This is a genomic window from Bradyrhizobium sp. Leo170 (genome assembly GCF_004296405.1).
GTDB lineage: Bacteria > Pseudomonadota > Alphaproteobacteria > Rhizobiales > Xanthobacteraceae > Bradyrhizobium.
Genome location: NZ_PSRR01000002.1, coordinates 1 through 91,195 on the forward strand (window position 1 = coordinate 1; position 91,195 = coordinate 91,195).

Here is a 91,195-nt window from a genome sequence, read left to right on the forward strand (position 1 = left end):
TAACCTGCATGTGGTCGAAACCATCTGCGATCTCCTCGACGAGATCGCACCGCGCACACAAGGTGCCCGCCGCGACCTGATCACCTTCGTCGCCGACCGTCCCGGCCACGACCACCGCTATGCCATAGATGCCTCAAAGCTGGAACGCGATCTCGGCTGGCGCGCGGAAGAGAATTTCGAGACCGGCATCGCCAAAACCGTGCACTGGTACATCGACCAGCAACCTTGGTGGCGCGGGATTTTGGAGCGGGGATATCAAGCCAAGCGGGTCGGGTTGAGCCTGTCGGCAACAGCACACTGAATCGCAGAACTCCATTCCAGCGGCCCTATTGATCGGGCTCGCGTGGAGCAACGGGACGTACAATGCAACTCGCGATGGATAGTCACGAACAGAGCCTGTTCAAAAGCTTTCTGAATCTGTCCGACCGTTATCTGGAGTTTGGATCAGGTGGCAGCACGTGGCTGGCTTCCCAGATGAGAAAAGAGTGGATCATTTCGATTGACTCATCTCAGGAGTGGCTTGCCAACGTCGCCAATGCAACGAAGGATTGCCCTACAAAACCTGAGTTGGTTTACATCGACATCGGCAAGCTTCGAGAGTGGGGGTTTCCGGCAGACCGGGAACGAGAGAGCTCATGGCCCCAGTATCACGAGAGCATCTGGCAAAGGCCCGAAAGTCGCAACGCTGACCTGTACTTCGTCGATGGCCGGTTCCGGGTCGCTTGCTTTACGCAATGCCTACTTCACTCGCCGCCGGGGACGTTCATCGCGATACACGATTTTGCCAGTCGACCCCAATACCATGTAGTCAGGCAGATCGCCCGGGAAGTAGCCCGAGCGAACAACATGTCGGTCTTTCAAAGGCCGCTTCAACTCGACAGCGAACAAGCCCAGCAGCTACTCCAGAGGCATCGCCTCGACCCGCAGTGACTGGCTCAGCCTACAGCATGTTCGGCTCTGATTGAATCAGAGCCGAAGCTCTGGACTGTTGTTCTGACGCTTCACGCGAACCGGTATCAACTTCGCTCGAAAGCGCTCTAAGCCTTAGCAGGGTCACCCGGTCCAAATCGTCGACCCGAGCCCATTTGATGGGGTGGCTCTCTTCGATCAAAAGGCCGGCGTTGCGCGCATACTCCGAAAAGAGATCAAACGTCATATGGTTACGCGCGTGGGGATTTGCCCCATAGCTGGTGGTGTTCGGTGCGTCGTAGTTGGAGTGATGATAGAGAGCCATCCCCCCTGGCGCAAGAACACGTGCAGTTTCCTTGAGATAGTTCTCGACGAGATCAGGGCTGAAGTGCACCATTGCGTCATAGCAATAGATCGAAGTCATAGAATTATTCGGAATGCCGCTAAACTCGTAGCCATTGTTCTTGAGGTAAGAGACATTCCGATGATGCGCCAATCGGCTCTTGCAAAAATCGATATTCTCTTCATGTATGTCGACAACGAGCAGGGAACCGCATTGAGACGCGATTTGCTCCGCATGCCGACCGCGACCGCAAGCCAGTTCAATCACCGTAGTAAGATCGAGACGAGAAAACAGCTTCGAAAAAATCGTCTCAGGATTCCAAAAAATCGTCTTCGTCCACCGCTCTGCATCGTCGTAGTAGGCACTCTCCTTCCAGGCGTGACCTATTTTCTCAGCGGAAACGTCCAGGCTCGATCTATCGGACATTGTTTTTCTCTACTGGTTTACTGAATGACACGGTGCCGAGCAGCTCATGGACGCCGGACGTCGAATTCAGCCAGTCCGTGGCGCTGCTGCGACCTTAAGTTCCTCCCGTCCGGTCAGACGTATAACATATATAACATACAGAAGTTCCCAAACCAACCAACGATCAGGAGGATGAGTTCTGTGCCAGGCCAAGCGCGATGATGTCCGCCGGTGAGTTAACAAACGAGAGAAGCATCTCCTTTTCACTGCTGCCGGGAAATTCCAGCCGGCCGTCCGGACCGAACTTGACAAACCCGCGCACGTAGCTCTTGCCGGCCCCGTCCGCATTTCTCAATTCGAGTATTTCCCTCAAATAGAGAACGATGTTCGGATCAGTTGCTTGCGAAATCCGGTCGTGTATGCGCTCGACACTTTCATCGAGTTCGACGATCACGCGGCGCTGCCGGAGCTTGTTGATATTCGACATCAATCTCTGCTCGCGGTGAACGCGGTTGCGATGTTGCACCACGAGCGAGCCGCACCGCGCTGGCGAGAGACCGCATTCGCGCGCCTGAATGTTATGGTTGATGAATGCGTTTCTCAGCGACGATACCTTGAGTAGCGGCTTCCCCCACTTCACGCCATCAAGCAAGATCTTGTTGTCCTCGCCGATCCAATATCTGGTTGCATCCCAGGCGACGTTCGGGAGCCAGGTGCCACAGAGGAAATCTCCTTCCGCCTCTCCGAGCTGCCTGGAGAGACGATCGGCTATATTGGTATCGTAGTGGCCACTGCCATCTATCCAGTACAGGAACTCATCGGTATCGAGAAAGATGAAGAAGCGACAGGACTCCGCCAGTGACCGATACAACTCCGGATTCTTGTCAACAAAATGCAGATTGTTGTGGTGACCCGAGAAGTTGTAGATGAGCAGCTCGGGATGACTTCTTTCATAGATTTCAAGCACGTGCTCATCGCTGGAATCGTTATCGAAAATGATCAGCGAATCCATGCCGCATATGGGTGCATGGTGCTCGATCCATTCCTTCAAGAGCCAGCGGTCATTTTTTGTCTTTAAAAGAATCTTGAAATCCGACTTGCGCTCCGCGATCGAAGCCGCGTTGGATTGTATCTGTTCGTGCCATTTTCTGAGAGGCGAGCTCACCTATAACTCCCAAGAGGACCGTCAACCAGCTCGTGACGTAATGAACAAAGATGCAATTTCAGACTAGCACTGATCGTCACAGTGCACATTAGCCGCCGATACACGTCCGCTCGATCCAAAGCCCGGACCAGTAAAGCGCCTCAAGACCGGTCGGCGCCCGAACGCGGTCTTCCGACGAACGCATCCCTGGCGGACAAGGCCATCGGGGTACCTCACTCACCTCGACGTTGCGAGAGCATTGTTGCAGGACTTCCTTTCGATCTCGCTCCCCGGTTCTCACAGGACATCGATCGCTCTTGGCTACGTCGGGCCAAGTGATTGTTACGCGATCGATCGTCCGATTCCGGCCTGTCGCCTTGCGGAACTCGTCGAGCTTCGCCGTTCCGCCATTCCAGGTTGGAGCAAGCCACCCGCCCTCCGTAAATTCATTCCAGGCATAGACGAGAACACTCCGGAAAGGCAGAGGGCCGGGTTGACTTGCGACAGCATGGAAAGCCGACTGAAGCAGTTGTTTCAGATTGTTGTCTCGGGGTGGATCGCACCAGGATTTGACCTGCGGCTCCTTGCCATCACGAACTCTAACCGAGTCTCGCGGCCGCGGGTCCCATCCAAGCGTGACATTGGGCACGAACGGAAATCCCGCACTGGTCGCACGCCCCCAATAGTTCGAGTTGTTGGCAACGCAATCCGAAAACACATGTTCCCCCGGCCGAGGTGGCGCGAAAGTGGAATAGGCGCTGGCCATATCCATGCCGGTATTGCGCGCCTGCTCGGCTGCAACCGCGGGATCCGGGTATTCGAGAATGAAGAGCAGATTTACTCCCGATTTCTCGTATACACGCTTTTTTATCTGCTGAACGACCCGCCTCGCGGCTTCATCGCTCCCATAGACCGCTCCCCATCCCTTCGGATTCTGCGTAAAGACGAACAAGGGAGCGCTACCATTCGCAGTACGAACGTAGCCTTTGTCGGTGACGAACGCTGCGATGCTCTCGGATATGTCGGCAACGTCCTGTTCCGGAAAGCTCTGATTGAGCGAGACGGCGAAACGTATGCCCTTCCGATCCTTTAGGCGAAGGTAAGTTGCAAGTGCGCGGTTGAGCGACAACGACTCGGTTACGTTCCGCCCCCACGATCCCGTCTCCGGATAAAAGCCAAAGACAAAATAGTCGATCCCTGCCGAGTAGGCATAAGCCACCTCAGCCGTCAGAACATTGTCCATGTCTCCCGAGATGGTCAGGTGCCCCTGCTCGTCATAGCGCGCAAAAAAGGGAACGCGATCCTTCCACTCCGGTTGCGCGAGGACCTTCACCTCAGGGCTTTTCGAGGTCCAGTTATCCCAGCGAAGAGCGCCGATCAGGACGTCGTCTCCAGCCAAGGCCGGCCAACTCGTCAACACCACCGAAAGAACGCACGCAGCCAGCGTCCGGAAGGACGCCGAATTGTATCGGGCATTGAGTCGGAGTGATTTCATGCAAATTGACAACCCGGCGACATTACAGATGTGTGACAAGCCAGGGCTGCCACACTTCGGAAAAGCGTTTGCGGTCCTCTTGTCAGGATCGCAGCGCTTTCTTCCACTGTGCTGCATTCTCCTCCTGATCGAGGTTCGGACTGCGTCCTTCCGCACCGCCAATCAAATGAAAATGCTGCTTGGCTGACTTGATCTTTCCTTCCCGAACCGCAGCGGCGACGTCTGGATATTTCTGCGTATACCAGTCTTCGTCAACTTCAGGACCGCCGCCGTGCCGTCCCTCAAAATAGCCAAATCCAATAAAATGCACGTGAGCGCTTTCAATCTCACCGCTGCCGAGCGCCTTCGCGACATCCGGATTCTCTCTCAAATAGCCATCCTCATCGAAGTCGGCCGACGCCAACGCAATTTGAAGCAGCAGCTTGAAAAGGCCGGCAGGTATCTCAACTCGTCCTCCATTTTCGAAGGTCGCGTAATCTATCTTCAGCGCGTTGAGCAACGAAACGGCAGACGGAACGAACATTGATAACCCCAACCTGTACTCGTTATTCCCGGAGCCTTATGCCTTGGCACTTACCTTGGCCGGCGGCTTTTCTATGGCCCGCTTCGGCTTCTCCGCTTCCAGCGGCGCGCCGAGCAGTTGCGCAGTCACCTCTTCCAGATAGGCGGCCTGCGATTTGGTTTCGCGATCCGTGAATCCAAACCGCTCGCGGGCGATACGGTGCATGCTATCGATCTCCTCGATATGCTTCTGTGCTTTGAGCGAGTGCGTGACGCTCGCGGCGTGACGACGGTGGATGTTGAGAGGATCGGCGATGTACGCGACCTTGGCGCCTCGCGTGCCGAGCGCCTCCAGATAGATGCGCCAGTCGCCGGCCATGCGAAGGTCGCGAAGGTCGGCGCGACAGGCTTCGAGCGCGCGCAACAACGCCTCGCGGTGCCACAGTACCGAACTGACGTTCAGGATGGTGTTTTTGACACCGAGGTACCGGGTCACGAAGTCGCGGCCGTCAAACATCTCGGTCCGCGACAATGCGCCGGGCTCAATGGTGGCGTAGTACGGTTTGTAGCTCGCATAGAGATGGGAGCCGTCGGCATCGATGGATTTCGAGTCGCTGAAGCCGAACGCGATGTCGGGATCACCGTTCATCAATGCGAGCAGGCTCGATAGAAAGGTGGGCTCGGAGAGATCGTCGGCTTCGGCGATCCAGAGGAACTCGCCCCTCGCCATCTCCGCCGCCTTGGCCCATTGCGCGAACACGGAACCGGAATTCTGCTCGTTGATGACGAGTGTAAGATCGCGCTGGCGCTCGTCGGCGAGCTTCATGATGACGGGGATGCTGTCGTCGGAGGAGCAGTCGTCCAGCACGATGATCTCCTCGACCGGATGGTTCTGGTCGAAGATAGTGTAGAGCCGCTCCGGGAGGCAATGCGCGTAATTGTAGTTGGGAACCGCGACCGAGATGGTCGGCAGCGAAGGAACGGCAAGCCGGAGCAGATCGCGGACATAGTCTGCGAACGCGAATTTGGTCTGGATGATCTCGGTCATGCGGGCGCGCTCGGCCTCCGATGGCGTCCGGCGCAGGAAATTCTCCACGGCTTGCGCCATCGCCGGCACGTCGCAATACGGCACGACGCGGCCGACGTTCTCCTTGAGAAGGAAGCCGGGGATGCCGCCGGAGTCCTGAAAAGCAACCACGGGCACGCCAACGCTGAGCGCCTCCAGCGCCACCGTCGGGAATGGATCCTCGCGCGAGGTCAGGGCGTAGATATCAGAAGCGGAATAGAGCGCCTGCATATCGGAACGAAAGCCGGCGAGATGGAAACGGCCGGTGGCCTCGGCGCGCCTGATTTCAGGTCCCAACCATTCCTGCAGGCCAGGATCGATGCCGCCAGCCCAGCAGAAATGGACGTTCGGATGCTGTTGCCGAACCAAGTTCCAGACCTGCAGGAACAAATCGAACCCTTTGCGCAGGTCGGCATAGCCGACCCCAAGCACCATCTTGTCGGTGGGGGCGATGCCAAACTCCTTGCGAACCAAGACGGCTTCCGCTGGCGCCGGCTCGATCTGCTTGTAGCTGCCCTGCGCGCGGATCATGAATCGCCCGTCACCGGCGTCGAGCTTGAGCGCTTCCACCAGCCTGTCGCGGACGAATTCGGAGGCGAACACGACGTGCTGTGCGCTGCCGATCGCCATCTGTGCAACGTCCTCGAGATTCTTCTCGCGAAGGATCCGCGGCAGTTCGTGCACCAGCGAAATGGTGCGAAAACCCATCTCGGCGAGGAACTTGGTGGCGCGTCCGCTCGCCGACGTGTTGGCGATCGCGGCCGTGAACCCCTTCTCCCGGAAGTGCCGCAAGGTCGCCGGGATCTCGGAGGCCTGCTTGAGAACGGTGAGCGGAGCCACGGAAGCGTATTCGGACTCCATCGCACCGCCCTGCAGCAATAGATACTCGACCTCAATGTTGAAGGCGCTCCGTAGCGTTCTGCCGATATTGAGCAACAGATGTTGCGCGCCGCTCGGGAACGCATCGTGCCCAATCAGCAGAATCTTTGGCAGCGAAAGGTCGCGCGTCAGGCCGGTGGCCGCACGCGCGGTGGCGTTCAGGTAAGCCGATCCGAAATGCAGGTCCGGCTCGAGATAGGCACCTTCGCACCACTCGTTCCAGGCATTGACGCAGACGAAGGCATCTCCGAAAAACGTGTGCTTCTGCGCCTGCTCGACCAGCGTCGCCAGCCACGCTTCGTATTTCTGCGGCGTCGAGCCCTGGATCACCAGACCCGTGCCTTGCCGGCGCGCGTCATTGTCCCAGCTCGGCACCACGGTCTTGATCAACGGAAAATTCGGACGCGGCTCTTCGATCGAGTATTTGGCGACGTCGTCATAACCGTAAATCTGGCCCGAATAGGTGTCGTCTAGGATCTTGGCTTCGGAATTAACCAGCGGGACATATTTGGTGAGCTTATGCGGCGGAAACTCGATCGCACCATCCATGCCGTTCGGAGCAGGATCGTAATCATCAAAGCTCTGGCTCATGATGATGATGGGATCTTCATTGAACTTCTTCGCGAAGATCGAGCGCCAGCGCGCAATCACCTTGGCGGTATCCGGAATGAGGCGCGGACGATAGATCATCAGGAGCGGCCGGCCCTGGATGCGGATGTAACGCTTGTCCTTGAAGTGCCGGTTGAAGTCCGACAACAAACGCTCGTCGTCGTCGGCGAGATAGTCCTGCGAGATCAGGACCTCGCCTTCCATGCCGTCCCAGCGCCGCGTCCAGTTCTCGTTCGCCCACATCAGGCAGAACGGCATGTTGATGTCGCGCGCCTTCAGGAACTGCTCGAGCGGCCTCTCCAGCAGACGCTTGCCGTTGAACCAGTAGTAGTAATACACAAAGCCATAGACACCCGCCGCCTGGGCGAACCTCACCTGCTTGCGCATGGTTTCGATGTCGCCCAGCGAGTAAAAGCCGAGATCGCGCGGGATCCGTGGCTGATAGTGATCCTTGAACCGCGGCACGCCGCGCGCGATGTTGGTCCATTCAGTGAAGCCGGTGCCCCACCATTTGTCGTTCTCAGGGAAGGCGTGAAACTGGGTCAGGTAATAGGCCAGGACCTTTGCGCGCGGCTTGGCGCTTGCGGGCAAGGGACGCAGTTCCTCGAACTGCGCGCTCGGCTTGGTGAAGCGCTTGATCTCGGCCGGGATGGTGGCTTCATTTTCCGGCGGCGACGGAAAGATGCCGTCCTCGTGCCGATGCTCCAGATAGTGCAGCAGCGGATTCTGGTCGGTCTTACCCTTGAAGTAGCGCTGGATGTAGAACTTGGTATCGAACTCCGCCGACGGGTTGCGTCCTTCCTTGTAACCGTGGAAGATGAAGTGTTCGAACGGATCGACTCCGGCGGTCGCAACGTCCTGATAGGTCTGTAGATAGTATTGCGCGTCGAATTCCGGAATCGGGCTGAACGGACCGATCCGGTTCTTCAGATAGTGCGCGAGCGGACTCTCCTTCTCCGGTATGCCGTACTTCTCGCGATACCAGGCAGGCTGGAAATACGGGCTCGGCCGCCTCCCTTCGGGCTCGCCGATCGATGCATAGTGCAGGAGCGGCTGCACATCCACGTCCTTCACATCGGGATAGGTCGTGACGTACCAGATCGGATCGAAGATCGGATTGGGCTTGCGGCCTTCCTTGTAGCCATAGAGGAAGAAGTGCTCGAACGGATCGGCACCGACGGCGATCACGTCCGGGTAGCTCGTTGCATAGAAATTTTCATCGAACAGCCCAAGCCCCTTGAGCGTTCGCGCAGCACCCGTGAGATCGACGGCTGGTGCAGCCGGCTCGGGCGAAGGCGGAAGCTCTGGTTGCTTGCTCACGGCCTCCTTGGCAACCGCGCCGTTTGTCTTTGCGGCGCTTGTCTCCCCCTTGGGTTGAGACCTTGCGATCGCACCGCGCCTCATCCGAGGTTCCTTTTGGCCGGCGTCACGCGCGAGTTTCGAAAGAAAATCAGCCATCGTCACACATTCACTTCAGCGTTGAGCACTTAACTTCGCAAGCGCGAGATTAGCGCACTCTTTCTGTCTTCGATATGAAAGCAAGCTTCAGTTGTGCCCGAATTGTTGTTGTTGCTTGCCTCCTTTTGCATCTTTCCGCTCCAGAACGGACAACGTCCTTCTTCATCGCTCAGTGTCCACCAATGTCAGGCCGATCGCCCTCAGGCGGCGCACTGCGCCTTCATTGTTCTGTCGCGCCGCCTGTTGATACCAATGCACCGCCATGTCCCTATCCTGTGCGACGCCGGCGCCCGACATCAGCGCGTCTCCCACCGCTAGCTGCGCTTCCGCCATTCCCTGCTCCGCGGCTTTCTGAAACCATTCGGCCGCCTTCTTCGGATCTGCTTCGCGGCCCTGCCCTCTTCCCAGCATCACAGCGAGGTTGTACTGCGCAACCGTGTGTCCCTGCTGCGCGGCGGATTCGTACCAGGTCACACCCTGAGCGACATCCTGGGCAACGCCATTGCCGGTGCAATACATGACGGCAAGCTGGAACTGCGCGGCCGCATTGCCTGCGCGCGCGGCCGCGGTCATCCAGGTCGCTGATGCTCGCGCATCATTCACGCCGCTGTTCGGATCGGCAAATAGGAGCGCAAGGGTGTATTGGGCTTCGACATGGCCGGCTTTGGCCGCGCGCGTAAACCATGGGACAGCGCCTCGCACATCCGCAACCCCACCGAACTTGCCCATTTGCATCGCGCCGAGCTGGAAGGCCGCGGGCGCGTAGCCGGCTTCGGCAGCTTCGGTCAACAACGACTGCACCTGCGCAAGCCGGTCCGCCGAGCCATCATGATGAAGGAGGAAGAGCGCATAGGCGGTCTTGGCGTCAGGGTCCCCGCCAACAGCGGCCTTGCTCAGCCATTCTCCCGCGAGCTTTTGATCGCGCGGAACGCCGTTGCCTGCGGAGTAGAGCCTGCCGAGCTGCACCTGCGCGGCGCTGATGCCGCCCTCCGAAGCGCGCTCAAACCACTTGATCGCGGTTTCCACATTACGTTCGACGCCGGAGCCGTTGAGATAGAAGATCGCGACGTTGAACGCGGCGGTGGCGTGGCCGTTCTCGGCCGCACGCTCGAACCACTTTGCGGCTTGACGAATGTTCGGGGAGACGCCGGTTCCGGTCGCATAGAAGCGCCCGATGAAGAACTGCGCCTGCACGTCGCCTCGCTCGGCGGCCTTCTCGTACCAAGTTGCGGCTTCCCGCAGATCCGGCTCGGCCCCTGCGCCGTGTGAATAGAACTCCGCCAACGCCTGGATCGCCGGAAGGTAGTCCTTGCGCGCCGCCTTGCGCAACGCGGTTTCGGCCAAGTCGGAATCTTTGGCGACGCCCTTTCCGTTCAAGCGCAACAAACCGATGTTGTAGAGCGCGATCGCATCGTCATGTCTTGCCGCACTCTGGAACAGCCGCGCCGCTTCGGTAGGAGACTCGGGCATCCCCGCTCCCTTCAGGTTCATGAAGGCAAGCGCAACCTGCGCCCTCACATGATCCTGATCGGCAGCCTTGCCATACCAGATCGCGGCCTGCTCGAAATCGACGGGGACGCCTCGGCCCTGATAGTAGACATCTCCAAGCGCGAATTCGGCCGGCGCACACTTCTGCTCGGCACCGGCCTGATACCATCCGAGCGCCGTCTGGAAGTCTTTCGTGCAACCCAGCCCTTCGCTGTACATGTTGCCGAGGACCGTCTGCGCCTCGGCTTTCCCGCCCTCCGCCGCAGCCGATATCCAGCGAAAAGCGGCGTCCACATCCTTCGCAACACTCGTTCCGTGCGGGAATATCAAGTCTTGCACATTTGATGCTTCGTCACCCAGCCGAGCGGCGGAGGACTGGTACCATGTTTCATGCCGATAAGGACCGAGTACCGGATTGGCCCCGTACAGAAAGATCAGGCCGAGCTGAAATTGCGCGTCGATGTTGCCTAGTTGGGCCGCACGCTCGTACCAGATCGCGGCGTCCGGGACGCTTCTCACGACCCCCTCGCCCCTCACATAAAGCATTCCTATCCGATAGCTCGCTTCAGCCTCACCCGACTGCGCCGCGAGCTTCCAGAGCTTGAGCGCTTCCAAATACTGACCGCTCTCGTATGCAGCCTTTCCACGCTCAAGCGGCCCTTCCTGGGAGAACGTGGAAGCCGGTCGAATCCACTGAAAAAGCGATCGCGCCGACAGTGTCATGGCTCGCGCATGGCCTCTCGAATGCCCTTGAGCATCCCGCCGAGCAGATACATTCCGACCGATCGGGTGCCGACATTGATGTCTCCCGCAAGGGTCATGCCGGGGATCAGACGGAAATTGTGAGGCACGTCCTTGAAATTGGACGAGTCCACCGAGCACCGCGCCTTGTAGTAGGCGTATTCGAGCGGCTTTCCATCCTCATCGGTCGTAAACGCGCCTTCGCTGATCCAGCGCACTTTGCCTTCAGCCGTGCCGTGCTCCGCGGCATTGAAGGCGTCGATCTTCATGGTGCAGGGATCGCCAGCCCGGATGAACCCGATATCCCGCGAAGATATCCTGATTTCCCCCTCAAGTTTGGTGTCGATCGGCATGAGTGTGATGAAGGGATCGCCTGGCTTTAGGACCGAGCCGACCGAAAGCCTTGCCATGGTCAGCACCACAGAGGGTTCAGCGGCGGTCCAGCGCACGAGATCCTGGTGCTTCTCTGCCTTGTCATAGGCCGATCTCGCGTCGTCGAGCTTGTTGCGCGTCGTAACCAGATCCTGACTCAATTGCGCAAACCACTGCTGCTTGAAGGCGTCACGATCGGCGACCAGCGATCCCAGCGTATTTTGAGCCTCGATCAGGCTGTTGTGCGTATTCTCCAACGTCCGCAGCAATTCCAGCCGGGTGTCCTGGGAAATGAACATGTTGAGCTGCGAGCCGGTGCCGTGCTCGGCAAGCGTCGTGCGCATCGTTTCGATCTTCTGTAGCACCTCGTCGCGCTGCCGATACCTGGCATCGTCGCCGCGAAGCTTTTCGATCGTCGCCTGCGTCTGCTTGATCTTCGATTCGAAACTGTTGAGCTGAGCGGTATATTGCGCCATCCGCTGATCATAGAGCGCCTTCTGCAGCGCCGCGTATTTCTGGTAGTCAGGGTCTGACTTGCCGGGGAACACGAGCGGCTGCTGCTTCAGCTCGGCCTCGTCGCGCGCCACTTGCGTCTCAAGGCTCGCGATCTGCAATTTCGCCTGAGTTAGATCCGCTGACGTGAAGGTGGCATCGAGCGTCGCGAGCAACTGCCCCGGCTGCACCTGCTCGCCTTCGCGCACGTCGATCGTCTTGATGATCGAGGGATCCAGCGCCTGCAGCACGCTGACCTGACCGGCCGGGACGATCTTGCCACTAATGCTGGTGATGACGCGATCGATCCGCGTCAGGCACAGGATCGCGACGATCGCGACCAGAAACGCGGAAAGTACAAACAGGGTGGCCCGCGCAACCAGCGGCTCGGCCTCCTCCCGAATCGCGTCGGTCTCCGATTGGAATTGGCGAACGGTGGCAAGCGACGCTTGATTAGGAGACAAGGGTCGGGCTCCGGAAGTTCGGTCTATCATTCCGGTTCGCGGGCACCAGATGCGTGTTCTGCTGGTACCAAAGCGAACTGTAGATGTCGTTGCGCTCCAAAAGCTCCTCGTGCCGCCCGATGTCGTCGACCACGCCGCGATTGAGCACGAGAATCGCGTCCGCCGCCGTTAGCGAGGACAGCCGGTGCGAAATGATGATCAGCGTTCGGCCATGCGCGATCCGCGAGATGTTGGCGTTCACGATCGCCTCGCTGTCGGCGTCGAGCGCGCTGGTCGCTTCGTCGAGAATCAGGATCGGCGGATTGACGATCAGCGCACGCGCGATCGCGAGCCGCTGCCGCTGCCCTCCCGAGAGATTGGGCGAACCTTCGTAGATCTGGGTTTCGTAGCCCCGGGGCAGCTTGTCGATGAACTCCTCCGCGCCCGCTAGCCTGGCCGCCTTGACGATGTCGTCGAAGGTCGCATCCGGCTTGGCCGCGGAGATGTTTTCCCGGATCGTGCCGCTGAACAGGAAATTCTCCTGCAGCACGACGCCGATGTTCCGGCGCAGATGGTCGACGTCGTATTCGCGAACGTCGATGCCATCGATCTTGATCAATCCGTCGTAGTCCGAATGAAGTCGCTGCAATAGGCGCGTGAGCGTGGTCTTGCCGGAGCCGCTCTTACCCATCACGCCAAGCGTGGTCCCCTGGGACACTTCAAAGGAGATGCGGTTCAGCGTCGGCGAGACAGCACCCTTGTATTTGAAGGTGACGCCGGAAAACTCCACTTTGCCCACGAGCGGCGAGCGGACTCCATGTCCGGAACGCCCCTCTTCGGCAGGCTGGTTGACCAGGTTGCCGACGGTGGCGACCGCGCTTCGCGCTTCGTCGTACTGATTGATAAGCTGTGCCATCTGCATCAGGGGGCCCGACACGCGCTGCGACAGCATCAGAAAGGCGAACAGCGCTCCGATGACGACGGGATCATTGCTGACAAGCGCGAGATAGACGCCGAGCGCATATGAACCGCTTACCGCCAGCCGCTCCAGCGGGCGCACGACGGCCTGGATCGCGTTTCCGGTCATCCCTTCCGCAAGCCGGGCCCTGGAGACGCGCGCGACCAGCACGTCCCACATATGGCGCTGCCTCGCATCGAGCGCGAGCGACTTCACCGTCCGGATGCCGTTGAGCGTCTGAACCAGAAAGGCGCCCTGCGCACCTTCCGCTGCAAGGACGGCGGCCGACGCCTTGCGGTAGGTCGGGAGCATCAGGATAAGCCACGCGACAATCAATCCCGACATCGCCAGGACCACCAAGGTCATGACCGGACTGAAGAAGAACATGACAGGTAGGAAGAAGATCAGTGTCGTCGAATCCAGAATCGTGCCGAACAATTGCCCCATCAGGAAGGTGCGAATGCGGAACACTTCGCGGATGTCGCGCGCCACCAGACCGACTGCGGTCTGCTCGAAATAGTCGATGGGAAGGTTGAGAACCTTTTCGAAGACGTAGGTGGATAGTTTGACGTCAAGCCTGGTCGTCAGGCGATGAACCAGAAACTGCCTCAGGAACGAGAATGCCGCCTCGAAGGCGATGATCACCAGCATCGCGAGGCACAACACATAAAAGGTGTTGTATGCCTTGTAGAAAATCACCTTGTCCGACAGCAGGCGCCAGAACATGATCGGCGCCAGACCAAGGAATCCGAGGATCAGCGCTGAGATTGCGACGTCCCGAACCATGCGACGTTCGCGGAACAGCAACGCGGCCACGAGGCCGAAACTGAACGGCTGCGATTCGTCGGAGATTTCATAGTTGCGCTTGACCAGAACGACATCTCCGGACCAGATGTCCTCGAAGCGCGGCCGGTCGATCACGAGCAGCGCATCTTCCGCCGCCTTCGGATCCCTCAACACAATACGCGTGTTGTTGGCGTCTCCATCGACACGCAACAGCACCATATGGCTTCCGTTGCGCAGGCGAACGATAGCGGGGAGCGCCTTTTTCAGATGGGAAAGCCCGTCCCAATCAAGCTTGACGAGCTTCGCCCGCATGCCCGCCTTTTCCGCGCAGCGGACGAGCTGATCAGGCGTCACTTCCTGATCGGTCAGCAGGTTGTCTTTGATAAGCTGCGTTGAGGTGAGATGCAGCCCGTGCTGTCGAGCGACGATGATCAGACACTCGAGCGCCGACGGAGGCACTGGATCCGCATCAGTATTCTCGGCGACCGCTTGGATGATCATGAAAGCTCAGTCCATGTATCTGTTACGAGCGTCTGTTACGATCTTCTACGGACATACCGCTGCGCGACCAACGATGCGCCGTTCTTAGCGCTAACATATATACAACAAAAACGACAGGAACACTAACATTTAGCGTGATAGCGAATGCTCGCGGCCGTCGACTGCAGGTTGCACTGTCAGCCGAACCGGCACCGTGATGAGCGTCTAGGCCGACGCTTCCTGAAAATTAAAGCCCGTTTCTAACAAAGTCCTCTGGATGCCCTCGCTATCGGCCTCGGGCATCAGCGCGAGCGCGCAAACCTCGAAGTTCTCCGTTGTTATCGACACGGTCGGAAAGCCCGCCATCAACAGCAGGTTGCCAAGGCGCTCGGCCGTAAATCCGGTGCGATGGGCCATATAGACATGCCCCTCCTCGATGGCGCGCGAATGGCCGTAGAGCATGTCGAGCGGCCTGATCGGACCCGCCGGCGAATTGTAGGCGATGGCGGCAATCCCGTGCTCGACGATGAATTGAGCGACTGATTCGATATCCGGGCTTGTGATCAAGGCGAACCCGTCGGGTTTCAAGACCCGATGGAACTGACGCAGCGTCGGAAAGACCTCGTGCGCATAGAGATGCTCGAGCACATGCGACGACCAGACAGCATCGAATGATTGCGGTTCGAAGGAACCGCCGAGATCAAAGATTGAGCCGAGAACGTCCGGTTTGACTTCCGGATCGATGTCGAAGCGCACTTCCTCCCAACCTTGCTCGCCAACCATTCGAGCAATTCGGCGGGCAGGTCCGGGGCCGGAGCCCGCATTGAGCAAGCGCTTCATACTGGCGGACAAGATTGGTTCCTGACGCAATCGGACGCGGGTGAGAACAATACGAAATCAAGCGTAAACGACATCACCTGATCGATGTGGCCTGACAAAGGCGTAAATCGCGCCTGAACTCATCTTCCGGTCACAAAAGCAAAAGCCCCGCAGAAGCGGGGCCTTCACTAGCATGACCTTCAGCAGCCGAGTTAGAGTTTCGGCAGAGTGACGACCTGGTCGTTGAAGTGAAGATCTTCAACTCCGCTGACCGCAACCGTCTGATTGTCACTGAAGTGGAGCGTATAAGTTGACGTGCTCGCATCAACGTCAATCTTCGTGACATCAAAGAAGGAACGATCCGCAAAGTCGACGGTATCGTTGCCGTTGCCACCAATGATCGTATCGTTCCCGGAGTGCGACTGGATGTGGAAGGTATCGTTGCCGTCTCCACCCTGCAGCGTCGAGTTCGCACCCGCGGCGCCACCATAGAGCCAGATCTGATCGTTACCGCTACCACCCTCGAAAACATCGCCCTGCACGCCGACCAAGGTGTCATTGCCGCTGCCGCCCGAAAGCGTGCTGTGCCCGGACGTGAGGTCCTTGATCAGATCGTTGCCATCGCCGCCGACCAGCGACTGAGCACCGGTGCCGGCCAGCAGGTAGTCGTTACCGCTACCGCCATCCAGCGTGTCGTTGCCGGTGCCGCCATAGATGCTGTCGTTGCCGGCACCGCCAAACAGCGAGCTATTGCCGTGTCCGCCGGTGATCAGGTCGTTGCCACCACCGCCGTAGACCGTATCATCGCCACTGTCGTGCAGGTGCACGGTGTCGGAGCCCTTGCCCATTGCAACGAACACGTCGTTGTCGGCACCGTTCACATTGAGCGTTTTTCCACCGGCGTCATCGAGGATGATCGCTTTCAGATTGGGAGTCGTGTCGACTGTCGTGGAGGTTTTAACGTCCAGCACCTGAATGGTGGGAGCCACCGGCCCACCGGCAAATGGTCCGGATTGAAACCATCCCCTCGTGCCATCCTCTCCGCCATCGTTGAACACACCGCTCTGCTCTAACGAGTCGATCAATGCCGATCTGACACTCGACTCGATGTTGTTGCCGCTGTGGTGGAGAAATTGACCCAGCTCAGTCTTCGTCAAGTAGGTAACGGCCATGGTACCCTCTGGCAAGATTCCAAGATTTTTCACCGATCAGCTGACACGCCGGTCAGCGCCAATGTGCTGCAAGTTGAAGGTGCTACAACTACAACGAGAGTGAAGAGGCCTAATTCAACCCGACACAACTATGTTCAATGTTAAGGTGCATCGCGTCGTTTGTTAAGCCATTGTTAGTCGCGCTGCACAATCGAAGTCAAGGATTAAATTCACGCGCGATTAACTCAGATTTGAGCTCAATGTCACGCCATTGTTAATCGCCGGGCCGGCGATCCGAGTCCGCCCCCGAAGGGGCGCTTTTTCGGGTAATTTCGGCACAATCCGCGGCTACAACCATACGGAATCTGCGGATGAGGTATGCGTGGGGATCAGGCAGGCCACAATCCGAACATCCCGGGAGGTTCCATGAAGAAGCCAATTGTCGATATGCGTTAGGTAGTGGTAGTGTAACCAGCTGATTTTGCTTTGAAATGTGAAGATTTGTTAGTGTGGCGCCGCATGACCTCTCCCATACCAATGCGGAGGACCATTACTGTTACCCAGCGAAAAGGCGGGGTCGGCAAGACCACGATTGCGGTCTGTATCGCGGCCGAGCTGGCGCGCCGCGGTCATGACGTCGCGCTCGTCGACAGCGATCCGCAGCGCTCCGCCTCGCAGTGGGCCGAGCCGGGCAACCTGGAATTCCCGGTTTACGAAATGGCTCTGGAAGGCACCACCGTATCCGCCTGGGCCCAGGAGGTGCGAAATATCCAGGCCGGTCTCGTGGTAATCGACACCGCCCCGAACGCGCGCGAAATGGGTGCGTCGATCGCCCTGGCAAACCTGATCCTAGTCCCCTGCACCCCCTCCGGACTTGATCTCGACGCGACTGTACAGACGCTTGCCATCATCGATGCGGCACGCGCGCGCCGGCGCGATGCGATCAAGGTCATTCTGGTTCCTAACCGGCTCGATCGCCGCACCCTCGAGGGCCGACAACTGGTCGAGGAGTTGAGCGAGTTCGGTGAGATCGTCGCGCCTCCCATCGCCAGTCGCTCGGCATTCGTCCGCTCCTTTACAAGCGGTCAATCGGTCGCGAGCTTCATGCCCGGAGACGCGGCGGATCGGGAGATCCAACAGCTCGCAGACGCTGTAGAAAGGGCGGTTGGAGAGGATTAGAGCATGATCCGGAAAAGTGGATACCGGTCTTCCCTCGCGACAAACGCGAAGCGTTTGCGCGGAGATCATGCTCAAACAAGATAGAGCGGCATGATGATTCGAAGAAAATCATCATGCTTTAGCGCGATTTCCACCACTCCCACCGAAGCCGACGATAGCGCGCGATGTCTACGAAAAGCGTCCGCGACATATATGCCGGCCGCTCGCAGCGAGTTTGTTCACAGTCAATCAAGCGTTCGGATCATTGCAACATCCAACGCCTGTCCCCGCAACAATGCTCGGCCTTGCCGGCAAGCACTTTGGCTGCCGGAAGCCCCGCCATGGAGTTTGCGATTGTCACCCCAGCGGGAGATCAGCTAGCTGCGGTCACGAGGGCTCAATAAGGATTGATCAGGCCTTGCGTGCCTGGCTAACGGGAAAGGCCTCGGCCGAAGCTTCTTCAAGCCGCATCTTCTCCAGCAGGAGATCCGTGACGATCTTCCGCAGCCGCTGGTTCTCCAGCGTGAGTTCCTCCAGCACACGGCGCATTTCATCAATCGTTGGCGAGTTGGTTGGCACCTTCCCTTCACCCACAGGATCGGACGGAACGACCGCATCAGTCCTGCGCAGAGGCAGTTTCCGCCAACGATGAAGCGTCATCACGCTTACCCCGAGCGCCTTGCAAATCTCCACTTGGGAATTGCCCGCTCGAGCAAGGTCGTCTGCTCGAACGAGCTTCAACAATATCTCCTCGTGAGAGTGCTTCTTCATCTTCCCGCCTAAACGCGCTCGGGCCGGCAGGTAGCGGCCGGATCCGCCACCCGACATAGCCGAAGACTCGGCCCGAGCAGCATCACAATTATCATAAATACCCGCAGTCAGAAACGAGAGGCGAAACACCGAAGGCGTCGCTAACGCCCTTGCTCGAGGTAGAATGTTAGTCATTATCCGCGCAAGCTAGCCGTTCGTGTTAGATGCGGTGCAACCTGATTTTCATAGCGGTAACCGCGTATCAATTTGACCTCGTTCGCCGGTCGTGTCGCGTTAAACCAACCTTCCGCTACCACGATCATCGCGATCCGAGTCCCGCTTCCTTGGATCATTGTTGGACATCATCGGCGCTCCACGGCGGAGCGCCGCAACAACGTTGTTTCGATCGCATCGCCACTTAACAGTCGAACCGCTCATATCCGATTGCACTGCGAGGTCAATTGAGCGAAGCGCAGATTCAGGCGGTTTCTTCCGAAGGCACCAAACAAATGGTTTCCTCCGAAGGGTCTCGAAGATCAGGATACCGCTGCACCAGGCCCAGAACTATCTCGGCCCATGACCCGGCACTGGAATTTTCGGCTCACTTAATTCGAGAAGTATGAGCTGTTTTAACTATACGATAGCCTAGTCAGCGTGGAACCGCGGGTCAACCTCGAATGGATTTCCATCTGAAAATAAAACATCACTGCGAGCATCGCCTTCTCGCATTTTACCTCTGGCATTCCCCTATCATGGGTCTGAACACTGCTATGTGATGGCCCCGTTAACAAAGCTCCACAGCCTTCTTTGATCTCTCTACCCGAGCGAGACGCTCGCCCGCCGACGCTCACGCACGCTTGACCCGGCCATCTCCTTCGATCCTAGGATCGACTCCCGGTGCACAGGCCGAGCCAGGCGGCGCTCTAACTGTCCGATTGCGCCCTTGCATCCGCTACCACCGGAACGGACACACGATCGCTCCGCCGTTCGAGCTGCTGCGCGGCCTGCAGCAGGTCGAGCGGTGGTGCGCGCTATGTCAAACATTGACGCGCTCAACCGTCACCGTGCGGTAAGCATCGTCACAAAGCATGCTGACCGCTTGCCTGCGGCACAACTTCGATTGCAGGCCCGCACCGGCGGCCTCCCACACACCCAATTGTTTCCTTTTAAATCGCTTGCGATTTAAATATATTTAATTTACTTGATGCCAGCGGCCACCTCTGCGGGCGTGCGCGGCCATGAAATTTAAGGAGGTTCCGACCAGGGAGATAGTGCAGCGCAGCTAAAGCACCGCAGGAGAGGACAGTGTCCCAGCGCAGCATCTGCAATCTGCCCAATGGCGTTACGACCAAGGTTTCGGCCTGGAAAGAGATGATGCCGCCAAGTTCGATCGAACCTTCGAAGCCCCTGCGTGATGGTTCGACGACCGAAATCGCCGGCGAAGGAGAGGCCAAGACGTTCCACGTCTCTTCAGGCGTGGATCCCGGCCCGTCCAGCTTCGACTGGCCCCATGATTAGAGCGGCGCAAACAACCGCACCCTCGCCTCACCGGACGCGCGAGGCGGATGCATATATTGGATCTTTGCCGTGCGCGCCCGTCGATTTCAGCGCAACTGCGACACTGAGGAAATGGCCTTCAATCGGGAATGAGCGCGCAAAGAGAACCCGCTGGCCTGAACCATACGTTTTGTTTGAGGGCTCTTTGGACGCGTGTATCCGGGCATTCCTGGCCAAGCCTGCACACCAACGCCATCTCTACGAGATACGTACTGAACCGCAAACGCGGCTTGTGACGGCCGTATTGCCCGCCGAACAGATCATCGAAATCGCTCGCCTCCGGGATTTCCTCTAAGAACCAGTGCCCCCCATGCCTCAGAAACTCGTCGCGGTCGTCGCTTGGGCACTCCTGTGCTTTCTTGCCTATGCCTCGGTGTCGCCAATCGGCGCGAGGCCAACGCTCCCGGCCTCAACCAGCCTGGAACATATTGCCGCATTTGCGACCGTCGGCTTCCTCTTCCACTTGGCCTATCCGCGCCACGTCATGTTTGTGTGGTTCGTCGTCATTGGCAGCGCCGCACTCTTTGAACTCATGCAACTCGTGACCATAGATCGGCACGCGCGACTGGTGGACGCCTTTGAAAAGATGGCGGGCGGCAGCGTGGGCATGTTCTTGGGCCGCGCGGCGCTCTATTTCGAGCAAGCGCTACGCCGTCGGCAGATCTAATCAGCAGAGCCGGCAGAAGCACGCGAAGGCTTGGCGCCGTGATCACAGCCGACGCCCCCAGCCGGTGATTCCGCGGCTTCTCGCATTCGGGCCGGGCATCCGAATACTTTGGCGCCCGCCGGCACATCCCGATTGACGAAGGAGTTCGCGCCAATGATGGCTTTGTCGCCAAGGGTCACGCCCATCTGAACGATGGAATTCGGACCGATATAGACACCGTTTCCGATCCTGGTCGGAGCGTAGTCAACCGGCTTCTCGCCGAGCGAGATAGAGCGATTGACGGTATGATGTGTATAGATTTGAACGCCGGCGGATATCGAGCACCAATCGCCGATCTGCAAGCCTCCGCCCGAACCGTCCAGAATGCAGCCGGGTCCGATCCATGTATGCCGGCCGACCCGAACGTCTCCGAGCACGAGTACGTTGTCGTACATCGTGGTGCCCTCGCCGAAGCCGTACGCGGCCGCGTTATCCCCTCGCTCTGTGAGGAGATCGCCGATCGACACCCTTCGGGAGAACTGACGTTTCTTGCGCGCTGCGAGAATCTGCAGAAAACGCCTGACGAGCCCGAGCCATTCGTCGACGCGCTGTTCGGACATTCCGGAATTGAAGTCTGGCGACATCCAAAGCCCTCTTGTTCAGCCGAATCCTGGGCGGGCTTCATTGTATCACCATCATGCGTCGAACGAGGACGCAACGGGAACCGCCACGCGAGGCCTGCTGCTCATCTCGCGTTCTCCGTCACCCGCAGCCGCCGGAGGCCGCAAGTATACGGTGCGCCCCCATGACGCCAGCGGGATTTAATAAACCACTTTAAACCATCATCTAATATTTCCAACCTTCAAATTAAATAGAATATATTAACGGTCGTAGATCAACCTTTTAATTGACTAAAGCCTCACGATAGCAGACGATAATGGCCGTAGCACGCCTGCAAGCGCATTTTATAAATGTCCATAGATACAACACGTTACTGAAGTCGATACTCTCCAAAGCTCAGGCTAAGATCACAAGGTTGGCCGGATCGGATGGTCATCGGCTCGCGGCACGATACTGACCTTGCGCAGGCCCCCGGTCCCGCCGACCCCCTCGCGGTTGCCTCCACGACCTTGGCGCCTCGCTGCGCCCGCCGTCGTATCCGCCTAGGCAGGAGAGTTCTACAAAGGCGACGTTTTGCACCGTCATACCACCGCACACCAAATCGCCCTTCGAAGTACGACGTATGGAGATCAGCATGAATGCTCCAATCGAAATTCCGACCTTTGATATGGGATCTCAAATTCCCCGGATTATCCATCAAACATGCCCCTCGAAAAATCGGCTATCTGACGTCTTGGCAGACAATATCCAAGCCATCAAAGCCATGAACCCGGGTTGGGAATATCGACTGTACGACGATCGAGCGGTCGATACTTTTATCGTCAACTCTTATGGCGCAGAAATTAGTAATCTGTTCCGTAGGATCAATCCGCAGTACGGAGCAGCGCGAGCGGACCTTTTCCGCTATCTCCTCATGTACAAGCATGGAGGCGTCTATCTTGATATCAAAAGCACAACTCTCAAGCCCCTCGACAGCGTTATTCGACCGGACGACAAGTTCATTCTAGCGCATTGGCGTAATGAGCCTGGTGAGCCGTTCGCTGGTTGGGGCATGCAAAAAGAGTTTGGCTTTGACCGAAAACGGGAAGTGCAGCAGTGGCATATCATAACCGTGCCTGGCCATCCGTTTCTGAGGAGAGTGATTGAACAGGTCCTGAAAAACATTCAAAATTACCGATCGTGGGTACACGGCGTCGGAGGCAGGGGCGTCTGGAAAACAACAGGCCCTATAGCCTATACATTGGCTATTGAACCCCTCATGAGCACGAACAGTTACCGCATGGTTGCAAATGAGACTGAGTTGTCATTGCAATACAACATATATAACGAAGCCGGTCACTATAATCTCTTCAGCACCACGTATTATGGGTTACGTTCAGACCCCGTAGTCTCAATGGAAGGTTGGTGTTCGATGCCTATGCACCATATCTACGTTCAGGCGCGTAAGGTGTACCGCCACTTTGTCTTAGAGAACTTCCATAGAGAAATGAAAAACGGCTAGACAATAGAGTCTGCAGAGTCTGCGCAACCACGCAGCAATGTGAATCCCCAGATTCCCGGTGCTGGCTTCTTCGAGTATATTGCTCCGAACCGATCGGGTTGCACTGTATGGAACGCAGGAAGTGTATAGCAACTCGATTTGGTGAGCGGGCCTGCCACGGCCGCGACATAGCGTGAGCTAGCTCCTTGCATGGAATCCGCTCCCGGCGCGCCCATCCACCGCTCAGGACGGCCCCATCAACGATTCAGACCAGAGCCTGACCATAAAAACCTCTGTCATCGCAAAAACGGTGGATAAAGTAAATAAATCGAGCTATTAAATCGCAATGACTACTTTAAATGAATTAATCTTGACCCGAAACCTATCGAAAGTGGTGAGCGATCAGTCGCGCGGCGAGTTCTTCGCGGGACTCTTTGCCCTTGGCTGCTTAAGTGGGCTCGCGGCACGCGTCATCCAATCGATAAACAAGCTTGGGTGGGTGGAGGCCTTCTTTGAAACCTTCGAGGTAAGCGTACTTGTTTGGGTATCGTGTGCCGCGGGGGTATATCTCGTTCTTCAAGATCGAACGATTGGGATTCGTTCTTTCGAACTCGCCATAGGCGCAGCATTTGCATTTCTGGTCATTCTGCCAATCGGCGCTTTGAGCTGGCTCGCAGTAACGGCGTTAGGCTTCTACGTCATCATCTTCACCGAAAATCCGTCATCTCGGCGTGGTGCTTTCATATTGGTGGCAACCACCGTGCCTGTGCTCTGGAGCCGGCTGTTGTTTCAGTTCTTTGCCGACTTCATATTGCGGATGGATGCCTCGCTTGTCGGCTGGTTATTGCACACTCCCCGGACCGGAGACATCGTTGAGTTCGCCGACGGTTCGGGAGTTTTGGTCATCCTGCCAAGTTGTTCTTCGCTTGCAAACATGTCGCTTGCATTTCTCTGCTGGGTTACCGTGAGCCGATTGGTCGACCATAAGAGATCTACCCACGATGTGTTCTGGTGCTTACTGGCTTGCGCGTCGGTGATCGCGGTGAATGTTACGCGGATGAGTTTGATGGGCTTAAGCCAATGGCACTACGAAACATTCCATAGCGATTTGGGAGCTGCTGTTAGCAATATCCTCATGCTGGGCTTGATCCTCGGTTGCTGCCTGCTAGGGGTGAGGCGTGATTTTTTCCAGCGTATTTAAGGGAGCGCTTGCCGCCGCGCTCGCGCTAGCCATCGCATGGAAGATCGTGCTCCCGCCTGACTATCAAGGTCATCTAAAGGAAGACCTTGTTGAATTTCTTGAACGCAAGCACTTCAATGTGGTCACGACCTACGAGACCGGAACGCTGGTCATCCGCGCCACTACAGCATCATGCGAAATGCACGTCGCAAAGCTGACCCCCGATGGATCGAACGCGAACCTCATTCGGCATCTTACCGCAGGAGCGCAACGCTCGTTCGTCGTCTTTCGCGGCGAGCTGTATACGCAGCAACCGGTATTCTGGACCGTGCTAGATTATCTCTGGTCCAGATTTCTTCGCGAACTTCGTCTGACCAGAACCGTTTCGCCTGTCATCAACGTGGCGGAGAACTCGTCTTGCAACGCCGAACGACTTCCGTGGGGTGAGCTTCAAAGTCCCACCACGAGACTGGGTCGTGCGGATCCGTCGAAACACAATTCATGACTGTTTTTTGGAGATCCCTCAGGTCGGACGGATCGGCATCGCCCTTTTAGTCGTCGACCTCCCAAGGGAACAACTCAACGACTTCGCCGTGGTTGGCTCGGGCCAGCTTCGTAATGAGGAATGGAGCAAGCTTCTCCACTATGTTCTGCCGTTCAAGATTTATCTCACGACCGATCGCGTCAGAATACAATCGCAGCACGTGAACCGTCTCACGAGGTATCCTGCAAATGGCCTGACCGGATGGCACGGCTGCGGGAACCAAAAGGGCCCGTCCGTCCCACACAACCTCACCCCTCAACCAATCAATCATTGAGCCGGACAGCCTCAAAATCACCATAGCCGCGGTTAAAACAATAAATATTTTAAATATATATTCAAGTTTAAATTGTAAAATTAATATACATAAAATCGCGTCGCCCTCCATGAAGTGACTACTTGGCATGGGCGTTGCGGAATTGATTCGGCTAGTTTCGAGCGACGCGCAATGAGCGCGATCTCAGGCCACATCATCGGCCCGCCGGACCAGCGCGGTCCGGCGGACAAAAAGCATCAGTATCGATGGCCGAGCCACCGCGAACGGGCGGGTCACCCGCGCTATGATCGATGACCCACCACGCCGCCAGTTCGCGAATCTCAGCGTTCCTTGAATGCGCGCCCGGCCTGATCCCGCAACGGCTTGACCAGGTACGACAGCGCGGTTCGTGCCGGCGTCTTGATGAAGACATCGACCGGCATGCCCGGCACCACCTTGGCCGATCCGAGCCTTGCAAGCTCGTCCGCCTTGAGCAGGATGCGCGCCGTGTAATAGCTCCCGCCGGTCCGCTGGTCCTGCGTCAGGTCCGCCGACACCATACTAACCTCACCGTCGACTTCTGGCGTCGTCTTCTGATTGAACGCCGCAAATTGCATGGTCGCGGTCTGGCCAGCATACACCTGATCGATATCGCGCGGTGCGATCTTGACTTCGACCGCGAGGGCGTCCGCATCGGGCACGATGAGCATGATCTGCTCACCGGGCGCGATCACACCTCCTACGGTGTGAACCGAAAGCTGATGAACGCGGCCGGACTGCGGCGCGCGAATATCGATGCGGTTGAGCTGATCCACCGCCGCGGTCTTCCGCTCGGTGAGTTCAGAAAGCTTGGAGCGCGTTTCGATGAGATCCTTGCCAACCTCGGTTCGCAGGTCCTGATCGATCTGGATAATCTGAAGCTCGATTTCGGCGATCTTTCCCTTTGCCTGCGCCATCATGCCGCTCAACTGGCTACGCTCGCCTTCCAGCCGCGCGCTGTCGCGCTCGAGTGCGGTCAGGCGCGTGATCGGCACCAGGTTCTTTTGGAACAGCGTCCTGACGCCCTCGAGTTCCTGGCGGATATAGTCGACCTCCTTCTGCTTGGCCTCGGCCTGACCGGCATAACCTTTGATCTCATCCTGAAGCTGTGCCTTGCGTTCCTTGAGCTGCGCCTTTTGGCCGCTCCGGGACTGCCGGCGCAGATCGAACAAGGTGCGCTCCGCCGAGATCGCGCGCCCCGCCTCCAGTTTGCTGTCTCTCGCCCGTTCAAGCAGCGTCGGCGGAAATACGATCTGATCGGCGCCGTCGCGCTCCGTCTCAAGGCGCGCCTGGCGAGCGAGCAATTCGTCGAAACTCTTGGTGACGATCGTTGCATTCGCAAGCGTCTGGGTCTCGTCGAGGCGGATCAGAATATCTCCGGCTTTCACGCGGTCACCGTCGCGGACACGCAGTTCGCCGACAATGCCGCCGGTGGCGTGCTGGACCTTCTTCACGCTTGAATCCACCACGACGACGCCCTGGCCGATCACGGCGCCCGACAATTGCGACGTCGCAGCCCAGCCGCCAATACCGAAGGTGACGAAGCCGACCATGAACATGCCGACGATGATGTAGCGCTGGATGGAGTGCAGCGCCGGCGTTGCGACTTGGACTACTTGGCGATCCATCGTCCGCCTCCCTGCCCGTCTGCCACAACCCGGAGCGGAGCTGCTGGTCGCAGCACCTTGTTGAGCACCTCCTCTTTCGGCCCAAACGACTGAAGCCTTCCTTCGCCGATCACCAGGACATGGTCGACCGCTTCGAGCGCCTTCGGCCGGTGCGCAACCACCGCCACGATGCCACCGCGGCGGCGAACATTCAGGATCGCTTCCGTGAGCGCCTCTTCGCCTTCGGAATCGACGTTCGATGTCGGCTCATCAAGCACCACCAGGAAGGGATTGCCGTAGAGTGCCCGGGCGAGCCCGATGCGTTGCCGCTGACCGGCGGATAGGGCCATTCCGCCCTCGCCGACCTTGGTGGCATAGCCATCCGGGAGCGAGAGGATGAGATCATGCGCGCCGGCTGCCTGTGCGGCATCCAGCACCCCCTGGGATGTGGCCTGAAGGTCGAACCGCGCGATGTTGACGGCAATGCTGCCCTCAAACAGCTCGACGTCTTGCGGCAGATAGCCGATGTGCTTGCCCAGCGCGTCGGGCGACCATTGCTCCAGCGCCGCGTTGTCGAGCTTGATCTTGCCGCGCAGCCGCGGCCAGACGCCGACCAGGGCCCGAACCAGCGTCGACTTACCGGACCCACTGGGGCCGATAATTCCCACGCCCTCGCCGCCTTTCAACTGAAACGAGACATCTGAGAGGATCAGCTTCTCTGAATCCGGGGGCGCGACATAGAGCTGCTCCACGACGAGCGCCTCTTTGGGCGCAGGCAGTCCAAGCGGCGAAACTTCGTCGGGGAGGAGCTTCAGCAAGCGATCCAGCCGATGCGCCGACTGTCGGGCGCCAACGAATCCCTTCCAGTTCGCGATCGCCACCTCCACGGGCGCAAGCGCCCTCGCCGTCAGGATCGAGCCGGCGATGATGATGCCGGCGGTCGATTCCTGGTTGATGACGAGAACCGCACCGACCGCAAGAACAAGCGACTGCAGAAACGAGCGAAAGAACTTCGAGAGCCCGCCGAGCCCGCTCGCAACGTCGCTCGCCTGCTCATGCGCCGAGAGATACTTGCTGTTGACGTCCTGCCAGCGCAGCGCCGCCTGCCGCCTCATCCCCATCGCCTGCAGGACCTCGGCGTTTCGCCGCCCCTCGGCGGCGAGTGCGTTGCGCGCGACCCCGAGACGCGAGAAGGCCCTCGCCGGACCGCGCGTTCGGGTCTCCGTCAGGACTGTGACTCCGACCAGCACCAGCGCGCCCAACAGCGCGGTCACGCCGATCCAGAAATGGAACAGGAAGCAGATGCCAAGATAGATCGGCATCCAGGGCAAATCGAAGAGCGCGGTCGGCCCGCCTCCGGACAAGAAGCTGCGGACCTGATCGAGATCGCGCAATGGCTGCAGGCCGTCGCCATCACCGCGCGTCTTGAGCGGCAGGCGCACGACTGCATCGAACACACGAAGGCCGAGCCTTTCATCGAGGTAACGCCCGATCCGAACACTGATCCGGCTTCGGACGAGGTCGAGGCCGCTCTGGAACAGATAAAGCACCATCGCCAGCACCAACAACGCGACCAGCGTCGGGATGCTGCGACCGGGCAGCACCCGGTCATAAACCTGAAGCATGAAGAACGAGCCGGTGAGCATCAGCAGGTTGCTCAGGCCGCTGAAGGCGGCAAGGCTCCAGAATATCCGACGGCACGAACTCAGGAATGCCGATATCTCGGATTGCGGCTCATCGTAGAAGTCGGCAGGACGCGGCGGGCGGGCAAACAGCCGCGCTCGCACGATCTCGACCGAACGCTCGCCCAACCTGGTGAGCTCTCGCGACGATGATCGCGCCCGCTCTGCCAGAAGTCCTAAGGCGGCGATAAATATCGCCCATCGCGATACTTCCATCTCCTCAATATTTACCGACGGGGAGACATCTCCCCGCCGTCCAAGATTAGTCATGGCACGTGTCCCCTAACATGCGCCGTGGAGATTAATCTCCACGGCGCTGAATGTTCTTCGACTTATTGCGCCCCTTCGCTTACGCGAAATGGAAGTCGTGGCTCTGCAGTGCACCAAGCTTGGTGTTCTTCAGCGTGAGCGAGTCAGCTCCGTTCGCAATGACCACGTCCTGCCCGACCTGCGAAGCGTGGTTGAGAACGCTGGCAAAGTCACTGAACGCACTCTTGCTGAACTGGATCGTATCGTGCGAGGGCCCGGAAGCAGCGAAGTCCTTGATGACATCCTTACCGAAATTCGCAGCGAATACGAACGTGTCTGGATGACCCTTGCCGACGAACAAGTCGTTGCCCGATGTGCTCGTCAGCGTATTGCTGCCTGTCGAGCCAAGGATCGCGCTACCCGAACTGGCCGTTGTGTGACCGGCACTGTCGACCCCTACCGCTTTGAACGAGTGCACGGTGTTGGATACGGCAGACGTGCTCGTGAAGCTCCAGTTACCGTCGGCACCGGCACTCGTCGTCCCGATATACGCCTTGCCGTCGTACATCTTGACTTGGCTGAATGCATCAGCAGTGCCTTTCATCGTAACTACATTGCTCGAGCTCGTGGTGAGCGAACTGAAATTCACCGCTGAAGCTGGAGTGGTTGGGGTTGTCGGGGTCGTTGGCGTTGTCGGGGTTGTGCCCGGAACACCGATGGTGTGATCCCCGTTGAGATCCTGATGGAAAATAGTCTCATACGATTGGACCGTTGTGCTGTTGGCAGCAAGAGCAACGCCGTGGGTCGGGTAGAACTTGAAGTTGCCCTGACTATCCGTAGTCCAGAAGGTGAACTGCCCGCTTGAGTCTTTCCACGCAACATCGTAGCCGCCGCCATCCAGCTTGACTGAGCTGATTGGAATCCAGTCATCGAATTGGCCGGCTGTCACAGCGGCGCCGCTATATTTCAGCTCGGGGCCGGTAGCTCCGAGGAAATAATGGTTGTCGACCTGGACAAGGCCAGTCAATCCAGACGGTGTGGTCGATCCACCACCGATCACCGAATGGAAGGGCTGCGACGCGGCGCTGACATTGCCCGCAACGTCCGTTGCCTTCGCGGTGAGGTCGTGAGTGCCGTTCGACAGAGCGCTGGTGGTGACGCTCCAGCTCCCGTTCGTCCCCGCCGTGGCGGTACCGACGACATTCGACCCGTCATAGACCTTGACAGTGCTGCCAGCCTCGGCCGTTCCAGACAACTGCACGTGGTTGGTATCGACAACAGAGTTCGCCTTCAACGCCGGCGCGGTCGGCGCCGTGGTATCGATGGTGACGGCGAGCGCTGTGGACGTCGCGCTGGCTTTCCCGGACGAATCGGTGCCGGTGGCGGTCAAGCTGTGAGCACCGTCCTTCAGCGCCGCAGTCGTCAGGCTCCAGTTGCCGCTGGCGTCGGCCTTGATGGACCCGACCTGAGTGTTGCCATCGAACACCTTGACCGTGGCATTGGCCTGGGCGGTGCCCTTGAGCGTCAGCGTGTTGTCGTTGGTGATGTTGTCTCCGGCCTTGCCGCTGTCGTTCGAGAAGGAGACGATCTTCGGCGTCGCGGAAGGCTGCGTCGGCGGCGTCGTCGTCGGGCCACCGACCACCGGATCGACCACCTGCGAGGCAGCACTGACATTGCCGGCAACGTCCGTCGCCGTGGTCGTCAGCGTATGAGATCCGGTCGACATGGCGCTAGTGGTGATGCTCCAGGTACCATTCGCGGCCGTCGTCCCGGTACCGACCAGGTTCGTCCCCTCATAGACCTTGATCGTGCTGCCCGCCTCGGCGGTGCCGGACAACAGCACCTTGTTCGTGTCGACGACCGAATCGCTCTTCACGGCCGGGGCAGTCGGAGCAATATTGTCGACCGTCACCGTAAGCGCGGCAGAAGCGGCGCTGGTCTGGCCGCTCGTGTTGGTGGCCGTTGCCTTCAGCACGTGCTGGGCGTTGGTCAGCACCGACGTAATATACTCCCAACCCCCGCTCGCATTCGCAGTGGTCGTACCGATCTGCTTCGTGCCGTCGAAGATCTTGATGGTGCTATTTGCCGCGGCGGTCCCCTTCAACTGAAGCGTGTTGTCGCTGGTAATACCGTCGCCGACTTTTCCTGTGTCGTTCGAGTATGAAGCGATCACCGGCGCGTCCAGAGGGTTGCTCGGAGGCGTGCTCGGAGCGCCGCCGCCTTCCACCGGCAAAGGCGCCGGGATGAGATCGCCCGGAACGAGTTGACCATTCACGATCGTCGCGGTGCGTACGTTTTCCCACTGAGTGATGTGTATTTTCGCATTCACTTGCTGAAAGAGTAGCGGGCCACCACCAAAGGGTCCCACAAAATACACGTCCTTGAGAGCTACCGTGATATCTTGATCATCGGCGGCAATACGCAGTCCATACGGACCGCCCTCGAACATCACATTGTCCAGCGTGAGCGACCCGCCATAATTATCCGCAATCCAAATTCCAGCGGTCGCATTTGAGTTGTTGTGGGACACAATAGATGAATTTGTGACGGTGATATTCCCGCTGGCCCCGGGGGCATAGGCCTGAATACCATCGGCGTGATCGCCCGCCAGTCCGGTTGTTTCGATATACGAGTTATTGATGTTGAAGTCGCCGCCGGTCCCAACGCGCACGCCTTCCCTTGAATCAATGCGGACGGTGTCGAGGTTGAACGAGCCCGTGCCTCCGACCGACGCATCGCCGCTGGACATGTCGCTGATACTCTTATTCGAAAGCGTCCCGCCCTGTGCAACCGAAGCGCCATTGATATTAGTGACGCTGTTAAACATCGGGTCATTCCAGCTCAGCGGAATGGATACCATCTAGTTCTCTCCTAATAGTGCCTATCTAGTTTGTCCCAGGCACGCGCCCAATTTTGTCCCGAGCGACGATACCCCAAGTGCAGCTCTGCTAGCGCAGCGCCCGGGTATGCGTCTTGGTCGTTGGCAGAGGCTTTTTTGGGACGACATGACGGCCCACCCAAGGTGATTTCTTAGCTACCCTGGTCAAAGTCTCAGTGTGCTCGAAAAACCACAAGAAGAATAAATCCGGTGTTCTGAGCACCGCAACCATGGCCTCAAGATAAGGAGCGACAATTTCGGCGCAGTTAATTGGATTGCGAAAAAACGCCGGCTTTCTGGCAGTTCTGGTGCAGAGTAAATTTCGCATCAAGGCATTTAATAAGATCACGGCGTTTAATAGGACCCGATAGCTGCAAGAACGGTTTGTTTTTCGCGCGGCACTCGTTTCATAGTGCTGTAACGGCGAGCCTCAACATATGCTGGGGAATACTGGGAGCCCCCGAATCAGCCTGCCCCGTCAATATTATCTTGGGGACAAAAACGATTAAATAATCGAACCGTCGAGGATCGATGGATCTGCCATCAGATACCTGCGCTGAATACGCCCACCGGTTGGAAAATACAGATATTGAAACGAGCATTTCGCCCGCCAAAATCAAGAACATACTCGTGTCGATTTTCGGATCGATTGCCGTTGGGGCGGTATTGGAGGGGACAGTTGACATGCCGTCGCTCCCTCCGCCATCCGGGTAACCTCAAACCAATGGCGTGTGCTTGGATCTGATTGGGATCGGCGCGCCGATCAACCAAGCTGTTGCGGCCCAGGCGCGGCGTCCGGCCGCCCCGTCTTGCCCTTTGCGCCGTCCAGCAAGCCCACGAAAGCAACTCTTCCGGCCGACAAGGAGCCTTTGAGCATATATCGCGCTGCAAACAACAGCCCGACTCCGAAATGGCAGATCCAGCGCCATCCCGCAAAGCGCCGAGCATAGAGAATGCTGTTGCGAGCAGACAGATAGATCGAGAGATGCGAGCGCTTCTCGAGGGCAACGGCAGATCCGATGGTCGTTCCCCCAATGTGGCGAACGACAGCTTTGCTCGCGAAGCCAATGCGGTGCTTTCCCCGCCGGCGTCCCCAATCGAGGTCTTCCATATAGAGGAAATAGTCCTCGGCCATGAGACCGACGTCTTCGACGAACGCTCGCGTTACCAGAACACACGCGCCGCTTACGGCATCGATCCTGCCAAGGTCCTCGGCCGATGGTGCGCTACCCGCTGGCGCATTCCTTCCTACGGCGACGACGCGGCCCGTCACACGGGACCAATGCAATCCGTAGTTGATGACCTTGTCGGGGCTGTTGTCGAAAACCAGGCTTCCGCCAACCATGCCGAATCCCTCGGCAGACTTGGCAATTAATTCCGACAGGCTACGGCTATCCACTTCGGTATCGGGATTAAGGACAAGCACTGAACCCCAGTCGGGGACGCCGAGTAGTGGCTCTAGCCACGCGTTGACGCCGCCTCCGTAACCGAGATTTTCGGTCGCGAGCCCAACTCGGACGACATTCGCGCGATTCTGAAATCGGCATTTCGCCACTGAGACCAGTCGTTTCTGTGGCTGGTCAAGAGTGTCCGACGCATCGGAAATTCGTTGCAACGTTCGATCCGACCCCACGAGCGCAGCCAGTAATCTCCCGTAGGCTGTTTCCCCGCCATTTTCGCAAATGAAGACCTCAAAGTGATCCCAATCCGAACGAGCGAGTGACTTCAAGCAACGATCGACATCATCGGCATTGCAGTATGAGACGATGATGACAGCAAGTTTGACGCTAGCGGTCGACATAGCCCGGACACCTTCTCATTTGCTGTCGACGCTGACGAATGACCGTCGCCCACTAAAGACCTGCGCGTGTTCGAACGCAGCCTCCGACAGACCCAGTCCCAGAAATTCTCTGACGGCAACGCCAAAATGCACTAACCTACCAGCCACATATTCATCATGTTTCGGCCTATGGACAACCCCAATCCTAAGACAGATGCCCACCTATAGGTTCATCGGGCTGCGAGGTGCGATTAATGTCATCGGATGAAACAATGTCAGCGACGCCAACAGCAATCCAACGCCAACCCTCCGCGAGTCAGCGCCAGTACAGCGCCGCAGATGTGGAAGTGATAGACAACTATCTGAACAAGGTCGAGCAAGAGCAGATGTATGAGTTCTTGCAGGCTCCCGGTTGGGGCTACGGCGCGCGTTCACATATGGGCAACGACGCCAGCCGTTACTGGTTCAAGCACTTCGCCGGGTTCTGGGAGGTGCCAACCGCTGGGCTGGATCGACATACGCAGGCCGAGCAGGAGCTGAGCCAATACCCGCTGGTTGAGGCGATGTGGCAGAAAGTGCGCGGCCGGTCGCGGCTGCTGCGCTGCTACGCCAACGGTTATCCGTCCGGTGCCGAAGGCGGGGTGCACAAGGACTCGATCGGGCCCGAGCATTATACGCTGCTCTATTATCCACATCTGCATTGGCACCCGGACTGGGCGGGCGAGACGTTGTTCTTCAACGAAGGCGGAGATGATCTGCTGTGCGCAGTGTACCCCAAGCCGAACCGACTTGTGAAATTTCCCGGTTGGATCCCGCATGTGGCGCGCGGCATCTCGCGCCTGTGTCCGTTGTTGCGCATCACGCTGATGTTCAAAGTCTCATTGATAAATTAGCCGATTAGAACCAGCATCCTGGCAACGGCGAAACGGGTTGCAGGTGCAATGGGCGGCTGGATCGCCGCCTTCGGCTCGCTCCCGATCCACCTGTGCAGCCAGCAACTCCAAATCTGCTGGCGGCAACAGAAAAACCGCACGAACAGGGCCTCGATAGCGGCCGGAACATCGGCTATCTTGTGATAACGCGTCGCCGTCTTGGCACTTCGATGCGCCTATCTGCTGCGAGATATCCGGGCTAGACGGAGGTGCAGAGATTCGGCGGAAATTCCGCTTTAGGAGCGTCCCATGCGGTACCTGATGACGCTGGCGTTATTGCCGGCCGGGGCAGTTATTGCCCAACCGACTGTCACATCGACGCGGGCTGAGGCTGCACAGTCGATGTGCCGAGATTCGTCGAGCGCGATACTCTCGAGCCACACACTGGCTGATAAGGCGGAGGACGCTTGCAATAAGCGCGCCTTGGGAGCTCCGGAGCCTCTCTCCGAGATGCCCGCGGACGGCTATCGTCTGACCGCAGAGGAGCGCGGGGTGGCCGCTCCTGCCCCGACGCCCGGCCCCACGCCTCATCCCTCGCCTGATCCGGTACCGAGCTCTGCCGACGTCCCGCTGAGCTTCAACGACCCCGTCTATGCCAACGTCACGAGCGGCAAGACCAATATCGCCTTGCCGCCGGACTCCTCCCGAACAGACCTGTCGATCATTGAGAACTCAGGAGACCCGACGATCACGTGCCTTGGCTCCTGTAGCCTCACGCGGGTTCGTATTCAGTCGCGAGAAGGCGTTCGCTGCAAGAGCGGCAATATCAATCTGACGTGGGTCTATATCGAGGCTACGGGGGTCGAGAATGACCATGCGGATGGATTGCAGTGCTATGCCCCAGGTTCCACGGGCACGGTCACGGTCAAGAACTCGACGTTCAAGATGGCCGGAGCCACGACCGCGGGTTACTGGTCGGCCGATGATTGGCGAGGCTCACACGTCTTCGAGAACGTATTGTTCGAGGGCGGCACTTTCGGACTTCGTATCCCGGCAGACGGCGGCTCTTCGGTGAGCCTGAAGAACGTATACTTCGTGCGTGGTTCGTTCCGTTACAGGGCATTCCTGTTCGACGTGGTCAAAGGTCGCCGCGTCAACATCGCGCAGTGGGAGAACGTGCGCTGGGCTAGTTGGGAAGGCGATCGGCTCGTCCTCGGAAACCCCATCCCGCGGCCAGCTGCGTACCCACCGCGGTGACGGGAACGGATCGACCTCTCGCCGGTTTGCGGGCGCGAAACGCACTAAATGCTTGGCGCGGACGGTCGGGATCCACAATCCCGCTACCAATCAGCAAGATGGGCAAGACGTAAGGAGCGCCCCACACCTAGACCGCGCAGACAAGGAGGTCGGGTCGAGGCTATCACATCGGAGCGCCGCCGCGCTTCCGAGAAGCAAGCGCGTAGCGGCATCGCTGCGGTTGACATCGAATTCGATGACGCTGATGCCCAAACAAGCGTTCACGCGCGCCGACGCGGCACAGCGGAGGCGCGATAGCGGCCACCTAGTGGTGCGGGCGAGGCCCGACCCAAATCTACTGCCTTTTGTCTAGCGACAATCCCGCTCCACGCCGCCTGCCGACGAGAGCAAATGTTGTCTGGCTATGAAGCCGACGCACAACCATCGGATTGGAGCTGCCGCGAAAAACCCCGCCCCGGTCAGGGTTTACCACTTGCCCAAGCTCCCCTTTTTAATATTTAATACGACATTAAATTTGGGTTGATTTCCCATTATATTTAAATATAGTTTTTGGCATTTAAATTGGTCCCATTAAAAGCCAAGAGATTAGACATGGATGCGCTCGTTCACAGTCCGTCCCGCCCGGCATGGGACAGCTCAATTCTGGACAAGAAAGAAAAGGTTCGCGTAGACAGCGCGAGCAAGTACAGGATTTGCGTCTTCGGAATCGGCTATGTCGGCACAGTATCGGCAGCCTGTCTTGCACGCGACGGACATGACGTCGTGGCGGTCGATGTCAATCAGGACAAGGTCAACGTCCTGAACCGTGGACTGTCGCCGATCGTGGAGCCAAATCTCGCTGAAAGCATTGGCTCCGGGGTCAGCACCGGCCGCCTGAAGGCAACCACAGATTCCGCGGCCGCCGTCTCGTCGACGGACATTTCATTGGTCTGTGTTGGAACCCCCTCACAGGACAACGGATCGCTGGAAACATCTTTCCTGAGCCGGGTGGCGCAGGAGATTGGAGAAAGCATCCGCAAGACCACAAACTTCCATTCTGTTGTCATGCGCTCGACGATGTTGCCGGGCACGATGGAGAACATAGTCATACCCATTCTGGAGCGGTCGTCCGGCAAAAAAGCGGGTCTAGATTTCGGGGTCGCCTATCTGCCCGAGTTTCTGCGGGAGGGGACGGCCATATCCGACTATGATGATCCTGGAACGATTGTAATTGGTGTCGACGATGATCCGCTTACGCTTCGGCGACTCATGGAAATTCACGATCGATTCGCGGTAACGCCTCTGGTGCTGTCAATTCGTGCCGCCGAGGCGGTCAAATATGCAAACAACGCCTGGCACGCGACCAAGATCAGCTTCGCGAACGAGATGGGATTGCTTTGCAAGGCGATGGGCGTCGACAGCCACGAAGTCATGAACGTCCTGGTCGCCGACAAGAAACTAAATATCTCGCCGGCATACCTCAAACCAGGGTTTGCATTTGGCGGGTCCTGCTTGCCGAAAGACGTGAGCGCTTTGCGCTATGCAGGACGAAATGTCGACGTTGACACGCCCCTGCTCGACGCCGTGCTGCAGGCGAACGAGAACCAAATTCGCAGCGCTTTCCGACTCGTTGCTGCGACCGGAAAACGGCGTATCGGGCTCGTCGGGCTGAGCTTCAAGCCGGACACGGACGATCTGCGCTACAGTCCGATGCTCGAGATTGCGGAACGGTTGATTGGTCGCGGTTATGAGCTCGCGATCTACGACTCGAACGTTCGCCTGTCTCAGCTCACGGGGGTTAACAGGGATCACCTGACGAGTCGCCTGCCGCACATTGCCTGTCTGCTTCGGGAGAAAATGAGCGACGTCGCGGCCTTTGCCGACGTTCTCGTCGTGGGGAACCGTAAGGAGTTTCTGAAGAACTCATTGGTTTTGAACGGTCATGACAAAGTAATCATCGATCTTGTACGCATCTCGCCGGAAAAGCAGACCGCAGACGACTATCGCGGCATTTGTTGGTAAGTCGCTGGGACAGCGATCATGACAATGGCATCGGTCGTTGAGGCCACGCGCAGCGTACGCCGGCGGAGAATCCTGATCATCGTTGAAAATCTCCCCGTTCCGTTTGATCGCCGGGTCTGGGCGGAGGCGCAATCATTGCACAGGGCGGGTCACGAGGTTTCGGTGATCTGTCCCCGTGGCCCGTTCGCAGAAACCCCGTTCGAATCGATCGACGGCATCGACGTTTACCGCCATCCGCTACCAATCGAGGCCAAGGGCAAGCTCGGCTATCTTGCCGAATACAGCAGCGCGCTATGGTGGGAGTTCGCCTATTCGCTCAAGGTGTTTTGGGGGCGCGGTTTCGATGTGATTCACGCCTGCAATCCGCCAGATCTCATTTTCCTGGTCGGGGCCTTCTACAAGTACCTGTTCGGCAAGAAGTTCGTATTCGACCATCATGACCTGAACCCCGAGCTGTTCGAAGCAAAATTTGGACATCGCGGGCTGATGTGGAAGGCGCTTGTCTTTCTCGAGCGTCTGACTTTTGGCGTGGCTGACATTTCCATCGCCACCAACCGGTCTTACGCCAATGTCGCTGTCCAGCGCGGCCAGATGGAACCCGATCGCGTGTTTATCGTCCGCTCGGGGCCAAATCTCGCGCGCGTGCGTGAGCTCGCCCCCGATAACACATGGCGCAACGGCCGGTCGCATCTGGTCGCCTATGTCGGCGTGATCGGGGAGCAGGAAGGCATCGACCTTCTGCTAGAGGCGGTCCGGCACATCACGTCCACATGTCAACGTACCGACGTCCAGTTCGTTATCATGGGCGCAGGGCCAAGCCTGGAGCAACTCAAAGCGACATGTACGCGGATGCGACTTTCGGAATTTGTCACTTTCACCGGCAGGGTCGACGACACGACGCTGTTCAAGGTGCTTTCGACCGCAGACGTCTGCGTCAATCCGGATCGTCCCAACGCGATGAATGACATGTCGACCATGAATAAGATCATGGAGTATATGGCGCTCGGCAAGCCGATTGTGCAGTTCGATCTGGCCGAAGGGCGGGTGTCGGCCCAGTCTGCTTCTCTCTATGCGCGCAACCCCGACACGGCCGATTTTGGTGACAAGATCCTCGAACTCATCGACGACCCAGATCGTCGCCGCGAGATGGGCATGTACGGACGCAAGCGTGTGCGCGACGAGCTGTCGTGGGAGCATGAAGAGCCGAAATTGATTGCGGCTTACGACGCTCTTTTCAAATAAGGCCTTTCCAGCACCAAAGAACCACGATTCCGCGTCCCACTTTCCGGCAAGCCTGACCGAGTCAAATTGACTGTCTTTGTCATTGGCCGGCTTTGGGAAGGCTCGTCGATCAAATGTAAGCCACTAACCGGTTTATCGATGCCGCCAGCGCATCAGTTGGCGATAGAGGCCCAGCCTTGTACTGACCCTCCAGGCAACACCACGCATCGCATCCGGATCGCGCAAGTGCTGGCGCATGTAGTCCGCATCCATGCTGTTTGTCAGACAAAGGCGGGAGTAGAGAAAAGGTTCGAACCCCCGATGATGCCCAAGCTGGATTGTAAAGAGGTGCGTGTAGCCGGCCTTCAGAGCCGCGTCCCACACGCGTCGGGAAAAGCGCCCGTATGGGAAGGCGAAAAGAGTAACCTGTTGCCCGAGGCGATCCTCTAGCATCGACTTCGACACCATAAGCTCGCGACCGAGTTCGACATCCGAGACAGTGGTCAAATCGACGTGGGCCATGCCATGTGAGCCAATCGCAACGCCGTTCCTGCCAAGTTCCTCAATCATCTCCCAGCTCATACGTCCCGGCGAGCCCACGAAATCCACTGGGATAAAGGACATGAAACCCGGAATCCGACCGGTCTTCACGTAACGCGCATAGACATGCGTGTAGTCCGAAAGACATCCATCGTCGAAGGTTAGCAGGACCGAACCGGTGTGCCTGGCTTTCGGATTGGGGCAATGCTCCAGAAAATACTGAGGCGAGACCAGCCTGTCCCCGCAAAGCGCGAGATGTGCATCGAATGTTTCATGCGTCAGGCACCACGCATTCGAAGGCGACGCTTCCACCAGCTCGTGATAGTTCAGGACAATCATAGAGTTTGTATCAGATCTGAGACACGCCGGCTCCAGGCCTGCCAGTTCAGCCGGACTTCGAAAGCGTCGCGGCTCGATTGTCTCAGGCGTGCCAGCCGTTCCGGGCACGCAAAGGTCTCGGAGATGACCGTCGCATAGTCCTCCTTCGTCGCATCCGGCGGCAACAAGATGCCTGTCTCCCCATCGCGGATAGCACCGGGCACGCCACCTGTGGCCGGCGCAATGCTCGGTACGCCATGGGCCGCCGCTTCGCAAAACACGATGCCGTAGCAATCTGCCCGGGTCGGCAAGAGAAAGAAATCCGCGTCACGATAGAGTTGATCCAGTCGATTGCGCTGTTCACGATCGTTCTTATTGAGGAAAGGAATGATCGTCAGGCCATCCTGGGTGACAGGCTTGGGCGGAGTGCATCCGCAGATCACGAGCTCCGCCTCTACGCCCCTGCCCCTTAGCTCAGCGAGAGTTCCGACCGCGATGTCCGCGCCCTTCTCTTTCCAGTTGGCCCCGATGAACAGGAGCCGGCACGGACCCGGCTTGCGGCAGCCAAGCACCGAGGCACGATCCGGCGCTTCTTCGAGGTTGGCGCCCCAAGGAATGACATGCACGCGCGCACGGTCGACGCCATAGTCCCTAACCGCAGATTCGGCGGCCCATTTCGAGGGGTAGAGGACCAGATCCGCGCGGGCAATTGTGTTGCGTTCCAGGCGTTCCGCAATCTCCCGAGCGTTGCGTGACAAGTTCCGATAGTTGGGATGGTAATTCTCGACAAGCCGAAAGGTCGCGTCGGACGCATAGACGAGGGGAACGCCTTTAGGTACATTCCAGGCGAAGTTGGACCCGGCGGGTGCGAAGACGATATCGGGCGAGACGGCGCGGATCTTGCGTGCTGCGTCCGCTGCATACTGCGCAACAACAGGCCCCGCATGGAATGGGGAGAGGCCCGGCCTATGAAAGGCGCGGCAAAGTCTGGAATACGTCTTGTAAAGAGGCAGGATCGGTGCGTTCAGGGGACCGATATGGACCACCTCATGACCTTCGTTTGCGAGCGATTTCGACATGTGAAATGGAGTGCCGGACCAGAACCTGACCTCGCTTGCGTCGCCGATCGTGGCGAAGGCGATCCGCCGCGCTGCCTGGCTGCCGGAGAGGTGGTACTGATTCATTTTATTCCCTTACACACGGCGCAACCGGCAGATCGTGCCAAAAGCGATCACGGCACTTTTCGAAAAGGTGCGCTCCACTCTTCCGCGTCTTCCGCGCTGATTCAATGACTAGAATCTCCGGAGCATTAAATATATTAAATATCAGACATTTCAATAACCATCCGATTTATTTAATTTGATTGCCGCCGACATAGCGATCCGCTCCGCGGGCTCCTCCGCTTGGCACGGCGCCATGACCTCGCGGTGAAACACCTCCGGTCATCGATCACACCCATGTTTCCGCCGCTCGTGCGGCTCTATCACGCAGTACGGCGGTTTCCGCGAGGTTCGCTCGCATCCCAGCAAAGACAGCGATAAGGATCAAACAGATGCCCCAAAAGTGCACCATGAACCCCAGAAAAACGATGGTTGTTATGACAACTCCGAGCGCGACCGACAGCCGTCCTTCTTCCGGAGTAAGGTGACGCGATTTATCGATCGAACCAAGCCAGCATGCGCCCACAATCGTCAAAAGAACTAATATGCTTCCGGGAATTCCATACGCCATTGCATTAGCAAGCCAAAAGGCATCCACACTCTCACTCAAAAGCGCGCCGTTGGATTGCCAATCCCAGTCGCCGTTCGCACCAATTCCGAAGATCGGCGAACCGAGTACGACACGCCCCCCAACCTGCCAGATCGCTTGACGGTACCAGGCCGCCTCCGGGCTTACTCCGCAAAGGCGTACAAGCGTTACGACAGGGTTGCCAGAGAAAGTGAAAACAGTAACGACTATGGCAGTCACACACAGTCCGACCAACTTCCATCGAGCCGTGAAGCGAGGGGTTGCAACATAGAACATCGCGAGCGCAAATCCGATCAGATAAGCCAGCAACGGACTCCGCGCCTGCGAAAACAACACACCGATGAGCGCAATACCTGCAACAGCCCAGCCAAATACCTGGGACCTAAACGTAATCAAGGCCACGGTCCCAAACCAGGCGCAAACAGCGCCGAATAATATCGAATGCTCCAGCGGCCCCATGGCGCGAATGACCCCTTCCCTATACAAGGTCTCGGCCTTCGTCGCTAATGCGCCTTCATAGCTGAATTTCACATAACCAGTAATGCCTTTGATGAATTCATAGGTGAACAGTTTATCATTCCAAGGGTCGAGAAGCGCGATACAGACAATCAGAACTGCCAGCATGCAGGAGAAGCGTGCGAGTCGCACGGAACTATCGCCAGGAGTGAGATACCGGAACGTCAGATATCCGCCAGTGAATACAATTGCGTCTATTCCCGCCCCTTTAAGGCCCGTAAGACCACCTGTGATGGTGGCGGCAAACATCATCCAAACGCCCGCAACCGGGGCCAAAATATCTGATGGCACGCAGACTACAGCTCGCGCGCTTGAGAGTCGCGATATCGCCGCGATGGAGGAAACAAAAATCAGAACTCGAGCGACCGAGAGGCGAAAATCACCGACGAAGAAAGACAGGCCCTCGGGCAGAAAAATCGCGACCAGTAATACTTTGAGATATAGCTCGGTACGCGAGTGCGAGCCGCTTGCCGCACGCCTGACTGAACTCAGCTGCCGATCCCGCAGATAGGCAAGTTGAAAACCCGAATCCAATTCTAAGCTTCTGCGGTTCAACGTGAATACCCCCAATGCCGAAGACGTTCCGCAAAAAAGAAGCAGCGCTCAAAATTGAGGCGCCGCGTAAAGCGACCGTTCCGTCCGAAGACGCGCATCATTTCGTCGTCTCCAAAGGAATAGCCTGGAAGTTACGACGCAGGCGCCTCGCTACGGTGGGTGAAATCAGCGCGTAAACAAGCGCCTTGTAGTAGTGCGGATCCGCGGGATGCAAACAAGCACATTGCCAACCCGTCCTCAACGCCGAAAGGCGACGGTTTGACCGACGAAAATCCAACACGCTTCTCATAAAATGGGCGGCGATGTTGTTGTCCAGCAAACTGTTACGAGAGCTGTGGCTGCTATCCTCGCATTCTGGCTCGAACCGTACACCTCGCCGCTCGCAAGCTCGCTTGAATGCCGCAGCCTCGAACTGCCTGCGCCACGTTGGCGCACGCCGGGTGAGTGAATTGGGAAGGATGCGATACGCGTAAAGGCACTCGCCCAACACGGTCATCGGATATATTTCCCCAATTCTCAATATATAGTCGTAGGTCTCAGCAACCTTCAACGAGGGCTCGAACCGCATGTCCCCGACCAATGACATTCGAAACATTCCTGTCGGATCAAGGGCAGGCATTCGAAAGGCTCGAATCTCAGACTGGCAGTCGTCCTCGCTTTGCGGCGCAAACACGGGCGCCATGAATTTCCCGTTAATGATAAGTTCGTTACCGCAGAATACGGCAGCCAAATGCGGCTTGTTGAGCAGCGCACGAACCTGTCTTTCAATTCGCGCTGGATGACTGATGTCATCCGCGTCTTGAATTGCGTAAAACTCGCCGCGGATCTGATCGAGCGCCCGATTGACAGCCACAGGCTTGGTCGAATTTGCCTGGTGGATCACACGGACACGCTCGTCCACTAGCAAGTCTTGAACTGAGTCGAAGCAGCCGTCCGTGCTGCCATCGTTGATAACGAGGATCTCCAGATTTTTATACGTCTGATCGATTATGCTCAGCAGCGACGGCCGTAGATATTCCCCTGCGTTGTAAACGGACATCACGACCGTGACGAGGGGACCTTCAGGCACCCCTTCGACTTTGGACGGATGTGCTTGGGACGTCATGAAAAGCTCCCGGTCAGTCAAGTCCAGTATTTTGTCTTCAATACATTAGCCAAATTAACCAGCCACTATTTAATTTGGACAACGCCGATTTTATCCAATATATTATTATAATGCAACAAACCTCAGCCGGAGCGTTAATCGGCACCCCGGTGACGGGCCACGCCCCGGGGAGATCGACAGGTGGAGCGAGCGAGCACCTTCAGATGAATAGGCTGCAAAGTGACCGGACCCGTGCTCCGATCAACGGGGCTGGGCAGAGCGACCAGGCCGAAGGCTGCGGCATTGGAGAACTCGTCAATTTCACCGCGACCATTATTGCGACGACCACTACACCCGTTACGGCTTCTCCGATGCTGGCTGAGCCGGATTCGAACCCCTGGAGTGGCTAGGTACTTGAGATGATTTGTAAAGCTTGCTTGTCAGACCGCGAACATCGCCGCCACGTATTTACCGAGATGATGTTTGGTACAGGAGAGCGGTTTGAATACCAGGAATGTATTGATTGTGGGACGATCCAGCGCCTGGCGGATGTCGCAGATGAGGGTCGCTTTTACCCTGACGGGTATTATTCATTCGCCAAGCCTTCGCGAAATTCGCGGGTCATCGCAATCAGGGATGCGCATGCACTCGGCATCAAAAGCATATTGGGGGCCGTAGCGTCCTTTGTGAGGTACGATCCCATCGTGGGGGTCATCGGAGATTTTAAGATTGATCCTAGCTCTCGGGTGCTGGACGTCGGCTGCGGGTCCGGGAAACTTCTTCATAGAATGTCTGCCGCAGGGTTCAAGAACCTTACTGGAGTAGACCCCTACATTTCCAAGCCGACATCAGGAGCCGTGACGATTCACAAATCGGATCTTCAAAGCATGTCGGGCGAGTTTGATTTCATCATGTTCAATCACTCGTTAGAGCACGTCCCTGATCCGGGCCAAAGTCTTGGCGATGCAAGAAAGCTGCTTGCGCCCGGGGGCCGCATTCTGGTTCGCATCCCAACTTCGTCCTCGCAAGCATGGACGGAGTACGGCCCGAATTGGGTGCAACTGGATGCGCCACGCCACATTGTGATTCCCTCTCGCAAGGGAATGAGCGCGTTGGCGGAGCGCTGCGGCCTGTCTGTCAGACAATCGATTGATGATTCTACTGCGTTTCAGTTCTGGGGAAGCGAAATGTACCGGAAGTCTAAGCCGCTCACATCATCCGGGCCAAGCGATGTGTTTAGCCGTCATGAGTTGAGAGGGTTTGCCAAGCGAGCGGCAAAGCTGAATATCGAACAACAGGGAGATCAGGCAGCTTTCCTGTTGACCGCTGCTTAGGCTGGATGGCCCGAATCGCAAACCCCTGCCCCTCCGACCTCAAATGTCACCCAGATCAGAGGCGGATCTTTGGGGGTGACTGCCACCAGCCAACCTCGCGGTCGAATGATTAAAGGAAGAAACTGTTCGATTATTTGAAGCTACTCTGATCAGCCTGACGATCGACCATAGCGTCCGAGCGAGTTGATTTGCCTTGTCTCGCCTTCTGGAGGCCCTTTATGTGGGACCAACCGATACGCAGCGTAGCTTCCATTCTGTCCATGGAGTTGCGCGGGAACCGCGTGCGGCTTCGAAACGAGTCGTACAACGCGGCATTCGCGTTTGGAACGCCAGCTCTCCAAGGTTTGTTCCAGGTCGTGAAATGAACTATGTTGGGCTTGTACTCGCCCGCTAATTCAGAGACGTCGAGCTTCTCGTTGTAAGCTAGATAGTTCCATCGGGAATCGAGCTTTTTCCAAAGGCCATCGCACGCAACATTCAATGCGTCTTGATCCGAGTAGGGCGATCCAGGACAGCGCTTGAGATATTCTAACGCTGTTTCGACGATTTGCGCCTTTCGCCATTGGTGCAGGTCTATCAGAAGTACACCGGCGTTAAAGTAATCTCGCACGCGAGGTACCGGTAGGCGAACGGTTTGATTTTTCAGCTGAGAATCGAGACCGTCCAAAACCGCGCCAAGAACACTTCCCTCCAGATCTGTTGCCCAGAGCGCCTGCAGATCATCAAGAGCGAGAAGATCGCAGTCCAGATACAATACCTTGGAGACCGTATCCGGGAAAATACGCGGAATGAGGAATCGGGCGTAGGTGATTTTTGAAATGTAACTAATCGTCGAGAACTCCTGGAACATTCCCAAGTCCACCTCGATCCATCGGATCGACGCAGAACCATGCGGAAGGGAGTCCAATATCCTCCTTCGAACACGCTCGGAAAGCCCGTCGGCAAGCACATGAAACTCGAGCGGTTCGCCGCTTCTATCCGTTTCCACAATCGACCGCAGGGTCGTCGCGAGTGGCATGGCGTAACGCCTGTCACAAGCGAGGACGATTGGACCTCGTATCCGTTTTGAGTCCATCTAATGACCTACATGGTTCCCGGAGGAGAAATGACTGCTATCGACCTCGGGTTGATGCTGACTCTTCGGCGATTGCGATGCCCACCCCAATAGCTTGCCCGGCGTCCTTCTGATAACTGACAAAGCCCATTGACGGCCGCCCTCGCCCGGAATCTTCAGCAACCGCCAGAGCGGAGGCAAGTAACGCAGCCGGCGATCCATAGCCATCGCCTCGCGCATGAGGCGGAGGCCGTCATTAAGGCGGCCCCGTCGCAGCAACGCGATCCCGCTCTGGAATATTCGCTCGGCCAATGCATGACGAGCTAAGCCTTTCAAGTCACGCGAGGTGCCGAGACGATCCCCGTATTCATCGAAGAAGCTCTCAAACGCAAGTTGACACTGTCGATAGTCGGATATTATCTCGGCAAAGTACGCGTTAGACATAGCAGTTGAGTGCCTTCGATAGATTGCCTGCACCGCGTCGATGCGCGCCACCGAACCGCTCGCCGCGAAACGAAGCCACATCTCCATATCGCCGCTGTGCGGCAACGATGCTCGATAGCCGCCGATTGCTTTTTGCGTACTCGTTCGCGCAATAGCGGTCGGCGTCCAAACAAAGTTCGTCGCAATCGCACACATCTCTTCCAGGAGATCCTGGCGAGCCCACGTGTAGTCTTGCGTCGGTTCGATATTCGGGATCGGCGAATCATCGTTCCAACTGACGCATTCGCCATGCGTGAGAACAACGTCCGGATTTTTGTCCATGATTTCGACGGCGCGTTCGAGTGCGCCGGCGACCAGCAGATCATCCGCAGACAACAGAAGGAAGTAATCGGCGGAGGCCCAGGCAATTCCCTCATTGTATGTGCCGATATGCCCCTTGTTCCGCTCGTGCGCGACCACGGTCACTCGAGGGTCGTCTCGCGCCAACTTTCTCGCCACCGAGAGCGAATTATCGGACGAAGCGTCATCGATGATCAGCACGCGAAGATCTGCGACGGACTGCCTGAGAACGCTCCCCACGCAGGCTTCAAGGAACCGCCCATAATTGTAACAGGGTACAACGATATCGACTTTGGCCATGCGCCTGATTCCCTGAGCCCAACCGAAATGATCGGCGTCACCAGCGCAACTGCCGGCTCGCGACATCGACACGATCTGTTTAGACTTGAAGTTCTTTCTTCAACGTCTCCGCAATCAGCACCTGATTCTCCTCAGTCATCTGGGCGTAGAGCGGCAGCAGGATCGAGTGATCCTGCGCAAGCTCCGATTGCCGAAGGTCGTGAGGCCGCTTGTCATTCGAGTAGGGTCGCTCGCGATGCGCACACATGATGCCGCGTCGAGTTGCAATTCCCTGATCGAGGAATCGCTGCATCAGCACCTTCTGATCCACGCCATCCGGCAGTCTGACGCAGTAGCTCTGCCAGTTTGAACGAGCCCACTGCGGTTCGAAAGGCAAGATCAATCCCTCGATGTTACCGAGCAGTTCCGTGTAGCGGGAGGCAAGCGAGCGACGGCGCGCGACAAGCTCGGAGAGCCGCTCAAGTTGCTTGCGGCCAACCGAGGCCTGGATATCGGTCATGCGGTAATTGAAGCCCACCATCAGATAGTCTTCGAAAATCACTTGCGCGGAGCCATGGCGCACTGTGTCCGGCACACTCATGCCGTGCTGGCGCAGCAGTCTGAACTTTCGATCTAGCTCCGCGTCCGCGGTAGTGAGCATTCCACCCTCGCCGGTCGTGATGACCTTGCGAGGATGGAACGAAAAGCACGCGATCCGGCCGTGCGGCTTGCCGATCCGCTCCCAGTGGCCGTTCACCCGGACCTCGCTGCCGGCGGCACAGGCCGCGTCTTCGATCAGGATGAGGCCATGACGATCGGCGAACGCAGCGAGCGCCGCGAGATCGCAGGGCATGCCCATCTGATGAACGGCGACGATCGCACGCGTGCGCGACGTGATCGCTTCGGCTACCCGATCCGGATCTATGTTGTAACTGTCCGGGTCGATATCCACGAACACCGGAGTCGCGCCACAATATTTGATGCAGTTGGCTGTTGCGATGAAGGAATGACTTGCGGTGATCACCTCGTCGCCAGGCCCGATGTTTGCCGCAGTCAAGGCGACGTGCAATGCCGTCGTGCAATTCGAGACCGCGCACGCATGAGGCGCACCAACCAGAGCAGCGAATTCCCGCTCGAACGCAGCAACCTGCGGCCCCTGCGAAACCCAGCCGGATAGCACGGCCTCGCGAGCCGCGTCGGCCTCCTCCTTGTCAAGAAGCGGAATGGCAATCGGGATCATGAAGCTAGCGCCTCCTGCTTGTGCACTGAGCCCTCGGTCTCGTAAGACCTGGAGCTGATCCAGTTCGTTGACCACCTGGCAGCCACGTCAAGTCGGATTGGGGCGCCTCGATGTCCTCGCATCACTGGATTTACCTTCATTGATTTAATATGATATTCAAATTAAATGGCGGGCCATTTAGAATCAAGATATTAGTTGCCGTGCCGCGAACACCCAATTACGCCCTCATTTGAGTGAATCTGCAGTTAGCGCTGCACGAGAAGTCTCATCGCGTTGCCACGGATGAGCTCCACTTCGGGAAGCTATGGTCGCCCTGCGCCGGGCAACAATGTTGACACAACAATAGACCAATAATCCGGGCCACAAGCGCGGCTCTTTGAACAGTGCAATGAGCGTCCGATTATTGGCTTCTCCTTTGTTCACGCGCAGTTCGGGAAAGCGCTGGACGAGCTCGAATATTCCCCTGTAGGCACGCGTTCTGACCGCGATCAGTTGCAGCACAGTGCGTGGGGGGAATACCGTGGAGCTGACGCAGGGCAGTGTCGCCCGCTCTCCTGGTCTGAACTGAAGACAAACATAGGTGTCATCAGCAATGACATCCGGAAACTGACCGAATCGCCTGCGCCCCGCCTCGGATAGGGCATAGACGCCAGACCCACCGATTCCCTGGCGCGAAGATGGCAGTCGTGACCGAATTCCGTAGTATTTGCGGACCAGCCAGGAACAGCCCGTCACATTGATATCTGCCGTCGGTGCCGCCGCCAAAACGTCGCCCTGCTCGAGGCGCTTCGCCAGAGCTCGAACGGCGTCAAGCGACAGAACAATATCGGCGTCAGCATAAATCCGAGGAAACCCATTTGAGATTTGATCACCCAGATTCAGCGCGTGGGTTTTGCCTGCGATATCCGACTCGACAACATGGACGATCGGACTGAAGCGCCGGGCGACGGTCGCAGTGTCGTCAGTACACCCGTTACAAACGACGACCACGCCGATCTCGTCCGAAGCCGGGTTGGTGACCCACTGGCTCAGCGTCCGCGCAATCACGGAACTCTCGTTGTGGGCCGGAACGACGATCGAAATCATGGCTAGCCGGATCGGAATGGATCAAACTCACCCGCGAGCAGCGGCAGTGCGATCGGTATCACGAAGCCACCGCTTCTTTCTGGCGGGATGGCTCGAGCGATCCGCGTTCGGCTCGCCACCATTTCACAAGATCGGCAAGTCCCTGTTCGAGCGGCACACTCAAGCGGAAGCCGAGCAGGCGCTCCGCCTTTCCTGTCGAAGCCAGGCGGCGCGGCACCGGATTGACCGATCGCTCCGGCGCGAATTCCGGCGACAAGCCACGATGGCCCATCACCGAAGCGAGGGTCGTAGCAAGCTGCAACAGGCTGGTCTCGGTCCCGCTCGCGACATTGAAAACCTGATCGGTGAGCTTTGCCTTCGCCCCCACAATGTTGGCGCGAGCAACATCGCGAACGTGGACGAAATCCATGGTCTGCTGACCATCGCCGAAGATAATCGGGGGCAGGCCCGCTTCTAGCCGCTCCATCCAGCGGATCAGCACCTCCGTATAGCGGCCATGGATGTCCATGCGATCGCCATAGACATTGAAATAGCGGAAGGCGACATAGTCGAGCCCGTGCATGTCGTTGAAGGTGCGCAGCAGCCCTTCGTTGAAGGCCTTAGCCGCCCCATAAAGGGTACGGTTGTCGTAAGGATTCTGCCGCTCCGTCGTGGGAAACTCCTCCGCCATGCCGTACACCGATGCGGAGGACGCCGCGATAACCTTCTGGACATTGTGCTTGACGCACAGTTCGAGCAGATCGAACGTCGCGTCGACCATGACTTCCATGGCCAAGCGCGGCTCGGCGGCGCAATGGGTGATGCGGAGTGCGGCCTGATGAAAGACGATGTCGGCCGCCTGCACCAGCGCTGCCATGAGCTTGCCGTCGCGGATGTCTCCGTGGACGAGTCGCACAGGACCGCGCGAGACGGCGTGCCGAAGATTTTCGGGCCGTCCTCTCACCATGTTATCAAGCGCAACGATTTCGAGGCACCCTTCGTCGCACAGCAGGTCAATGATGTGCGAGCCGATAAAACCGGCCCCACCCGTAACCAGAATCCGCTTACCCTTCAGATCAGCCAAGATGCTCTCCTGTTGTTGGAGCTCGGAAAGCAGATGTGCATGACATGCTGCTTTGACCGGGATGCCTTAGGCAGCCTCGGCAAGTACTGCCTTCTGCAGCCGAGCCACGACTTCTGCCACCTGATCCGGCCGCAGTTCCGCATAGATCGGTAACGAGAGGAATTCGCTCGCCAGCCGTTCAGTGACGGGATAATCGCCTGCGCGGCAGCCAAGATTCGCGTAGGCCTTCTGCAGGTGAACCGGAACGGGATAGTGAATGCCCACACCAATTCCGCCTTCCTGCAGCACCTTCAGCGCCTCGTCACGCCGGGGAAGCCTTACCGCGTAGACGTGGTAGACATGCCGGCTGTGGGTCGGCGCTCGCGGTCGTTCGAACGGAAGCTTCTCGAGCATGGAATCATACTGCGCAGCCACTGTCCGGCGCCTGTCGGTCCAGGATTCGAGGTGGTCCATTTTGACGTTCAGCACGGCGCCCTGAATGCCGTCCATGCGGAAATTGTAGCCGGCGACAACGTGATTGTATTTGGATTCCTGGCCCCAATCACGGAGCAGCGAAATCCGTCGTGCGAGGTCCGGGCTGTTGGTAACCACCGCTCCGCCCTCCCCGTATGCTCCGAGATTCTTGCCGGGATAGAAGCTGAAGCAGCCGAGATCGCCGATGGATCCGGCGCGCGGCCCCTGTATTCCGCACCATGAGCCTGCGCCGCGTCCTCGATGACGACGAGCCCGTGGCGGCGAGCGATCTCCATGATCGGATCCATGTCCGCCATCAGTCCGTGCAAGTGCACAGGCAGTATCGCCTTCGTTCGCGGCGTGATCGCGGCTTCTATCAAGGCCGGGTCCATTGTCCAGGAGATCGGGTCGACGTCGACGAACACCGGCTTGGCGCCGCAGTACAGGATCGCTGCGGTCGTGGCGACGAACGTCATCGATACGGTGATCACCTCATCGCCCGGCCCAATGTCGGCCGCGAGCAGCGCAAGATGCAACGCCGAGGTTCCACTATTGACCGCGCGGCAGTGATCAACGTTGCAATAAGCCGCAAAGCGATCCTCAAAGGCGGCAACGTCCGGCCCCAGAACAAATTGAGTGCTGTCGATGACCCGCGCAACCGCGGCATCGATCTGTGGCTTGATCTGGCGATACTGAGCCTTCAGGTCCAGAAAAGGTATCAAGCGGCTATCCTCTCCGGGTCGCCCGGACCAATTAAATATATTAAATGATTATTCCAGATAAAATTAAATCATATAAATCGCGCAATGAAAATAGCCGCGCGAAGAAATTTGAGCTGAATCTAATCCTTGATTAACGGTCTGCGGCTTCCGCGGCGACGTGGCGCGGTTCACGAACCTGCGCGGGTACGCCAGCAACAATCGCCTGCGGTGGAACGTCCCTTGTCACCACCGCGCCGGCGCCCACGATGGCCCCAGCGCCGATCGTGACACCGCAAAGAATGGTGGCGTTGGATCCAATGGATGCCCCGCGGCCAATATGGGTTCGTTCCACCTTCCAGTCCGCAGGTCCCTGCAGCTTGCCGTCCGCAGTGGTTGCCCTCGGGTATTTGTCGTTGGTGAACATCACGCCATGCCCGATGAAAACCTCGTCCTCGATGGTCACGCCTTCACAGATGAAGCTGTGTGAAGATACCTTGCAGCGCGCCCCGATTTTCGCGCCGATCTGGATTTCGACGAAAGTTCCTATCCTAGTGTCGTCTCCGACCGAGCAGCCATAGAGATTAACGAGATCCGGATGGAATATTCGGACGTCGCGACCGAGTTGAACATCCTTCGCGATAGGCATCTGCTATCTCCAAGCTCTCAACAACCTTGCAACAGTCTCATAGACGCCGCAGCCTGAGCCACGGCGCAATCACAACCACCCCACCTGCCGCTCGATGAAGGTGATGCAGGAGCGGATGTCCGGTGAGCATCAGCCCGAGCCCCCAACAGAGGGCGGCGACACCGCACGCAGCGATTAGGCCAACGAAGGACGGTACGATCCTCGCTTCGATGAGCGCCGCGGAGACCATCACACCTGAAGCGGACATAGCCGTCACAACGGCGCTCTTCAGCAAAGCACGAGAAAGATGTTTTGGCTCAAGGGCAAGCCGTCGACCGATGAAATACAAAGCCACAGCAGCCTGGAACGGCAAGGTCAACAATGCTGAAGCTGCCACGGCCTCGGCCCCAAAGAAAGCTGCGCACAGAATGACGAGAAGCGAGGGCGGTAGGGAGATCAAGGACGACGTGAGCGCGTCGCGCACGCTGCCGGTAGCCACCAAGGTCGGATAGCTCAAACAGGCGGCGAACAGCGCCAAATTCGCGACGCAGAGAAAGCGAACCAGAGGCACGATTTCCAACCAGTTCTGGCCGAGCAGGATCAGAATGATCGGATGCGCCATGATCGCGATGAAGAGCAGAAAGGGCCACTGTACAACCGAAAGCAGCTCAATCGCCTCAAGGTAGGCACTCCTCAGACCCGCCGCATCTCTGCTCCTCGAGACGAGGGCGGGCATGATGATGGGGTTCAAGACCTGCACGACGAGCCTGTCGAAAACCTGAGTTATGCCCGTGGCACGGCTGTACAAGCCGACAGAGGTAAAGTCGAGAATCTTCGCCAGAAACAGCTGAGGCGACAGGTTATACAACACGTTTATGATGCTTATGCCGCTCGAATACAGGCCGAAACCGACGACGTCACGAAAATCCGCAACCGATGGCCGAAACACGCCGAAATCGCGATGCTGCCTCAGCAACATGATGGTCAAGACCACGTTGCCCGCTATGCCGCCCCAGACCGGCGCCATAAAACCGAAGCTCAACATTGCAAGCGCGATGGATACCGTGGCCCCCACGACGGCGGATGCAAGGTTGCAAATGGCGAGCTTCCCAAACTCCATGTCACGGCGAAACAGGCCGATAATCGTTCCAGAGAATGGTGCAAGCAGGAAGCTCAGCGCCGAGACCGCGATCCCTTTCCGCAAACTTTCCTGCTCGAATAGCTGTGACAGAACGCCCGAAAGTGCGAGCAGCGCCAGCCCGGTGAATGCCGAAATTCCAAACGTGACCGTAAAAGCGGTCTGCACGCTGGCGCGCGACAACTCGCGCTTCTGAATCAGGTAGTTGGCACCTCCGAACTCCTGGAAGGACGCGACAACGACTGCCGTCACAGCATTGACGACCGCATAAATCCCGAACTCCGCGGGCGTCAGCAGACGTGCCAGCACGGCAGTCGTGACCAGGAACACAACAAGATTGCCGTACCGTTCGATCGCGGAAAAGAAGATCGAACGTTTTACGGAGCGCCGCGAACCCGGCGCGGTGCCTGACGGCCCAGGCTGATCGAGGTCCTTCATGTATCAGGCCGTGGCTCTGACCGGCGTTACAGAGGTTCGCCTCCCGGTCAGCGAAACGGGCCGGCCCTGGTCGGCAATCGAGCGTGATGCCGCCTCGAGAATTTCGATCACACGCAGGCCCGACATGCCGCCGGAGATCGGGGGCAATCCAGTACGCACGCAATCGATAAAATGCTCGATCTCGGTCTGCAGCGCCTCCTTCGCGGAGATGTGAGGCGCCCACATGTCGCCAGCCCGATATCCAATCCGGAATTGATGGGCGTCTTCGGACGGCTCGTCGAGGGTGATGCCCTTGTCATAGACCTTGATCTTCTCGGTCGGCTCAAGATCGTCATAGACGATCATCTTCTTGCTCCCGCCTACGAAGGTCTGACGGACTTTGATGGGCGAGAGCCAGTTGACGCTCACATGAGCCACGCACTTGCTATCGAAGAACAGCGTGATATGCGCCATGTTCTCCGGCGTGCCGGCCACATGGCAAGATCCCGTCGCCGAGACGGCCACGGGGTCCTCGTTCAAGATATACTGAATGATCGAGACATCATGGACCGCAAGGTCCCATATGACGTTCACATCGCTCTGGAATAGGCCAAGGCTCGAGCGCGTGCTGTCGTAATAATAGATCTCGCCGAGCTCTTCCTTAAGCACCAGTTCGCGGATTTTCTGAACCGCCGGCGTATAGAGGAAGGTGTGGTCGACCATCAGCGTTAGCCTTCGCCGATCGGCCTCGTCGATAAGTCGGCGTACAAGATCCGCGCTTGGCGCCAGTGGCTTCTCCACCAGAACGTGCTTGCCGGCCTTCAGAGCTGCAAGCGCCAACTCGTAATGCGTTCGCACCGGTGTGGCGATCGCGATCGCATCGATGCTCGGATCCTTGAGCAAGTCCTCGTAGCGGTCAGTGGTGGCCACGCCCGGGTAGAGGCGCGTGCTCGCCGCAAGCTTGCCCGGATCGAGGTCGGCGATCGCAACGAGGCGAGCGGAAGGGTTGTTGACGAAGTTGCGTACAAGATTCGGCCCCCAATAGCCGTATCCAACGACGCCCATACCAACGCGGATGTCTTGCATGAAAATGTCCTCAATTTCTTGGATATGAGATCAGTGACCGTGCTCCCGCAGCCAGCACCGCTGTAAACCTCTCGGCGCGTAGTCCACCAAGCTCGACGTCCATGACCGCTCGTTCGCGGTCACGGGCACCACCAGCAGGCGACTGGCATTGGATTCCAACTTCATGAAATGCCCGATGTGCAATTTGTGTCTGCAACTAGTATTCGCGGATACTTTCATCCAGGCCGCGAAGTAATGGATAGAGGAAATAGGACATCACGCTGCGCCGCCCGACTTTCATCTCGGCGGTCACCGCCATGCCGGCGATGAATTGAGCGCGCTCCGCCGGCAGCCGAAGGTGCGTATCGGACAAGTCGACCAATACGCGGTAATAGGGAGCGGTCGGACGGTGCGCACCTTCGGCTTTCGGATCCGGCGGGAACGAGTCCTGGCTGATGACGGCTACCTCGCCTTTGGCTGTCCCGTATTTCTGGAACGGAAAGGCATCAAACTTGATCCGGACAGGCTGGCCGACCGAAACCTGGCCGACGTCTTTGCCCTCGACATTAACCTCGGCCCGCAGCGGCACATCGCGGGGAACAAGTACGAACATCGGCTCGGCCTCACGGGCGACCGAACCGACAGTTCGGTTGGCAATATCGAGCACGATTGCATCGGCCGGCGCCTTCAACACGATCAACTGCCGGCGAAGCTCAGCCTTCTTCAGATCTTCCGCCGCGCTATCCCGCTTCGCCAGCGTCTCCACGAGGTCCTGATAAGCCGTCTTGCGAAAATCCTCGGCGTAGACCTTCTGGTCCGCCTCGGCTTTGTCGAGACGATGCGTATAATCGGCGATATTGCCGCGGACGCGGGCCAGATTGCTTTCGACATCGAGGCGAGCATCGCGCGACAGCAGCAAGTTCAGCTTCGAGCCGACTTCCTTGTCCATCAGCGTCGCGCGCATGACCTCGATCGATTTCATCGTTTCGAGCCGCTGAAGCAGCACTGTCTCTTCGTTCTCCGCAGTCTTCAGATTGGCGCGTGCGGACGCAATTTGCGCTTGATAGTTCTCCACCTGCGCATCGTAGGCCGCCTGGCGTTGCAGAAACATCTTGCGCTGCAGGACCTGGTCGGCGTTGGCGGATTCGCCGACCACATACTCCTCACGATTCAACTCAGCCTTGAGACGGTCAATTGCGGCATTGAACACACCGACCTTGCTGCTCAACTGGTCGAGATCCGCCTGCGAGAATGTCGGATCGAGCGTCGCCAGCAGGTCGCCGCGATTGACCCGGTCGCCGGGCTTGACATGTATCTCGCGGATGACAGAGGTCTCGAGCGGCTGGACGACGAGATTGGGGCGCGTGGTGACCAGCTTGCCCTGCGCCGTCACGATCATGTCAACCTGCGACCCCGCGGCCCAGCCGATCGCGGTGAGTATCAGAGCCAGGACGCAATAGAGCGTCACGCGGGCGATCCGCGGCGGCGCCCGATGCTCGACCTCGATCGCGTCGGATTGGAATTCCGTCACTACCTGCGGCCGGCGCCTGGTGGGCCGGAATAGCCCGCGCCGCCGCCGTTCGGTCGTCCGCACCGGAGCGTTTGCATCGCTGCCGGATTTCTCAGGCTTGGTCATGCGATCTGCTTCGTCTGCTGGTTCCAGAGATGTCGGTAAATCATGCACTTCGAAAGCAACCGGTCGTGATGATCGACGTCGACGATCCGGCCGCGGTCGATCACGAGAATCTGGTTCGCGTCTGCGAGCATCGACAGCCGGTGCGAGACGATGATGACGGTACGCCCCTCAGCGATACGGCGCAGGTTGCGCCGGATGATCATCTCGCTTTCGGAATCGAGCGCGCTCGTTGCCTCGTCCAGAATCAGGATGCGCGGGTTGACGATCAGCGCCCTCGCGATCGCGAGACGCTGCTTCTGTCCGCCCGACAGGTTCGAGGCATCCTCCTCCAGCATGGTGTCGAAGCCTCGCGGGAGCCGTTCGATGAATTCATCGGCTCCTGCGAGCTGGGCCGCGCGGACGACCTCTGCAAAGGTCGCGTCGCGCTTCACGCAGGCGATATTGTCGCGAACCGTGCCGCGAAACAGGAAATTATCCTGCAAGACCAATCCGAGATTTTGGCGCAGATGGGCGAGATCGAGCTCCCTCGAATCGTATCCGTCGACGCGCAGCAGGCCCTGCTGCACCGGATACATCCCGGAAATGAGCCGCGTTAGCGTGGTCTTGCCGGAGCCGCTTCGGCCGACGATCCCGAATATCGATCCCGGGGCGATGGAGAACGAGACATCATCCAGCGCCGGCGCGCCTTCCGAGCCGTAGCGGAACGAGACATTCTCGAACTCGATCTTGCCGGCGAAGTCGGGCCGCAGCCCCTCGCGATTACCATCGCGTTCGGGCTTCTGGTTCATCACCTCGCCCAGCATCTTCACCGCCAGCGCGACTTCCTGATATTCATGAACCATGGTCACCAACTGGACCAGCGGTCCCGACACGCGCCCCGCCAGCATATTGAAGGCGACCAGCGCGCCAATGGTCATCTCGCCGCTGAAGACGTCGAGCGCTCCAAAGGAGATGATGCCGAGCGTCATCATCTTCTCAAGAAATCCGGTGGTCGACTGGGCGGCGGCAGAAATCTTCTCGACGCCGAATCGCATCGTCACCGACTGGGCGCAGCGATCGTCCCAGACCCTGCCCTGCAGCGGCTCCATCGCCAGCGACTTCACCGTGCGCATGCCGTGCACGGTCTCGACCAGCAGAGCCTGACGCGCACCTTCCGCTTGGTAGAGATTATAGAGACGGCGCCGGAACGGTCCCATCAGCAGCGCAACGACCATGCCGCTCGCGGCAGTGAAGGCCAGCACCATGCATGTCAGTTTGACGCTGTAGAACGCCAGCACCGGGAGGAAGACGAACAGCGACAGCGCGTCGAGCGTGGTCAGGAACAGACGGCCGGTCAGGAACTCGCGAATTCGCGCCGCCTGCTGCATGTGCTTCACCAGGACGCCGGCCGAAATGTGCTCAAAGAAAGTCACGGGCAGGCCAAGGAGGTGACCGAACGTCTTGGTCGCCACCCGGATATCGACCTTGTTCGTCGCATAGAGCAAAAGATAGCGTCGCAGAAAGCCGAATATCGCGTCGAACGCCAGCGCGGCAGTCGCACCGGCTGCCAGCACATAGAGCGTAGTGAAGCTCTCGTGCACAAGGACCTTGTCGATGACGAGCTGGAAGAAGATCGGTGTCGCGAGCCCCAGTGCATAGAGCATGATGGCGGCGATCGCGACGTCGACAAACAGGCGCCACTGACGGGCCAGTTCGGGGATGAACCAGCGCAGCCCAAACGCCGGCCGATGGTCCGAAGCAAGCCGCTCGCGCTTGATCAGGATGGCCTCGCCACCCCATCGGGTGCAGAACGTATCCCTGTCGACGATCAGAGGCTCGTCCCGGCGCTCGGCGAGCGGATCGAACACGCTAACTGCTTCCGCACCATCGGCTCCCTGCCCTGCCCCGAGAACGACGATCCAGTTGCCGTTCGAAAGTCGGAGCAGAGCCGGATAAGCCTCTCCCAACCGAAACAGCGCCCCCCAGTCAAGCTGCGTGCGCGTTGCGCGCATGCCCGCTTCCTTCGCCATGCGCAGCAGTCGAGTTGCCGAGACGGGAACCCCGTCGATGGCGTAGCTGTGCTTGAGCCGCTCAACCGGCAGATCGACGCCGTGATAGGCGGCGACCTTTGCGAGACATTCAAGTTCTGTCCGCAAGGCCGGGCGCAAGGTCTCGTCGGCGCTCACAGGCGACGCTTCCGCGCCCGTGAGGTCGGCTTCAACGGAAATTGCTTGAGACATTGGGGGACCGTGGGCTGTTGGGCGGTTCGCGATCCGTCGAAGTGGTCGGGGCCTGGCCGGCCTGTCCTTTCGGCGGATTGCGCCGCACCGCGCCGGCGTCGACCAATCCCTGCAGCGCGTTCTGCATCACCTCGACTGAGTTCGCGAACGACTCCACGGAAAAGATCAGCCTTTGCCGGAACACCTTCTTCGGCGCATTGTTGGCGTCGCGTTCGGTCGGCGAAAGGCTGACCAGATCGACACGGACGATCGATCCGCCAATGGTGATCTCTTCCACCCCGTCAGTATAGAGCTCGTCGTGCATCAAAGCCTCCAATGCTGCCAACTTCAGCCCCGCGCCGACCTGCAGCCAGGGGATCGACGCTGACGGTAGTCACGGACCTGGAGCGGCCGAGCGAGAACCGGGCTGTTTTGCTTCGATATCCGTCCGGCATCCGCGGAAATGGCGGGAAGCCGAAAAGCTGGGCATCGGAGTCCTCAAACAAGCCGCATGGTTCCCCGTCTCAGCATCTCCAACACCCGAAATGACCAACCGGATACTCCGGCAATAAATAAAGATCGCAGCAAATTAAATGTCAATCGATTATGTCGCTATCACACGACATATATATTATCTCGGACGTTACCGATCGCTGAATCTAGATTCGGGGAACCGCCACGCAGCTTCCGCTCAACCCATTCACGAACAAGCCTGTTTCCTGGCTGAATGAAGATTTTACTACAGAGTAAGCCTTAATTCGCTTATGGCGGCCACGGACGAACCTCCCGCTCTCCGCGATTTTGCGGAGATGCTTGCGGAGATTACTCAAACGTCCCACACATTAAATAGCCGCGAAAAATACCCGCGAACGGCCACATTCAGCATCCGCAAATTAACCATCTTACATTTAATTTGAACAAACCACATTTTCCGGTATATTTATTAAGTGCAGGGCAGCACGGCGCCCGGCATTCGGCGGGCCATGCCAAAACTTACGCTGGCGGCGGCACGGCGGGATTCACAGGTGGCGGAGGCGAACACCGAATGCTCCAGAGCAACATGCTGCAACCCGACAGGCTTCGCGCACCCGCCTACAACGATGTGGCCGAGAGCGGAGGGATCGGCGAACTCATTAATACCGCTCTTGCATTCCTGCGACGTCAGTACGTCGTGATCATTCTTGCAACCGTACTCGGCATGGCCGCGTGCCTGATCTATCTGCGGATCACGCCGCCGACCTATACCGCCCTGGTCCAGGTCATGCTCGAGAATAGTGCCAAGGCGCAATTCATCCGGCAACAATCGATCTTGGCTGAGCCGGCCTTCGACCGCAGTCTGTTCGAAACTCAGGTAGAGGTCCTCAAATCGAGAGGGCTGGCAGTCCAGATCATCACTCAGTTCAACCTTGCCGACGACCCCGATTTCAAGCCATCGCCGCGGTCATTGCCGTCTGTGTTTCAGCGAGTTCGTGCTGTATTTGGATTGTCTCCGCCGCAGGATCTGCAACCGCCTCCGCCGAGCGAGCCGCAGGATGGCCTCATCAGTGCGTTTCAGGGCCGCGTCTCAGTAAACCGGATCAGCTTCAGCGATCTGATCGAGATCGGCTACAGTTCGAGCGACCCAGTACGAGCGGCCGAGATCGCCAACGCGATCGCGAGCGTCTATCTTGCCGATCAGGAAAAAGCGAGGCAGGAGACAAATCGGCGGGCAAGGGAATGGATGCAGCAGAGGCTACAGGAGCTCGGAGAGCAGGCCCTCGTTGCTGAACGCGCGGTCAGTGCCTACAAGTCCAAGAACAACGTCATTTCCTCCGGGGGAAGGCCGATCGACGAGCAGCAGGTCTCGGACCTCAACGGCCGACTGGTCGCCGCGCGCGCGCAAACGTCCGAGGCGTTGGCGAAGTTGAACCGCTACGAGGCAATTCTGGAAGCCAACCCGGCGAACTCGCCATCGATCGGCAATTTGGATGCAGGGGGCGCGGATGCACTTAACAGCCCCATCATCACCAATCTTCGCCAGCAATATCTAGAGCTCGAACGGCGCGTCGCCGAGTGGGCGCCACGTTTTGGCCGCGACCACGCCGCGGTGGTAAACTTACGAAATCGGATGCGCGAGCTTCGCGGGTCGATCCTCGACGAGGTCAAGCGGTATGCGGAGACGAGCCGGAGCGAATTAGAGGTCGCCAAGCAACGGCAGCAGGAGATTGAGAAGCGAATGGCGGAGGCTGTGGAGCAGTCGCGCACGACAAACCTGGCCGAGATCACAATACGCGAATTGGAAAGCAAGGCGAAAAGCTTGCGCAGCCTGCACGATACGTTCCTGCAGCGCTATGTGGGCTCGGCGCAGCAAGAAGGTTTTCCTATCGCGGAAGCGCGGGTGATGTATCCCGCGGTGCCGCCGCAGAGCAAGAGCAAACCGAAGGGATCAGTCATCATGATGATGGGTCTATTCGGCGGCCTTGGGCTGGGCTTGGGGCTCGGCCTGTTCAGGGAAATGATGGATCGCGTCTTCCGTACGTCCTCGCAGATCGAAACCACGCTGGGATTACCGTGCCTGTCGCTGGTGCCGGCATTGCGGGCCGAAAAGCGGTCGTCGACAGCAAAGGCAGCGTCATGGAACTCCGATCATGACATGCGGCAGCGAAAGATTTCCACCGGTTCGACATTTCACAGGACCATCATCGGCAAGCCATTATCTCGGTACGCTGAGTCGATCCGCGCCATCAAACTCGCTATAGACCTCAATCCCAGCAAAGCCTCCAATCAGGTGATTGGCATCACCTCGGCCTTGCCCAATGAGGGTAAGACAACGGTCGCAGCCTCGCTCGCCCAGCTCATCGCCCATAGCGGCAAGAGCGTCATCGTCGTCGATTGCGACCTCCGAAACCCATCGCTTTCCGCCAGCCTCGCCGCGAACGCCACTACAGGCATCGTAGACGTCGTCACCCAGGGGAAGCAGATCGAGGAGACGATCTGGCGCGATCCGAAAACCAATCTGGCATTCCTGCCCGCCATCAGCCGGACACCGGTGCTTCACACCAGCGAGATGCTGGCGGCGGATTCGATGCGCAAGCTGTTCGATCAGCTAAGATCGACGTATGACTACGTCATCGTCGATCTTCCGCCACTGACCCCCCTGGTCGATGTGCGTTCGACGACAAGCTTCATCGACTGCTTCGTCCTGGTGGTGGAATGGGGACAGACGAAGGTCGACGTCGTCAAGCATGCGCTGCACACCGCCCCCAATATCCACGAGTGCCTCATCGGAGCGGTTCTCAACAAGACCGACATTAAGGCGATGTCTCGCTACGACACGCACCGCAGCGACTACTATCGCGACGATCATTATATCCGCTACGGGCTGACCGTCTCCAACTGAAGCGGATTCGATACCTGTCGGGGATCGGGCGCCCCCGCCCCTCCCCGCCATGTTGCATATCGGCAACAAGCACCGGTTGCATTTCAGATTAACGCGATGATTCGCTGGCCTGAATCGCGTATTAATGTACCTTACCCCTACTGGGACGACTTGGGGATAATCACCATTATTGCGCTGCAAACATGTGGGAGGATCGTTGCTGGCCTCCTGGCGCTATCTTGTGCCGGGTGCATTATCACGCCTGGATCCGGCCCGCTGGCGACGGATGTCCGATCGGCGTCGGAAGGGCTTGAGCCTGCCACCCTCCCCTACGCCCTGGTCAAGCTGACGCCCGAGGTTGTCGAAGTCCTCGGCCGCTATACGCCAAGGCTGTCCTCGGCCTTTGCCGACAGGGCGCCGGCGAAGGCGTTCCGCTTCGGCGTGGGCGACACGGTGAGCATCACGATATTCGAATCCGCAGCCGGCGGCCTGTTTACATCGGACGCCGGCGTCCGCGCCGGCAACTTCGTTACGGTTCCAAACCAGGCGGTGGACGAGAAGGGATATATTGCCGTTCCGTACGCGGGCACGATCCGGGCGCTGGGCCGCACCCCATCGGAGATCCGTGACGAGGTCACGGATAAGCTCAAGGGCCGAGCCCTCGAGCCGCAGGTCGTCGTGGCTCTGGCCGAGCAGAACACGTCCTTGGTCAGCGTGCTTGGCGACGTGCGCAACGCCGGCCGCTTTCGTGCGAGTCCGTCCGCCGAGCGCATCATCGACACCATCGCGCGCGCCGGCGGACCTGCGACGCAAGGCTATGACATGTGGGTCTCGCTCGAGCGCAAGGGACACCGGGCTAGCGTCCCGTTCGGCGCATTGATGTACGAGCCTTCCAACAACATCTACGTGTTGCCGAACGACGTCATCTATCTCTACAGCCAACCGCAGACCTTCGTCGCGTTCGGTGCGTCCGGCCTGCAGGGGCAATTCAAGTTCGATGCGTGGCGCATCTCGCTAGCCGAGGCGGTAGGCAAGCAGGGCGGCATGAACGATGGATTGGCTGATCCGTCGTCGGTCTTCCTGTATCGGGGCGAGACGCGCGAGGTGGCCAAGGAAATGGGCGTCGATTGCAGGCCCTTTAAGGGTCCGATCATTCCTATAGTTTATCTGATCAATTTCCGCGATCCTTCGGGTTATTTCCTCGCTCAAACCTTTGAAATGCGGAACAAGGACGTCATCTACACGTCCAACTCTGCCACGGTCGAAACCACCAAGTTCCTGAATTTCGTGCGAACGGTCCTGGCCACGGCAAACGACCCGATCATCTACGCGACCAACGGCTACGCACTCAAGGCCGCCACCGCGGGCGGAACAAGCACGGTGATCACGACACCGACGCCAATTACTTCACCATCGGTCACAATTACACCAGCGATCACTCGGTGATTCGGCGGGCTTATGCCCGGCGACGCTGCCGGCACGGCATGATCTCCGGGAGGAGATCATGCGTCCATTACGCCGCTACCGCGCCGCTCCACGTGGGCAGCGAGAAGCGCTATCGCGTGCCGCCCAATGCACCCGGATGTGCGCCCGGCGGCTACAGGAGCCGCTCCAGCGACGCGCGGGCCCAGAACGAGCGTCGCATTTAATTCATTTAATTTTGCAATTAATCGTTGCTCTATTTAATAGTTTATTATACATTAAATAATGGTTAAGACGGGCCACCCTTGATCATTTCAGCAAGCCATGAATTTCATAAGCCGCAACATTGCAGCGGACGTCCACGGCGAGTTTGCCGCTCGTAGCTTCAGTCCACCGCTGAAGTCAGAACGAAAATGGCCGATCCGCTATCGCTCCATTGAGTTGTTCGCGACCTGCAGCGACGTCGCGATCATCCTGATCGCCGGCATTCTTTCCACACTGCTTTACCGGCTGTATGCCGGCGCGACTGCAGCCGATGTCAGCAAGGCCGTAGGCTCCGCAATCGTCGTCGCGGCGCTCTACGTTTCCCTGCTGAAGATGCGAGGCATGTACAGGCCACCTGAGTTGCTCGCATTTCGCCGTCAAGTCCACGCCGTTTGCCTCTCCTGGATATTCGTGTTCGTTCTGCTCAGCGGAGCGGTCGGCGCCTTCAACATTGGCGCAGAACTCTCCCGCGGCGCCGGCATCGCCTTTGCCGTCGTCGGCCTGGCGATGCTGATCGGACATCGGGGCGTCATGAGAGCCCTGCTCTCGAAGGGCCTCAACGACCGGAAATTTTCCGGCGGCAATGTGGTGTTGATCACGGACCAGGCGCGATCGCAGGACACCGGGTTGGCGGAGGCGCTCACGGCACTGGGATTTCGCTTGGCTGGACATTTCAGCCTGCCTCGGCCCGGCGCCAGTTCAAGCTACCGCAGGCGACTTAGCGGCCTTGTCGTCCGGCATGCACGCGGCTTCGACATTGAACAGATCATTGTGGAAGCAGATCCGAACCGATGGTGCGAGTTGCGCGAGTTCGTGGCCGAGCTAAGAGTGTTGCCGTTTCCGGTCGTCTTCGTTCCGGTCGGGGCTGCATCGGAGATGTTCGCGCGACCGACCCGGGATCTCGGAAGCGCCATAGGCGTCGAGGTGCAGCGCGGGCCTCTCACCCCAATTGAATGCGCCGCCAAGCGAAGCATTGATCTGATCGGCGCTGGGATTTGCCTGATCATGTTGGCGCCGCTGCTGGCGCTCGTTGCCGTCATCATCAAGCTGGACTCGTCAGGCCCCGTCCTTTTCAGGCAGCAACGCTGCGGCTTCAACAGCCGGAGCTTTGCGATCTACAAGTTTCGCACCATGCGTGTGCTGGAGAACGGACCCTCGATCACCCAAGCCGGGCCCGCCGACAGTCGCGTGACCCGGATTGGCAAGTGGCTGCGCAGGACGAGCATAGACGAGCTGCCGCAGCTCCTGAATGTCCTGGAAGGGAGCATGTCCCTGATCGGACCGCGACCGCATGCGATGGCGCACGACAGTCAATTCGACGAGGCGGTCCAGCACTACGCGTTCCGCCGGCGGGTCAAGCCCGGGCTCACCGGCTGGGCTCAGATCCATGGTTGCCGCGGCCCGACGCCCACGAGGACCCTGATCGAGCAACGGGTCGAATTCGACCTGTGGTACATCGACAACTGGAGTCTACGACTGGATCTCGCAATTCTGCTCCGGACCCCAATGGAAGTATTGCGCGCGCGCAACGCCTTTTGACCGTATTCGGTTCTGATCGCATCAGAACCGACGCTGTTGGCGCGTTTTTCCTTCACACCAGCAGGTATCCACGTCGCCCGGAAACGCTCCAGGGGTCGGATCGAAGCCGCCCTCGGCAATGGGGCACCAATGAACGAACGCAAGACGGTTAAGCCCGGATGGCATGGCTCGCATGCTGTCCAAGCTGTCGTCCGTCGACCAGATATCGAGGATTTGCGATCCTGGACTTCGTCGAGGATCAGGCGCGCTGCCGGCCCTTCGAACCGCTCTCGCTGATCCGAAACTCTTCGATTTTCTTTCCTGATTTCATCGCGGCGACAAGCCACCGAGGCAGCTTGCCACGGCCCGACCAGGTCTCGGAAGTCTTCGGATTACGGTATTTCGGCAGTACTCTCGGATACTTCCGCCGCGGCTTCCCGCCCTGGAGCGCGCGCGCATCGTCCGACTCACGCGCGCCACTCACACCCCTGCTAAGAACCGCCAGCCGCTTCTCAAGTTCGCGCTTTTCCGCTTCGATCCGGGCCGACAATATCGCGCTGATCTCTTCATGAAGTGACCAGAGATCATCTAAAGACATGGACTTTAGTTCGATTTCTTTCGCCGACATGGTCGTCCCGCAGTTCCGCCTTAATAATCGGCTGTCATATGGCCTCGTTCATTATTAATCAAGGGGAATACCAAAAAGTTCCCCGGCAAGTTCTGGATAAATCCGCCGTGCATACATTTATGTACCCACAGCCTATTCCAGAAGCTGCAACAGCCCAAGGGAACTCGCAATAAGATATGTTACCAAATTTGAAGAGGCTACACGGCGCAGGACTCGCGCAGGCCCCTGGCGCGGAATGCCGGCGCCTGGCGCAATCGCCTCCCATCCCTCTTACGCAGGCTCGGGATAACGCGCTTGCTTCTCCGCCGCATGAGCGGCCGTAGCCGGCAGCGAATTACCTCGATATCCCTCAGGGCGAGACGTCGAAGCTCGATCTGGGCCTGCAAGGCGCGAATGTCCCGCAGGGCGGCGGAGGGGACGACAAAGCGACTGACGGTCTCATGAAGATGGCAGAGGGGAAGCTCAATACGGTCCATTTCTCAAACCCTTACAATACCAACTTAAACCACATTTCCGCACAATTATTTATTTATTTAAACTCCGTAGATCGTCTGAAATTCCGCTATAGCTTGCCAATAAAAAACGAATTATCAAGCATTAAATAAATCATTGGATATAATATTTATGTCACATATAATGTCTTCCATTCACGTCGGCGCTCAGCGCTTTTTATCGCCTGAGCAGAGAGTGTGTTTTGTAGAGAAATTGCCTCCGCTCAGGCTCAAATTGGTCGCGAGAGCACGATGCGCAAATCCGATTTAGAGACTATGACTTTCGACGAGCTTTGGCTTCTCCACGAAGAGATCACGAAGATTTTGTCGGAGAGAATCACGGCCGAGAAGCTCGAGCTGGAGAAACGCCTGGCTCAACTTAATCCGCCCGAGCCGATGCAGGATAATGCAGGTTCCGAGCCGGGCGCCGAACGGCCGCGCCGCAGATATCCACGGGTGCCGCCGAAATACTGCAACCCGATGGAGCCAACCGAAACCTGGTCCGGTCGCGGCAAGCAACCCCGATGGCTCGTCGCCGCGCTGCAGTCCGGGCGCAAGCTGGAGGAGTTCAGGATCGAGAACAGCGAGAAGGCGACGGACGACAACGCTCACCGCTCCTGAGCGCGTCGTTCGCCGAGATATCTTAGCTGTGCAACTGAACAGGCGCCGCGCCGCGTGTATACTCGAGATGTCTGGCGAGACTGGTACGGATGCCCGAAATCTCACCCAGAAGAACGTCGCAGAGTTGAATTCGGGAGGCAATGACGGTTGGGTTGGCTCCCTCACCATTTAAAAGATGAAGCTGAATTTGCGCCTGCTTGATCGCGTTAAGGGAATCCCAAAGGACGCAATCACTCGACTTATAAATATTTCTCATTATTGACCCCCTCACCCAAACAAATGACCGGTGGTCGGCAATCGTCACTTTCGTTAGTCGGCGATCATCGATGATGGTTCATCCCGCCTGCGACAATTTTACGCATGAAAATTCATCGCATGTCTCGCAAACTTCCGCCCGGAAATTCGACGGCCGGACGAAAGACTAACTCGCGTCCGCTTTAAATAGTTTAAATCGAGCCACGAAACGAAGCAACTTAAATCGGGCGCGACGCGAAGCGTCCTTACCTCTTTTCTCAAATCGAACTAAACACTTCCCGCATATGCGAGCGAGATCTCTGTGTGGCTGGCTTGCAATAGTCGACTCTCGCTCGCGGATAAAAGTATAGCGCCGATGCTGCAGTGCGCTCCTGCCAGTCTATCCGGCGGCGCGACCATCCCGAGAACAGTGACTGGTTTCGTCGCCCGCTGAATGCACCCCGCGTGGAAGCGACGAATTCGCCGCGCGAGTGTTGCGGTGGGGGAACGCTCGGCTCATACGCGGGCGAGCCGGACGACGTATGACCGTTGGCCGGAAAGCCCCACAGACGGCAACGATGGGAAATGCGCCTCCGGACCCTATCGCAGGTCACCGCCTTCAAGCGCGTCAGGGGTACGTCTCGCTGGAAAGAACGCCTTGTCCAGGTCGGACTTGAGCGAATCACATTTGCTGGCAAGGCGTCGAAGGTTACCCAACGTGCCCCGGGGCGCATCGCAATGGCCACACCGGATCGGGGTCGAGGACGGAGCCCCCTCAGCAAGGTCAATCCGAATGCTCAGTGAGTTGCAATTGTCGCAAACTAGCTTGAACTCGGCATGACGATCCATCGACGGCTCCCGGTCTAAATCTCTCTGAAATCGGATCAGCAAAATTCAATAAGCAGAACTTGGCTGGGAAGCCGCGCGTTCGCGTTGTGCGTCCCCGAGGGCTCGAGGCCCAGACCGGGATTATTATATTATTTATTTTTCTTCGTCTAATTTATTATTAAGCATTTAATTATGGATCGGTCCGCATCCAAACATTCTCGATGATGCAGGACCCTCACGAATTTAATCCAGCGCAAAATAGGAGTGGATAACGCATTTGTGTATTACACGCACACCGCTCAGGTTGAGGATACGTCGTTATACACGTTGATTTAATTGTGATTTTTTGCGGCAAATTTACCGCTCGACTAATGGGTAAAATAATATTAAATACCTTATTTAATTTCATAGCCGACCTATCGCGTTGGGGCTAGCGGGAAAGTGCCATGGTCGCGGCAACCACTGCAAAGACGAGCCTGCAGTCACGGCCGGGTGCCGTGTCGAGAAGCATGAGCTCTCGAGCCGCCACGCGCCCTGTCGCGGTCCCACGATCCCCATCGGCACGGCCGCGCGGTACCGCGATGGCGCTCGGTCCCCTGACATTGAAGCCGCCGCTCCGAGGCCTTTCCGATCTCGACGGCTGCCCCCTCGATCGGTTTTTTCAGGCTTATTCCCCCTCTTTCTCGAGGACACAGATATGACGAAGGCTTTTGAGGAAGCTTCTGGTTGGAGCCGTGTCGCTCTCGGATTGCAGAATTGGCAACGCGTCCTCCCGCGCGGGAAGAAACCGGAAACCGAAGCATCCATTGCGGGAGACGAAAACTGGTTCTTGTCTTTGGCAGCGCTGCGGTCGCCGGAAACGTCGGCGAACGCCCATGCGCTCATAGCGCCTCTGTCCCTTGGAGCGGCGAAGGCCGAACTCGCTGCGTCGGCGGCAACAAGCCCCACCTCTGTCTCCGCGACGGCTGAAGCCGCAACGTCAAATCCCGTCGTGATCCTCGGCGGCACCCCTTCGCCGGCCGTTGCCGCGGGTATCACCGGATCCATGCTCCCCACGACCCCCGCAGTGGCCACCCCGGCTAGTGCACCGCTTTGCTGCGGTTCGTGCGGCTACATCAATTGCCCAACCCAGGCGATGAGTCAGGGCAACACCAACGGGACGCAGTTGGCTGGTCAGATGGTGCATAGCGGGGGATCCGGAGCCGATTTCGTGCCGACCGACAAGGCCGGACTCATCGGCAGTTCCACAAGCGCCGCCATGTCGACGCAGGATGTGGCACCAGTGGCGAACTGGACGCAGCTCCCTGGCGGCGGAGAGACCGCCAGCGGCACCACAATGACCGGCCAGATCGGGATTCTGGGCGGCTCGGTCATAACCGCCACGCCGCAAGTCGCGCCGGCGGCATCACCCGGCCTCCGAGCGGCCGCCGCGACAACGACCACCACGGCTGCTGCCACAACGAACGCCACGGCTGCTGCGACATCAACCAACCCGATCGTCCTCGAAAATCAAAAGCAAGGAAATCCCGAAAGCGAGTGGGGCATCGACGGCGCGGGCGACTCGAACATCGAGGGCTTCGCCACGGACATCAGCGTCAATCACGGCACGACGGTCAGCTTCAAGATCAATACCAATTCGACGCACTACAGGATCGATATCTACCGCCTCGGATATTATGGAGGCATGGGTGCCCGAAAGGTCGGGACGATAGATCATACCGGCTTGCAGAATCAGCCCGCGCCCTTGCGGGACAATACGACGGGACTGGTCGACGCCGGCAACTGGTCCGTCTCGGCGAGTTGGGACGTTCCCGCGGATGCCGTGTCGGGCGTCTATATCGCAAAGCTCACGCGGCTGGATGGAACGTCTGGCGAGAATCAAATCCCCTTCATCGTGCGGGACGACAGCAGCCACAGCGATGTCGTATTCCAAACCTCTGACGAGACCTGGCAGGCTTACAATGGATGGGGCGGAGCCAATTTCTACGGCGGCAACGGGCCTGCGACGGGCCAAGGCGCCGGCCGCGCCTACGCGGTAAGCTACAATCGCCCGATCGACACACGGGGTGGCGTGGGGACGTTTGCCGGGCCGCAGGATTATCTGTTCGGCGCCGAATACGCAGGCATCTACTGGCTGGAGCAGAACGGTTACGATGTCTCCTACATGGCGGGAGTTGACGCCGATCGTTTCGGCAGTCTGCTGCTCAACCATAAAGCCTATGTCGATGCCGGCCACGACGAATACTGGTCAGGTCAGCAGCGTACCAATGTCGAGGCCGCGCGCGATGCCGGCGTCAACCTGATGTTCTGGAGCGGCAACGAAGTTTACTGGCGCACCCGCTGGGGCAACAGCATCAGCAGCGACGCGAGCGCTTATCGCACGTTGATTTCCTACAAGGAGACATGGGCGAACGCCTCGATCGATCCCACCGACCAATGGACAGGCACTTTCCGCGACCCGCGTTTCAGCCCGCCGGCGATCGGCGGCGGCAATCCGGAGAACTCGCTCACCGGACAGCTTTTCGACGTCGATGACGTCGGTACCAACCTGCAGTCGATCCAAATCCCGTACGACGACGCCAATTTGCGCTTCTGGCGCAACACCAGTATTGCCAATCTGCAGCCCGGTCAGACCGCGTCGCTGGTCCAGAACTATCTCGGCTATGAGTGGGACGACGCGGTTGACAACGGGTTTGATCCCGCGGGCCTGGTGCGGCTCTCCTCGACGACCCTGCCGGTGAGCAGCTATCTGCTCGATTACGGCAACACGACCGGCAATGGCATCTCGACGCACAGCCTCACGCTCTATCGTGCTGCGAGCGGCGCGTTGGTCTTCGGTGCCGGGACCGTCTTTTGGCCCTGGGCCTTGAGCGACAATCACGACCTGCAGTCGACGCCGACCGATTCGCGCGCGCAACAGGCGATGGTCAACACGCTCGCCGACATGGGCGTTCAGCCGGGCACGCTTCAATCGGGGCTCGTCGCTGCCACCGCCTCGACAGACCACACGCCGCCGACCTCCACGATCACCCCGCTCGGATCCGTTACTGCAGGAACCATTGTCACGATCTCCGGCACGGCCGCGGATCTCGGGGGCGGCGTGATCGCCAGCGTCGAAGTCTCGACTGACAATGGCGCGACCTGGCATCCGGCCACCGGCGACGAGAACTGGACCTATTCCTGGTCGCCGCAGGTCAGCGGCACCTACACCATCCTCTCGCGCGCGGTCGACGACAGCATCAATCTTGAAACGCCTTCGACCGGCCGCACCGTTACCGTCGCGGCACCGAATTACGTTTCGCTGTTCTCACCGTTAGCAACCCCTGCCGTCGTGAACACCACGGACGCGAGCGCCGTCGAACTCGGGGTGAGGTTTCAGACCTCGGTCGCTGGCACCGCATCCGGCGTGCGGTTCTACAAGAGCAGCCAGGACACAGGCACCCACACCGGCGAGATCTGGTCAAGCACCGGCGTCAAGCTTGCAACCGTCACCTTCACCAACGAGACGGCGAGCGGCTGGCAGAGTGCGACCTTCTCCACTCCGATCACGTTGACGCCTGGACAAATCTATACTGTCTCCTATCACACCCAGACCGGCCACTATTCCAACACGAACAACTTCTTCACCGCCGACGTGATCAACGGACCGCTGACCGCGCCCGCCAGCGGCAATGGCGTCTTTGCCTACGGCAGCACCAGCCTATTTCCGACGAGCACGTTCCAGGCGACGAACTTCTGGGTTGACGTCATGTTCAACCCCTCCTCGGGTAACACCAACGTGCCGCCGGTGGCGGCAAACGACGTCGGGCCGAACGTGACGCAAAACACGGCGGTTACGATTACCGCCGCGTCCCTGATCAGCAATGACAGCGATGCCAATGGTGATCCTCTGACCATCACCGCGGTGAGCGGAGCCAGCCACGGGACCGTCACGCTCAACGTGCAGAGCAATCCGCAAAACAACACCATCACCTTCACGCCCGACGCGGGCTATACCGGCAACGCGAGCTTCACCTACACGGTTTCGGACGGCCGCGGCGGCACGGCTACCGCCAATGTCAGCCTCACCGTGCTTGCACCAGGGCAAACGCCGGTGAGCCTGTTCAGCGCATCGAGCACACCGGCCGGCAGTTTCCATGACGGCTCGGCGCTTGAAGTCGGCGTGAAGTTCACCACCTCCGTGGCTGGTCAGATCACCGCGCTCAGATTCTACCGCAGTGCCACCGACACCGGTCCTGACGTTCTCGACCTCTGGAGTGCGACCGGCGTCAATCTGGCAACAGTCACCTTCACCAATACCACGGCCAGCGGCTGGCAGACGGTTGCACTGCCGACGCCCGTCACCCTCACCGCCAACACGACGTACGTCGCCTCCTATCACACCACCGGCGCCTATGTTGCGAACAACAACTTCTTCACAAGCGCCGTCACCAACGGGCCCCTGACGGCGATCGCCACCGGCAACGGCGTCTACTCCTATGGCGGCACCAACACCACCGGCATCTTCCCCACCAGTACCTGGAACGCCTCCAATTACTGGGCCGATGTCGTGTTCATTCCGTCCGGATCGGGTGGCGGGTCGAACACCGCACCGACGGCTGTCGCTGACGTCGCCGACGCCACTGAGAAAGGCGGCGTCGCCAACGGCTCAGGCGGCTCGCCCGCCACCGGCAACGTCCTCACCAACGACACCGACCCCGATAGCGGCGACACCAAGACCGTCACCGCGGTCAGCTTTGGTGCGACAGCGGGCACGCTCGGCACCGCGCTCGCCGGAGCGCACGGCAGCCTCGTGCTCAATGCCAACGGTACGTTCACCTATACCATCAACGAGAATGATTCCGCCGTGCAGGCGTTGCGGCTGTCAACGAACACGGTGACCGACAGCTTCAGCTACACCATGCGTGACACCGCCGGCCTCACCTCGGCCACCACGCTCACCATCACCATTCACGGCGCTGATGACGCACCGGTGCTCGCGACCCAGACCGCCAACCAGAACGCGACCGTCGGCTCGTCGTTCTCGCTGGTGCTGCCTGCCAACACCTTCACCGATGTCGACGCCGGCGACACCCTGACCTATGCGGCCACGTCCGCCGACGGCACCGCCCTGCCCACCTGGCTCTCGTTCAACGCATCCACACGCACATTCAGCGGCACACCGGCGGCCGCAAATGTCGGCACCGCCAGCATCAAGGTGACAGCTACCGACCTTGCGGGCGCCGCCACCAGCGAGACCTTCAATATCGCAGTGTCGGGCGGCCCATCGGACACCGCGCCGACGGCTGTCGCTGACGTCGCCAACGCGACCGAGAAAGGTGGCGTCGCCAACGGTTCAGGCGGCTCGCCTGCCACCGGCAACGTCCTCACCAACGATACCGATCCTGACACCGGCGACACCAAGACCGTCACCGCGGTCAGTTTTGGTGCGACAGCGGGCACGCTCGGCACCGCGCTCGCCGGCGCGCACGGCAGCCTCGTACTCAGCGCCAACGGTACGTTCACCTATACCATCAACGAGAATGATTCCGCCGTGCAGGCGTTGCGGCTGTCGACGAACACGGTGACCGACACCTTCAGCTACACCATGCGTGACACCGCCGGCCTCACCTCGACCACCACGCTCACCATCACCATTCACGGCGCTGATGACGCACCGGTGCTCGCGACCCAGACCGCCAACCAGAACGCGACCGTCGGCTCGTCGTTCTCGCTGGTGCTGCCCGCCAACACCTTCACTGACGTCGACGCCGGCGACACCCTGACCTATGCGGCCACGTCCGCCGATGGCACCGCCCTGCCCACCTGGCTCTCATTCAACGCGTCCACACGCAGCTTCAGCGGCACGCCGGCGGCCGCCAATGTCGGCACCGCCAGCATCAAGGTGACAGCTACCGATCTTGCGGGCGCTGCCACCAGCGAGACTTTCAATATCGCCGTGTCCACCACGCCCCCGCCTGCACCGGTCAGCCTGTTCAGCGCATCCAGCACGCCAGCGGGGAATTTCAATGACGGCCAGCAGGTTGAACTTGGGGTGAAGTTCACCTCTTCGGTCGCCGGCCAGATTACTGCGCTCAAATTCTACCGCAGCGCCAACGACACCGGCCCTGATGTCGTCGACCTCTGGAGCGCCACCGGCACCAGGCTCGCGACTGCCACCTTTACCAACACGACGGCGAGCGGCTGGCAGACGGTTCAGCTTCCGACGCCCGTCTCGATCAACGCCAACACGACTTACATCGCATCCTATCACACCACCGGCGCGTATGTGGCGAGCGGCGGCGGCTTCAGTTCTCCCGTCACCAGCGGGCCGCTGACGGCGCCCTCGAGCGCGAGCGCCGGCGGCAACGGCGTCTATGGCTATGGCGGCAACAGCACGACCGGTCTGTTCCCGACCAATACGTTCAACTCCGCCAATTACTGGGCCGACGTTGTGTTCCAACCCCAACTGGTCGGCTAGGGTTGCATGGGAGCGGACGGGAGAGATTTGTTGCCTGTGACCGTGCTGAGCGGATTTCTCGGCGCAGGCAAGACAACGCTGCTCGATCATCTGTTGATGAACCGCGACGGTCTTCGGGTCGCGGTCATCGTCAACGACATGAGTCAACTGAACATCGACGCAAGCCTCATCCGCAATGGCGGCGCCGACCTGTCGCACACGACCGAGAGCCTCGTCGAGCTCAGCAACGGCTGCATCTGCTGCACGCTCCGCGACGATCTACTGCTGGAGGTCAGGCGACTGGCCGAACAACGGCGCTTCGATTATCTGCTGATCGAAGGAACCGGAATCGCCGAGCCGCTTCCTATCGCGGCAACGTTCTGTTTTCGCGACGAGGGCGGCGTCTCGCTTTCCGATGTCGCGCGGCTCGACACAATGGTTACGGTCGTGGATGCGACGAGCATGCTCGCCGACTATGGCAGCCGTCAACTGCTCCGCGAGCGCGGCGAGATGCGCGACAGAAACGATCAGCGCACGCTTATCGATCTCCTGGTTGAGCAGATCGAATTTTCCGACGTTGTGGTGATCAACAAGATCTCGGAAGTGGCGGACACGACGCGCGCGTCGCTCCGGAAGATCATTGCGGCACTCAATCCGGATGCGCGCCAGATCGAAGCCGATTTCGGCAAGATTCCTCCCAAGGCGCTGCTTGGCACCGGTCTCTTCAATGAAGCGAGAGCTGCGACCCATCCGCTCTGGCACAAGGAGCTGTACAACCCTGACGCTCACGTGCCGGAGACCGACGAGTACGGAATATCAAGCTTCGTGTACCGGGCGAGGCGCCCGTTCGATCCCGTCGGCTTCCGATCTTTTCTCGACCAACCCTGGCCGGGCGTCATTCGCGCCAAGGGCCATTTCTGGCTTGCCACCCGTCCGGATTGGGTAGGTGTGCTGTCCGTGGCCGGGATTCAGCGTCGGTGCGAGCCGATGGGCTTCTGGTGGGCAACCGTTCCGAAGCCGGCATGGCCCAGCCATCAGCAATTTCAGGAGCAGATTAATAGCCATTGGGATGACGACTGGGGCGATCGCCGCCAGGAACTCGTCTTCATCGGCTCAGGCATGGATGAAGCACAGATCCGCGCCTCGCTCGATGCCTGCCTCACCCCTTGCGAAAATGGGTTCGATCCGAACGATTGGCGCAGCCTCGACGACCCCTTTCCACCCTGGAATGCCTCTCAACATGAGAAGCACGCGGGCGCTTGACGGAGGCGTGTTGCCGATCGACATGCATCCCTGTCACCGCGAAGGACGCGACGCAAGTCAAGCATGAAATTGCGCGCCGCCCACTCGACTTTCCATTTGTGAGCACACAAGTTCCGATTGGGAACGGACCGTTCTCGCAGGGTCAAGAGCATAGGGTGTTGTTGTGATGCGCCGCATCGTCGTTACGGGAATGGGATTGGTGTCGCCGCTCGGTTGCGGCGTCGAGCTCGCATGGTCGCGGCTGCTTGCCGGACGATCGGGGCTTCGTGCCCTGCCGGCATGGGCGGCCGCGCTGCCGGCGCGGGTCGCGGGGATCGTGCCCACCATGGCCGATGATGTCGAAGGCGGCTTCGATCCCGATCTCGGCGCACCGCCCAAGGACCAGCGCAAGATGGACCGTTTCATCCTGTTCGCGCTGGTCGCCGCGGCCGACGCGATTGCGCAGGCTGCATGGACGCCTGCCGATGCCCACGCGATGGAGCGGACGGCGACCGTCATTGCATCTGGCATCGGTGGATTCCCGGCGATCGTCGAAGCGGTGCGTACCACCGATCAGCGCGGCGTTCGGCGCTTGTCGCCGTTCACCGTGCCGTCGTTCCTCGCCAATCTCGCGGCCGGCCACATCTCGATCCGCTATGGTTTCAAGGGTCCGATCGGCGCGCCCGTCACGGCTTGTGCCGCAAGCGTGCAGGCGATCGGCGATGCCGCGCGCCTGATCCGGTCGGGTGAAGCCGATGTCGCCGTATGCGGCGGCGCGGAAGCCTGTATCGACCTCGTGAGCCTCGGCGGTTTTGCGGCGGCGCGGGCGCTGTCGACCGATTTCAACGAAACGCCCGAGCGCGCATCCCGCCCCTTCGATCGCGACCGCGACGGCTTCGTGATGGGCGAAGGCGCTGGCATGCTGGTCATTGAGGAACTCGATCATGCGCTACAGCGCGGCGCGAGGCCTATTGCCGAAATCATCGGCTATGGCACGACCGCGGATGCCCACCACATCACCTCGGGCCCCGAGGACGGCGACGGCGCACGCCGCGCCATGGAACTCGCCTTGCGTCAGGCGCGACTTGAGCCCAGCCAGGTCCAGCACCTCAATGCGCACTCGACTTCGACGCCCGCCGGCGATCACTCCGAGATCGAAGCCATCAAGTCGGTGTTCGGGCGCGAGGGCAAGCTCGCAGTGAGCGCAACCAAATCGGCGACGGGACATCTGCTCGGCGCGGCCGGAGGCTTGGAAGCGATCTTCACCGTCCTCGCTCTCCGCGACCAGGTGGCGCCGCCCACCCTCAATCTGGAGAATCCTGACGATGCGGCTATAGGCATCGATCTCGTCGCCAGAGCAGCCAGGCCGATGGCCATCGAGCACGCGATCTCGAACGGGTTCGGCTTCGGCGGCGTCAACGCCAGCATCATCCTGCGGCGCTGGACGTGATCATGTCGCGGGGTGACGTCGCACGCGCGACCCCGCTCACCCGTCTTACACCGCCGGCGGATTACGGTCGATGAAGGTCGAGCGTTGGTGCCAATAGGGATAAGGCAGCGTCACCTTGCTGACTTCGTCGAGCTTGGCGACCTGCTCCTTGGTCAGCGCCCATCCGATCGCGCCGAGGTTCTCGCGCAGTTGCGCCTCGTTGCGCGCGCCGACGATCAGCGTGGCGACGGTCGGTCGCTGCAACAGCCAGTTCAGCGCGATCTGCGATACGCTCTTGCCGGTTTCCTTGGCGATCTCGTCGATCGCATCCACGACGCGATAGAGGTGCTCATCCGGCACCGGCGGTCCGAAGGAAGACGTCTGCGGCAACCGGCTGACCTCCGGCCGCGGCTGGTCGCGCCGGATCTTGCCAGTGAGCCTGCCCCAGCCAAGCGGCGACCACACCACCGCGCCGAGACCCTGGTCGAGGCAGAGCGGCATCAACTCCCACTCATAATCGCGCCCGATCAGCGAATAATAGGTCTGGTTGGCGACGTAGCGCGGGAAACCGTATTTGTCGGCAACCGAAAGCGCCTTCATGAGGTGCCAGCCGGAAAAATTCGAGACCCCGACATAGCGGATCTTGCCGGAACGCACGAGCACATCGAGCGTTGCGAGCACCTCTTCGGGCGGCGTGAGCGCATCGAAGCCATGCAGCTGGAACAGGTCGATATAATCGGTCCCCAATCGGCTCAGCGAACCGTCGACTGCCGCAAGCAGATGCTGACGGGACGAGCCGATATCGTTCGGTCCTTCGCCGATACGGAAGCTCGCCTTGGTCGAGATCAGCAGCTTGTCGCGCCGCCCCTTGATCGCCTGGCCGAGCACGCGTTCGGATTCGCCCATGGAGTAGACATCAGCGGTGTCGAACATCGACACGCCGGCATCGAGGCAGATGTCGACCAGCCGCCGCGCTTCGGTCGCATCGGTATTGCCCCACGGGGCCAAGCGACCGACGCCGCCGAAGGTGCCGGTCCCGAAGCTGAGCGCAGGCACGCTAAACCCTGACTTTCCCAGGCGCCGGTATTCCATCTGTATTCTCCGCGCTTCGTGCATGCCCATCCAAAGGGCATCGCAGGATCGTATTCAAATCCGGAACCGGTGCAAGCGCGCGGATGGAATGACATGGCGGAGTCAAAGTGACTTGACACTCTATTGCAGCACGGCTCGCCCTATCATATTATGATCGAAATATAATCGTGAGGGCATTTGCCATGTCGGAGGATCTGACCGAGGTTGAAACCGGAACCGGCGAATTGCTGTGCCAGATCGACGGGCGCGTCGCCATCCTGACGCTGAATCGGCCTGAGGCACGCAACGCGCTCTCGGACAATCTCACCCCGGCTTTGCGGCGCATGATCAAGAGCCTGGGCGACGATCCCAAGATTGGCGCCCTCCTGATCACGGGCGCGGGCAATGCCTTTTGCGCCGGCGGTGACGTCAAGGGCATGGGCAGCGGCATTGCCCGGCCCGAACGGACGCTGGAGGAGCGTGTCGCTATTCTCCAGGAGAGGCAGCGCACGCTTACCGGCGTGCTGGTGGCCGTCCGCAAACCCACCGTCGCCGCCCTTCCCGGCCCTGCTGCAGGCGCAGGCCTCGCGATCGCGCTTGCCTGCGACATCCGGATCGCAGCCGAATCCGCCATCATGGCGACCGGCTACGCCCGCATCGGCCTGTCCGGCGATTACGGCGTCGCCTGGCTGCTGACGCGGCTGGCGGGAACGGCCCGCGCGCGCGAATTGATGTTCCTGTCGGAACGTCTCGACGCTAGGCGTTGCGAAGCGTTCGGACTGGTCAACCGCGTCGTCCCTGACGATCAGCTCCGATCGACCGCGCTGGAACTGGCACAGCAACTCGCCGATGGGCCGCCGATCGCGCTTGGCTACATCAAGGACAATCTCGACCACGCCCTTGCGTCCGACCTTCTGACCTCGATGGATTTGGAAGCCGAGCATATGGTCCGCGCGGCGCGCACGAACGACCACAACGAAGCCGTGCGCGCCTTCGTTGAGAAGCGCAAGCCGGTATTTCACGGCCAGTAAGAGACGCACCGGCGCCGTAGGGTGGGCAAAGCGCAGCGTGCCCACCTTCCTTGCACCGAACGTGGACGGTGGGCACGCTTCGCTTTGCCCACCCTACAATTCCTCACCGCACTCACAGGAGAAAGCGAGATCATTCCGAATTCGCATCCAGGATCGCGCCGAACGGTTCCCAATTGGTGCCGCTCCAACGCTGCATCTGCAACTGCGTCCAGACCATGTTGTTGCTGTCAGACGTATTGGCCTTGATGCCGGGCGACGCTGTCGGGACCACAAAGTCTTTCAGAGATTTCGCCTGCTTGATGATGTTCTTGCGCGACAGGTCATCGCCGCACTGCTTCAGGATCTGCTCCAGGATCATGCCCTGCATATAGCCGGTGAGATAGCTGGTGTTCTGGATGTCGGCGCCGGGCAGGTACTTCTCGAAGAACGCGCGATAGGCCTTCACGCCCTCGTCATCGTCCCATCGCCCATCGGTCGGGTCCTTGTTGATGGTGCCGACAATGACGCCCTTCGAATTCTCAAGTCCGGCCGGCTTCAACGTACCTCCGATCGAGCCCGACGGGAAATTGAGGATCACGGTTGCCTTCCAGCCGATCTCGGACGCCTTGCGGATCGCCTGCGCCGCGAATTTCGGCGTGCCCGCAATGAAGAATCCTTCTGCGCCGGAGCTCTTGAGGTTGACCACCTGGGAATCGATGGTCGGCTCCGTCACCTCATAGGCTGCGGTGACGACGCGCTTGTCGAAATCGCTCTTCAAGATCGACTTGAACGCGGCGACATAGTCTTTGCCGAGGTCGTCGTTCTGGAACAGGATCGCGTATTTCTTGCCGGGCAGCGTCTGCTCAAGGAACTTCGCATAGATCCGGCCCTCCGTCTGATAGCTGACGAGCCCGGTCGTTGTCAGCGGAAATTCGGCAACATCGGTGAACTTGCTCGAGCCGCTGACGATCGCAATCGAAGGAACGCCTTTCGCCTTCAAATATTTCGCCGTCGCCGAATTGCCTGGTGTCCCGAGCTGGCTGAAGATGAAGGCGACCTCGTCGCTTTCGACGAGCTTGCGCGCATGCTCGACCGCCTTTGGCGGACTGTAAGCATCGTCCATCGCGATATAGTTGATCTTGCGCCCGTTGATGCCGCCGCGATCGTTGATCATCTGGACATAGCCGAGCACGCCGCGGCCGACGAGACCGATCGACGACGCCGGACCGCTGAACGGAAAGATCCCGCCGATCTTGATCTCGGTCGCGCTGACGCCCGGCTCGTCGGCGGCGTCAGCCGGAAGCGCCAGCAGCGACGCCGCTAGGCATGCCGCCGCCACACTCAATTTCATCTTCATGCTTCCCTCCCTCCAAAGCCCGTCACGCGCAGGCCAATCGTTTAAAAGAAATGCAGGCATACGCCCGCGGCCCGGTCCGCCCGCTCAGGCGAACCAGCCAACATGTCGAAAACCTCAAAGACCTCTCAGGCGACCGCGCGCGCCGGCGCCTCCGCCACGACACCGTCGAGGAAGCCGGTGAGCCGCGTCCGGATGATCTGCTCGGCTTCGGTCATGACGCGGTCGATCAGTTCCTGCACCGTCGGGATGTCATGGATCAGTCCGACCACCATGCCGCAGCTCCAGGCGCCGGCATCCATCTCGCCGTCGACCATCACCTTGGGATAGACGCCCGCGACCTGCTCGTGAATGTCCTGGATCTTGATGCTCGCGCCCTTCTCGCGCTCGATCTCGAGAAGCTGATCGACGCCCTTGTTCTTCAGGACGCGCTCGGTGTTGCGCAGCGCGCGCATCACCAGGCGGGTGTCGAGCTCGGTGGCCTCCACCAGCGCCCGCTTCACGTTGTCGTGGACTGGCGCCTCCTTCGTGGCGACAAAGCGCGTACCCATGTTGATGCCGTCAGCGCCCATCGCGAGCGACGCGGCGAGGCTACGCCCGTCAGCCATGCCGCCCGAGGCCACAAACGGGATCTTCAGTTCATCGGCCGCACGCGGCAGCAGGATCATGTTCGGGATATCGTCCTCACCGGGATGACCGCCGCACTCGAAGCCGTCGACACTGACCGCATCGCAGCCGATCTTCTCGGCCTTCAGCGAATGGCGGACGGACGTGCATTTGTGGATCACCTTGATGCCGGCGGCCTTCAACGCCGGCATGTACTGCTCGGGGCTACGGCCCGCGGTCTCCACGATCTTGACACCGCCCTCGCGGATCGCGGCGATATATTCCGGATAAGGCGGCGCGGTGAAGCTCGGCAGGAAGGTGAGATTGACGCCGAACGGCTTGTCGGTCATGTCGCGGCAACGCGCGATTTCCTTGGCGAGCAATTCCGGCGTCTTCTGCGTCAACCCGGTGATGATGCCGAGACCGCCGGCGTTCGACACCGCGGCGGCGAGCTCGGCAAAGCCGACATAATGCATGCCGCCCTGGATGATCGGATGCTGGATGCCGAACAGTTCAGTGATCGCTGTCTTCACGAAGTTTCTCCCGCTTTCCCGATCAGTTGACGATTTCAAACAATCCCGCGGCGCCCATGCCGCCACCGATGCACATGGTCACCACGCCGTATTTCGCCTTGCGCCGCCGCCCCTCAATCAGGATGTGGCCGGTCAGCCGCGCACCGGTCATACCGTAGGGATGGCCGATCGCGATCGAGCCGCCATTGACGTTGAGTTTTTCTGGATCAATGCCGAGCTTGTCGCGGCAATAGATCACCTGCACCGCATAGGCCTCGTTGAGCTCCCAGAGATCGATGTCCTCGATCTTCAGGTTATGCCGCTTCAATAGCCGCGGGATCGCGGCGACCGGGCCGACGCCCATCTCGTCCGGCTCGACGCCAGCAGCAACGAAGCCGCGGAAGATGCCGAGTGGCTTCAGCCCCTTCTGCGCGGCAACCTTGTCACTCATGATCACGCAGGCGGACGCGCCATCCGAAAGCTGGCTGGCGTTACCGGCGCTGATCGTCTTGCCCTCGAACACCGGCTTGATCTTCGCAAGCGCTTCGGCCGTCGTATCAGGCCGCGGTCCCTCGTCCTTGGTCAGCGTCACCTCCTTGTAGGTGACCTCCTTCGTATCCTTATCGACAACAGCCATCCTGGTCGTGATCGGCACGATCTCGTCACTGAAGCGGCCGCCCTGCAAGGCGGCGCCGACGCGGCGCTGGCACTCGAGCGAGTATTCGTCCTGCTGCTCGCGACCAATCTTGTAGCGCTCGGCGACCACTTCGGCCGTCTCCAGCATCGACATGTATATTTCCGGCTTCATCGCCATCAGCTCGTCGTCGACGGCGTGGAACTTGTTCATGTGCTCGTTCTGCACCAGGCTGATCGACTCGATGCCGCCGCCGATCGCGATCTCGACGCCGTCGAGCATTACCGAGCGCGCCGCGACCGCGATGGCCTGCAGGCCGGAGGCACATTGCCGGTCGATCGTGGTGCCGGCGACCGTCACCGGAAGCCCGGCGCGGATCGCGCCCTTGCGAGCGACGTTCATCACCATGGTGCCCTGCTGCATCGCGCAGCCCATCACCACGTCCTCGACCTCGCCGGGTTCGATCCCGGCGCGCTTGACCGCCTCGGCCATCACGTGGCCGGCCAGGGTCGGCCCTTCCGTGTTGTTGAGTGCGCCGCGATAGGCCTTGCCGACGCCGGTACGCGCCGTCGATACGATCACTGCATCTCGCATGTGCTTTCCTCTTCTCGTCAGGCTGCCGCGTCGAGCTGCGCATAGCGCAGGACATGAAAGGCGGGATCGCCGAACTGGATGTTGATGGATGAAATCCGCTTGAAGTAATGGCCGACATTGAGCTCGTCGGTCATGCCCATGCCGCCGTGGACTTGCACCGCCTGGTCGGCCACGAACTTGGCGGCATAGCCGATCTTCGACTTGGCACCGGAAGCAAGCCGCGATACCCCTTCGTCCTTCGATGCAAGGCTGAGATTGAGATGCTGCATCAGGGACAGCGCCTCCTGATGCGCGATGAACATGTCGACCATCCGGTGCTGCAGCACTTGGAACGAGCCGAGCGTCGCGCCGAACTGCTTTCGCGTCTTGCTGTATTCGAGAGTCGCCGCATTCAGTTCACCCATCGCGCCGATGGTCTCCGCGCAGAGTGCGCCGATGGCGCTGTCACGGCAGGCTTCGAGTGCGGCAACGCCCTCGCCCTCCCGTCCCAGCATCTGGCTCGCCGGCACGGAAACGTTCATCAGCGCGACCTCGGCGGCGCGCCGGCCATCGATGGTCCTGAAACCTTGCAGATGAAGATTCGGAGAATGGCGATCGACAACGAACAGGCTGACGCCGTTGCGATCGCCCCGCTCTCCCGAGGTGCGAGCGGAGACGATCAGACTGTCGGCCCAGGGCGCAGCCACGACCGCTGCCTTGGTGCCGCTGAGCACGTAGCTTCCACCCTCACGGCGAGCGATGGTAGAGACATGGCCGAGATCGTAACGCGAGCGGCCTTCGGACCAGGCCAGTGCCCAGACCTTCTCTCCGGACATGATATCAGGGAGATACGTGGCCTGCTGAGCCGCCGAGCCGAAATCTTCGATCAGGCCGCCGGCAAGGACGACGGTCTCGAAGAACGGCTCGACCAGAAGGTGCCTGCCGAACTCCTGCATCATGATCATGGTGGCCAGCGGCCCGCCACCGAGCCCTCCGACCTCCTCGGAGAACGGCGCGGCGAGCAGGCCGAGCTCGGCGAAGGACGACCAATGTTTGCGGCTCCAGCCCTCCTCGCTCGCGACGATCTTGCGGCGTGCATCGAAATCATACTGATCGCGCAACAGGCGCTGCACGCTGGACCGTAACAGCTCCTGCTCTTCCGTGAACTGGATGTCCATTCCGATGGCTCCCTGCGAAGCTAGAGTCCGAGTACGGCCTTAGCGATGATGTTGCGCTGGATCTCGTTCGAGCCGCCGTAGATCGAGAGCTTGCGCGAGTTGAGATATTTTTCCGAGGCGGTGTGCCCGTAGTCCGGGCCCGGCATGAAATGATTGGCGCTCACGGGATGCTCGCGGATCGCGAGCCCGTAATTGCCGATCGCGCGGTGTGTCAGCTCGGTGATGTCCTGGAAGATCTCGGTGCCCCTGATCTTGAACAGCGACGCCGCCGGACCGGGATCGATGCCGCGCGCCATTTGGGCTACGATACGAAGCTCGGTCGCCTCCAGCGCCAGCACGTCGAGCTCGATGCGGGCGATGTCCCTGACGAATTCGAGGTGGGCCGGATCGTCTTCGGGAATCTCCGCCTTCACGATCTGCTTGAGCCGATCGAGATAGCGCGTCGAGCGGCCGATACCGGCCATGCTGGTGCGCTCATTGCCAAGCAGGAATTTCGCGTAGGTCCAGCCCTTGTTCTCCTCCCCGATCAGATTGGCGGCGGGCACGCGGACGTTCTCGAGAAAAACGTCGTTCACCTCATGACTGCCGTCGATCGTGATGATCGGGCGCACGGTGACGCCCGGCGACTTCATGTCGATCAAGAGGAACGAGATGCCGGATTGCGGTTTCGCGCTCGGGTCGGTGCGCACCAGGCAGAAGATCCAGTCGGCATGCTGTGCGAGCGTGGTCCAGGTCTTGTGGCCGTTCACGATATAGTGGTCGCCGTCGCGCACCGCCTTGGTACGGACCGAAGCAAGATCGGAGCCTGAGCCCGGCTCCGAATAGCCCTGGCACCACCAATCCTCGCCGGACAGGATGCGCGGCAGGAACTTCTTCTTCTGCGTCTCATTGCCGAAGGTGTAGATGACCGGGCCCACCATGGTGACGCTGAACGCGAGCGGCGGCAGTGTGCCGGCGCGCGTGGTCTCCCGCTCGAAGATGAAGCGCTTGGTGATCGACCAGCCGGGGCCGCCATATTCCTTGGGCCAGAGCGGCGCGATCCAGCCCTTCTTGTGGAGGATGCGATGCCAGAGCAGCATCTGCTCCTTGGTGAGGTCGGTGTCCGGATTAGGAACGCGCATCTCCGCCGGATAGTTTTCCGCGATGAAGGCGCGCACCTCGTCGCGAAACGCTGCTTCTTCACGAGTAAGCACCAGCTCCATCGGACGACGCTCCTACCGGGTTTCGCCGAGGTGGACGGATCTTCGTGCCGTAGCGCGCGGCGCCGAGCCTGCGGCTTCGCGGATGCCAAGTGTCCCTGCCAAATTCGCCACCTCAGACCTCCCGACAGATATCGAGCCGCTCGCGAGGCGACTTCATCACTCGCCGCATCTAACGTTCTTTTTTAGAACTCGTCAATCGCAATTATTCGCGAGTAAGCGGCTCACGGCGGAATGATGTGAATTTGAAGGCTGAATAGCTGTACCAGCTCAAATAACTCCATTTACATCGTCCTCACCGCTCTCTATTAATTCGGTACCAAATAAGAACTATGTGGGAGAAACCAGGATGACAGAACGCCGCGGGGTAGCGATATTGGTCGGCGCGGGCGACGCGATCGGGGCCGCCGTGGCGCGGCGTTTCGCAAAGGGCGGCTACACCGTCTGCATCTGCCGCCGCGATGCCGCCAAATCGCAGGACCTGCTCGACGAATTGAAGGCCGCCGGCCATGAGGTCCACGCGCTCAGCGTTGACGCCCGGCAGGAAGCGGAAGTCCAGGATCTGTTCGCCCGCGTCGAGAAAGAGATCGGCCCGATCGAAGTCTGCCTCTTCAACGCCGGTTCGAACGTCAACAACCCGCTGCTCGAGACCACCGAAAAGCTGTTCTTCAAGGCCTGGGAGCTGGCCTGCTACGCCGGGTTCCTGGTCGGCCGCGAGGCCGCGCGCCACATGGTGCCGCGCGGCCGCGGCACCATCTTCTTCACCGGCGCGACCGCGAGCATCCGCGGCGGAACTGGTTTTGCTGCGTTCTCATCGGCAAAGTTCGCACTGCGCGCGGTCGCGCAAGCGATGGCGCGCGAGCTCGGTCCGAAGAACGTCCATGTCGTGCACCTCATCATTGACGCCGGCGTCGACAGCCCGGCCATCCATGAGCGCATGAAAGCCCGCGGCATCGAGGCGAGCGCGATTCCACAGGACAGCCTGACCAAGACGTCGTCGATCGCGGAAGCCTATTGGTTCGCGCATCAGCAGACGCGGGACGGCTGGACGCACGAGCTCGATCTGCGTCCCGCGGTGGAGAAATGGTGAGATGGCCGCGCCGGAGCTGACCCTCTGGGGTGTGGGCACGAGCCGGACGATACGACCGCACTGGGCCATGCACGAGCTTGGCCTCGCCTACAAGACGCGGCCGATCGGCCCCCGCACGGGCGAGACCAAGACCCAGGAATATACCGTGCTCAATCCGCGGCAGAAGATTCCGCTGCTGCAGGACGGCGATTTCTGTATCGGCGAGAGCGCGGCGATCGTCGCCTATCTGTCGCGGACCTATTCGACACCGGAGCGCTCGTTGATTCCGGAGAGCCAGCGCGACTACGCCGCCTGGCTCGAATGGTGCTTCTTCATCGTTGCCGAGCTCGATTCGACGAGCCTCTATGTCATGCGCCGACACAAGGCCGACGCGCTCGGACACATCTACGGCGTCGCGCCCGATGTCGTGGCCCAGGCCGCGGAATATTTCCGTCAGCAATCGCGCCACGTCGAGGTCGCGCTCGCCGACGGCCGCCAATTCCTGATGGGCGATCGATTCACCAGCGCCGACATCTTGCTCACCACCTGCCTCGACTGGGCGATCGCCTACGGCGTCGGCATCTGCGACCACGCCCATCCCTATCTCGAGCGCATGCACCAGCGGGAAGCCTATCAGTGCGGCCAGGCCGCAAACAAACCGCTCGCCCCAATCACGCCGCCGAAGACGTGAGCAGCCAAGCGCGAGGCAGCAGTTCTCCCTCTCCCCGTCCTTTACGGGGAGAGGGTTGGGGTGAGGGGCTCTCTCCGCGAATACGGTGAGAGATATGATCGCGGAGGCAGCCCCTCACCCTGCCCTCTCCCCGTGAAGAACGGGGAGAGGGAAAGAGAGCGCCCCACTCGTTGCTTATTGATTGCGCGCTTACACCGCCACCCGCACGGCCTTCTCGCTGACCATCCGCTCGATCGCGGCATCGTCATAGCCGAGCTCGCGCAGCACCTCGCGCGAGTGCTCGCCGACGCGCGGCGCCGGTCCGCCGATCGACGCCTCGTTGACTTCAAAGCGCGCCGCCGGTTTTGGCTGCCGCACGCGTCCGACCTTGGGCTGCTCGAACTCGGTGATGATCTCGCGCGCCACCACCTGCTCGTTGTGGATGATCTCGCCGCGGCGCAGGATCGGGGCGCAGGGAACATCGGCCGCATCGAGCCGCTCCAGCCATTCGGCCGTGGTGTGCTGCGCGATATATTCGGCCATCTTGTTGATCCGCGCCGTCGCATTCACCGAGCGCGCGGAGGGCGTCGCAAAGCGCGGATCCTTGGCAAGCTCGGGATCGCCGGTGGCGCGGGAAAAACCCTGCCATTCCGAATCCGAGATCGTGCCGGCGGTGATGTAGCCGTCGCTGGTCTTGAACACGAGATCCGGCCGGTCGTTGGGATCGGCAGAGGTCTCCTCGGTGCCGACCACTGTGTACTGCATCATGCCTTCCGGCCAGAGATAGGAGATCATCGCATCCAGCATCGCGACCCGGATGTGATCGCCCTGCCCGGTCTTCTCGCGCGCATAGAGCGCAGCAGCGACTGCCTGCGCGGTCATGACAGCGGTGGTCTTGTCGCAGACGATGGTGCGGATCATCTGCGGACGGTTGGTGACCGGCTGGGACTGGATGTCGGCGAATCCCGACAATCCCTGGATGATCGGATCGTACACCCGCTTCTTCACATAGGGCCCGGTCTCGCCGACGCCGCTGATCGAGACATAGATCAAGCGCGGATGACGCTGGCGCAGCTCATCCGCGCCAAGGCCGAGGCGCTCCATGGTGCCGGGCCGGAAATTCTGCACCAGCACGTCGGCTTGCGCGACGAGCTTGGCCAGCACCTCGCGGCCGGCCTCGCTCTTGACGTCGATTGCGAGCGAGCGCTTGCCGCGGTTGGAGGAAATGAACAGCGCCGAGAATTCGCCGGACTTGTCGATGGTGGCGCGGCTGCGGCGGGTGATGTCGCCGCCGATCGGCTCGATCTTGAGAACATCGGCGCCCTGGTCGGCGAGGAACATGGTGGCGAACGGTCCCGATACCACGCCGGTGAGATCCAGTACGCGTACGCCATTGAGTGGGCCCGGCATCACGTTCTCCTTATTTGTTCGACGATCTCCGGCCGCCGCGGTCCGGCGCTCACGCGCTCTTCGCCAACTGCCTTGTCTGCTCGACGATGGATTCCTCGACGTCGCGAAGCTGATCCTTGCCGAAGAACATCTCCTTGCCGACGAAGAACGTCGGTGAGCCGAAAGCGCCGCGGTTGACCGCGTCGACCGTCAGCTCGATCAGCCGCTTCTTGACGTCGTCCTGCTGCGCCCGTGCGATCAACCTGTCGGCGTCCAGGCCGGAAGATTTGAGCGCGGCGCGAACCACTTCGACGTCATCCATCTTCTTCGGCTCTTCCCACATGTGATGGAAGGCCGCACGGACGTAGGGCTCGAACACGCCTTCGAATTGCGCAGCGACCGCGCCGCGCATCAGCATCAGGGTGATGACCGGGAAGAACGGGTTCGGACGATAGGTCGTGATGTTGTGGCGGCGGATGAAGCGCTCGGTTTCCAGCGCCATGTATTCCGGCTTGTTCTTGATGCCGCGCAGCGAGTCGGCCGGCGACATGTTGCCGGTCGCCTTGAAAATTCCGCCGAGCAAGACCGGCACATAGTCGAACTTCACGCCGGTGCGCTGTTCGATCGAGGGGATGACAAGTTCCGCCAGATAGGCGTTCGGGCTGCCGAAATCGAAATGGAATTCAACCTTCAGGGGATTTCCCACCGGCCTCTCCTCCCGAGCATCCGTTATTCTCCGCCCGTCACGTACAGGCGACCTGTAGCCATGCCCTGGCTGGTCCTCCTCATACAGTTCCAAAAATGAACTGTCAATTCTTGGGGTCATCCAATATGCTGCTGCGCGCCGAAGCTCGATGCACTTTGCAGCGGAGCCGGCCTCTTCCGGAGCGTCCCTCATGATCACGACCCTCGACCATACCAGCGTCCTGGTTCACGATCTCGACACCGGCATTGCCGCCTATCGCGAGGTGCTCGCGAGAGAACCGGCGTTTCGCTCCAGAACCGATGGCGTCGAAAGCGCGTTCTTCATTCTGGACAACGCCACGCTTCGGGTCATGGCTCCCAACAGCGAAGGCGCGCTTGGCGCGCGCGTCCGTGCCGCCCTTGCCGAGAGCGGCGAAGGCCTGTGGTGTCTAGAGTTCGAGGTCGACGATATCGAAAAGAGCTATCGGCGATTGCGACGTATCTCGCTTCAGCCGGACGAGGTCGCCGACATCACCTGCAGTCATCTTGCGACCGGCACGACACTCTCCTGGAGACGCAGCGGCTTGCCGGCCGAACGGTCGCACGGCGTACCGATCCGCTTCAGTAAGCTTCTATCCAAAGCAGCTCGCTCTGCGGCGACAGGGCCGGCCACGGTTCGCAGGATGGACCTGGTGGTGGTTGCAACCGACGAGCCGGAGCGCGCGGTGGCGCTCTACGGCGCGCGCCTCGGGTTAGAGCTGATCTTCGACCGCACCGACGCGAAGAGCAAAAGCCGGTTGATGCAATTTGCCTGTGGCGACATGCTGATCGAGATCGTCCACCGTCCGGACGAAGGCGAGGCGCGCAAGGCGGACCGCCTCTGGGGCATCGCCTGGTCGGTCGACGATGCCGACGCCGCGCGCGAGCGGCTGCTGCGTACCGGCCGCAACGTGTCCGATGTCAAGGCGGGCGCGAAACCGGGAACGCGCGTCTTCACGCTCCGCGATGGAACGTGCAACGTCCCTACCCTCTTCGTGCAGCATCTTGCGCAAGCGCCGTAGGCCAAGCTCCTTTCTGCGCTGACATCATTTCAACACTTCGCAAACCGTCTGGTGTTCGGCAGCCATCGGCCTCGGATATTGGGCCGAGACGCGGCTCCACCACGCCTCCAGTGCATCGCGGTCGCAGCGGAGGCGGACGCTCATGCCGTCGGCGAACTTGATCCAATGGGCAAAGCGGTGGCTGGGCACGGCGATCACGACCGGGATATCCGCGCTGAGCGCACGCTCGACCAGGTAGCAAAGGCCTTTGCCCTCACATTCCTGCCGACCGAAGCGGTTGAGGATCAGCACGTCCGCGCCGCGATCGATCGCCGCCGCGATCCGCTCGCCAGCGTCGAGCAACTGGCCGACGTCGAGCCGGCAGCCGGCCGAGCAATTGCCGAGGTTCTGGAATAGCTGCAGCTCTTCGCCGCTATGGACCAGCATGGCGGACAGGCCGGCATCGAGGCAGTGATGGCCGAGCTGCACAATCCCGACGGCGCGATATCCGGCTCTGTTCAGGCTGGCCGCGAAATCGCGCAGGATCTCGTCGGGGTCCTGATGCTGCTCGTACACGAGCGCAGCAAGATCGCATTGGGAGTCGAACATGGCGGGCCTCATCTCCATTGGCGACGGGCCCCGGCCCGGGCTCCGTTATATCCGTCACTATATCACGTCCCGGCGGTTTCCGGCCATACCCGGGATGCGGCGCTGCGGGTCAAAAAAGACGGGCTGGACGACCGGGATCGCATCGATATATCCTTACGAATATAACGTATATTTGTTCGGAGCCTATGATGCAGATCGACCCGCAGGCCCTGACGACGTGCGAAGTCGCCGCCGACGGCGCCGTTTCGCTTGGCTTCGTCGATTCCGCCGGCAACCCCGCGACCCTGAGGCTTTCGCTCAACCAGGTCGGCACCCTGGTGATGACCTTGCCCGGATTGCTCGACAAGGCGCTGCAGCGCCGCTACGGCGACGGCAGCCTGCGCTACGCCTATCCGCTGGATTCCTGGATGGTCGAGCAATCGAGCGATCCGAGCGTGCGCATGGTGACGCTGCGGACAGTGGATGGGTTCAGCGTCTGCTTCTCCGTCCTCCGCGAGCAGCAGAGCCCGTTGGGGGAGGCGATCGCAGCCGAACCGCAGCCAAGTGTGACGCTGCGCGCAAACTGACGACGGCATCACGCCTTGCGGGAGATATCAGTCTGCAACGCCACCAGTTCCTTGCGCGCCGCGCTTGCCGCATCGCGCTCGATCTTGCGGTAGCGAGCGACCAGAGTGAGGCCGAACGGCGTCAGCACCGCGCCGCCGCCATTCTTGCCGCCGGTCTGCCGCTCGACCGCCGGGTGCCGACAGATGCGGTTGATCTCGTCGACCAGGTCCCACGCCCGCTTGTAGGACATCTCCATGGCGCGGCCGGCGGCCGAAATCGACCCGCAATCGCGGATATGCTCGAGCAACTGGATCTTGCCGGGCCCGATCCTCTCGTCGCTATCGAGATCGATGCGAACGCTCAAATGTGGAAGCGATTTGGCGCCCGGTTTTGACATGCAGAATCCGTTGGTTGCGTCTTATTCCCTAG

68 protein-coding genes and 1 pseudogene are annotated in these 91,195 nt (G+C 59.5%); 25 read left to right on the plus strand and 44 right to left on the minus strand.

Annotated features, from left to right (window positions below; genetic code table 11):
* Nucleotides 1-301 (plus strand): GDP-mannose 4,6-dehydratase (locus CWO89_RS00435; protein WP_207234368.1); only part of this gene is annotated, 301 nt, incomplete at its 5' end.
* A gap of 62 nt (nt 302-363) precedes the next feature.
* Complete coding sequence (locus CWO89_RS00440; protein ID WP_245475603.1) at nt 364-930, plus strand: hypothetical protein; 567 nt, start codon at nt 364-366, stop codon at nt 928-930.
* 10 nt (nt 931-940) lie between these two features.
* Here the strand turns inward: CWO89_RS00440 and CWO89_RS00445 are convergent, their stop codons facing one another.
* From CWO89_RS00445 to CWO89_RS00490, 10 genes are all read right to left on the minus strand, one after another.
* The gene (locus tag CWO89_RS00445) at nt 941-1,678 is read right to left on the minus strand and encodes a class I SAM-dependent methyltransferase (RefSeq protein ID WP_130576676.1); all 738 of its coding nucleotides are present in this window, start codon (nt 1,676-1,678) and stop codon (nt 941-943) included.
* A gap of 163 nt (nt 1,679-1,841) precedes the next feature.
* Entirely contained in the window at nt 1,842-2,822 is a 981-nt protein-coding gene (locus CWO89_RS00450) for a glycosyltransferase family protein (RefSeq protein ID WP_130576678.1), read from the minus strand.
* An 88-nt stretch (nt 2,823-2,910) separates the two neighbouring features.
* Nucleotides 2,911-4,200 carry a glycoside hydrolase family 71/99 protein gene (locus CWO89_RS00455; RefSeq protein ID WP_130576680.1) on the minus strand — a complete coding sequence of 430 codons (1,290 nt, stop codon included), beginning with the start codon at nt 4,198-4,200 and terminating at the stop codon, nt 2,911-2,913.
* 178 nt (nt 4,201-4,378) lie between these two features.
* Entirely contained in the window at nt 4,379-4,819 is a 441-nt protein-coding gene (locus tag CWO89_RS00460; RefSeq protein WP_130576682.1) for a hypothetical protein, read from the minus strand.
* A gap of 36 nt (nt 4,820-4,855) precedes the next feature.
* Nucleotides 4,856-8,671 (minus strand): glycoside hydrolase family 99-like domain-containing protein, encoded by a 3,816-nt coding sequence (locus tag CWO89_RS00465; RefSeq protein ID WP_245475605.1) that lies wholly within the window; start codon nt 8,669-8,671, stop codon nt 4,856-4,858.
* A 300-nt stretch (nt 8,672-8,971) separates the two neighbouring features.
* Nucleotides 8,972-11,020 carry a tetratricopeptide repeat protein gene (locus CWO89_RS00470; protein ID WP_130576686.1) on the minus strand — a complete coding sequence of 683 codons (2,049 nt, stop codon included), beginning with the start codon at nt 11,018-11,020 and terminating at the stop codon, nt 8,972-8,974.
* A complete protein-coding gene (locus tag CWO89_RS00475) occupies nt 11,017-12,366 on the minus strand; it encodes an HlyD family type I secretion periplasmic adaptor subunit (RefSeq protein WP_130576688.1) in 1,350 nt (449 codons plus the stop codon). The genes CWO89_RS00470 and CWO89_RS00475 overlap by 4 nt, the downstream gene beginning before the upstream one ends.
* Complete coding sequence (locus CWO89_RS00480; RefSeq protein WP_130576690.1) at nt 12,356-14,590, minus strand: peptidase domain-containing ABC transporter; 2,235 nt, start codon at nt 14,588-14,590, stop codon at nt 12,356-12,358. The genes CWO89_RS00475 and CWO89_RS00480 overlap by 11 nt, the downstream gene beginning before the upstream one ends.
* A 204-nt stretch (nt 14,591-14,794) precedes the next feature.
* Nucleotides 14,795-15,409 (minus strand): class I SAM-dependent methyltransferase, encoded by a 615-nt coding sequence (locus tag CWO89_RS00485; RefSeq protein ID WP_130576692.1) that lies wholly within the window; start codon nt 15,407-15,409, stop codon nt 14,795-14,797.
* A gap of 191 nt (nt 15,410-15,600) precedes the next feature.
* Entirely contained in the window at nt 15,601-16,560 is a 960-nt protein-coding gene (locus tag CWO89_RS00490; RefSeq protein WP_130576694.1) for a calcium-binding protein, read from the minus strand.
* 516 nt (nt 16,561-17,076) lie between these two features.
* On the opposite strand from CWO89_RS00490, the gene CWO89_RS00495 reads away from it, so the two are divergent.
* Nucleotides 17,077-17,718: a nucleotide-binding protein gene (locus CWO89_RS00495; protein ID WP_130576772.1), complete on the plus strand. Its 642-nt coding sequence runs from the start codon at nt 17,077-17,079 to the stop codon at nt 17,716-17,718.
* 390 nt (nt 17,719-18,108) lie between these two features.
* Here CWO89_RS00495 and CWO89_RS00500 read toward each other — a convergent pair whose 3' ends face one another.
* Nucleotides 18,109-18,468 (minus strand): helix-turn-helix domain-containing protein, encoded by a 360-nt coding sequence (locus tag CWO89_RS00500; RefSeq protein WP_130576696.1) that lies wholly within the window; start codon nt 18,466-18,468, stop codon nt 18,109-18,111.
* A gap of 1,284 nt (nt 18,469-19,752) precedes the next feature.
* Here CWO89_RS00500 and CWO89_RS00505 point away from each other — a divergent pair.
* Both CWO89_RS00505 and CWO89_RS00515 read left to right on the plus strand, forming a co-directional pair.
* On the plus strand, nt 19,753-19,965 hold the full coding sequence (locus CWO89_RS00505; protein ID WP_130576698.1) for a hypothetical protein: 213 nt from the start codon (nt 19,753-19,755) through the stop codon (nt 19,963-19,965).
* 349 nt (nt 19,966-20,314) lie between these two features.
* Nucleotides 20,315-20,671 (plus strand): VanZ family protein, encoded by a 357-nt coding sequence (locus CWO89_RS00515; protein ID WP_130576700.1) that lies wholly within the window; start codon nt 20,315-20,317, stop codon nt 20,669-20,671.
* On the opposite strand, the gene CWO89_RS00520 is transcribed toward CWO89_RS00515, so the two are convergent.
* Nucleotides 20,668-21,270 (minus strand): acyltransferase, encoded by a 603-nt coding sequence (locus CWO89_RS00520; RefSeq protein WP_245475606.1) that lies wholly within the window; start codon nt 21,268-21,270, stop codon nt 20,668-20,670. The genes CWO89_RS00515 and CWO89_RS00520 overlap by 4 nt on opposite strands.
* A 635-nt stretch (nt 21,271-21,905) precedes the next feature.
* Between CWO89_RS00520 and CWO89_RS00525 the strand changes: the two genes are divergently transcribed.
* The 3 genes from CWO89_RS00525 (at nt 21,906) to CWO89_RS00535 (ending at nt 24,436) form a co-directional block, all read left to right on the plus strand.
* A complete protein-coding gene (locus CWO89_RS00525; RefSeq protein WP_245475608.1) occupies nt 21,906-22,772 on the plus strand; it encodes a glycosyltransferase family 32 protein in 867 nt (288 codons plus the stop codon).
* 349 nt (nt 22,773-23,121) lie between these two features.
* On the plus strand, nt 23,122-23,952 hold the full coding sequence (locus CWO89_RS00530; protein ID WP_130576706.1) for a hypothetical protein: 831 nt from the start codon (nt 23,122-23,124) through the stop codon (nt 23,950-23,952).
* Entirely contained in the window at nt 23,930-24,436 is a 507-nt protein-coding gene (locus CWO89_RS00535) for a hypothetical protein (protein ID WP_130576708.1), read from the plus strand. The genes CWO89_RS00530 and CWO89_RS00535 overlap by 23 nt, the downstream gene beginning before the upstream one ends.
* Before the next feature lie 46 nt (nt 24,437-24,482).
* On the opposite strand, the gene CWO89_RS00540 is transcribed toward CWO89_RS00535, so the two are convergent.
* The 5 genes from CWO89_RS00540 to CWO89_RS00560 all read right to left on the minus strand — a co-directional run bounded on the left by CWO89_RS00540 (nt 24,483) and on the right by CWO89_RS00560 (nt 32,984).
* Nucleotides 24,483-24,860: a hypothetical protein gene (locus tag CWO89_RS00540; protein WP_130576710.1), complete on the minus strand. Its 378-nt coding sequence runs from the start codon at nt 24,858-24,860 to the stop codon at nt 24,483-24,485.
* A 209-nt stretch (nt 24,861-25,069) separates the two neighbouring features.
* Nucleotides 25,070-26,395: an HlyD family type I secretion periplasmic adaptor subunit gene (locus CWO89_RS00545; protein WP_130576712.1), complete on the minus strand. Its 1,326-nt coding sequence runs from the start codon at nt 26,393-26,395 to the stop codon at nt 25,070-25,072.
* Entirely contained in the window at nt 26,380-28,185 is a 1,806-nt protein-coding gene (locus CWO89_RS00550; protein ID WP_463698609.1) for a type I secretion system permease/ATPase, read from the minus strand. The genes CWO89_RS00545 and CWO89_RS00550 overlap by 16 nt, the downstream gene beginning before the upstream one ends.
* Nucleotides 28,186-28,405: 220 nt before the next feature.
* Nucleotides 28,406-31,165: an Ig-like domain-containing protein gene (locus CWO89_RS00555; RefSeq protein WP_130576714.1), complete on the minus strand. Its 2,760-nt coding sequence runs from the start codon at nt 31,163-31,165 to the stop codon at nt 28,406-28,408.
* A 781-nt stretch (nt 31,166-31,946) separates the two neighbouring features.
* On the minus strand, nt 31,947-32,984 hold the full coding sequence (locus CWO89_RS00560; RefSeq protein ID WP_130576716.1) for a glycosyltransferase family protein: 1,038 nt from the start codon (nt 32,982-32,984) through the stop codon (nt 31,947-31,949).
* Nucleotides 32,985-33,235: 251 nt separating this feature from the next.
* Here CWO89_RS00560 and CWO89_RS00565 point away from each other — a divergent pair, with 251 nt between their 5' ends.
* The 4 genes from CWO89_RS00565 to CWO89_RS00580 all read left to right on the plus strand — a co-directional run bounded on the left by CWO89_RS00565 (nt 33,236) and on the right by CWO89_RS00580 (nt 38,335).
* Nucleotides 33,236-33,856 (plus strand): 2OG-Fe(II) oxygenase, encoded by a 621-nt coding sequence (locus CWO89_RS00565; protein ID WP_130576718.1) that lies wholly within the window; start codon nt 33,236-33,238, stop codon nt 33,854-33,856.
* 288 nt (nt 33,857-34,144) lie between these two features.
* Entirely contained in the window at nt 34,145-35,092 is a 948-nt protein-coding gene (locus CWO89_RS00570; protein WP_130576720.1) for a hypothetical protein, read from the plus strand.
* Between the two features lie 591 nt (nt 35,093-35,683).
* Nucleotides 35,684-37,093: a nucleotide sugar dehydrogenase gene (locus tag CWO89_RS00575; protein WP_130576721.1), complete on the plus strand. Its 1,410-nt coding sequence runs from the start codon at nt 35,684-35,686 to the stop codon at nt 37,091-37,093.
* A gap of 18 nt (nt 37,094-37,111) precedes the next feature.
* On the plus strand, nt 37,112-38,335 hold the full coding sequence (locus CWO89_RS00580) for a glycosyltransferase family 4 protein (RefSeq protein WP_245475611.1): 1,224 nt from the start codon (nt 37,112-37,114) through the stop codon (nt 38,333-38,335).
* A 132-nt stretch (nt 38,336-38,467) separates the two neighbouring features.
* Here the strand turns inward: CWO89_RS00580 and CWO89_RS00585 are convergent, their stop codons facing one another.
* The 4 genes from CWO89_RS00585 to CWO89_RS00600 form a co-directional block, all read right to left on the minus strand.
* Nucleotides 38,468-39,193 (minus strand): polysaccharide deacetylase family protein, encoded by a 726-nt coding sequence (locus CWO89_RS00585; protein ID WP_130576722.1) that lies wholly within the window; start codon nt 39,191-39,193, stop codon nt 38,468-38,470.
* Nucleotides 39,190-40,251, minus strand: coding sequence for a glycosyltransferase family 4 protein (locus CWO89_RS00590; RefSeq protein WP_245475613.1), 1,062 nt, complete (start codon nt 40,249-40,251; stop codon nt 39,190-39,192). The genes CWO89_RS00585 and CWO89_RS00590 overlap by 4 nt, the downstream gene beginning before the upstream one ends.
* A gap of 370 nt (nt 40,252-40,621) precedes the next feature.
* Nucleotides 40,622-41,971 (minus strand): O-antigen ligase family protein, encoded by a 1,350-nt coding sequence (locus CWO89_RS00595; RefSeq protein ID WP_130576724.1) that lies wholly within the window; start codon nt 41,969-41,971, stop codon nt 40,622-40,624.
* Between the two features lie 118 nt (nt 41,972-42,089).
* A complete protein-coding gene (locus CWO89_RS00600; protein WP_130576725.1) occupies nt 42,090-43,097 on the minus strand; it encodes a glycosyltransferase family 2 protein in 1,008 nt (335 codons plus the stop codon).
* Between the two features lie 416 nt (nt 43,098-43,513).
* Between CWO89_RS00600 and CWO89_RS00605 the strand changes: the two genes are divergently transcribed.
* On the plus strand, nt 43,514-44,410 hold the full coding sequence (locus CWO89_RS00605; protein ID WP_165420933.1) for a class I SAM-dependent methyltransferase: 897 nt from the start codon (nt 43,514-43,516) through the stop codon (nt 44,408-44,410).
* Between the two features lie 130 nt (nt 44,411-44,540).
* On the opposite strand, the gene CWO89_RS00610 is transcribed toward CWO89_RS00605, so the two are convergent.
* From CWO89_RS00610 to CWO89_RS00665, 12 genes and pseudogenes are all read right to left on the minus strand, one after another.
* On the minus strand, nt 44,541-45,485 hold the full coding sequence (locus tag CWO89_RS00610; RefSeq protein WP_130576727.1) for a glycosyltransferase family 8 protein: 945 nt from the start codon (nt 45,483-45,485) through the stop codon (nt 44,541-44,543).
* The gene (locus CWO89_RS00615) at nt 45,486-46,547 is read right to left on the minus strand and encodes a glycosyltransferase family 2 protein (RefSeq protein WP_165420934.1); all 1,062 of its coding nucleotides are present in this window, start codon (nt 46,545-46,547) and stop codon (nt 45,486-45,488) included. It lies immediately after the preceding gene.
* Nucleotides 46,548-46,626: 79 nt separating this feature from the next.
* Nucleotides 46,627-47,766: a DegT/DnrJ/EryC1/StrS family aminotransferase gene (locus CWO89_RS00620; RefSeq protein ID WP_130576729.1), complete on the minus strand. Its 1,140-nt coding sequence runs from the start codon at nt 47,764-47,766 to the stop codon at nt 46,627-46,629.
* A 225-nt stretch (nt 47,767-47,991) separates the two neighbouring features.
* A complete protein-coding gene (locus CWO89_RS00625; RefSeq protein WP_130576730.1) occupies nt 47,992-48,852 on the minus strand; it encodes a glycosyltransferase in 861 nt (286 codons plus the stop codon).
* Nucleotides 48,853-48,910: 58 nt separating this feature from the next.
* A complete protein-coding gene (locus tag CWO89_RS00630; RefSeq protein ID WP_165420937.1) occupies nt 48,911-49,906 on the minus strand; it encodes an NAD-dependent epimerase/dehydratase family protein in 996 nt (331 codons plus the stop codon).
* A gap of 75 nt (nt 49,907-49,981) precedes the next feature.
* Nucleotides 49,982-51,090, minus strand: a pseudogene (locus tag CWO89_RS00635) (DegT/DnrJ/EryC1/StrS family aminotransferase).
* Between the two features lie 130 nt (nt 51,091-51,220).
* On the minus strand, nt 51,221-51,715 hold the full coding sequence (locus tag CWO89_RS00640) for an acyltransferase (protein WP_130576735.1): 495 nt from the start codon (nt 51,713-51,715) through the stop codon (nt 51,221-51,223).
* A gap of 37 nt (nt 51,716-51,752) precedes the next feature.
* On the minus strand, nt 51,753-53,270 hold the full coding sequence (locus tag CWO89_RS00645) for an oligosaccharide flippase family protein (RefSeq protein WP_130576737.1): 1,518 nt from the start codon (nt 53,268-53,270) through the stop codon (nt 51,753-51,755).
* Between the two features lie 3 nt (nt 53,271-53,273).
* Nucleotides 53,274-54,335 (minus strand): Gfo/Idh/MocA family protein, encoded by a 1,062-nt coding sequence (locus CWO89_RS00650; RefSeq protein ID WP_130576739.1) that lies wholly within the window; start codon nt 54,333-54,335, stop codon nt 53,274-53,276.
* A 196-nt stretch (nt 54,336-54,531) separates the two neighbouring features.
* A complete protein-coding gene (locus CWO89_RS00655; protein WP_130576741.1) occupies nt 54,532-55,950 on the minus strand; it encodes an HlyD family type I secretion periplasmic adaptor subunit in 1,419 nt (472 codons plus the stop codon).
* The gene (locus tag CWO89_RS00660) at nt 55,947-58,169 is read right to left on the minus strand and encodes a peptidase domain-containing ABC transporter (RefSeq protein ID WP_463698624.1); all 2,223 of its coding nucleotides are present in this window, start codon (nt 58,167-58,169) and stop codon (nt 55,947-55,949) included. The genes CWO89_RS00655 and CWO89_RS00660 overlap by 4 nt, the downstream gene beginning before the upstream one ends.
* On the minus strand, nt 58,147-58,473 hold the full coding sequence (locus CWO89_RS00665; RefSeq protein WP_130576743.1) for a hypothetical protein: 327 nt from the start codon (nt 58,471-58,473) through the stop codon (nt 58,147-58,149). Before CWO89_RS00665 ends, CWO89_RS00660 begins: the two co-directional genes overlap by 23 nt.
* A 735-nt stretch (nt 58,474-59,208) precedes the next feature.
* Between CWO89_RS00665 and CWO89_RS00670 the strand changes: the two genes are divergently transcribed.
* The 3 genes from CWO89_RS00670 (at nt 59,209) to CWO89_RS00680 (ending at nt 64,731) form a co-directional block, all read left to right on the plus strand.
* On the plus strand, nt 59,209-61,527 hold the full coding sequence (locus CWO89_RS00670) for a polysaccharide biosynthesis tyrosine autokinase (protein WP_245475614.1): 2,319 nt from the start codon (nt 59,209-59,211) through the stop codon (nt 61,525-61,527).
* 96 nt (nt 61,528-61,623) lie between these two features.
* Nucleotides 61,624-62,952 (plus strand): polysaccharide biosynthesis/export family protein, encoded by a 1,329-nt coding sequence (locus tag CWO89_RS00675; RefSeq protein WP_130576745.1) that lies wholly within the window; start codon nt 61,624-61,626, stop codon nt 62,950-62,952.
* 300 nt (nt 62,953-63,252) lie between these two features.
* Nucleotides 63,253-64,731, plus strand: coding sequence for an exopolysaccharide biosynthesis polyprenyl glycosylphosphotransferase (locus tag CWO89_RS00680; protein ID WP_130576747.1), 1,479 nt, complete (start codon nt 63,253-63,255; stop codon nt 64,729-64,731).
* A 238-nt stretch (nt 64,732-64,969) separates the two neighbouring features.
* Here CWO89_RS00680 and CWO89_RS00685 read toward each other — a convergent pair whose 3' ends face one another.
* Nucleotides 64,970-65,338 (minus strand): H-NS histone family protein, encoded by a 369-nt coding sequence (locus CWO89_RS00685; RefSeq protein WP_130576749.1) that lies wholly within the window; start codon nt 65,336-65,338, stop codon nt 64,970-64,972.
* Nucleotides 65,339-66,081: 743 nt separating this feature from the next.
* Between CWO89_RS00685 and CWO89_RS00690 the strand changes: the two genes are divergently transcribed.
* The 4 genes from CWO89_RS00690 (at nt 66,082) to fabF (ending at nt 76,643) form a co-directional block, all read left to right on the plus strand.
* Nucleotides 66,082-66,450: an H-NS histone family protein gene (locus CWO89_RS00690; protein ID WP_130576751.1), complete on the plus strand. Its 369-nt coding sequence runs from the start codon at nt 66,082-66,084 to the stop codon at nt 66,448-66,450.
* A gap of 2,272 nt (nt 66,451-68,722) precedes the next feature.
* On the plus strand, nt 68,723-73,972 hold the full coding sequence (locus CWO89_RS00695; protein ID WP_502702879.1) for a DUF4082 domain-containing protein: 5,250 nt from the start codon (nt 68,723-68,725) through the stop codon (nt 73,970-73,972).
* Between the two features lie 6 nt (nt 73,973-73,978).
* Nucleotides 73,979-75,214, plus strand: coding sequence for a GTP-binding protein (locus CWO89_RS00700; RefSeq protein WP_130576754.1), 1,236 nt, complete (start codon nt 73,979-73,981; stop codon nt 75,212-75,214).
* A 166-nt stretch (nt 75,215-75,380) separates the two neighbouring features.
* The gene (gene fabF, locus CWO89_RS00705; RefSeq protein WP_130576755.1) at nt 75,381-76,643 is read left to right on the plus strand and encodes a beta-ketoacyl-ACP synthase II; all 1,263 of its coding nucleotides are present in this window, start codon (nt 75,381-75,383) and stop codon (nt 76,641-76,643) included.
* A 45-nt stretch (nt 76,644-76,688) separates the two neighbouring features.
* On the opposite strand, the gene CWO89_RS00710 is transcribed toward fabF, so the two are convergent.
* Nucleotides 76,689-77,714 (minus strand): aldo/keto reductase, encoded by a 1,026-nt coding sequence (locus tag CWO89_RS00710; protein WP_130576756.1) that lies wholly within the window; start codon nt 77,712-77,714, stop codon nt 76,689-76,691.
* A 182-nt stretch (nt 77,715-77,896) separates the two neighbouring features.
* Here CWO89_RS00710 and CWO89_RS00715 point away from each other — a divergent pair, with 182 nt between their 5' ends.
* Entirely contained in the window at nt 77,897-78,724 is an 828-nt protein-coding gene (locus CWO89_RS00715) for an enoyl-CoA hydratase-related protein (protein ID WP_130576757.1), read from the plus strand.
* A gap of 130 nt (nt 78,725-78,854) precedes the next feature.
* On the opposite strand, the gene CWO89_RS00720 is transcribed toward CWO89_RS00715, so the two are convergent.
* The 5 genes from CWO89_RS00720 to CWO89_RS00740 form a co-directional block, all read right to left on the minus strand.
* Nucleotides 78,855-80,060: an ABC transporter substrate-binding protein gene (locus CWO89_RS00720; RefSeq protein WP_130576758.1), complete on the minus strand. Its 1,206-nt coding sequence runs from the start codon at nt 80,058-80,060 to the stop codon at nt 78,855-78,857.
* A 125-nt stretch (nt 80,061-80,185) separates the two neighbouring features.
* Nucleotides 80,186-81,196: an NAD(P)H-dependent flavin oxidoreductase gene (locus CWO89_RS00725; protein ID WP_130576759.1), complete on the minus strand. Its 1,011-nt coding sequence runs from the start codon at nt 81,194-81,196 to the stop codon at nt 80,186-80,188.
* Nucleotides 81,197-81,218: 22 nt separating this feature from the next.
* Complete coding sequence (locus tag CWO89_RS00730; protein ID WP_130576760.1) at nt 81,219-82,403, minus strand: acetyl-CoA C-acyltransferase; 1,185 nt, start codon at nt 82,401-82,403, stop codon at nt 81,219-81,221.
* 17 nt (nt 82,404-82,420) lie between these two features.
* Entirely contained in the window at nt 82,421-83,560 is a 1,140-nt protein-coding gene (locus CWO89_RS00735; RefSeq protein ID WP_130576761.1) for an acyl-CoA dehydrogenase family protein, read from the minus strand.
* 20 nt (nt 83,561-83,580) lie between these two features.
* Entirely contained in the window at nt 83,581-84,762 is a 1,182-nt protein-coding gene (locus tag CWO89_RS00740) for an acyl-CoA dehydrogenase family protein (RefSeq protein ID WP_130576762.1), read from the minus strand.
* A 346-nt stretch (nt 84,763-85,108) separates the two neighbouring features.
* On the opposite strand from CWO89_RS00740, the gene CWO89_RS00745 reads away from it, so the two are divergent.
* Nucleotides 85,109-85,849: an SDR family NAD(P)-dependent oxidoreductase gene (locus CWO89_RS00745; RefSeq protein ID WP_130576763.1), complete on the plus strand. Its 741-nt coding sequence runs from the start codon at nt 85,109-85,111 to the stop codon at nt 85,847-85,849.
* Between the two features lies 1 nt (nt 85,850).
* Entirely contained in the window at nt 85,851-86,519 is a 669-nt protein-coding gene (locus CWO89_RS00750; protein WP_130576764.1) for a glutathione S-transferase family protein, read from the plus strand.
* A gap of 189 nt (nt 86,520-86,708) precedes the next feature.
* On the opposite strand, the gene CWO89_RS00755 is transcribed toward CWO89_RS00750, so the two are convergent.
* Nucleotides 86,709-87,908: a CaiB/BaiF CoA transferase family protein gene (locus CWO89_RS00755; RefSeq protein WP_130576765.1), complete on the minus strand. Its 1,200-nt coding sequence runs from the start codon at nt 87,906-87,908 to the stop codon at nt 86,709-86,711.
* Nucleotides 87,909-87,957: 49 nt separating this feature from the next.
* On the minus strand, nt 87,958-88,593 hold the full coding sequence (locus tag CWO89_RS00760) for a 2-hydroxychromene-2-carboxylate isomerase (protein ID WP_245475616.1): 636 nt from the start codon (nt 88,591-88,593) through the stop codon (nt 87,958-87,960).
* A 190-nt stretch (nt 88,594-88,783) separates the two neighbouring features.
* Here CWO89_RS00760 and CWO89_RS00765 point away from each other — a divergent pair, with 190 nt between their 5' ends.
* Nucleotides 88,784-89,632 carry a VOC family protein gene (locus tag CWO89_RS00765; protein WP_165420935.1) on the plus strand — a complete coding sequence of 283 codons (849 nt, stop codon included), beginning with the start codon at nt 88,784-88,786 and terminating at the stop codon, nt 89,630-89,632.
* Nucleotides 89,633-89,656: 24 nt separating this feature from the next.
* Here the strand turns inward: CWO89_RS00765 and CWO89_RS00770 are convergent, their stop codons facing one another.
* A complete protein-coding gene (locus CWO89_RS00770) occupies nt 89,657-90,220 on the minus strand; it encodes a DUF2478 domain-containing protein (RefSeq protein ID WP_130576768.1) in 564 nt (187 codons plus the stop codon).
* 188 nt (nt 90,221-90,408) lie between these two features.
* Between CWO89_RS00770 and CWO89_RS00775 the strand changes: the two genes are divergently transcribed.
* Complete coding sequence (locus tag CWO89_RS00775; protein ID WP_130576769.1) at nt 90,409-90,786, plus strand: hypothetical protein; 378 nt, start codon at nt 90,409-90,411, stop codon at nt 90,784-90,786.
* An 8-nt stretch (nt 90,787-90,794) separates the two neighbouring features.
* Here CWO89_RS00775 and CWO89_RS00780 read toward each other — a convergent pair whose 3' ends face one another.
* Nucleotides 90,795-91,163 (minus strand): winged helix-turn-helix domain-containing protein, encoded by a 369-nt coding sequence (locus CWO89_RS00780; protein ID WP_130576770.1) that lies wholly within the window; start codon nt 91,161-91,163, stop codon nt 90,795-90,797.
* Nucleotides 91,164-91,195 lie beyond the last annotated feature (32 nt).

Coding starts and splice junctions, on each gene's coding strand:
- CWO89_RS00665 (WP_130576743.1), bottom strand. CDS start 58,473: ATGCACGACGAGCTCTATACTGACGGGGTGGAAGAGATCACCATTGGC.
- CWO89_RS00770 (WP_130576768.1), bottom strand. CDS start 90,220: ATGTTCGACTCCCAATGCGATCTTGCTGCGCTCGTGTACGAGCAGCAT.
- CWO89_RS00555 (WP_130576714.1), bottom strand. CDS start 31,165: ATGGTATCCATTCCGCTGAGCTGGAATGACCCGATGTTTAACAGCGTC.
- CWO89_RS00660 (WP_463698624.1), bottom strand. CDS start 58,169: ATGTCTCAAGCAATTTCCGTTGAAGCCGACCTCACGGGCGCGGAAGCG.
- CWO89_RS00745 (WP_130576763.1), top strand. CDS start 85,109: ATGACAGAACGCCGCGGGGTAGCGATATTGGTCGGCGCGGGCGACGCG.
- CWO89_RS00500 (WP_130576696.1), bottom strand. CDS start 18,468: ATGAAGAAGCACTCTCACGAGGAGATATTGTTGAAGCTCGTTCGAGCA.
- CWO89_RS00710 (WP_130576756.1), bottom strand. CDS start 77,714: ATGGAATACCGGCGCCTGGGAAAGTCAGGGTTTAGCGTGCCTGCGCTC.
- CWO89_RS00565 (WP_130576718.1), top strand. CDS start 33,236: ATGTCAGCGACGCCAACAGCAATCCAACGCCAACCCTCCGCGAGTCAG.
- CWO89_RS00730 (WP_130576760.1), bottom strand. CDS start 82,403: ATGCGAGATGCAGTGATCGTATCGACGGCGCGTACCGGCGTCGGCAAG.
- CWO89_RS00460 (WP_130576682.1), bottom strand. CDS start 4,819: ATGTTCGTTCCGTCTGCCGTTTCGTTGCTCAACGCGCTGAAGATAGAT.
- CWO89_RS00540 (WP_130576710.1), bottom strand. CDS start 24,860: ATGGAGGGCGACGCGATTTTATGTATATTAATTTTACAATTTAAACTT.
- CWO89_RS00525 (WP_245475608.1), top strand. CDS start 21,906: ATGAATGCTCCAATCGAAATTCCGACCTTTGATATGGGATCTCAAATT.
- fabF (WP_130576755.1), top strand. CDS start 75,381: ATGCGCCGCATCGTCGTTACGGGAATGGGATTGGTGTCGCCGCTCGGT.
- CWO89_RS00750 (WP_130576764.1), top strand. CDS start 85,851: ATGGCCGCGCCGGAGCTGACCCTCTGGGGTGTGGGCACGAGCCGGACG.
- CWO89_RS00495 (WP_130576772.1), top strand. CDS start 17,077: ATGCGGAGGACCATTACTGTTACCCAGCGAAAAGGCGGGGTCGGCAAG.
- CWO89_RS00715 (WP_130576757.1), top strand. CDS start 77,897: ATGTCGGAGGATCTGACCGAGGTTGAAACCGGAACCGGCGAATTGCTG.
- CWO89_RS00735 (WP_130576761.1), bottom strand. CDS start 83,560: ATGGACATCCAGTTCACGGAAGAGCAGGAGCTGTTACGGTCCAGCGTG.
- CWO89_RS00680 (WP_130576747.1), top strand. CDS start 63,253: ATGAATTTCATAAGCCGCAACATTGCAGCGGACGTCCACGGCGAGTTT.
- CWO89_RS00645 (WP_130576737.1), bottom strand. CDS start 53,270: ATGAAGGACCTCGATCAGCCTGGGCCGTCAGGCACCGCGCCGGGTTCG.
- CWO89_RS00445 (WP_130576676.1), bottom strand. CDS start 1,678: ATGTCCGATAGATCGAGCCTGGACGTTTCCGCTGAGAAAATAGGTCAC.
- CWO89_RS00485 (WP_130576692.1), bottom strand. CDS start 15,409: ATGAAGCGCTTGCTCAATGCGGGCTCCGGCCCCGGACCTGCCCGCCGA.
- CWO89_RS00655 (WP_130576741.1), bottom strand. CDS start 55,950: ATGACCAAGCCTGAGAAATCCGGCAGCGATGCAAACGCTCCGGTGCGG.
- CWO89_RS00775 (WP_130576769.1), top strand. CDS start 90,409: ATGCAGATCGACCCGCAGGCCCTGACGACGTGCGAAGTCGCCGCCGAC.
- CWO89_RS00520 (WP_245475606.1), bottom strand. CDS start 21,270: ATGTCCGAACAGCGCGTCGACGAATGGCTCGGGCTCGTCAGGCGTTTT.
- CWO89_RS00575 (WP_130576721.1), top strand. CDS start 35,684: ATGGATGCGCTCGTTCACAGTCCGTCCCGCCCGGCATGGGACAGCTCA.
- CWO89_RS00515 (WP_130576700.1), top strand. CDS start 20,315: ATGCCTCAGAAACTCGTCGCGGTCGTCGCTTGGGCACTCCTGTGCTTT.
- CWO89_RS00640 (WP_130576735.1), bottom strand. CDS start 51,715: ATGCCTATCGCGAAGGATGTTCAACTCGGTCGCGACGTCCGAATATTC.
- CWO89_RS00490 (WP_130576694.1), bottom strand. CDS start 16,560: ATGGCCGTTACCTACTTGACGAAGACTGAGCTGGGTCAATTTCTCCAC.
- CWO89_RS00610 (WP_130576727.1), bottom strand. CDS start 45,485: ATGGACTCAAAACGGATACGAGGTCCAATCGTCCTCGCTTGTGACAGG.
- CWO89_RS00615 (WP_165420934.1), bottom strand. CDS start 46,547: ATGGCCAAAGTCGATATCGTTGTACCCTGTTACAATTATGGGCGGTTC.
- CWO89_RS00685 (WP_130576749.1), bottom strand. CDS start 65,338: ATGTCGGCGAAAGAAATCGAACTAAAGTCCATGTCTTTAGATGATCTC.
- CWO89_RS00700 (WP_130576754.1), top strand. CDS start 73,979: ATGGGAGCGGACGGGAGAGATTTGTTGCCTGTGACCGTGCTGAGCGGA.
- CWO89_RS00755 (WP_130576765.1), bottom strand. CDS start 87,908: ATGCCGGGCCCACTCAATGGCGTACGCGTACTGGATCTCACCGGCGTG.
- CWO89_RS00675 (WP_130576745.1), top strand. CDS start 61,624: ATGATTCGCTGGCCTGAATCGCGTATTAATGTACCTTACCCCTACTGG.
- CWO89_RS00545 (WP_130576712.1), bottom strand. CDS start 26,395: ATGGATCGCCAAGTAGTCCAAGTCGCAACGCCGGCGCTGCACTCCATC.
- CWO89_RS00765 (WP_165420935.1), top strand. CDS start 88,784: ATGATCACGACCCTCGACCATACCAGCGTCCTGGTTCACGATCTCGAC.
- CWO89_RS00600 (WP_130576725.1), bottom strand. CDS start 43,097: ATGACGTCCCAAGCACATCCGTCCAAAGTCGAAGGGGTGCCTGAAGGT.
- CWO89_RS00650 (WP_130576739.1), bottom strand. CDS start 54,335: ATGCAAGACATCCGCGTTGGTATGGGCGTCGTTGGATACGGCTATTGG.
- CWO89_RS00570 (WP_130576720.1), top strand. CDS start 34,145: ATGCGGTACCTGATGACGCTGGCGTTATTGCCGGCCGGGGCAGTTATT.
- CWO89_RS00440 (WP_245475603.1), top strand. CDS start 364: ATGCAACTCGCGATGGATAGTCACGAACAGAGCCTGTTCAAAAGCTTT.
- CWO89_RS00740 (WP_130576762.1), bottom strand. CDS start 84,762: ATGGAGCTGGTGCTTACTCGTGAAGAAGCAGCGTTTCGCGACGAGGTG.
- CWO89_RS00470 (WP_130576686.1), bottom strand. CDS start 11,020: ATGACACTGTCGGCGCGATCGCTTTTTCAGTGGATTCGACCGGCTTCC.
- CWO89_RS00625 (WP_130576730.1), bottom strand. CDS start 48,852: ATGATTTCGATCGTCGTTCCGGCCCACAACGAGAGTTCCGTGATTGCG.
- CWO89_RS00585 (WP_130576722.1), bottom strand. CDS start 39,193: ATGATTGTCCTGAACTATCACGAGCTGGTGGAAGCGTCGCCTTCGAAT.
- CWO89_RS00690 (WP_130576751.1), top strand. CDS start 66,082: ATGCGCAAATCCGATTTAGAGACTATGACTTTCGACGAGCTTTGGCTT.
- CWO89_RS00480 (WP_130576690.1), bottom strand. CDS start 14,590: ATGATCATCCAAGCGGTCGCCGAGAATACTGATGCGGATCCAGTGCCT.
- CWO89_RS00620 (WP_130576729.1), bottom strand. CDS start 47,766: ATGATCCCGATTGCCATTCCGCTTCTTGACAAGGAGGAGGCCGACGCG.
- CWO89_RS00720 (WP_130576758.1), bottom strand. CDS start 80,060: ATGAAGATGAAATTGAGTGTGGCGGCGGCATGCCTAGCGGCGTCGCTG.
- CWO89_RS00780 (WP_130576770.1), bottom strand. CDS start 91,163: ATGTCAAAACCGGGCGCCAAATCGCTTCCACATTTGAGCGTTCGCATC.
- CWO89_RS00580 (WP_245475611.1), top strand. CDS start 37,112: ATGACAATGGCATCGGTCGTTGAGGCCACGCGCAGCGTACGCCGGCGG.
- CWO89_RS00670 (WP_245475614.1), top strand. CDS start 59,209: ATGCTGCAACCCGACAGGCTTCGCGCACCCGCCTACAACGATGTGGCC.
- CWO89_RS00590 (WP_245475613.1), bottom strand. CDS start 40,251: ATGTCGAAATCGCTCGCAAACGAAGGTCATGAGGTGGTCCATATCGGT.
- CWO89_RS00560 (WP_130576716.1), bottom strand. CDS start 32,984: ATGTCGACCGCTAGCGTCAAACTTGCTGTCATCATCGTCTCATACTGC.